The organism is Gordonia sp. IITR100, from assembly GCF_002009645.1.
Classification (GTDB): domain Bacteria; phylum Actinomycetota; class Actinomycetes; order Mycobacteriales; family Mycobacteriaceae; genus Gordonia; species Gordonia hongkongensis.
Genome location: NZ_MVKV01000004.1, coordinates 1 through 115,343, shown reverse-complemented (window position 1 = coordinate 115,343; position 115,343 = coordinate 1). Strand labels below are relative to the sequence as shown.

General features: G+C 66.8%; 103 protein-coding genes and 2 pseudogenes (1 of these 105 running past the window's edge). 43 read left to right on the top strand and 62 right to left on the bottom strand.

Features of this window, described 5'->3' with window-relative positions; genetic code table 11:
- The 10 genes from B1818_RS09075 to B1818_RS09035 form a co-directional block, all read right to left on the bottom strand.
- Window positions 1–1,475, bottom strand: partial view of a hypothetical protein gene (locus tag B1818_RS09075; protein WP_137810158.1) — the 5' portion only. It extends 331 nt beyond the left edge of the window; the window shows 1,475 of its 1,806 coding nt (coding positions 1–1,475); its start codon is at window positions 1,473–1,475; the stop codon falls past the left edge of the window.
- Window positions 1,468–3,180, bottom strand: a complete 1,713-nt coding sequence (locus B1818_RS09070; RefSeq protein ID WP_139363003.1) for a 2OG-Fe(II) oxygenase — start codon at window positions 3,178–3,180, stop codon at window positions 1,468–1,470. Before B1818_RS09070 ends, B1818_RS09075 begins: the two co-directional genes overlap by 8 nt.
- Window positions 3,170–4,486 (bottom strand): hypothetical protein, encoded by a 1,317-nt coding sequence (locus B1818_RS09065; RefSeq protein ID WP_078112523.1) that lies wholly within the window; start codon window positions 4,484–4,486, stop codon window positions 3,170–3,172. Before B1818_RS09065 ends, B1818_RS09070 begins: the two co-directional genes overlap by 11 nt.
- Before the next feature lie 59 nt (window positions 4,487–4,545).
- Window positions 4,546–5,760: an FxsB family cyclophane-forming radical SAM/SPASM peptide maturase gene (locus B1818_RS09060; protein ID WP_078112522.1), complete on the bottom strand. Its 1,215-nt coding sequence runs from the start codon at window positions 5,758–5,760 to the stop codon at window positions 4,546–4,548.
- 6 nt (window positions 5,761–5,766) lie between these two features.
- Window positions 5,767–5,922: a hypothetical protein gene (locus tag B1818_RS24170; protein WP_176455904.1), complete on the bottom strand. Its 156-nt coding sequence runs from the start codon at window positions 5,920–5,922 to the stop codon at window positions 5,767–5,769.
- Between the two features lie 224 nt (window positions 5,923–6,146).
- The gene (locus B1818_RS09055; RefSeq protein ID WP_078112521.1) at window positions 6,147–7,655 is read right to left on the bottom strand and encodes a tetratricopeptide repeat protein; all 1,509 of its coding nucleotides are present in this window, start codon (window positions 7,653–7,655) and stop codon (window positions 6,147–6,149) included.
- A complete protein-coding gene (locus tag B1818_RS09050; protein ID WP_240199002.1) occupies window positions 7,652–8,950 on the bottom strand; it encodes a CHAT domain-containing protein in 1,299 nt (432 codons plus the stop codon). The genes B1818_RS09055 and B1818_RS09050 overlap by 4 nt, the downstream gene beginning before the upstream one ends.
- A gap of 71 nt (window positions 8,951–9,021) precedes the next feature.
- On the bottom strand, window positions 9,022–10,326 hold the full coding sequence (locus tag B1818_RS09045; RefSeq protein ID WP_078112519.1) for a hypothetical protein: 1,305 nt from the start codon (window positions 10,324–10,326) through the stop codon (window positions 9,022–9,024).
- Window positions 10,327–10,358: 32 nt separating this feature from the next.
- The gene (locus B1818_RS09040) at window positions 10,359–11,546 is read right to left on the bottom strand and encodes a hypothetical protein (protein WP_137810162.1); all 1,188 of its coding nucleotides are present in this window, start codon (window positions 11,544–11,546) and stop codon (window positions 10,359–10,361) included.
- A 538-nt stretch (window positions 11,547–12,084) separates the two neighbouring features.
- Window positions 12,085–12,699, bottom strand: a complete 615-nt coding sequence (locus B1818_RS09035; RefSeq protein WP_078112622.1) for a LuxR C-terminal-related transcriptional regulator — start codon at window positions 12,697–12,699, stop codon at window positions 12,085–12,087.
- Window positions 12,700–12,891: 192 nt separating this feature from the next.
- Here B1818_RS09035 and B1818_RS09030 point away from each other — a divergent pair, with 192 nt between their 5' ends.
- Window positions 12,892–13,623: a response regulator gene (locus B1818_RS09030; protein ID WP_254859620.1), complete on the top strand. Its 732-nt coding sequence runs from the start codon at window positions 12,892–12,894 to the stop codon at window positions 13,621–13,623.
- 18 nt (window positions 13,624–13,641) lie between these two features.
- On the opposite strand, the gene B1818_RS09025 is transcribed toward B1818_RS09030, so the two are convergent.
- The 5 genes from B1818_RS09025 to B1818_RS09005 form a co-directional block, all read right to left on the bottom strand.
- Complete coding sequence (locus tag B1818_RS09025; RefSeq protein ID WP_078112516.1) at window positions 13,642–14,661, bottom strand: ThiF family adenylyltransferase; 1,020 nt, start codon at window positions 14,659–14,661, stop codon at window positions 13,642–13,644.
- Window positions 14,658–15,968 carry a hypothetical protein gene (locus tag B1818_RS09020; RefSeq protein WP_240199001.1) on the bottom strand — a complete coding sequence of 437 codons (1,311 nt, stop codon included), beginning with the start codon at window positions 15,966–15,968 and terminating at the stop codon, window positions 14,658–14,660. The genes B1818_RS09025 and B1818_RS09020 overlap by 4 nt, the downstream gene beginning before the upstream one ends.
- A 344-nt stretch (window positions 15,969–16,312) precedes the next feature.
- The gene (gene grpE, locus B1818_RS24400) at window positions 16,313–17,023 is read right to left on the bottom strand and encodes a nucleotide exchange factor GrpE (RefSeq protein WP_254859618.1); all 711 of its coding nucleotides are present in this window, start codon (window positions 17,021–17,023) and stop codon (window positions 16,313–16,315) included.
- Entirely contained in the window at window positions 17,020–18,528 is a 1,509-nt protein-coding gene (locus B1818_RS09010; RefSeq protein WP_078112514.1) for an Hsp70 family protein, read from the bottom strand. Before B1818_RS09010 ends, grpE begins: the two co-directional genes overlap by 4 nt.
- Complete coding sequence (locus B1818_RS09005) at window positions 18,525–19,661, bottom strand: tetratricopeptide repeat protein (RefSeq protein WP_078112513.1); 1,137 nt, start codon at window positions 19,659–19,661, stop codon at window positions 18,525–18,527. Before B1818_RS09005 ends, B1818_RS09010 begins: the two co-directional genes overlap by 4 nt.
- 738 nt (window positions 19,662–20,399) lie before the next feature.
- Between B1818_RS09005 and B1818_RS09000 the strand changes: the two genes are divergently transcribed.
- The 5 genes from B1818_RS09000 to B1818_RS08980 all read left to right on the top strand — a co-directional run bounded on the left by B1818_RS09000 (window position 20,400) and on the right by B1818_RS08980 (window position 25,657).
- Window positions 20,400–21,905 carry an AAA family ATPase gene (locus B1818_RS09000; RefSeq protein WP_249146056.1) on the top strand — a complete coding sequence of 502 codons (1,506 nt, stop codon included), beginning with the start codon at window positions 20,400–20,402 and terminating at the stop codon, window positions 21,903–21,905.
- A gap of 532 nt (window positions 21,906–22,437) precedes the next feature.
- Complete coding sequence (locus B1818_RS08995; protein ID WP_078112620.1) at window positions 22,438–23,109, top strand: hypothetical protein; 672 nt, start codon at window positions 22,438–22,440, stop codon at window positions 23,107–23,109.
- Between the two features lies 1 nt (window position 23,110).
- A complete protein-coding gene (locus tag B1818_RS08990) occupies window positions 23,111–23,605 on the top strand; it encodes a hypothetical protein (protein ID WP_078112511.1) in 495 nt (164 codons plus the stop codon).
- Between the two features lie 176 nt (window positions 23,606–23,781).
- Window positions 23,782–24,357 (top strand): TerD family protein, encoded by a 576-nt coding sequence (locus B1818_RS08985; protein WP_058252891.1) that lies wholly within the window; start codon window positions 23,782–23,784, stop codon window positions 24,355–24,357.
- Window positions 24,358–24,502: 145 nt separating this feature from the next.
- Window positions 24,503–25,657: a DUF475 domain-containing protein gene (locus B1818_RS08980; RefSeq protein ID WP_078112510.1), complete on the top strand. Its 1,155-nt coding sequence runs from the start codon at window positions 24,503–24,505 to the stop codon at window positions 25,655–25,657.
- Between the two features lie 333 nt (window positions 25,658–25,990).
- On the opposite strand, the gene B1818_RS08975 is transcribed toward B1818_RS08980, so the two are convergent.
- From B1818_RS08975 to B1818_RS08965, 3 genes are read right to left on the bottom strand one after another with little or no spacing between them, the layout of a single operon-like run.
- Window positions 25,991–26,755 (bottom strand): AIM24 family protein, encoded by a 765-nt coding sequence (locus B1818_RS08975; RefSeq protein WP_058252893.1) that lies wholly within the window; start codon window positions 26,753–26,755, stop codon window positions 25,991–25,993.
- Window positions 26,752–27,468, bottom strand: a complete 717-nt coding sequence (locus B1818_RS08970; RefSeq protein WP_065629494.1) for an AIM24 family protein — start codon at window positions 27,466–27,468, stop codon at window positions 26,752–26,754. The genes B1818_RS08975 and B1818_RS08970 overlap by 4 nt, the downstream gene beginning before the upstream one ends.
- Window positions 27,469–27,484: 16 nt before the next feature.
- On the bottom strand, window positions 27,485–28,105 hold the full coding sequence (locus tag B1818_RS08965) for an AIM24 family protein (RefSeq protein ID WP_033204169.1): 621 nt from the start codon (window positions 28,103–28,105) through the stop codon (window positions 27,485–27,487).
- A gap of 248 nt (window positions 28,106–28,353) precedes the next feature.
- Here B1818_RS08965 and B1818_RS08960 point away from each other — a divergent pair, with 248 nt between their 5' ends.
- Genes B1818_RS08960 through B1818_RS08940 form a run of 5 tightly spaced genes read left to right on the top strand, consistent with a single transcriptional unit; the run spans window position 28,354 to window position 33,974 of the window.
- Window positions 28,354–29,466: a hypothetical protein gene (locus B1818_RS08960; protein WP_078112509.1), complete on the top strand. Its 1,113-nt coding sequence runs from the start codon at window positions 28,354–28,356 to the stop codon at window positions 29,464–29,466.
- Complete coding sequence (locus tag B1818_RS08955; RefSeq protein WP_078112508.1) at window positions 29,463–30,680, top strand: HpcH/HpaI aldolase/citrate lyase family protein; 1,218 nt, start codon at window positions 29,463–29,465, stop codon at window positions 30,678–30,680. The genes B1818_RS08960 and B1818_RS08955 overlap by 4 nt, the downstream gene beginning before the upstream one ends.
- A complete protein-coding gene (locus B1818_RS08950; RefSeq protein ID WP_078112507.1) occupies window positions 30,677–31,972 on the top strand; it encodes a phosphoribosyltransferase family protein in 1,296 nt (431 codons plus the stop codon). Before B1818_RS08955 ends, B1818_RS08950 begins: the two co-directional genes overlap by 4 nt.
- Entirely contained in the window at window positions 31,972–33,096 is a 1,125-nt protein-coding gene (locus B1818_RS08945; RefSeq protein ID WP_078112506.1) for a cysteine protease StiP family protein, read from the top strand. The genes B1818_RS08950 and B1818_RS08945 overlap by 1 nt, the downstream gene beginning before the upstream one ends.
- A complete protein-coding gene (locus B1818_RS08940) occupies window positions 33,093–33,974 on the top strand; it encodes an HAD family hydrolase (protein WP_078112505.1) in 882 nt (293 codons plus the stop codon). The genes B1818_RS08945 and B1818_RS08940 overlap by 4 nt, the downstream gene beginning before the upstream one ends.
- Before the next feature lie 13 nt (window positions 33,975–33,987).
- On the opposite strand, the gene B1818_RS08935 is transcribed toward B1818_RS08940, so the two are convergent.
- A complete protein-coding gene (locus B1818_RS08935; RefSeq protein ID WP_078112619.1) occupies window positions 33,988–34,728 on the bottom strand; it encodes a response regulator in 741 nt (246 codons plus the stop codon).
- Window positions 34,729–34,988: 260 nt separating this feature from the next.
- Here B1818_RS08935 and B1818_RS08930 point away from each other — a divergent pair, with 260 nt between their 5' ends.
- Window positions 34,989–35,621: a helix-turn-helix transcriptional regulator gene (locus B1818_RS08930; RefSeq protein ID WP_231742531.1), complete on the top strand. Its 633-nt coding sequence runs from the start codon at window positions 34,989–34,991 to the stop codon at window positions 35,619–35,621.
- Window positions 35,622–35,704: 83 nt separating this feature from the next.
- Window positions 35,705–36,172, top strand: coding sequence for a hypothetical protein (locus B1818_RS08925; RefSeq protein ID WP_058252900.1), 468 nt, complete (start codon window positions 35,705–35,707; stop codon window positions 36,170–36,172).
- Here the strand turns inward: B1818_RS08925 and B1818_RS08920 are convergent.
- The 4 genes from B1818_RS08920 to B1818_RS08905 form a co-directional block, all read right to left on the bottom strand.
- A complete protein-coding gene (locus tag B1818_RS08920; RefSeq protein WP_078112504.1) occupies window positions 36,169–36,420 on the bottom strand; it encodes a DUF6480 family protein in 252 nt (83 codons plus the stop codon). The genes B1818_RS08925 and B1818_RS08920 overlap by 4 nt on opposite strands.
- 43 nt (window positions 36,421–36,463) lie before the next feature.
- Complete coding sequence (locus tag B1818_RS08915; protein ID WP_240198999.1) at window positions 36,464–37,453, bottom strand: alpha/beta hydrolase family protein; 990 nt, start codon at window positions 37,451–37,453, stop codon at window positions 36,464–36,466.
- Entirely contained in the window at window positions 37,450–37,860 is a 411-nt protein-coding gene (locus tag B1818_RS08910; RefSeq protein ID WP_078112503.1) for an ester cyclase, read from the bottom strand. Before B1818_RS08910 ends, B1818_RS08915 begins: the two co-directional genes overlap by 4 nt.
- Before the next feature lie 78 nt (window positions 37,861–37,938).
- Complete coding sequence (locus tag B1818_RS08905; protein ID WP_254859616.1) at window positions 37,939–39,231, bottom strand: glycosyltransferase; 1,293 nt, start codon at window positions 39,229–39,231, stop codon at window positions 37,939–37,941.
- Between the two features lie 187 nt (window positions 39,232–39,418).
- On the opposite strand from B1818_RS08905, the gene B1818_RS08900 reads away from it, so the two are divergent.
- Window positions 39,419–40,042 carry a TetR/AcrR family transcriptional regulator gene (locus tag B1818_RS08900; RefSeq protein ID WP_078112502.1) on the top strand — a complete coding sequence of 208 codons (624 nt, stop codon included), beginning with the start codon at window positions 39,419–39,421 and terminating at the stop codon, window positions 40,040–40,042.
- Here B1818_RS08900 and B1818_RS08895 read toward each other — a convergent pair whose 3' ends face one another.
- Window positions 40,043–41,212 (bottom strand): low temperature requirement protein A, encoded by a 1,170-nt coding sequence (locus B1818_RS08895; RefSeq protein ID WP_078112616.1) that lies wholly within the window; start codon window positions 41,210–41,212, stop codon window positions 40,043–40,045.
- Between the two features lie 186 nt (window positions 41,213–41,398).
- Here B1818_RS08895 and B1818_RS08890 point away from each other — a divergent pair, with 186 nt between their 5' ends.
- Window positions 41,399–42,790 (top strand): acyl-CoA synthetase, encoded by a 1,392-nt coding sequence (locus tag B1818_RS08890; RefSeq protein WP_078112615.1) that lies wholly within the window; start codon window positions 41,399–41,401, stop codon window positions 42,788–42,790.
- A 151-nt stretch (window positions 42,791–42,941) separates the two neighbouring features.
- Entirely contained in the window at window positions 42,942–43,799 is an 858-nt protein-coding gene (locus B1818_RS08885; protein ID WP_078112501.1) for a hypothetical protein, read from the top strand.
- A 77-nt stretch (window positions 43,800–43,876) separates the two neighbouring features.
- Here the strand turns inward: B1818_RS08885 and B1818_RS08880 are convergent, their stop codons facing one another.
- Together B1818_RS08880 and B1818_RS08875 are read right to left on the bottom strand one after the other, a co-directional pair.
- Entirely contained in the window at window positions 43,877–45,064 is a 1,188-nt protein-coding gene (locus tag B1818_RS08880; RefSeq protein WP_078112500.1) for an alpha/beta fold hydrolase, read from the bottom strand.
- Window positions 45,061–46,179, bottom strand: a complete 1,119-nt coding sequence (locus tag B1818_RS08875; RefSeq protein ID WP_078112499.1) for a homogentisate 1,2-dioxygenase — start codon at window positions 46,177–46,179, stop codon at window positions 45,061–45,063. The genes B1818_RS08880 and B1818_RS08875 overlap by 4 nt, the downstream gene beginning before the upstream one ends.
- A gap of 142 nt (window positions 46,180–46,321) precedes the next feature.
- On the opposite strand from B1818_RS08875, the gene B1818_RS08870 reads away from it, so the two are divergent.
- Entirely contained in the window at window positions 46,322–46,930 is a 609-nt protein-coding gene (locus B1818_RS08870; protein WP_078112614.1) for a TetR/AcrR family transcriptional regulator, read from the top strand.
- 47 nt (window positions 46,931–46,977) lie between these two features.
- On the top strand, window positions 46,978–47,553 hold the full coding sequence (locus B1818_RS08865) for a GNAT family N-acetyltransferase (RefSeq protein WP_078112498.1): 576 nt from the start codon (window positions 46,978–46,980) through the stop codon (window positions 47,551–47,553).
- 13 nt (window positions 47,554–47,566) lie between these two features.
- Here B1818_RS08865 and B1818_RS08860 read toward each other — a convergent pair whose 3' ends face one another.
- The 7 genes from B1818_RS08860 to B1818_RS08830 form a co-directional block, all read right to left on the bottom strand.
- Window positions 47,567–48,295 carry a DUF429 domain-containing protein gene (locus B1818_RS08860; RefSeq protein ID WP_078112497.1) on the bottom strand — a complete coding sequence of 243 codons (729 nt, stop codon included), beginning with the start codon at window positions 48,293–48,295 and terminating at the stop codon, window positions 47,567–47,569.
- A 26-nt stretch (window positions 48,296–48,321) separates the two neighbouring features.
- The gene (locus B1818_RS08855) at window positions 48,322–49,623 is read right to left on the bottom strand and encodes a TrpB-like pyridoxal phosphate-dependent enzyme (protein ID WP_078112496.1); all 1,302 of its coding nucleotides are present in this window, start codon (window positions 49,621–49,623) and stop codon (window positions 48,322–48,324) included.
- Window positions 49,624–49,681: 58 nt separating this feature from the next.
- Window positions 49,682–50,347, bottom strand: coding sequence for a response regulator (locus B1818_RS08850; protein WP_065629510.1), 666 nt, complete (start codon window positions 50,345–50,347; stop codon window positions 49,682–49,684).
- On the bottom strand, window positions 50,344–52,035 hold the full coding sequence (locus B1818_RS08845; protein WP_078112495.1) for a sensor histidine kinase: 1,692 nt from the start codon (window positions 52,033–52,035) through the stop codon (window positions 50,344–50,346). Before B1818_RS08845 ends, B1818_RS08850 begins: the two co-directional genes overlap by 4 nt.
- A 231-nt stretch (window positions 52,036–52,266) precedes the next feature.
- Window positions 52,267–53,778: a CitMHS family transporter gene (locus B1818_RS08840; RefSeq protein WP_259935742.1), complete on the bottom strand. Its 1,512-nt coding sequence runs from the start codon at window positions 53,776–53,778 to the stop codon at window positions 52,267–52,269.
- Between the two features lie 85 nt (window positions 53,779–53,863).
- Complete coding sequence (gene dinB, locus B1818_RS08835) at window positions 53,864–55,111, bottom strand: DNA polymerase IV (RefSeq protein WP_078112494.1); 1,248 nt, start codon at window positions 55,109–55,111, stop codon at window positions 53,864–53,866.
- Between the two features lie 61 nt (window positions 55,112–55,172).
- Complete coding sequence (locus B1818_RS08830; protein WP_078112493.1) at window positions 55,173–55,559, bottom strand: YkvA family protein; 387 nt, start codon at window positions 55,557–55,559, stop codon at window positions 55,173–55,175.
- A gap of 132 nt (window positions 55,560–55,691) precedes the next feature.
- Here B1818_RS08830 and B1818_RS08825 point away from each other — a divergent pair, with 132 nt between their 5' ends.
- A complete protein-coding gene (locus B1818_RS08825) occupies window positions 55,692–56,528 on the top strand; it encodes a class I SAM-dependent methyltransferase (protein ID WP_078112492.1) in 837 nt (278 codons plus the stop codon).
- A gap of 293 nt (window positions 56,529–56,821) precedes the next feature.
- Here the strand turns inward: B1818_RS08825 and B1818_RS08820 are convergent, their stop codons facing one another.
- The 7 genes and pseudogenes from B1818_RS08820 to B1818_RS08790 all read right to left on the bottom strand — a co-directional run bounded on the left by B1818_RS08820 (window position 56,822) and on the right by B1818_RS08790 (window position 64,110).
- Window positions 56,822–57,226, bottom strand: a complete 405-nt coding sequence (locus B1818_RS08820; protein ID WP_078112491.1) for a VOC family protein — start codon at window positions 57,224–57,226, stop codon at window positions 56,822–56,824.
- A gap of 148 nt (window positions 57,227–57,374) precedes the next feature.
- On the bottom strand, window positions 57,375–58,715 hold the full coding sequence (locus B1818_RS08815; RefSeq protein ID WP_078112490.1) for a carboxylesterase family protein: 1,341 nt from the start codon (window positions 58,713–58,715) through the stop codon (window positions 57,375–57,377).
- Complete coding sequence (locus B1818_RS08810; protein ID WP_176455908.1) at window positions 58,712–60,853, bottom strand: cation-translocating P-type ATPase; 2,142 nt, start codon at window positions 60,851–60,853, stop codon at window positions 58,712–58,714. The genes B1818_RS08815 and B1818_RS08810 overlap by 4 nt, the downstream gene beginning before the upstream one ends.
- 87 nt (window positions 60,854–60,940) lie before the next feature.
- Window positions 60,941–61,228 carry a DUF1490 family protein gene (locus B1818_RS08805; RefSeq protein WP_058252919.1) on the bottom strand — a complete coding sequence of 96 codons (288 nt, stop codon included), beginning with the start codon at window positions 61,226–61,228 and terminating at the stop codon, window positions 60,941–60,943.
- Window positions 61,229–61,350: 122 nt separating this feature from the next.
- On the bottom strand, window positions 61,351–62,178 hold the full coding sequence (locus tag B1818_RS08800; protein ID WP_078112488.1) for an alpha/beta hydrolase: 828 nt from the start codon (window positions 62,176–62,178) through the stop codon (window positions 61,351–61,353).
- Between the two features lie 34 nt (window positions 62,179–62,212).
- Window positions 62,213–63,049: pseudogene (locus tag B1818_RS08795) on the bottom strand (alpha/beta fold hydrolase).
- 221 nt (window positions 63,050–63,270) lie between these two features.
- The gene (locus tag B1818_RS08790) at window positions 63,271–64,110 is read right to left on the bottom strand and encodes an alpha/beta fold hydrolase (protein WP_058252922.1); all 840 of its coding nucleotides are present in this window, start codon (window positions 64,108–64,110) and stop codon (window positions 63,271–63,273) included.
- A 173-nt stretch (window positions 64,111–64,283) separates the two neighbouring features.
- On the opposite strand from B1818_RS08790, the gene ilvD reads away from it, so the two are divergent.
- The 3 genes from ilvD to B1818_RS08775 all read left to right on the top strand — a co-directional run bounded on the left by ilvD (window position 64,284) and on the right by B1818_RS08775 (window position 67,529).
- Complete coding sequence (gene ilvD / locus B1818_RS08785; protein ID WP_078112487.1) at window positions 64,284–65,999, top strand: dihydroxy-acid dehydratase; 1,716 nt, start codon at window positions 64,284–64,286, stop codon at window positions 65,997–65,999.
- Between the two features lie 174 nt (window positions 66,000–66,173).
- Window positions 66,174–67,118 (top strand): manganese catalase family protein, encoded by a 945-nt coding sequence (locus B1818_RS08780; RefSeq protein ID WP_058252924.1) that lies wholly within the window; start codon window positions 66,174–66,176, stop codon window positions 67,116–67,118.
- Between the two features lie 144 nt (window positions 67,119–67,262).
- Window positions 67,263–67,529 (top strand): lipopolysaccharide assembly protein LapA domain-containing protein, encoded by a 267-nt coding sequence (locus tag B1818_RS08775; protein ID WP_068972112.1) that lies wholly within the window; start codon window positions 67,263–67,265, stop codon window positions 67,527–67,529.
- A 36-nt stretch (window positions 67,530–67,565) separates the two neighbouring features.
- Here B1818_RS08775 and B1818_RS08770 read toward each other — a convergent pair whose 3' ends face one another.
- The 3 genes from B1818_RS08770 to B1818_RS08760 all read right to left on the bottom strand — a co-directional run bounded on the left by B1818_RS08770 (window position 67,566) and on the right by B1818_RS08760 (window position 70,897).
- Window positions 67,566–68,891, bottom strand: a complete 1,326-nt coding sequence (locus tag B1818_RS08770) for an alpha/beta fold hydrolase (RefSeq protein ID WP_078112486.1) — start codon at window positions 68,889–68,891, stop codon at window positions 67,566–67,568.
- A 112-nt stretch (window positions 68,892–69,003) separates the two neighbouring features.
- The gene (locus B1818_RS08765; protein ID WP_078112485.1) at window positions 69,004–69,648 is read right to left on the bottom strand and encodes a bifunctional 2-polyprenyl-6-hydroxyphenol methylase/3-demethylubiquinol 3-O-methyltransferase UbiG; all 645 of its coding nucleotides are present in this window, start codon (window positions 69,646–69,648) and stop codon (window positions 69,004–69,006) included.
- Window positions 69,649–69,733: 85 nt separating this feature from the next.
- A complete protein-coding gene (locus B1818_RS08760; protein WP_058252971.1) occupies window positions 69,734–70,897 on the bottom strand; it encodes a MalY/PatB family protein in 1,164 nt (387 codons plus the stop codon).
- 94 nt (window positions 70,898–70,991) lie between these two features.
- Between B1818_RS08760 and B1818_RS08755 the strand changes: the two genes are divergently transcribed.
- The 10 genes from B1818_RS08755 to B1818_RS08710 all read left to right on the top strand — a co-directional run bounded on the left by B1818_RS08755 (window position 70,992) and on the right by B1818_RS08710 (window position 83,768).
- Window positions 70,992–71,783 (top strand): LLM class F420-dependent oxidoreductase, encoded by a 792-nt coding sequence (locus B1818_RS08755; RefSeq protein WP_058252926.1) that lies wholly within the window; start codon window positions 70,992–70,994, stop codon window positions 71,781–71,783.
- Window positions 71,784–71,876: 93 nt separating this feature from the next.
- Entirely contained in the window at window positions 71,877–73,919 is a 2,043-nt protein-coding gene (locus B1818_RS08750) for a TPM domain-containing protein (RefSeq protein ID WP_058252972.1), read from the top strand.
- A gap of 146 nt (window positions 73,920–74,065) precedes the next feature.
- Window positions 74,066–76,159, top strand: coding sequence for a PhoX family phosphatase (locus B1818_RS08745; RefSeq protein WP_058252927.1), 2,094 nt, complete (start codon window positions 74,066–74,068; stop codon window positions 76,157–76,159).
- 260 nt (window positions 76,160–76,419) lie between these two features.
- On the top strand, window positions 76,420–77,223 hold the full coding sequence (locus B1818_RS08740) for an SDR family NAD(P)-dependent oxidoreductase (RefSeq protein WP_058252928.1): 804 nt from the start codon (window positions 76,420–76,422) through the stop codon (window positions 77,221–77,223).
- Between the two features lie 84 nt (window positions 77,224–77,307).
- On the top strand, window positions 77,308–78,435 hold the full coding sequence (locus B1818_RS08735) for a DUF5938 domain-containing protein (protein ID WP_058252929.1): 1,128 nt from the start codon (window positions 77,308–77,310) through the stop codon (window positions 78,433–78,435).
- A gap of 7 nt (window positions 78,436–78,442) precedes the next feature.
- Entirely contained in the window at window positions 78,443–79,972 is a 1,530-nt protein-coding gene (locus B1818_RS08730) for a long-chain fatty acid--CoA ligase (RefSeq protein ID WP_058252930.1), read from the top strand.
- 130 nt (window positions 79,973–80,102) lie between these two features.
- Window positions 80,103–80,732 (top strand): TetR/AcrR family transcriptional regulator, encoded by a 630-nt coding sequence (locus B1818_RS08725; RefSeq protein WP_068972104.1) that lies wholly within the window; start codon window positions 80,103–80,105, stop codon window positions 80,730–80,732.
- A 90-nt stretch (window positions 80,733–80,822) separates the two neighbouring features.
- On the top strand, window positions 80,823–81,296 hold the full coding sequence (locus tag B1818_RS08720) for a MarR family winged helix-turn-helix transcriptional regulator (protein WP_058252932.1): 474 nt from the start codon (window positions 80,823–80,825) through the stop codon (window positions 81,294–81,296).
- Between the two features lie 57 nt (window positions 81,297–81,353).
- Window positions 81,354–82,640 (top strand): MFS transporter, encoded by a 1,287-nt coding sequence (locus tag B1818_RS08715; protein ID WP_068972103.1) that lies wholly within the window; start codon window positions 81,354–81,356, stop codon window positions 82,638–82,640.
- A 441-nt stretch (window positions 82,641–83,081) separates the two neighbouring features.
- Window positions 83,082–83,768 carry an EthD domain-containing protein gene (locus B1818_RS08710; RefSeq protein ID WP_078112483.1) on the top strand — a complete coding sequence of 229 codons (687 nt, stop codon included), beginning with the start codon at window positions 83,082–83,084 and terminating at the stop codon, window positions 83,766–83,768.
- A 9-nt stretch (window positions 83,769–83,777) separates the two neighbouring features.
- On the opposite strand, the gene B1818_RS08705 is transcribed toward B1818_RS08710, so the two are convergent.
- The 13 genes from B1818_RS08705 to B1818_RS08645 form a co-directional block, all read right to left on the bottom strand.
- Entirely contained in the window at window positions 83,778–84,470 is a 693-nt protein-coding gene (locus B1818_RS08705) for an XRE family transcriptional regulator (protein ID WP_065631115.1), read from the bottom strand.
- A 49-nt stretch (window positions 84,471–84,519) separates the two neighbouring features.
- On the bottom strand, window positions 84,520–85,710 hold the full coding sequence (locus tag B1818_RS08700) for an FAD-binding oxidoreductase (RefSeq protein ID WP_078112482.1): 1,191 nt from the start codon (window positions 85,708–85,710) through the stop codon (window positions 84,520–84,522).
- Window positions 85,707–87,038 (bottom strand): FMN-binding glutamate synthase family protein, encoded by a 1,332-nt coding sequence (locus tag B1818_RS08695; protein ID WP_058252937.1) that lies wholly within the window; start codon window positions 87,036–87,038, stop codon window positions 85,707–85,709. Before B1818_RS08695 ends, B1818_RS08700 begins: the two co-directional genes overlap by 4 nt.
- A gap of 292 nt (window positions 87,039–87,330) precedes the next feature.
- Entirely contained in the window at window positions 87,331–88,089 is a 759-nt protein-coding gene (locus tag B1818_RS08690) for a protein glxC (RefSeq protein ID WP_058252938.1), read from the bottom strand.
- Window positions 88,077–88,973 carry a glutamine amidotransferase gene (locus tag B1818_RS08685; protein WP_065631119.1) on the bottom strand — a complete coding sequence of 299 codons (897 nt, stop codon included), beginning with the start codon at window positions 88,971–88,973 and terminating at the stop codon, window positions 88,077–88,079. Before B1818_RS08685 ends, B1818_RS08690 begins: the two co-directional genes overlap by 13 nt.
- Before the next feature lie 63 nt (window positions 88,974–89,036).
- Window positions 89,037–90,392 (bottom strand): type III glutamate--ammonia ligase, encoded by a 1,356-nt coding sequence (gene glnT / locus B1818_RS08680; RefSeq protein WP_078112613.1) that lies wholly within the window; start codon window positions 90,390–90,392, stop codon window positions 89,037–89,039.
- Window positions 90,393–90,622: 230 nt separating this feature from the next.
- Entirely contained in the window at window positions 90,623–91,993 is a 1,371-nt protein-coding gene (locus tag B1818_RS08675) for an ammonium transporter (RefSeq protein ID WP_058252940.1), read from the bottom strand.
- A 56-nt stretch (window positions 91,994–92,049) separates the two neighbouring features.
- Window positions 92,050–93,060 carry a DUF3445 domain-containing protein gene (locus B1818_RS08670; protein ID WP_078112481.1) on the bottom strand — a complete coding sequence of 337 codons (1,011 nt, stop codon included), beginning with the start codon at window positions 93,058–93,060 and terminating at the stop codon, window positions 92,050–92,052.
- Window positions 93,057–94,055 (bottom strand): PDR/VanB family oxidoreductase, encoded by a 999-nt coding sequence (locus B1818_RS08665; protein ID WP_068972136.1) that lies wholly within the window; start codon window positions 94,053–94,055, stop codon window positions 93,057–93,059. The genes B1818_RS08670 and B1818_RS08665 overlap by 4 nt, the downstream gene beginning before the upstream one ends.
- A complete protein-coding gene (locus tag B1818_RS08660; RefSeq protein ID WP_078112480.1) occupies window positions 94,052–95,584 on the bottom strand; it encodes a DUF3445 domain-containing protein in 1,533 nt (510 codons plus the stop codon). The genes B1818_RS08665 and B1818_RS08660 overlap by 4 nt, the downstream gene beginning before the upstream one ends.
- A complete protein-coding gene (locus B1818_RS08655) occupies window positions 95,581–96,582 on the bottom strand; it encodes a PDR/VanB family oxidoreductase (protein ID WP_078112479.1) in 1,002 nt (333 codons plus the stop codon). The genes B1818_RS08660 and B1818_RS08655 overlap by 4 nt, the downstream gene beginning before the upstream one ends.
- Window positions 96,579–97,163, bottom strand: coding sequence for a dimethylamine monooxygenase subunit DmmA family protein (locus tag B1818_RS08650; protein ID WP_078112478.1), 585 nt, complete (start codon window positions 97,161–97,163; stop codon window positions 96,579–96,581). Before B1818_RS08650 ends, B1818_RS08655 begins: the two co-directional genes overlap by 4 nt.
- Window positions 97,164–97,172: 9 nt before the next feature.
- Window positions 97,173–97,556 (bottom strand): ethanolamine utilization protein, encoded by a 384-nt coding sequence (locus tag B1818_RS08645; protein WP_058252945.1) that lies wholly within the window; start codon window positions 97,554–97,556, stop codon window positions 97,173–97,175.
- A gap of 554 nt (window positions 97,557–98,110) precedes the next feature.
- On the opposite strand from B1818_RS08645, the gene B1818_RS08640 reads away from it, so the two are divergent.
- Together B1818_RS08640 and B1818_RS08635 are read left to right on the top strand one after the other, a co-directional pair.
- Window positions 98,111–98,401: a WhiB family transcriptional regulator gene (locus tag B1818_RS08640; protein WP_058252946.1), complete on the top strand. Its 291-nt coding sequence runs from the start codon at window positions 98,111–98,113 to the stop codon at window positions 98,399–98,401.
- 125 nt (window positions 98,402–98,526) lie between these two features.
- Window positions 98,527–98,859 (top strand): hypothetical protein, encoded by a 333-nt coding sequence (locus B1818_RS08635; protein ID WP_078112477.1) that lies wholly within the window; start codon window positions 98,527–98,529, stop codon window positions 98,857–98,859.
- A 25-nt stretch (window positions 98,860–98,884) separates the two neighbouring features.
- Here B1818_RS08635 and B1818_RS24740 read toward each other — a convergent pair whose 3' ends face one another.
- Together B1818_RS24740 and B1818_RS24735 are read right to left on the bottom strand one after the other, a co-directional pair.
- Window positions 98,885–99,427 (bottom strand): hypothetical protein, encoded by a 543-nt coding sequence (locus B1818_RS24740; protein WP_368275503.1) that lies wholly within the window; start codon window positions 99,425–99,427, stop codon window positions 98,885–98,887.
- 199 nt (window positions 99,428–99,626) lie between these two features.
- A pseudogene (locus B1818_RS24735) lies at window positions 99,627–100,256 on the bottom strand (MFS transporter); the annotation flags it as partial.
- Window positions 100,257–100,483: 227 nt separating this feature from the next.
- Between B1818_RS24735 and B1818_RS08625 the strand changes: the two are divergent.
- On the top strand, window positions 100,484–101,107 hold the full coding sequence (locus tag B1818_RS08625) for a TetR family transcriptional regulator (RefSeq protein WP_078112476.1): 624 nt from the start codon (window positions 100,484–100,486) through the stop codon (window positions 101,105–101,107).
- On the opposite strand, the gene B1818_RS08620 is transcribed toward B1818_RS08625, so the two are convergent.
- A complete protein-coding gene (locus tag B1818_RS08620) occupies window positions 101,104–102,444 on the bottom strand; it encodes an amylo-alpha-1,6-glucosidase (RefSeq protein ID WP_078112612.1) in 1,341 nt (446 codons plus the stop codon). The genes B1818_RS08625 and B1818_RS08620 overlap by 4 nt on opposite strands.
- Before the next feature lie 85 nt (window positions 102,445–102,529).
- On the opposite strand from B1818_RS08620, the gene B1818_RS08615 reads away from it, so the two are divergent.
- Both B1818_RS08615 and B1818_RS08610 read left to right on the top strand, forming a co-directional pair.
- Window positions 102,530–103,210 (top strand): SDR family oxidoreductase, encoded by a 681-nt coding sequence (locus B1818_RS08615; protein ID WP_078112475.1) that lies wholly within the window; start codon window positions 102,530–102,532, stop codon window positions 103,208–103,210.
- Between the two features lie 269 nt (window positions 103,211–103,479).
- Window positions 103,480–104,829, top strand: a complete 1,350-nt coding sequence (locus B1818_RS08610; RefSeq protein WP_176455903.1) for an IS110 family transposase — start codon at window positions 103,480–103,482, stop codon at window positions 104,827–104,829.
- Window positions 104,830–105,124: 295 nt separating this feature from the next.
- Here the strand turns inward: B1818_RS08610 and B1818_RS08605 are convergent, their stop codons facing one another.
- On the bottom strand, window positions 105,125–105,514 hold the full coding sequence (locus B1818_RS08605) for a nuclear transport factor 2 family protein (protein WP_065631129.1): 390 nt from the start codon (window positions 105,512–105,514) through the stop codon (window positions 105,125–105,127).
- A gap of 373 nt (window positions 105,515–105,887) precedes the next feature.
- Between B1818_RS08605 and B1818_RS08600 the strand changes: the two genes are divergently transcribed.
- The 5 genes from B1818_RS08600 to B1818_RS08580 are packed head-to-tail and all read left to right on the top strand — an operon-like array spanning window position 105,888 to window position 111,109.
- Window positions 105,888–106,772: a glycerophosphoryl diester phosphodiesterase membrane domain-containing protein gene (locus B1818_RS08600; RefSeq protein WP_078112473.1), complete on the top strand. Its 885-nt coding sequence runs from the start codon at window positions 105,888–105,890 to the stop codon at window positions 106,770–106,772.
- The gene (locus B1818_RS08595) at window positions 106,769–107,449 is read left to right on the top strand and encodes a DUF4129 domain-containing protein (protein ID WP_058252953.1); all 681 of its coding nucleotides are present in this window, start codon (window positions 106,769–106,771) and stop codon (window positions 107,447–107,449) included. Before B1818_RS08600 ends, B1818_RS08595 begins: the two co-directional genes overlap by 4 nt.
- Window positions 107,446–108,738, top strand: coding sequence for a DUF4350 domain-containing protein (locus B1818_RS08590; RefSeq protein WP_254859614.1), 1,293 nt, complete (start codon window positions 107,446–107,448; stop codon window positions 108,736–108,738). Before B1818_RS08595 ends, B1818_RS08590 begins: the two co-directional genes overlap by 4 nt.
- Window positions 108,735–109,817 carry a MoxR family ATPase gene (locus tag B1818_RS08585; protein WP_058252954.1) on the top strand — a complete coding sequence of 361 codons (1,083 nt, stop codon included), beginning with the start codon at window positions 108,735–108,737 and terminating at the stop codon, window positions 109,815–109,817. Before B1818_RS08590 ends, B1818_RS08585 begins: the two co-directional genes overlap by 4 nt.
- Window positions 109,817–111,109 carry a DUF58 domain-containing protein gene (locus tag B1818_RS08580; RefSeq protein ID WP_058252955.1) on the top strand — a complete coding sequence of 431 codons (1,293 nt, stop codon included), beginning with the start codon at window positions 109,817–109,819 and terminating at the stop codon, window positions 111,107–111,109. Before B1818_RS08585 ends, B1818_RS08580 begins: the two co-directional genes overlap by 1 nt.
- A gap of 947 nt (window positions 111,110–112,056) precedes the next feature.
- Here B1818_RS08580 and B1818_RS08575 read toward each other — a convergent pair.
- The gene (locus B1818_RS08575; RefSeq protein ID WP_058252977.1) at window positions 112,057–112,515 is read right to left on the bottom strand and encodes an Hsp20/alpha crystallin family protein; all 459 of its coding nucleotides are present in this window, start codon (window positions 112,513–112,515) and stop codon (window positions 112,057–112,059) included.
- 682 nt (window positions 112,516–113,197) lie between these two features.
- Here B1818_RS08575 and B1818_RS24665 point away from each other — a divergent pair.
- Complete coding sequence (locus B1818_RS24665) at window positions 113,198–113,323, top strand: hypothetical protein (RefSeq protein WP_269434039.1); 126 nt, start codon at window positions 113,198–113,200, stop codon at window positions 113,321–113,323.
- A gap of 475 nt (window positions 113,324–113,798) precedes the next feature.
- On the opposite strand, the gene B1818_RS08570 is transcribed toward B1818_RS24665, so the two are convergent.
- A complete protein-coding gene (locus B1818_RS08570) occupies window positions 113,799–115,139 on the bottom strand; it encodes an IS256 family transposase (protein ID WP_254859612.1) in 1,341 nt (446 codons plus the stop codon).
- Between the last annotated feature and the right edge of the window lie 204 nt (window positions 115,140–115,343).

The following is a 115,343-nucleotide window of genomic DNA, read 5'->3' as shown; positions in this document are numbered from 1 at the left end:
TCTGCCAACTTCGCGACGTATCCCGTCAGTTCACTGGCAGTCAGCGCTGGCCCATGCATGAACTCGCCGAGATATGTTGTCCTACACATTGACTGGCCCAACCAGTGGCCCCATTCGGCGTCGTCGCTGTACGCAGTCAACCGGATGTACTCCGGCGCGCACACTTCGTCGGGATCCTCCGGATGCCGAATGGTGCTACAGCTGTAGTCGACCCACAAACTGATCACGACGAGATCTGCCTCGGCCCAGTCGCCGACCGAGGGGATCGCTCCGATCCAGGGTATCTGCTTGACTCTCAACGACTCTTCACCGTACGCGGCTGCACCCACGAGTAGCGGCAGGCTGCTCTGACCGTATTGCTGCACACCGTCGGCACTGGTCAGCCCACTGACGAGAACGTCCAGATGCTCGCTGGGTGGCCACATCGCGGCCACAAGATCCATGTCGCAACCACCGACGAGACAGACCTGACTCAGGACCGGTGGCGGATGGTCGGCCTCCGCAGGCTCCACGATGGACGAACAAGGCCCGAAGAACTCGTCGACACCCGAGATCCAGTCGACCTCTCGGCCGAACTCAATCAGGGCCGGGTGATCGACTGTCACCCCGAACTCGGTGCGAATCCTGTCGGCGACAGCCTCGACAACTCCTTGGTTGACCACCCGGCATGACCAGAGCAGGTGCTTCACCGACACACTCGGTTCCACCACCAGGTATCCACACAGTCCGTAGTCGCCGAACCTGTCGGCCACGCGGAAGGCCCGGGACACGAGTCCCCCATCGCGACTTAGCTCTTCGACGGCCTCCGGGTCGATCCGACTCGATGTGAGGTTGAGCCGGTTGCTGCGTTGCGAGAGTTCAGCGATTCGTCCGCTGTTGGCCACTACGTCAACCGGAGTGACGGTGATTCGACTGTCCCGCAGGAACGGGACGAGGTCGTTCCCAGGTGAGTTGGCCCGGTGGGATTCGAGTGTCTTCCATCTGCGCTCCAGCACACGGTAGTGTCCGAGTCGTTCGGTACCGCTCGATTCGTCTCCCCATGAATCGAGATCAGCCGTCTCAATGTCGTTGGGAGCCAGCGTCGTCACGCCCAGATCGGCCGCAAGACGTTCGCGCACCCGCAGATCATCGTCGACCACGACCACCGACTCGGCTGCGACATTGAAGAATGCGAGCATTCGGCGGATCGCCGATGCTTTGTCCTCCCACGATATCTGTTCGAACACGATGTAGTCGGCAAGCCCGTGCTGTTCAAGCCACCGGCGGGCCTTCGCGGTCTCGTTGTACGAGCAGATCGAGTTGACCAGCCCTCGCTCGGTCAAAGCCGGCACCAGCTGAGCTCCCTGACGAAGTTCCCCCGCAACGCTGTCGTCGATCACGCCGTCCCAAAGGGTGCCGTCGATATCCCAGATGATCACCTTGGGCCGGAGGTCGGCAACGACGAGCTTCGCCCTCCGATCGCGGGGATCAGGCATCTCCATCCCGCCGGTAGGTGGCGATGACGGTGTAACGGAACGTGTTCGAGCTTACTTTCGTCACTTCGTGGCCTCCGGGCACATCTATGTTCATGATCAGCGCATCACCGAACCGCAGCGGAAGTCCCACGAAGGCCTCCCGATCACCGTCGGTGAACCGTAGTTCGCCGCCGGCCGTCGGCGCCACGGTGCAGCCGAGCACCGCACGGTAGGACCCGGTCGACGACGAACCTGCTCGATCGTCATGGTCGGAGTGATTGCGAATCGAATCGCCCTCCCGCAGCCGGTGGGCTTTGACGGCCTCCAGGACGACGTTGGTGCCGAATCGACTCTGTATGAGCTCGGGAATCTCCTGCGTGAGAACAGTGTCGAGCCGGGACTTGACAACAACCTCCAGATCCCGCCGATCTTGATCGCCGAATGCACCCGATCCGCGAAGCCATTCGCCCTGACTCAGCTCCGGATACTGTTCCGCCGCTGCGTTCCTGGTACCCGTCGATCGATAGAGCACCCACGGACATGCGTCGGTCGAGTCACCTGCCACCGCCACCACATCTCGGCCGTCGCGGGCTTCCGGTGGTGCGGGCTCAAGTCTTTCTACATTCTGTCCGAGCCACGATCGGAGTTCGTCGGACAGCGGACCCAGCACACCGTTCTCCAGGCCGGCTGTGACCTCACGCACCCATCGGGATTCCCGTTCGCGTGCTTCCTCGTTCTGCTCATCGGACACGCCGAGCGAAAGGGCCCGCCCACGGACCTGGGCGGCTCGCCCGAACGAGATGAGCCCGTGGATGACATCGGACAGGGTGCGGGTCACACCCGGTTTCCACGGGACAGGCATCGTCAGCTCGGACTCCGGAAGCACTCCGCCGAGGATCTTCTCGGCCGCATTCATCAGTGCATGCGCTTCCTCGTGCGCGAGGCAGGCCACCAAGTCCACCGGAGTCCGTCGAAAGGACGAGTACAGCACGAAGGGCGCGGCTTCATCCGTACCCGCGTTCGAGGTGTGCTCCCCACGCTTCAGCGGAACGACATCAGCCTGATAGCGATCCATAAGCGTCGGAACAAGTTGGTGCGCCATGTCGGCTGCCGCAATGATCTCCTCGTGCGCAGTCTCCCAACAACCCTCGGGTGCGAGATCGAACAGCGACTTCGAACGGGGAAGCCGGTACGCACTCTCGAAGGCGTCGACTCGCAGGCCGCCGGTTCTCGGTCCGGACCGATACTCCCCGTGCACAATGCCGGACTCTATACGGAGCCCCGAATCGGAGTTCAGTTCGAAGGCGCCGATAGACGGTAGGGAAACCACCGGCCCGCCCTCGGCACCGCGTGAGAGCAGGTCGGTGCGGAAGCCATCGGCAACATACGAGCTACCCGAGAGCACAGCGGCTGCCGCCCGGAATCGCTCAAAATCGGCTGCGAGCTCCTCGAACCGGTTTGTGTCGTCTACTCGTATCGCACTGTGAACCGATGTCATCCAGATGTACCCCGCGCCGTAGCCGACCACGTGCGGCGCCATCTCGAGTACCTCGAAGATCGTTCTCGACAGCTCCGGGAACGGAACCTCGAGACTCTGGGCGAGAGTGCGGAATGACCCGCGAATCCGTCCGCTCAGGAGGTCGAGCACACCCAAAGCCCGCTCTGGACGGACGTCGAGGTCAGCGAGTTCGGTCCAGATGTCGTCACTCGCTCGGTCAGTTCTCAAGTCGCATCCTTCTCAGACGCTGAACAATGCTGTGTACAAGTCGATCTCGCTCCACCTGATAGTTCGCCCACGTGACATGCGGCCCGCGCCGGTTGATCAGTAGATCCACGGCCGGATGCTTGCTACGCGGGCCGAGTAGTGGACGCTGTCGAACTCTGGGGTGCGCGGTATCGGTCGCCAACTCGGCACATACGGTCTCAAAGAGCTTGACCAACGCCTGCTCGTGAACGTCGCTGAAGCTGACCACACCTACGTAGCATTCTGTGTAGTCCTCGCACGGCTCACGCGAGACTCGATGGCCGTCGCAACTGGAGTACGTGACCAGATTCCACTCGGTGACCAGTTCGACAACAAGGCTAGTGACCGCAGGCTCCAAGCACTCTAGAAACTCCGGATGGTTCCGGGAGACCGAGGCTCCTTGGCCCCATGCGAACGTCCCTTCGGGACGCACACGCCCGTCGGCGTCGGCCACGAGCGAACGCGACAATCTGTTTCGCTCGTGATCTCCCTCCAACCACGATTCCAGGAAGGAATCGATGTCACTGAGGTAGTTGAATCCTTTCTGCGCGCGCAGGACCCATAACTCCGACTTCTCACCGGAAGACGTCACATCGGAGCGACGTGCACTCACCAGGAAGCCGGCGTCCCGTGCGATCTCCTCGAACTCGTCGTCCGTCAGAAGCAGCGATTTCATCTGTTCCTCGAATATCGCTGTGCCGTCCCGTCGTACCACGAACCGGTGGACCAAAGATTCATCAGCGAGGTGGCATTGTTCGGTGATCGATGTCCCTTCGACCGCTGCCCAGACCCTCTCCCCAGCGGTGATCGAGAACTGCTCCACCACAATGACACCGAAGTCCGGCATCGCACTCCGGATGTTCCGGAGATCAGACCGCAACCCGTCATGCGACTCGTTGATGAACAGGATGTGCGACAACGCGACAACCACGTCGAATGCGCCTCTCACCCCGATGTCGCTGAGCGAGTCGCCTACGACACGTACCGCCGGATGCAATGCTCTCGAGATCCGCCTGAGCGTGCCGGATGTCTCGAATCCGACCACTTCGCTCGCACCGCGCCGGTGGATCTCGGCCGCGTACCTCCCGCAGCCACTCCCCAGGTCCGCGACGCGTTTGCCGTCGACACCCCCGCAGGAGTCGATGAGATCGCGGATCAACGCCGCGTCGTTGTCGGGTCGCATCTGCGATGTGCCGACCACCGTCATCACAGCCCAGAAGTCATGCGCCGCGATTCCCTCGTCGAGGGCCGACTTCACCAGAGCGCTGGGGATGCCAAGCGCGTCCACGACTCGATCATCGGGACCGAATTCGTCGACCTCATCCGTTGCTTGCGGACTCGATGAGTTCACCCCGCGGCTCCGACGCCGGCGGTGTCCGCCCGCTCCACTCGCCCACGTACATCAGTGTCGATGTGGTCGATGATCTTCTTCATGTCCGAGCAATAGACAGTCTGGTTCTTGAAGCCGTTCAACAAGTCCCATCGATGGGAGATGAGACCTCCACCGCACACCTCGAGAACGGGGCAGCTTCGGCACACCTCCGGCAGGGCTCGCGCCCCGATCTGTCGGCAGACTACGCCGGGATGGGTCAGGACCTCGTCGAGTTCATGGGTCATGACATTCGCACCGGTGGCGGCCGCGCCGTCGTAGGTGAAGCCGATGCTGTCGACCAGTTCGATGTCGCCGTTGGATTCGATCGTCACGAGTTGGGCCGGTGCCAGGCCCAGGGATTCGAACGAGTACTCCCCGCCGAGTAGGAGGTGAATGATGTCATCGAACAGACGCAACCGTATCCGTGACTCATCGGTGGACCACACACGGTACAACTCGATCAGCCAGTCCCCGTACGGCGCGTATGCGTCGAGTCGACGGTCCGGGTTCTTTCGTACCGGTAGCGCTTCCCATGTCCCATGTGGAAGCAGCACGTCAAGGCTGGTGAATCCGAGATCCTTGATCGTGCCGTACACGTCGGCGGGGTCGTTCTCGAGATCGATCACCGCGAGAGCCCCCTGAACGAGGCCCGGGAACCGCGAAAGATTCGAGATCCCGCGTACAACACGCGCGAAGGACGACTTCCCCCCGAGGTCCAACCTGTGGGAGTTCGACTTCTCTCCACCATCGAGGCTAACCCCGACGTGGATATCGAGTTCAGCCAATCGAGCAGCGACCTGCTCGGTCACCAGGGTGGCGTTGGTCTGCATCGAGATCTCCACGTGGACCGGCGCGAGACCGGACTTCATGCGCCCGACAAAGTTCTCTATTCTGCTGATCCCGCGTAGTAACGGTTCACCACCGTGTATGGACACTGCCACGGACGGCAGGCCGTGTCGCATTGCGTGCGAACGAATCCGAGCCGCCGCCGCATCCACCAGTTCGTCACTGAGTTCCGCGGGTGCTTGTTTCCACGAATCATCACCGAGGTTGTACACGTAGCAGTAGTCGCAGTTGAGATTGCAGCGCGTTTGGATTTTGAAGATGAACTCGTTGATCGGATGGGGACGCCACCCCTCCGCTATCGAAGTGGTGGCATCGCACGATCCGTCGTATGGCCAGAGTTTCACGAGTCGCTACGCGTTGTGCGAACCGAACTGTCCGTGACGGAAGAACTCGACGCTGTCGGTCTCCTTCTCTCTCTTGAGCCGCTCAACTGCCTCGGCCAGGAGGGAATCGCTGTCGACCGCGCTTCGGACGAGCTCGGAGAGCTTCTTCTTGCCAGTGGTCATGTGTTGTGTCCGTTCTTCTTTGGCGGATAGCTTGGACCAGCACTGCAATGCTAAGCGGGCGATTTGGGGGCGGCAACGTAAGTGCCGAAATTCGTATGAATGGAGTAGCGAGGCTCTGACACCGACCGATGGTGTGCAGGTCACGTCGGACAAGATCGAGTTGCTCCCACGCCATCATCGACCTCGACCCTGTGATCGAAGGTAGCGGCGATGGTCCGAGTTTTCTACCAAATCTGCACTCGCGGTGCTGTTTCCAGCACTTCAGCGAGGTCAGGATCCAGTGCGGCAGCCATTGCGCGCTGACGTTCCAGGAGCAAACGCCCGTTCCCGTCAACCAACGCCGGTGGCGGCGCCATCGGCAACTCGGCAGTCCGCAGGAACGTGGCGGCGAGCCCGAGCACGAGCGACGTCGGTGGTTCGTCCTGCATGGCTGCGCCTGCTCGCGGTCCGGTCGACACGTCCAGTGCCACCGGTTCATCCGGCATCAGCGTCCCCGAGAAGCCATACACCCCGGCGTTGATCATCGTGTCGATGAGATCCGCGGTGACAGTGGTCGCACCCAATTTGTAGGCCAGTAGGAACGTCCACGTCATCCGGTGTTCGAGCGTGTCGCGCCACCTGGCACGCCGCCACGAGTCCGTGAACTGGAAGCGCTCATAGTCGGACGCGATGAGGGACGCAACTGCGGTGTCGACCGCTTCGGCGCCGAGTGTGGCCTGCCGCTGCGGGTCGAGGGCGGCCTCGGTCGTGAGGCGTTTGACGCGATTCCACTGCAGCTTGGCGAGCTGGTGGTGCATTCCCGCTGCCGCGAGCCCGTTGCTCGCAGCGTCGAACGCGGCATCGGCGACAGCGAAGTCATGGCGGGCAGTCGCAGCATTCGCGCGGTTGTACTCGCAGATCGCAACCCGATCGGGCTTCCCGATGCTCTCGTAGTAATCGATGACCTCTGCGAGTAGTATCTCGCCGCGGTCGACTTCCCCCGACCCGAGTAGAACCAGCGCCAAACCCATCCGGCTCTCGGCAGCGTGCTCTGCGTCGCCGGCCGATTCGAAGATCTTGATCGCGCGTTCGAAAGCCGGTCGTGCGAGATGAGCCCGACCAGATTCCACGTGGACCGCCGCCAGAGACGTCAGGCACATCGCTTGGCGCACCGAGTCGTGTCCGAAGAAGTCGACGAGTTCGGAGAGGAGCCGCTCCGCATCCGCGCCCCGGCCCGACTGGTAGAGGTTGTTCGCGAGGTTCAGCCGTACTTCGGCAGCGTCATGGAGAAGACGGCGATCCAGATATATCGATTCGGCCATCCGGAGCACCTCCTCTCCTTCGTCGAACTCGCCCACCTGTGTGCACATGGCGCCGAAGTCGTTCAGCGAGCTCGCGAAGTGCTCCGGGTCAGCGACGCTTGAGAGCTCCTCACACGCGATTCCGAACGCGTCGTAGGCGGATCCGAAGTCACCGGCGGTGTGTGCGAGCAGACCGACGGTTTGCAGAAGCTCGGTGGCCCGCGCCGGATCGACTTCGAGACAGGCCTCGCGTGCAACGAGAAGCAACTCGATCACGACATCGTGATCGGCAACGCCTGCAAGGTGTTCGGCGAGGTCCACGTAGGCCTCGACAACCTCACGCGGATTGCCGCCGTCGTCGGCCCGTTGCGCCCGCTCATCTAGTTCGTCGAGGCGTCTCGACCATTCCTCATCCGATTCCTCTGTGTGCTGCCCGTCCTCCGGCACGGTCACGATGATGGCCTTCCTCGGGATGCACTTGCCGCTCCCGCAGTGACGGGCCGATACCCGCAGACATGGGTGCCAACCGCAGCCCAGGTGAGTGGTGAGGTAGCTGGTCCCGGCGTGTCACGCCACTGCTGCAGTTTGGTCCGTTGCCATTCCGCCAGAGCGGCAGAAGGATCAGACGTCGTGTGCGTGTCGTCCACAGCCAGGGCCAGTTCGGTCGTCGGACCGGGAACCGCGGTCACACCGGCGAACCTGTCGAAAGCCGCGTCTGAGGGCAACGTCCAGCGTGTTGTGGTGACGATCTGGGCGCCCCCGCCGAACATGGCGACGAGCAGTCCGAAGGTCTCCGAGCTCCGATAGTCGACCCCACCCTCACATGCGATCACCGCCACTCGCGGAGGCATTGGCCACCATTGATGCCCGGATCTCCTGTCCCGCACAGGATCAGCGTCCTCGGGACCGACTTCGGGGTTGGCGGTACCGAGCAGCAGATCCAGTGCGGTGAGCGGTCGATGAGCTCGATTCACCGACGCGGCCAGTCCCCACACCTGCTCGTCGTCGTACATGTGGATGGCCGCAGACCCGGGCTGGTCAACCGTAGAACTCACATGTCCGAAATAGAACAGCCGACTCGGTCGCGATTCGTTGAGTTCTTCACTCAGATCCCATCTGCTCACGGCCCGCCCGATGCCCGACAGATCGGTCGTCGGATGCCGAACGATTCGGTCTCGAAAGAGGCCCTCGTTGGTTGAGCCTCCTGTTGTCGCGAGGCCGCGCGACGATGAGGTGGCGAGCACCTGCCTCAGTCCAGATCCGGCCGGCAACCTCGGATCCACCAAATACAGAACCGGGCGTTGCGGAACCGCTCCTGTCCAGGGCTCCGGGGTCCGGGCCCGCCCCAGATGGAGTGCCGCGGGCGGTTCGTACACGACGTCGGCGAGCTCGATCAGCCGCTGGTCATCATCGATGACGAGCAGCTCCAGCGGCACCCTCGCCAGAGACCTGCTCGGCGTGACGCGGATCGAGATCCGACCGTGCCTAGCCCGATCGCCTATCTCGGTCATTATCTGTGCAGGCACGATGGCCCGCGCGAACGCTTCACTCAGTGTGTACTCGCTCCAGTACCGAGTGAATTGACCGGACAACGCCTTTCGGACCGCATCGCCCTCGGCATCTCCAGTGGGATGGTCGATCTCGGTGTCGGCGTCAGTGGTGATGAGTGCGGAGTCGAGCCGGGCCAGCAAGCGACGCATGGTGGATGCGGGTATCGCATGCACGATCGGATGGTCCGGGTTGTCCAACCAGCGGAACGACACGTACGTGCTGTCCGCGTCGACAGCTCGGATCAGCAACTCCGACGCGGGTGCCGGGTTCACCTCCGCCCGATCATGTGCAGTTCGGCGAGCGTCGGGCCTGCCGCGCCATCGCTGGGCGGTGGTTCGGAGAATCTGGCTGCGAGAGAGACCAGGATGTCGCGATAGGACGCCACGAGCGCGGACCGATCAGTGTCACCCCACCGTCGCGTCATCTGTCGCAAGAGCATTCGGGCCTGATCGATCGCCTCGGCGGCACCAACTTGTTCTGCATCCGCCATCTGCGCCGCGGCCGCTATCCGGCTCTCGTCGTCCACCACCCCCAGGCCGGCGCGGATGGCGCCAGCCGCCCGATACCGAGTCCAGGCGTAGCGGCAGTGACGGTCGACCCGGGCGACGGACATGCCGAATGGATCGAGTCGCAGTGCCGAAAGGTCGGCATCGGCCCCCAAAAACGCACATCGTGCGCCCTCGACAAAACCATCCGGATCGTCAATGCGTGCGACGACCCGGCCGTCCACCGCGACAGCCTGTGCGAACGCCAGTATCTCTCCGGAGGAACGGTCGGCTGCGACGGCGAATATCCCCTCGGCGGTGACTGATTCCGCGTCGACGCTCGACCGAATCGCGGCCGAGATCTCGATCGACCCGTCCGCGTTCTCGTGCACCTCGATCTCCGGCTCCTCCGGGCCGTCGAAACGCAGCAGGCGGGCAGGCAACGATGCGAGGTCGGCGACCTCCATCGTCACTGTGGAGATGGAACCGAGTTCGGATGCCAGGGCGAGTTCGGCGCCGGCGCTCGTCACCTGAAACACGTCCCATACGGCATCAGCTCGATCAATGCGCGCGCTGAGCAGCGACAGCGCCTCGCGGCGCTCATCTTCGGGCATGGAATCCGTCGGCGCCGCTGCGATCACCTCGGCCAACCTGTCGACCATCGGGCCGAGTTGATCCGTCGATTCGATCTCGTCGACGAGACGGCCCGGGACCGATGCCGCAAGAGCGTAGTACCAATCGGTCATCGGATCTCCGACGAGCGCCCGGGAATGGGCTGCGTCGAGCAGCAACACCCCATCGTCGAGCTCGCCGAGATGAACGACATCGACAGCTGCCACGGTCAGGAGCCGGACGAGTTCGTCGCCGAGGATCGGATCCGGCACGGCCTCGGAGTCGCTTGCACCGAGCAGCTCTTCGAAAGAAGACGGAAGGGCGAAGCCGTTCGTCAACCGGCGCAGGGATTCGCCGGATTCCGCCGTGAGCCCCACCGGCCTTTCGGGCAGCAAGGCGTCGACGGTGATGGCCACACCGCCGATGGTCACCGTGATCGGCAGGATGGCTTCGGGGTGCTCGGCTCGCCATTCCATGCTCCCGTCCGGCCTGTGTCTCACCGTCCCACTCACGATGCCTCCTCCGGGCGGAGGTGTGCGTCGAAGACGCGACGAGCTCGCGTGACAGCGGTCTGCATCATCAACAACACTGTCATTTCGGCGGCCGACGACGCTTGGCTGCGTGAGTCACCTGGCTGTTCTGCTTGCCAACGGCCCGAGATCGTCTCCCGAAGAACCTGCTGGGACCCATCCAGATCGAGGCCTGCGGTCAGCAGGGCCATCGCTGTTCGTGCCTCCCAACACAACTCACCGTCGACACGACTGGCGCGATCCTGGCCTATCAGCGTCGCAGCGACACGTAGAAGGTCGTCCGGACCTGAGTCTGACGGTGCGGTCGTGTCCTCCAGCCGATCGTCGGCGCGGGCGCTCCCCTGGTCGTCACCGGTCACCAGGTGTGTCTGGCGGCGGCGCCGAATCGTGCCGCGCCGCCATTCATCGATCCGGACCGCGTCGAGACGCACGAGTAGGTAGAACTCGGTGCCCTCCAATGCCTTTCCCGCATGCAGTCGATTCACGTAAGTCGTCACCACACGTTCGTACGCTTCGGCCAGGTGATCCGGGTCGAACGCCCTGTTCCCGAAGCGCTCCGCGATGACCCGGTTCAAGAACTCCACCGCGACCCCGCGCAGCTCGTCCCGGCGCCGGTCCGAGAGTGGTTCGTCAGGAACCGCGCCGAATTCGGTCATCACTCGATCGCCCAGATCGGCGAGGTCGGCACGATCGGCGTCGGTCAGTACATGGTCACCGGTGAATCCTCTGTGGACCAGTTTCGCGATCGCAGTGGCGAACGTGTCCAATGCGATGACCTCGTCGGCATCGGTTCGCTTGCCGGGTCCGAGCGCGAAGTCGCGCACCGTGGCGAAGGATTCGTGAACGGCCGGCGTCGCGGCCAGGCTCCGGCGCACACTGCGTGCCGCGGCGCGGCGCGCTTCACGAACCGCGACGCCGATGGGTTTACGCAACCCGACCGGGGTGACGTCAGCCAAGCTGGTGAACCATCCGGCGGTGTATCGACTCAGTGGCGCGACAGCGTCGTGGCACGCCTCCCCAAAGTTCGCGATCGTCTCGGCGTCGGCGATTCGCACTTGACGACTTCGCGCCATCAGTGCGCTGGTGGCGCAGTATCGCTCACCGAACCACGCCTTACGTCCGAGCGCGCCGCACCAGCCGTGCAATTCTCCTGTCAGGGTGTGCATGTCGGAAATCGGCGACCGTATCGCCCGCCGGTACTGCGACATGTATCCCACTCGGTCGATACCTTCCGGCGGAACCACAGGCAGGAAGTCGGCACCAGGCCCGGGGTCTCCGGAAATATCGGGTGGCGCAAGTCGGCTCACTCCGGCGCTCCTTCGTCGATGTCTGCGGTAAGTGTACGGATTACCCGCCACGCGTTCGCATTCCCGGCGAGGCACCCGCAACTTCATCGTTTTGGAGGAGACCACTTCGTCCATCCGCGGACTACCGTCGCAGGCATCGACATTACAGAGAGGGCCGAGGTGACTGCGTGCGAGCGATGCGCGCGACTGCTGGACGTTTGTCCTACATGCCGGGGGCAGGCGGGCGGTTACAGCATTGCCGGACGCCTCACCTGCGTTGCTTGCCTCAGCACCGGCCGACTATGCCCCGTCCACGGCTCGTGCTGGCGGGCGGCTCCTTGATGTCGCAGACGCGGCAGGCCCCGAACAACTCTGGGCAGCGCCACCTGCGCCACGCGGCGGATATCCCCGCCGGCACTCAGCGACGGAGCAGTTGGTTGCGATCAATCCAGCCATCGGCCATCAACTCGATGAGCAACTGCGACTTGTTCGACACCTGGTGTCCGGCCTCGACATAGCGTTCGGTGACGCGGCGCAGGTGTGTGCGGACGGTGCTCTCGGCGATGTAGTGCTGCGCCGCCGTCTGCCGAACCGTCGCACCGAGCACATAGGTCAACACGACTTCACACTCCCGGTCGCTGAGTCGAACTCGGCGACGCGTGCGGGACGGGGCGATCTTCTCGAGTACCTGCCGGAGGACACCGGCCGAGAACGCCGAATCGGGGAGCCCGACACCGGTAGACGGGTCCGGTCGAACCCCGATTCCGATGATTCTCGAGTCGCGGAACCAGCCCAACTCGCTCAGCCGCGCCAATCGTCGTTCACTGCGGACGATCACGGCGGCGACCGGGCAAGGTGGCAGCATGTCGGCCTCCGCATCGACATCGATGATGCTCACCCGATGACCGAAGTCCTCGAGGAGTGCCATCAGTGCGACATCACCCAGGTCGTGCTCGGCGATCACCGCCATCGGCTGCCGCACAGTGAGTTCGCGCATGGGGACGTCGAGATCGTGGCTGATGTCGGTGGTCATGAACACTCCTCGGGAAGGGGTACGGCGGGCGTCGGCGGGATATCGGGTACCCGTCAAGAGTGAGGTGATCCCGCCGAGCGATCAGCCACAGTGACGACATTTTCGTGCTGGGTTCGGACGGATTCCGCCCCCGAAGAGCGACGCGGAGGTGGAATCGCGCATGAATCGGACCAGTACGGCAAGATGACGCGGGTGACGACCGGACTCCGCATCCTCATCGCCTCGCCACTCGGGCACGTGGTGGCAGACCCGCTCAAGGCAACGGTCGAGGGCTCCTTGGTGACAGTCGCCCGGGATCGCGATGAGTTTCGCAACGCGATCGCGGCACGCGTGCGTTTCGATGTCGTCAGCGCAGACCTCATCTTCAACCACGCCGAACTCGAGTGGACTTTCGACGGCCTCGACGTCATCGAGGGGCTGCGCACGTCGGATCGTCTCGCGCCCGTCCTGCTGGCCACGCAAGGCCACTCGATGGAGGAGGACCATCTCGCCGAGGCACGACGACTTGCCGATGTCTCCGGTGTGGTGGCCAAGTCCGCAGGTCTGCACACCTTCGTGGAGTCCTTACGGACTGTCGCCTACGGCCAGCGGATCACCAGTCGGCCTGAGTCGGGCTCGCGCCCATCCCTGTTCGAGATGTTCAACGGACGCCGCGGAACCACTGCGGCGCGCATGGCCGGGGCGATCGCCGCCGGCAACGCGGCCGACGTCGCGACCCTGGCGGAGGTGGCGCGCGTGTCCGCCAACACCGCGAGCAAGGTCGCGTCCAACTACGTAGGTCCCATGATGCGTGCCCGCAACGAACACGACGAACGCCTGCCGCTAACACAGGCGTCTGTCTTCCGGTGGTGCGGTCTGCACGCGCGCTACATCGTGAGCTGGTGTCGGCGCCATGGCCACGCTGATGTCCTCGCGCCACGGTAGGTGGCGGGAGTAGGAATCTCATAAACACACCAGATCACCCGCGCGGACGTGTCTCCGTCCCGAAGGCACCCGGCCCCCACAGACGATCCGTCGAGCAACGGTGGCACCGACCGCGCCGGCAAGAGTCGCTGCGCTGCCCAACTGCGGCCATGACGGGATCGAGCGGCCGACCTCGCCGAGAGCATCGTGCACCCGAGGTGACACGTCGGGTCCGACGATCGCGCCGGCAAGGCGAATCTTGTTGGCGGGGTCGGAGAGTTCGTCGGCGCTCAACGACCCCAGATCGCCCGCCATCCCGTGGAACTCGGGATAGTCGGGCTCCAGGTCGTAGCGTTCCACGTCGACGATGACGTCGTCACCATCGTCGGTGACCATGATCAGCGGAACCGCCGCCGCCCTCGCGGCGCGCCGAATCGCCACCTTCATCGCCAGATCGTCGACCTCCTCGAGGACAACGTCTGCACCTGGGCCACCGGGGGGCGTCAGAAAGCGCTGTAGGTCATCGGGGCCGACACCTCGGTCGAATGTCTCGACTGTCGTATATGGGTCCAGTTCGAGTAACCGCCTCTGCGCGAGAGTCGTTTTCGCCACGCCGAGATCGCACACCGACCCGTTCAACCGGTTGAGATTCGACGGTCCGAGCACATCTGGGTCGCCGATGCGAAAGCTGCGAGCCCCCGTCAGCGCGCATGTGTGTAGCAGGGACGCACCCACACTCAACCCGGCGACTGCGATCGTCGCGCCAGACCACCTCGCCTGCTCCTCGTCGGTGATGAGGAACCGATTCCGGGACGTGCGGATTCGGTGGAAGATCTCGTCGTCGGGCAGGCGGACCAGCACGTCCCGCCACGGATAGAAGACATAACGGCTCCGGCGTTCGAGTTCGCAGTGCGCCAGCGGCTCCAGCTCCGTATCGAGGCGCACCATTGCGCAGTACTCGTCGAAAGCGTGTGCCCAGGCATCGACGACACGAGTACCGGCGCGTCGGATCTCCTCCAGACGTCGGCAATCGAGCCGTGGGTCCAAGATCTCGATCATCGCCGACCCCGCAAGGTGTAGGTGTGCTTTGCACCGGGTCGGAAGGGCCCGGTTCCGTAGGGGTGCACGTTGACCACCGGAGTGGTCCGCTCCTCCCCGTGTGAACTGCGCAGCGTTCGGAACTCGTCGTTGTTGTCCAGTAGGGCTGCCAGACACAGACTTCGCAGTCTCTCGGCCAGACCTGGTTCCGGCGTGGTTGCTCCGGCCGAAAGCTCGACGTCGATGCGCAATACCGGGCAGTGATCGTCCCCCGGACTTCCGTCCGCGCAGAACCGCCCGGTGACCGACCGTGCGACCGACGCGGCGTCGAACGCCGAGGCCAGCTGCGCAGGGAAGATGGACGACGAATAGAAGGATGTGGCCACATCCGGCCGACCGGTCAGGACCACGAAGCACCCTTCGGGATCGACGATCGTGGACAGATCGTCGAATCCACTCATCTTCAGCACCTCTTGGAGTTCTAGGCCGGTGAGGACGCGACCCTGGTCATTGATCCGGTAACGCACCAGGGGCAGGGCACTGTCGATCGTGAACAAGAGGTACCCGTCCTCGTCTACCTCGGTGTAACGGCGCATCGGGTCGACCTCGACGAACGTGGTCAACGGTGTCGCGTTGCGACCGAACAGTTCCCGCCGCAATTTGTCAGAAGTGAATGCCGCCCGGCGGACGGTCACGGTCGTCGGTGTCTCGTGACCCATCACGCCTGCCTCAGCTGTCCCGTACATCAGGCATACCCGCTCCGGGCGGTGAAGCCGACCGAAGCGTTCCAGTACGTGGTCGCGCCATCGCTCGGTGATGCCTTCACCGGCCAGCAGGAGGTGCAGGTCCTGGGTGAGTGCGTCGGCGGGCAACATGTCGAGCACGTCTTTCACCAGGGGGGGGTAACCCGCGAGTATCACCTTCTCGTGGCGTGGACCCAGTTCGACCAGACTCGCAACCGCCGCCGCGACATCGATTCCCGGTGTCGCCACGGTGATTCGACGATCGTCTTCGTGTAGTCCGAGAGCGGCCTGATAGCTGTACGTGCCGCCGATCCAGGTCCCCATCGCGAAGCAGACCACAACCAGGGTCGTGTGCCCTCCGATATCGAAGCACTCCTCGAAGATCCGCCCGTAGTAGTCGGCAGCATCACGAGCGGCCCGGGAGTCGCGAGGGAAGTATGTCGGCGATCCGGTCGAACCAGATGTCGCCGACCATGTCTGTGCCCGTGAGATGTCACCGTCCCACATCAGTTCATCCAGCTCGTGGGGAGCCAGGTAGTCGATCTTGGTCGTGATCGGCAGCGCAGCGAAATCGTCTCTCGTCATGATCCGCTGCGGATCGCAACTGTGTGCCCGGAGATGGGCTCGGTATGCCGGAACCCGGCGGACGACGCGGTCTGCGACATCGATGGCGTGGTCGAGGCCTGCCGCCGCAGCAGTCCGTTGCGTGGATGTCGGTAGTTGATACATGGTTCCTCCTGGTCGTTGTGACCGAGGAGCCGTTTCCCCACCCTGCTGGATGCCGCTTCTTCTGTAGGTTGCTGTCTCTGACGAGTCGGCCGGATACAACAGAGCGCCCCGTCCGACTGGCTTGTCGGACGGGGCGCTCTGTCATGGTGCACCGGTCCCTCGGAGGCGCCAACATGCACGCAACCCGACGGGCGGCGTGGTCACCCAGGGTAGGTCGGGTCACCCCATTCCGGTGTCCATTCGGCCGCGACCTCCGCCGGCCTGATCACATACCCCGACAGTTCGTACCCGTGCCGTACCCGCTCGACGATCCGCAGTGTGTCGTCCGAGCTCCCGCGCGGGCTTCGACTCGTGACCACTCGGTGTCTGGCCTTGTCGACCTCTGATCCCGGTGGGCACTCGATCGTCTCGATGCCGAAGTCCTCGAGAATGTCGTGCAATTCGTCGACCACGCTGGCGCTCAGGGCCCATGGGTCGACCTGCCGACGTCCCTGCTCGAGTTCGACCCGATCGATCAAGGCCGCCAGCTGCCGCGCGATGGGACGGAGCAACGTCTGCGTCATCCCGACCTCGGCGGCCGCGGCACGATCTCGGAGGGCGATCAGCGACTGCTCATAGTTGCGCTCGACGACCCCGGAGGCAGTCGCCATGGCACTCTCCATCCGGTCGAACCGAAGGTGCAGTTCGCTGAAATCCACTGTGCTCGAGACCGAGGACCATGCTGCCGCCGGCCGACCCGACACCTCTCCCGTCGGCGCACCCTCGCGCGAGGCGGCTCGATCGGTCCCATCCACATCCGGGTACACCGGATCGCACTCGGTGAACTCGCCGACGTCGGTGCGGGCGGGACCGGCAGGCGCCGGGTCACGTACCGGATCAGCGGCCCATCCGGTGCTGTCCGCGGAGCTCACTGCACCACGATCTCTCGACTTTGTTTACGGAGGGACTGGACTTCCATGGCATCGAGGTTGGCCGTTCGCTGTACGTTCATCTGGCCGATCAGCCGACCGCTCACCGCGTCATGGAGCTCCGCCTCGACAGTCTGGTTCTCTCCGATGACGAACACGACCCGAAGCGGCGCCTTGGCAGGCAAGTCATAGTCGAGAGCGAGTAGCGACTCTCCGATCACTTTCACGTACTGGAGTTCGGCTCCGTTCTCGTCACCCTCGGTGATCCGGAAGTTGATCTGGCGCGTCGCCCCCACCGTCGAGAAGGAGCTGACTTCAACCCGATTGGGCACCCTCGTGTTCGGCACGACGACAAGGCTGTTCAGCATCTTCGATCCGTCGTCGGCCAGAACCGCGACGCCGAGTCCCTGCGCGACCACGTCGGACACGGACGCCTGCACCGCTGGTGGTTCACCTGTCTCTACCGCGTTGCGGAGCTCTGCAACGATGGCCGCTCCCAGCGCGACGGCCTCATCGGGATGAACGCTCTTGTCGGGCTCGAGTCCGGTCCACTCCTTGACCGACCGCTCCACGATCTTCATCCGGGTGGATCCGCCGACCAGCAACAGTTTGTCGACGTCGGAGTAGGACAGTCCGCATTGATCCATCACATCCTCGAGGATGTAGCGGGTCCGGGTCACCAGGTCGCCGACGACCCGATCGAATTCTTCACGCATGATCGTGATGGACTCGGTCCCGATCCGGATCTTCGCTTTGTCGCTGGTGGACAACCTGTGCTTTGCCGCCTCGGCTTGCTCGCGGATGAGCGCCTGTTGTTTGTCATCGTCGGGATCCAGCTCGCCTCCGAGATCCCGATACTTCGCTTCGGTCAACCTGATGAGCTCGTTGTCGAAGTCGAAGCCGCCCAGGTTGCGATCGCCTGCCGACGCCAGGACCGTGAAGTTGTTGTGCGAGATGTCCATCAGCGTCACATCGAAGGTGCCACCGCCGAGGTCATAGACGAGGACCCTTCCGTTGTAGCCGCCCTTGAGACCGAAACTCAGAGCTGCAGCGGTGGGTTCGTTGATCACCTGCAGAACGTTCAGTCCTGCGATCTCTCCGGCCTGGCGTGTTGCGGTTCGCTCGGCATCACCGAAATAGGCCGGCACGGTGATGACCACCTCGTCGACCTTCTCGCCGAGATAGGCCGATGCATCGTCGACCAAGAATCTGAGGATGAACGACGAGATCAACTCGGGTCCGTATTCGGTCGAGTCGCCGTCAGGGATGAACTTGTAGTCGGGGCTTCCCATGTGACGTTTGACGTAGCGGACGACGTTGCCGGGCATCGACGTCTCTGCGTTCTTGGCCTGCTTTCCGACGGTGACGTCACCGTCGTCGAACAAGACCGCGGACGGAGTCGTGTTGTCGCCTTCGCGGTTGTGGATGATCGTCGGGATGCCGTCGTCAGCCAGCACCGCAACCGCTGAATTCGTTGTACCCAGATCGATTCCGATGACCTTGCTCATTGCAGGTGCCCAATCATCAGCGCGAGAGAGTTCTTACGCTTGGACTTCTTCCAGCCCGGAACGTAGGACTGCCACACGATCAGTCCGACAGCCGCCAGTGACGCGAGAATGAGCAGTACCCCGATGCCGGAGGAGACGCCCATCAGCACCACCCCGAGCAGGAACGCTCCCACGACACCACCCAGCCACATGAACGGAGCGTCGGACACTGTTGTCGGTAGGCACCACGTCATCTCGTTCTGCTTGTGCAGGTATTCGAGAATCCGCGCCGCCTCCTGCTGAATTTCCGGGTCCCGAGAGAGCTGCTGCGCCTCGGACGCGAGTGCGACCATCGGAGCGATCTCCTCCTCCGCGGTCACCGCGTAACGGCCGTTTCCCTTCAGCTTCGGAACTGTCTCAGCTTTCTCCAGCAAGGCGATTCCGAGGTAGTAGCGCACCGGATCGACAGTCCGGTGCTGGGCGAAGACTCGGCGGTACATGTCGATGGCCTCGTCGAGGAGCCCGTTCTGCTGAAGCACCGAGCCTTGTGCGAGGGGATAGACGAAGTTCTGCGAATCGAGTTGAGTGGCCACTTGATACTCCTTCAGCGCTGCCACCCAATCCCGGAGCTGCTCATGGACGTTGCCGAGATTGAAGTGATACTCGGCGTTGTTCATCTCGATCTCAGTGGCGTGCCGCGCCTCGAATAGGGCGTCCTGCACTCTGCCCAGTCCGAGGTTCGCACGAGACCGAAGGCTCCAGGACTCGGCGTTTCCGGCTAGCACAGTGGTCGCCTCTTTCGCCGCGTAAGCAGCGGAATGATAGTCGTTGTTCGCCAGAGCCTCTCGGGCCGTTGCAACCCAGTCGACCTGGCCGCCCGCTCCTACAGGCTGGCGTGACGGTGCGGACGCCGGCGCCACACCCTGCGCCAGCGCGCGATCGTACGCCGCGCGCTTGTCCGCGCCGCCGAGAAGAACTTCGCGGGACTCACGTAGCCGCTTCATCTTCGTCTCGGCCTCGTGCCGCACGTCGATGTTCGGCGAGGATGCGCGTTTGGTCCACTGCCGGGTCGCCCGTTTCGAGGCCTGCTCGATCTCGGCCTCACTCGCAGTGCGGGTGACGCCGAGCAGTTCGTAGTAGTCGACTTCAACCATCAGCAGACACGCTCCTAGGAGATGTACTCGCCTGGTCATCACACATGACGCTTCCGCGTACTCATGGGTTAGAGACGAGTCCGAGATATTCTCAGAACATCGAAGCTAACAGCCGGGGTCAGCGCGCTCTGTCATCATTTTGTACGAATTCCATTGCATCAGTGCGGCATCTGCGACGCAGACATCCGGCACGAGCGCGGTTGTCGGCCTGTCCGGACGCCGGATTCCCGAGGCCGACGTTGCCGGACATCCGTCTGGGACGTGTGTCCCACACAGGGGCTACTCTTGGCGGCGCACACGTTCACATGTTCATAGGACAGCCATCGACCCCGACCTGTGGCAAACTTCTCCGGTCTCACCTCTCTGGACTGAGCACGGAGGTCTTCGATCTTGACGTACGCGGATTCACCACTGCCCACTTGGCTTCGCGAGGTCGACGTCGCACTACCGGCCAATCCGCAAGTGGTGTTGACCGGCAACCTACGAGACCTCGTGCTCGTTCCGAATCCGCGGCCTACCGGGCCTCGCTTCGTCACGGTTGACCCGACGTCAGCACTCGTACGCACGCTGCACGAGGCCGGACATCTGACACTTCTCTCGTTCAACCCGGCTGAGGGGCTGGGGATTCTGGCGGAGCACCAGCAGGTCGGCTCTGAGTTGATACGCGCAGCCGAGTCGAGTGCAGGGCCGGAAGCGTCGTTGACAGGTCAACTGCGCCGGATAGTCCGAATGGTTGCGATGTCGGAGTCTCCGTGTTGCCTCATCATCGAGGGCGCTTCCCGCCTGCGGGCCGACTCGGAGTCTTTCGGTGGCGAGCTCCACGAGCTCCTGGTGACCGCCGAGCGCGTTCTCCTGACAGCGCCCCGTCGGCGTGTGGAGGGCCCCCACCGATCGCCTCTCTACAACACCATCTTCTGGATGATCGATCGGGAGTCCGACCTCCCCCACTGGATCGTCGGTAGTGACCTGGTTCGGGTGATCTCGATTCCGTTACCGTCCCTGGGAGACCGACGACATCTGATCAAGCCGTTGGTCAATTCGCTTCCGGGCGCGACACCCATGCCCCTCGATCAGGATCCCGACCCCGAAACTGCCAAGCTCATCGACCACTACGCCGGGCTCACCGGTGGCATGACACTCCGCTCGATCACCGAGATCAACCGTCTCGCGATCGACCGCGGAATCCCGGCCCCGAATATCGACGACGCGGTGCGCACCTTCCGCGTGGGCATCCCCGACAACCCGTGGCATGACCCGGCACTCAAGGCGAAGATCCGCGACGCCGCAACCCGTCTGAACAAGAGCGTGCTCGGCCAGCCCGCTGCGATCCGCAAGACGGTCGACATCCTCATCCGGTCGACGATGGGCCTCACCGGCGCGCAGACAGCCAGTTCCGGCGGGCGCCCCCAGGGTGTCCTGTTCTTCGCCGGACCGACGGGCGTCGGCAAGACTGAACTGGCGAAGTCATTGGCCGAGTTAGTTTTCGGCCGGAAAGATGCATTCCTTCGGTTTGACATGAGCGAGTTCTCGGCCGAGGGTGCCGAAGCCAGGCTGATCGGGGCCCCACCGGGCTACGTGGGCCACAACGCGGGTGGCGAGCTGACGAACGCGGTCCGACAGCAACCGTTCCGACTCATCCTCTTCGACGAGGTGGAGAAGGCCCACCCGCGAATCTTCGACAAGTTTCTACAGATTCTCGAAGACGGCCGCCTCACCGACGGAAACGGTTCCACGGTGTATTTCTCCGAAGCACTGATCGTCTTCACATCCAATCTCGGTGTCTACACCACCGGGGCCGACGGACACCGAACGCCGCGGATCGCCCGAGGTGCCGGTTACCGCGAGGTGGAGTCGACCATCCGCGAGGCCGTAGCCGAGCACTTCACCCGAGAGCTGGGTCGCCCGGAGCTGCTGAACCGAATCGGTGAGAACATCGTCGTATTCGACTTTGTGTCGGAGACGGTCGGCGACGACCTGGTCGACCTGTTCGTGACGAACATCGGTAACCGCGTTCGCGAAACCACCGGCGCGCGGCTGACAGTCGCCGAGGATGCATTGCAGACTCTGCGCCAGGGCGCGACATTGAATCTCGACTTCGGGGGCCGTGGTGTCGCCAACGTCCTCGAGGCCATGCTCGTGAATCCGTTGGCACGGGCGATGTTCGAGCTGGCGACGATCCCGCCGGAGCTGACGGTCACCAGGGTCAAACGCTCAGGTGAGACCTGGACGGTCTGGTTGCGGTGACTCCGAGCATCCGGCGCCCCCATCCGGCCTTCGAGTACTCGCAGGGTCTCGACACGCCACAAACCCACTCACAGAACGAGGTCGGCGACTGATGCCCATCGATTACACCCATCCGGGCCGGATCAACTATGAACATCCGGGCCGGGGATCTCGCGCCAGGCCGGCCACTGCGGATCCAGTTGCGGACAGTCCGGCCGATCCCGTAACCGAGGCATCGTCGAGCCAGCCGATCAACTATCGACGGCGCGATCGTGTGTCACGACCTGCTCCGGACCGACAGGACGCGGCTCCCGTGCCAACGCCCACTCCTCGCGTACACGCCAACGATCAGGTCACCTGCACGTGTGGCGCAACGGCGGATCGCAGCGTGCTGGCCCAGTGTGTGTCTTGCGGTGCCGACCTCTGGGCACTGGCGGGTGTGCACAGCCAATCCCGGAATGCAGCGGCTGCCCCCGTCACAGCTCGCCGCCCCGTCGGTTTTCACCTCCCGGAGTCTGCGCCTGAATACCTCGACAACGGGTTTGTGGCACAGATGCAGTCCTACTCAGACGGTCTGCGCGCGAGCGTGAACGCGGGGTTGGAGTATGAGGGTCGAGTAGTCGACTCGGAGTGGAAACAGGTAGCTGCTGCGATCCTGCGCCTTCACTGGTGGGATCCCTCCGCACTCACGCTCGAAGTGCTTCGGGTCAACATCATGAAGCTGAAGATCCAGGAATGGGCGGCACGAGGCGGTATGGCCGACCTGTCCGAGATCGGCTGGACGCACGTGCTCGACTTCGTCGAGACCATCGACACCGTGGACACCCCCGGAGATCGTGACTGGACCACCGGCGACATCGAACTCCAACATGTCGATGCCATTCCGCAGCGATTCGATCATCTCGAGTCGATCCGCCGGATCGGGGCGATGGTCGCCGATGTCGACGTCTCCGGTCAGGACGTGTTCATCAAGCTCGCCAACGTGTTCAACGGCCATATCAAAGACTTCGGACGGCGCAACAACTGCGAACTCGAGATCGTCGCAACTGACATCACGGATGCCATCACGTCCCGCAGCGGTTGGCTTCCCGATTGGGCTTTCGCGTGGCCCACGTACTTCGGCGAGCTCGGCGTCTACGCCTACAACGACTGGGTGTGCGGTCAGGAGCGCGCCGAATGGCATATCGCGAAGTACATCATCGACGAAGCACGGGGAGCGAACTGACATGACCTCCACATCCGAGCCGCGACTGAGCGACCTCACCGGCGCAGCCGCCGACGCAGCCGCGCGATTGCGCGCCCAGCGTCGGCCGCTTCCGGTGGTCGGGCACAAGGAGGTGACCCGACAGGTCGAGCGCAAGGGTTTCCTGGGCCGAACCGAGACTGTGCCCGAGACCGCGCGAGTACCGATCGAACTCCCGGGGTGGCCCATCGGTCTCAATCGCGTGGTTCTGCGTGCCGCCTCCGACACCATCGACGAGGTCGTGTTGACCCCGGAGGGCAAGGTCGTCACGCTGCGCGTCGATCGGGACAAGCCCGAGGAGGTCCGCGTCGCGTCCCCCCACGCCCGATACGCATTGCGCGTCGCGCAGAGCGTCGGAGGAACACCGGAATGGGTACAGACCGGCAACGGATCCGACAGCGCCGCACGTCACCAGCGGGCGACCACTGCCGGTGATGCCGTCGGGCGACTGGTCGAGTTGATCTCCCGGATGGGTTGACCATCACCGCCCCGCACCGGCAGTGTCCGGATCGCCGAGGGCGAACCCGCAGGTCATCCATCCGAACCAGTGACCGGGTCAAACCGTTCACATAGAGTGTTGTCGATTGCTCCGAGTGGCCCGTACCGGGCACATCGGACATCACGAGACCCCGTACCAACAGAAAGGCGCAAACCATGGGCGTGAGCCTGAGCAAGGGCGGAAACGTTTCGCTGAGCAAGGAGGCTCCGGGCCTGACTGCGGTCTCCGTCGGCCTCGGCTGGGACATCCGAAGCACGACCGGTACCGACTTCGACCTCGACGCCAGCGCCATCGCGCTCGGCGCGGACAAGAAAGTCCTCTCCGACCAGCACTTCATCTTCTTCAACAACCTGCGTTCGCCCGACGGCTCGATCGAGCACACCGGCGACAACCTGACCGGTGAGGGCGAGGGCGACGACGAGGTCATCAAGGTCGACCTCGCGGGCGTTCCGCCGAACGTCGACTCCATCGTCTTCCCCGTCTCGATCTACGACGCGGACGCACGGTCGCAGTCGTTCGGCCAGGTGCGCAACGCGTTCATCCGCGTCGTCAACCAGGCCGGCGGCGCCGAGATCGCCCGCTACGACCTCAGCGAGGATGCCTCCACCGAGACCGCGATGGTTTTCGGTGAGCTGTACCGTCATGGGTCGGAGTGGAAGTTCCGCGCGGTCGGCCAGGGCTACGCCTCGGGTCTCGCGGGTATCGCCCGCGACTTCGGTGTGAACGTCTGAGTCTCTCGTAGACTCCGGCTGTCCGCCTGAACGTGCTTGTGGATGCCGCACCCGTTGTCGAACGGGTGCGGCATCCGCGCGTCACCACTCCTCTCCGACAATGCGGTCGGCTGGTTTCCACGCACCCTAGAAAGGCCACAAGCCAGTGGTAGTAAGAATTTTCGGCCTCTCGGTCGTCGTGACGATCGTGTCGCTGATCATCGCTTTCCTCTATGGCGGCGTCGAAGCGCTGATCCTGACCGCCATCCTCGGCGTCTTCGAGATCTCGCTCTCCTTCGACAACGCGGTCATCAATGCCACGATCCTCCGCCGGATGAGCGAGTTCTGGCAGAAGATCTTCCTCACCATCGGCATCCTGATTGCCGTCTTCGGTATGCGACTGGTGTTCCCGCTGGTCATCGTGTGGCTCGCGTCGGGTCTCAACCCGGTTGAGGCGCTCGACCTCGCACTGAACCCGCCGCCCAACGATGCGGCCTACTTCCCCAACGGCGATCCCAGCTACGAGACGATCATCACCGACGCCCACCCGCAGATCGCGGCCTTCGGCGGCATGTTCCTGCTGATGCTGTTCCTCGGCTTCGTCTTCGAGCAGAAGGAGCTCACGTGGCTGACCTGGATCGAGCGGCCGCTCGAGAAGATCGGCAAGCTGGAGATGCTCGAGGTCGTCATCGCCATGACGCTTCTCGTCCTCACTGCGACCTACATCGCCGCGCCCGACGAGCGGTCGACGGTCATGATCGCCGGCTCACTCGGCATGATCACCTACATCCTGGTCAACGGCCTCGGCGAGTACTTCAACGTCGAGACCGCGGAAGATGACGAAGCGGCCGAGCCCGGCACCGACGCCGCGGAGAAAGCGGCAATCGAGAAGACCAACGGAAAGTCGGGACCGTCGGACCTGGCCAAGGCGACAGGCAAGGCCGGCTTCTTCCTGTTCCTCTACCTCGAGGTGCTCGATGCGTCGTTTTCCTTCGACGGCGTCATCGGCGCGTTCGCCATCACGGCGGATCCGATCATCATCGCCCTCGGCCTCGGCCTCATCGGTGCGATGTTCGTCCGTTCGCTCACCGTCTACTTGGTGCGCAAGGGCACGCTGTCGGAGTATGTGTACCTCGAGCACGGAGCGCACTGGGCGATCGGCGCGCTGGCGTTCATCCTGCTGTACTCCATCGGCACCCACGTCCCCGAGATCATCACTGGCCTGATCGGCGTCGCGCTGATCATCGCCGCACTGATCTCCAGCATCGTCCGACGCAACCGCCTCGCGGCGAAGGGGGAAGAGGAGAAGGTCAACATCTGACCATTCGCTCGCTGAGCTGAGGTGCGAGCGAAGCGCGCTCCTGGGACGTGCGAGCGAAACGCCTCCCTCCTTTAGGTACGAGCGAAACGCCTCCCCCTGTCCCCTGAGGTGCGAGCGAAGCGAGCCTCGAAGGGTTTGGTGACTTGAGTCGCCAGGCCCTTCGAGGCTCGTCGACCTCGACGCGCTCCTTCGTCGCTTGCTCGGCCCGGCGGCTTTCGCTCCTCGCACCTCAAGGAGCAGTGGCTATGTCGCCCTTCGGATTAGGGAGCGGAGAAACAGCTGCGCCGCAGGACCCCGAAGGTCCTGCGGCGCAGTTGGTTCGACGACCCGGACTCAGCCCTGCTGCTGCCCGAGTTGCTGGGTGATCTGCTGGTTGATCTGGTGCAGGCTCGGCACCGACATGCCCGGGAGATGGCCCTGGATGGTGCGCAGGACCGACGAGTCGTCGCGCACCTTCTCGCTCGATTGCACGAGAACCGTTCCGGCGCCGGTGAAGTCGAACTGGCGCTCCTCGCCCGAGTTCAACCCCATCCGCCGGCCCGCGGCCGCGATGAAACCGTTGACCCACGCCTCGTCGTAGTGGTGACTGGGCGACGGGCAATCCGACCATCCGACAAGCGCTTCGGGATCGACGCGCACCGGCGGTTCGACGAACATCACCGGGCCGTTCGACGACGCGAGGAACTTACCGGTGCCGATGAGCGTCAGGAACCCCGGCACGATCGACTGGTTGAGCGACAGGTTCGGCTGGAAGGCAAGAAGATTGGCTGCCCGGATGGTGAGGTTGCCGTCTTCGAGGTCGTAGGCGTTGATGTCGTATCCGCGGTCGCCGATGATCAGCTTGCCGTGGCCCTCGGCGACGACGTAGTCACCGAGGTACAGCGGGGCGGAGAACTGCTGCGCCACCATCTGCAGCATGTTCCCCTGCAGACCCTGGGTCAGCGCGGTGAACTGCATCTGCCCGTAGTAGGCGATCATCGCGCCCTTGGACATGAACCACGGCTGGTTGAGGTCGATGCAGAAGGAGTAGTTGTTGTCCGGCACGTTGTCGTCCGACGGCAAGTTCATCGGACTCCACACGGTGTTGAGTTGGCTCATAGTTTCTCCTCCGATGCCTGCACGTACACGATGCCCTGTCCGGAGCACTCCAATTGCATTGCCTCACCGCCGGTTCGGCCTACGTTGCGCCAGCTCATCGCCGACCGCAGGCTGGTGTTGACCTGACCGGCCGACCCGACGAATGCCTGCGGGTCGACGGTCACCGGCGGCTTGGCCGGGGACACCTCGAGCTCGAAGACCCCGCCGTGCCCGAGCAGCACCGCCGAACCCGGACCCGACAGCTGCGTCGTGAACATGCCCTGACCGGTGACGGCTCCGGCAGCAGCGGACCGCAATGCACCGAACAGGCCGCCACCGCCGCCGCCACCGCCGCCCTGTGAGGCGACCGAGACGACGGAGGCCTGCAGATTGGCCGCGTAGGCGAGCAGCCGCGACGCCTCGACCCGGATCGTGCCGCCGACCGCCGCGAGATCCACGACGTGCACCTCGATGCCGAGGAAGCCGTAGTGCACCTCGCCGTGCCCCTGTGCGATCATCGTCGACTCGTGCTCGCCGGCGAGCATCCGGCCGGCCATGCCGCCCATGCCGCCCAGTCCCGGCATCCCGCCGCCCATACCGCCGGCTCCCGCGATCTGGTGGGGCTGGAAGTGCACGTTGCCCTTGTAGAAGAGCATCGCCCCGCGTCGTGCGACGACCGGCCCGGTACGGCCGATGTCGACGGAGACGACCTTGCTGTTGACCTTGGTGAACATTCTCGCTACCTCACCCTCACCGCTCGGCCGGCTGGATCGACACGACGCCGCTGCCATCCCAGCGCAACGAGAACGCCTCTCCGCCACCCTGTCCCAGCGCCGACCGCCAGGAGACATCGGTGACGAAGGACTGACTCAACTGGCCGCGGGCGCAGACGAACGCGTCCGGGTCGACCACGAGCGGATACTGCGGTGACACCTCGAGGTGGATGAGCGGGCCGCCGTTGGACAACAGTGCGATCTGTCCGTGGCCGCTCACCGTCGTGGTGAACAGACCCTGACCCGACGACGCTCCGCGCAGACCGGCGAAGGTGACATTGGTCTGCAGGTTGCCGTTGAGCACCATCAGCTGCTCGGACTCCACTTGCAGGGTCTCGTTGTTGAGCTCGATGACGGTCGTCTCGGCGGCGTTGTGCGCGAAGTACACGATGCCGTTGCCCGAGGCCTCCATGAGCGACAGCGCCTCCCCGGTGGCCCGCTGCTTCAGGCCCGCGAGCACGCCGTCGCCGCCGCCGAAGCCCGCCGATTTGAAGGTGACCTGTCCCTCGTAGGCGACCATCGACCCGCTGATCGCGCGGACCGCGGAGTTGTTCAGCCTGGCTTCCACCACGCGTTTGGACCGTTGTACCAACTGCATTCGACGTGCCTCTCTCGCGCCGTGGGGAGGCCGCCGATCGACCATCCCTCGTTCGTCTCCCGACGCCATCCCCGCACCGCGGCACCTGCCGGCATCTCGGCATCCCAGCTCGCCGTGAGCCGGGGAATCCGGCCTCATACCGAGATGAAAATAGCCGATAGCATCGAGTGGTGCCCGGAAACTTCGTACGTCGTTGGTTCGGGAACGATTCACGCACGAATTCCGCGCCACCTGCATCATCGGAACAAATGACGGCGGCGTTCCTGGAGTCCGAATCCGTCCTGGCCGAGATCGATCCGGCCGTCGCGGTGACCGCCGCCCTCGACCCGCGGTCGCGCCTGCGCGCCTCGTGGTCGGACATCCGAGAGCACCACGCCCAGGCGACGTCGGACTACCTCCGGCTGGTGTCCCCGCCGGCCGGCACACGCGTCGACCCCCGGGATCTCGACCGGTCGACACAGGCGCTGCGGTCGATCACCGCCTCCATGCGCGACTTCGCCCAGACCAACGCCGAGACCCTCGAGCGGGCGCGGGCCACGGTACGGGCCGCCGACGCCCAGGACCACGAGGCCCGGGTAGCCGCCAACCGGGTGATGACCGCCCTGGAGAACGCCGCACCGGCGGTGGCACGACTGCAATCGGTGTCGGATGCCACCGACGACCTCGCGCGTGCGCTCACGGCTTTCGACCAGGACGCGGGGCTGCGTGACCGGCAGTCCGCCGCGGCAGCCGTACTCAGTTCGGCGCGCCGCCTCGAACAACTTCTCGCCGAGGCCCCCGCCTTCGCCGACCGCGCACAGCAGGTCATCCGTTCGGTGGAAACGCGCCGGAGCGCGGTGTCCACCCGGAGCGCGCAACTCCCCGACACGCTCTCGGCGCTGCGCCGGGAGTTCAGTGCCGATTGCTCCCTCGATCTACAGCGCAACGGCTCGGTCGTCGACGAACGGCTCGAACACGCCGACGCCGAGCTCGCGGCCGCCCGCGCGATGGTCGATGCTGCCCCCGACCAGGCCATCGGCCGCGCCGACGCCGCCCGCGACGACCTGGCCGTCGCGGAGAAGGCCGTCGACGCCGTGCTCGACCGGTTGCGACTCCTGCGGGAGGTGCGCGCCGACCCGCGGGGCGCGGAGCAGCGCGTGCGCTTCCGCCTGCGCGACGCCCAGCTCTTTGCGGTCAATCACCGTCTGGTTGACGAATGGGGCTCGGTCCTCGATGCTCAGGCCGACCGGATCGAGCGCGCCAAAGGGGTTCTGGATCGCATCCACCCCGACTACTGGAGCTACCTGACGCAGCTGCGTGCGGTGGACGACCGGATCACCGAGATCGTTTCGCGGATGAGAGGACAGGTGGCCGCAGGATGACCACCACTGCACGACACGACGACACCGGTCTCGAGCCCGGGACGATCCGGCACTTCGACCACCTGGAGCCGTCGGTCTCGAACTCCCTGTTCCACCGGCAGCCCGAGCCGATCGAGCCGACCTGGCCGGCGCAGCGGCTCGCCGTCGCGCTGGGCGCCACCCTGTACGTCCCGGCAACCCGGCCCGATCTCGCCGAGGTCATCCGCCGACGCCGCGCCGAGGGTGTGATCTCGATGGTCATCGACCTCGAGGACGCGGTCGCCGACGACGAGGAGGCCGAGGCGATCGAGCACGCCGTGGCCGCGTTGCGCGCTATCGCCGCGAACCCGTGCCGGCCGATGTTGCTGTTTGTCCGTCCGCGGTCGGCCGACCGGATAGTGCCGATCGCCACCGCGCTCGACACCCCGTCGGTGCTGACCGGGTTCGTCATCCCGAAGTTCTCGTCGGAGAGTGCACCCGAGGCGCTCGACGCCGTTGCCGCTGCCGGACAGATCCTCGACAAGCACCTCTGGGTCATGCCGGTTCTCGAGTCGGCCGCGGTGGTGCACCGCGAGACCCGCGACGACGAGTTGACCGCCCTCGCGTCGCTCCTGAGCGCGCACCGCGACCACGTGCTCGCCGTGCGCATCGGGGCCACCGACATCTGTAGTCATTTCGGCATCCGCCGGGATCGTGACCTGACCATCTACGACGTCCGGGTCGCGGCCGATGTGATCGCCGGCATCGTCAACCATCTCGGCCGCAGCGACGAGAGCGGTTTCGTCGTGACGGGGCCGGTGTGGGAGTACTTCGCCGACCACGAGCGCATGTTCCAGCCCATGTTGCGTCACACGCCGTTCCGCGAGAACGACGCCGTCTACTTCCGGCAGCAGCTCGTCAGCCGCGACATGGACGGTCTGCTTCGCGAGATCACCCTCGACCGCGCCAACGGCCTGCACGGCAAGACCGTCATCCACCCCGCGCATGTCGCCGCGGTGCACGCGTTGTCGGCGGTCACCCACGAGGAGTATCACGATGCACTCGACATCCTGGCCGGCGAGTCCGGCGGGGTACGGGCGTCGTCGTACCGCAACAAGATGAACGAGCTGAAGCCCCACCGCAACTGGGCCTTGCGGGTCATCGATCGCGCTGCCGCCTTCGGCGTGACCCGCCAGGGGGTTTCGTTCGTCGACCTGCTCACCGCGCTCGCCTCGCCCGGGCCGGCCAACTCGTGAACGATCCGGACACCGTCGGCATCGACTGGGTGACCGAATGTTTCGGCGTCGAGATCGCCGACGTCGGCGACACTCCGGGTCACGCGGTCCGCGACCTCGTCTCACTCGGCTTGCGCCACAACCGACGCCGTGCTCATCTGCTGGTCTCGACCGTGCTGGGCAAGCACATCCCGACCTCGCCCGCCATCGTCCGTGGCGCCGCCGACGATCTCGGCGCCGCGATCATCGCCGAGATCGGTGCGAATGCGGCACGCGACGCCGCCGTCTTCGGCTTCGCCGAAACCGCGACCGGACTCGGACACTGTGTCGCCGAACGCATCTCCGCGTCCCGGTATCTGCACTCGACGCGGCGCAGACGAGCCGGCGTGACGGTGTCAGGAACCTTCGAGGAGGGGCACTCGCACGCGACGACGCATCTGCTGCAGCCCAGTGATCCCGCATTTCTCGACCCCGTGACGCCGGACGAGGTGCTGATCCTGGTCGACGACGAGATCTCCACCGGCAAGACCGCGCTCGGCGCCATCGAGGCCATCGTCGCGGACCGTCCCCGTAAGCGGTTCGTCGTGGCGTCCCTGGTCGACATGCGTACGCCCGCGCAGAAGTCCGAATGCGATGATCTCGCAGCGAAACTCGGCGTCGAGGTCGCCTATGTGGCGCTCGCGCACGGCTCGATCACCCTTCCCCCGGACCTCCTCGATGCGGTGTGGCAGCTCGGGTCCGACGAGCTCAACCCGGTGGCAGCCCGGCGCGGCGGCCTGGTCGCGGTGGCCCTCGACTGGCCGGCGGCAGTTCCCGACGGCGGGAGGCACGGAATTCTCCGCACCGACTCGACGGGCTTCCGGCGAGCGGCGACCGCGGCCGCCGACACCGTGGCGGCACAACTCGATCCGCGGCGCCCGGTTGTCGTGATCGGGCACGAGGAACTGATGTACGCACCCTTGTGCATCGCCGAGTCGCTGGAGCGTCGTGGCTTCGCCACCGGATACCAGACCACCACGAGGTCGCCGGCCCAGGTGCACGACGTCCCGGGGTATCCGCTCCGGCGCGGATTCCGGTTCACCGCACCGGAACCCGATCCGGAGACGCCGCGCTATGTCTACAACGTGTCCTCCGTCTACCATCCGGACCCGCAGGTCGTCCTGATCGTCGACTCGCCGGCGGACACCGATGAGTTACGCGCGCCCGGTGGACTCGTCGACGTCCTCACCGCCGCCGGGCACCCGGTGGTGCTGGCCGTCTTGCCCGCCACCGACCAGCCTGCCCTGGCACGAACCCGAGAGGCGGTGCGCTGATGGACATCGCCACCACCACACCACCGCTGTGCGGACCGGAGTTCGGTTCGTACGCGGCCGACGAAGTCACCTGGCTGCTCAAAGACCTGTCCGACGTGGCGCTGGAAGGTGAACTGCGCGAACGGGAACGTCGAATCCAGTCCGGTCAGGCCCACTATGCGGAGTCGCTGCCGATCGAGTACCAACCCGGCCGCGAGTACCAGGAACTCTTCCATGCGACGCTACGGTCTTCCGCCCAGCGGCTCGCGGAAGCCGTCGGAGTGGTGTCCGAACTCATTCTGGCCGAGCGGCATTCCACGCCGACGCTGGTGTCGCTGGCGCGGGCCGGCACCCCGGTCGGCATCCTGATCCGACGGTGGATGGCGGCCGTCCACGGCATCGAACCCCAGCACTACACGATCTCGATCGTGCGCGCACGCGGGATCGACACCGTCGCACTCGATCACATCATGGCGCGGCACCCGGCGGAGTCGGTCGTCTTCGTCGACGGCTGGACCGGCAAGGGCGCCATCCAGCGCGAACTCACCGCCGCTGTCGACGAGTACGCGCGCACCGGGCGGCCGCAATTGCACGACGAACTCGCGGTGCTGGCCGACTCCGGCTCCTGCACGACCCTGTTCGGCACCAGGGACGACTTCCTCATCGCCTCCGCCTGCCTGAATTCCACTGTCTCCGGCCTGGTCTCGCGCACCGTCCTGAATGCCGACCACATCGGTCCGGGCGAGTTCCACGGAGCGAAGTTCTACCGCCATCTCGCCGACTTCGATGTCTCGGGACTGTTCCTGGACACCGTCAGCGCCGAGTTCGATGCAGTCGCCGACCGAGTTCGGGCGACGGTGTCGGCGATGACGCCGGAGTCACGCCGGCCCGACTGGTCCGGCTGGCGCTCCGTGGAGCAGATCCAGACCGAGTACGGCCTGTCGTCGATCAACCTGGTCAAGCCCGGCGTCGGCGAGACGACGCGGGTGCTGCTGCGTCGCGTACCGTGGCGCATCCTGGTGCGCGCCGACGATCTGCCCGAACATCGCCACATCCGGTTGCTCGCCGCCGAACGAGATGTGCCCGTGGAGGTCTCGCCCGATCTCGCGTACTCGTGTGTCGGGCTCATCAAGGAGGACTCGTGAACGCGCTGGTCGCCACCGATCTCGACCGGACCATGATCTACTCACGCGCCGCCATGGGCGACGAGCAGTTCGCGACCCTGGAGACCGTGTGCGTCGAGATCTACCGCGACGCGCCGCTGTCGTACATGACCACGACCGCCGTCGAACTGATGACCCGTCTGGCACGTGAGGTCGTCGTCGTACCGACGACCACTCGCACCCCGGCTCAGTTTGCCCGGATCGAGCTGCCGGGCAGCCCATTTCGCCACGCCGTGGTCAGCAACGGTGGCCGGATCCTCGTCGACGGCGCCGACGATCCGGAATGGCGTGCGCACATCGACCGCGAGGTGACCCGCGCGGGCGCCACCCTCGACGAGGTCCGCGACGAACTCCGAACACGCATCGACGACTCCTGGGTCACCGCTCTGCGGACCGCCGACGACCTCTTCTGTTACCTGGTCGTCGACCCCGCGGTCCAACCGCCGGAGTTCCTCGAACAATGGCAGCAGTGGTGCGACGCACGGGGCTGGACGGCTTCCCAGCAGGGTCGCAAGATCTATGCGACCCCGCAGCCGGTGACGAAGTCGGCAGCTATCGCCGAAGTCCGGCGACGGCTCGTCGCTGACGGCACCCTCGACGACTCGGCAGCGCTCTGCGCGGCCGGCGACGGCTGGCTCGACACCGACCTGTTGCTCGCCGCCGATCACGCGATCCGCCCGCGGCACGGTGAGCTGGAATCGCTCGGCTGGTCGGCGCCCGGGCTCACGATCACCGCCGACACCGGGGCCCTCGCCGGTGTCGAGATCCTGCGGTGGTTCGGCGAGCGGAGCGGGATCACCGTGCCGGAATCCGCGACGCCGACACCGCGAGACCGGACCGTCGGGGTTCACGCGAACTGATCAACCGAACTGATCACGTGGGCATCGATCCGAGGACGTCGGAGTGCCCGTGGCGTCGGCACCAGCTGATCAGGTATCGCGCGTGTAGACCGCACCACCGGTAGACGGCGGCCTGGGTCACCGGCAGCGATGCGTCGTGCTCACCGCGCTCGACGATGATGGGCCCGAGGTAGTGGCTCGTCACCTTGTTCGCGGTGTTCGGCGACACCTTGGCGGCGCGGGCCAATGAGGCGTTGTCCGAGGCGCTGCCCGACGCAATCGCCCCCGCGAGACGGCCCGCGGTATGGCCGCGCCGACCATCGAACAACTCGTAGAGCGGTGGACGGCGCGCCGACGCGGCCCTGGGCAGGGCCTGGCCGAGCGCCACCGAGCGCACAACACCGACCAGCGTCGCGAAACCGTCCGATTTGGCGATGACCCCCGCGACCTCGTCGCGCAACCGCGCCTCGTCGAGATGGTCCTGTTCCAGCCCGTGTCCCTGGGTCGCCAGGACAACCGGCGCGTGCCGGTCATGGTGGTCGAGGGTGTCGATGACGTCGAGTCCGTCGAAGGTCCATTCCAGGTCAGGTCGGTTCCAGATCAGATCCGCCACCACGACGTCGAATCGCACGTTGCCGGCGATGCACTGGACGAACTCGTCGCGGCCGGTGGCAACGGTGACCGTGGCCTGGTCGAGCGCCTTGGTCAGCGGCACCGCGACCACGTGTCCCAGCGGGGAGGCGACAAGGACCCGCATGTCGGTCGGCACAGGCATGATCATGCCCGATATGTCCGCGATGTGCGCGATCACGCATCCGATCGGACGAGAGGGTGGTTATTTACCCTGCAATCACCACATCGGGTTCGAGATACCGCTGACAAATCGTCTCACGTTCGTAAGGCTGAAGAAGTTGGCGTTCGTGAAATAAGTTCTCGATGCCCGATCGCGAGCCATGTCGATCATCCGAGAGAGTCCCGCCGTTTGTTCGGCTCACAGCTCCCGGCCGAATCGAAGTCGACAGGAGATCCCGGCACGTGTCCGTACCCCTCAACGACGCCCCCCGGTCGGCGACCCCCGGCACCGGGCCCACTGCCGCGCCGAGTCCGGAGCGGCGGATCACGGCCGTCGTTGCCGAGCACGACATCTTCGACGCCGCCCTGGCCGCTCTCGTGGAGAGCGCCGGCTACGACGCGACGGTCGTCGAACCCGCCCAGCTCGCTGCCCTACGGAACCCGAGCGCGATTCTGGTGCGGTCGGCCGCGATGCTCGGGTTCGTCCGGCGGGTGGCATCGCTGCGCACCGTCAAGGTGATCTTCGTGGGCAACGGGGTCGCGGGCTTCGATCACATCCGTGTCTCACCGCGGGCCCCGGCCGCCGAGGACGAGCTGCAGCGGGCGCTCGAGACTGCGGTGGGGCCGCCGACCCCGCCGTCCGCACCCACACTTGCGAACCGGGTACGCATCACCCAGCGGGAGCTGGAGATCCTCCAGACCTACACATTGGGTGCGACGCTGCGTCAGACGTCGCGTGTCCACGAGATCGCCGAGAGCACGGTGCGCGAGCACTATCGGCGTGTCGCCCGACGCTACGAGGAAGCCGGCCGGCCGATCGGGAACAAGGCCCAGTTGCTGGTCGAGCTCATCGCCGACGGCTGGGTGCGCCCCTGACACCGCCGCCGTGGCCGACGTGCGGCTCAGTTGGTGTCCTTTGCCTCACGACAGAGGCTCTCGGACGGTGCAGACTTCCGACCATGACCGCGCCTGCCGACTCCCTCGACGAACGGGGGATCGGGAACCGACGGACCGGCACGGCGTGGACGCTCGCCGGGATGGAGCTGTTCGTGTCGTTGTCGGCACTCGCCGGCGGCTCGGCTCTCATGACCGATCAGTGGTCGATGCCGCGGGAGTGGCTCACCCACACGCCGTTCGAGACCTGGACCGCTCCCGGTGTCGCACTGATCGCCGTAGTCGCGTTACCCCACCTGGTGGCTGCCGTGGTCGCCGCCGTCCCGTCCGTGCCCGCGCGGTTGGGCATAATCGGCGGCCTGCTCGCCGGGTCGTCGCTGATGGTCTGGATCATCATCCAGATCGCGCTGCTGCAGGTGTTCTTCTTCCTACAACCCGTGCTCTTCGTCGTCGGCATCGGTGAGATCGCGCTGGCGATCCGCTGGCGGCGCGTCCGCTGCCCGTCGACGCCGGGTGACGGCGCTGAACCCTAGAAGAGCCCCACGGCGCGGCCGATCAGACCGAGCGCGACGATGAGAAAGATGATCGCCGCGATGGCGATGACGATCACGCCGCCGGCACGCCTGCGTTGCGGCGGTTCGTGCTCCTCTCCACCGACCGCGGATTCCGCCGGCGGTGTGTCACCGGGCGCCACTCCGCCGCCGGGCTCGAGTCCCGCCGTGCTGGACGGGTCGGGGTTCTGCGGGTTGAACGGTTTGCGGGCGGGGTCGTTGTCAGCCATACGGGCGGTGTACCCGGAATGGCGCGAAGTCACTCGTGGGCTGTCAGAGACCGGGTGCGAGTGCGGCGAACATCACGGGCAGATCGTCGGCCCAGTAGGGCCATGCGTGCGTTCCGATCGCACGGAAACGGACGACTGGCTGCAGCCCCTCGGACCTCATCCGGCGGGCGAACTCGTTCGAGCACGCGTTGACCGAGTTCTCGAGTACCGCTCCCGTCGCGATCTTCTCCCCACGGTGCCGGCCCGGGTCGAGCCGGGTGCGTTGATCGAGGGGGCCGGGCGCGCCGGTCCCGGACGCGATGAAGACGCGCTTCCCGACGAGGGTCGGCAGGCGGCGACCCGGGTCGTGGTCGGCCCATCCCGGCGCGTTCCACGGACCCCACATGTTGGTGGGATCCCCACCGTCCCGGATGATCGCGGCTCGGATCTGCCCTTCGTGCACCGGGCCGGTCGTGAACGGGCAACCGCTGATGGAACCGACGCCCGTGTACAAGCCCGGCCGGCGCGTCGCGAGTGTGAACGCGGCCTGGCCGCCCATGGACAGGCCCGCGATCGCGTTCCGCCCGTTGCCGTGGAACCGGCCGTCGATCAGCGACGGCAGTTCGACGGTCAGGAACGTCTCCCACTGCGGACGCCCGAACGTCGCGTCGTCGTGCTGCCAGTTCGTGTAGAACGCCCCCTGGCCGCCGGGCAGCACCGCATTGACGTCCTTGTCACGAAAATACCTGTCCGCGCGGGCTTCCCGAATCCAGTCGCTGATCGCCGTCTTGCGGCCGCCCCCGTCGAGGAGATACAGCGTCCCGCGCGACCGGGAGTGCGCCGGGTGCAACACGCTCACCGGCACGTTCCGGCCCATCGCAGCCGAACGGATCACCAGATCGTGCCGCTGCGGCCCGACCGCCACACTGCTGATCACCGACGCCGACGCGGATACCGGTGCCGCCGAGACGATTCCCTGCGTACCCGAGACGATCGGACCGGCGACGAGCGCGGCCGCGAAGACCCTGGTCAACCGGCGCCGAGCACGACTCATCCGGGTAGCACGCCCAGTTGTCCGAGGAAGTCGAGCTGATCGAAGTACAGGTGCTCGGACATCAGCTCCGAGCCGTCGATCCGGTAGGTCGCACTCCATCGGAACGAGACAGGCCGTCCGGTGGGTTCGACCGGACCCGACGGACTCTGCAACACTCCGTCGTGGACACCGTCGAACGTGCCCTCCACCGAGGCGTTGTCGCCGTCGACGACATACGAACCAACGGTGAGGCGACCGTCGGAGAAGGCGCCCTGGAAGACCGACAGGAAACCCAGTACGCCCTCCCGTCCCGTGAACACCCCACCCGGCGAGACCAATTCCGCGGCGGCGGACCATGGTTCGTTCTCCGGTGCGCGGCCGTTGAAGGCATCGATGTGCGCGTCGATGACTGCTCGTGCATCACTCATGTCGGGCTCTCTTCCTCGGTTGTCGTCGGCAGGTGCGCCGACATTCGGGTATCCGGATGACACCGACCGCGCGGCGGGTCAGGATGAGCGGGTCGATCGACGAACCGCCCGATCGACTTCGGTCACGATCGTCTGGGTCGAGTCGTAACCGGCGATCGCATGCGCCATCTGCCGGCACCGAACGGCAACGTCGTCGTCGGCCAGGATGCGGCGTACCGTCGCGGCGAGGTCCGCAGGAGCGGGTCGCCGGGTCCCCAGATCTGCGCCGACCCCGAAGTACGCCACCCGAGCCGCGACTTCGGGCTTGTCCTCACCCCCTGGTGCGACGACGACGGGCACGCCGTGGCGCAGTGCCTGCAGCACTCCGCCGTAGCCGCCGTTGGTGATCAGCACCGATGTGCGCGGCAACAGTGCCTCGTAGTCGAGGAACCGCGCGACCCGCGTGTTGTCGTTCCGCGGCACGGGATCCGGGTCCGCACCGCCGGTTGTCACGACGACCTGGACGTCCATCTCGGCCAGCCCGGCGACGGCGGGTTCGATCAGTTGGGAGAAGTCGTCGTTGTCGAGCGTGCCCTGGGTGACGTGGACGATCGGGCGGTCGTCGTCGACCATCTCCGACCACCACGGCGGCGGGGGAACAGCACCGCCAGGGAACACCGGCCCCGCGAACACCGTGTTCGGCGCGACATCTGATCGCGGATACTCGAATTCGGCCGGCCCCAACTGGACGAAACGGTCGAACGCCCTGGACAGGTCGAGGACGAAATGATCAAGCGAGCCCCCGGCCCGTCGGACCAGGTCACGCGCCGAGGACTGCGTGGACGCGAACAACACCCGTCGTACTGCCATGTGAGCCAACCGGTTACGGAGCCGACCCAGTGGACCGGACATCGGCGGCAAGCCGCTGTTGAAGGGGGCGACGTCGGGACTGGACTGAGCGAGCGGCATGGTGCCGACACCGATCACCGGAGGCCGCCGGCCCGGGGGCCGGGACAGCAGGGGGATGATCCCGGCGAAGGTTCCGTCGCACACGATCACGTCGACACTCCGGCGGCCGAGGACCGATGTCACCGCCGTCGCCTGCTCCGGCAGCGGCGCGATGAACGTCCGCTCGACCTGATAGCGCGAGAGCGCCAGTCCGCGGTACCGATGCCGGTCGGGGGTGAAGCTGTCGGGGTCACGTTCGTCCAGATCGGCGACTCCGGTCAGCGATTCGACGGTCAGCCCGGCGTCGCCAACCCGGTCGGCGAAACGCGAGCCGGTCAGCATGATCACCTCGTGACCCCGATCCGCGAGCACCCGTCCGACAGCGGTGAGCGGACCGACGTGTCCGGCCAGCGGGGTGGCGCACACCAGAATGGTCGACATCATTCCTCCATTTGGATAGAGCTCGACTCTAACCAAATCGGACGACGGATGAGCGCTCTCACGCGATTGGTCCCATCTTTGCACTTCAGCGAGCTAAATGAGTTCCGGGGACTGTGATCGATCTTTGGGCAAAGCCCAGCAACGCCACTACTATCGTTGTCGTTGGAGTCCGACCCGATCGGAGGCCGGCGTGAGCAAACGCCCCTACACACCGCGTAAGCGCGCGATCAGCGCGGCGCAGACGCGGACACGCATCCTCGACGCCGCCCAGGCGCTGTTCGTCCAGCAGGGATATTCGCGGACCACAGTGCAGCAGATCGCGCAGCAGGCCGGGGTGTCCGTCGGCACCGTGCATCAGGCGGGGTCGAAAGCGTCCCTCATGACGGCCGTCCTCGAACGCGCCTTCACCGGTGACGAGAAGTTCGTCTCGCTGCTCGAACGACCCGAGTTCATCGCGATCATGAACGACACCGACACCGATCGCGCCATCGGGCGGTACGTCGACCACGTCGTCGCCGCCAACAGTCGGATCGCCGATCTATGGCATGCCGCGACGCTGGCGGCCGACACCGACCCGGCCATCGGCGAACAGCTCGAGCGGTCTGAGCTCCGCCGGCTCGACGACGTGCACACCGGCTGCCACTGGTTCGTCCACCGGGGCCTGATCCCCGACACCCGGGTCGACGAATTCGCCGACATTCTGAGCTATCTCACCGGCCCGGCGACCCATCGCTACTTCACCGTCGAACGAAACTGGAGCACCGCGCGATTACGCAGTTGGCTGCTCACCGGCATCATGGCGGCGATGCGGTAGTCACACCTGCGGGTCAGCGGCCGTGGTGAGCGGTGGTCGAAGGACCAGGACGACGACGATCGCGACGAGGAAGACGGCGGTCAGGGCGAACGGGACCGGGATGACCGGGTCGAGCAGGACCAGCACGGCACCAACCGGTACCAGGGTGTTCACCACGCGATCGGCGTTGGCGCGCAGAGCAATCCACCAGATGCCCAGGATGAAGACCGCGATGGGGATCGTGACCGTGAACGACGCCTGGGTTTCCGTCAGCTCGCTGTGGTGGGTCAGGACGTCGATCTCGACCTCGATACCGGCCGAGAAGGCACCGGCAGCGGCGAAGACGAAGTAGTGGACGTATCCGTACCGGAGGGAGTCGGCGAGCGATCCGATGGCCCGGTGGTGCGGCGGCCAGAAGTAGATCCACCACAGCGCCGCGGTCGCGATGAACGTGAGGATCGCGATCGAGATCAGCGGGGCGAGCTCCTGTTCGTTGTGCAGCGCCTCGATGATGGCGTTCGACGACGCCAACAGGCTCTCGCCGAGCAGGATCAGCGTGAACAGTCCGTACCGTTCGGTGATGTGGTGTGGATGCCACGGAGTGTTTCCCTGCTTCTCGGCGATCACCGGCACCGCGAGCTCGGCACCGACGAGCACCACGAACCCGATGGTTGCGGCTGCTCCCGACGGTACGAGGAGCCATAGCAGCCAAAGGATCTGGACGACGGCGATCCCGGCGGCATAGAGCCGGGTCGTCCGGCGGCGGTCTCCGGCAGAGCCGGAAGCGCGCAACCACTGGGCGACCATCGCGACGCGCATGACCACGTAGCCGAACACGACCAGGGTGAACTCGTGGTCGACGAAGGCGGGCTCGATCCCGGCGGCCAGCACCAGCACACCCGCCATCTGGACGAAGGTGAGCACCCGGTAGAGCCAGTCGTCGGTGCCGAACGATGTCGCGAACCAGGTGAAGTTCATCCACGCCCACCAGATGGCGAAGAAGATGAAGGCGTACGACACCACCCCGTCGACGATGTGGTTCTCGGTGAGTGCGTGATGGAGCTGGACGGCCGCGATGCTGACCGCGACCACGAAGACCAGATCGAAGAAGAGCTCGAGCGTGCTGGCCGTCCGGCCCGGTTCGGCCGGGTCTCGTAGGCGCATGGTGCTCAGGTGAAAGCGCTCAGACATCGTTGCCCCCGATCGGTCGCTGCGTGTGCACGAGATCATGCCATCGGCGCCGAGGGCATGCGCTCAGGAGTGCGGGTCGGGGTGTCCCACCGCCGACGGCGGTCGGCGTGCGGGGCGCACGCCGTGTGACCTCGGCGATCTGCGCAGGTGACGGGCGGGATGGACCCGTCGTGGCACAGTGAACACGTGCTGCTGCCCACCCTGACCCCCACCGCACCGGACGATCCCGCCGTGATCCGTGTCGGCGACGACAAGCTGTCGCGCGAGGACCTCGTCGGGGCCGCGACGGCAGTCGCCGAACGGATCGCCGGCGCCCGAACCGTCGCGGTACTGGCCACGCCGACGGTGGAGACGGTGCTGGCGGTGGTGGGCGCGCTGATCGCCGGGGTGCCGGTCGTCCCCGTTCCGCCCGACTCCGGGCCGCGCGAGTTCGAGCACATCCTCGCGGACTCGGGGGCACAGGCGTGGCTGGGGCAGGCCCCCGCCGAACCCACCATTCCTGTCATCCCGGTCCGCCGCTACGCGAAATCGTGGCACCGTCACCCGGAACCGCACGCCGATTCGACCGCACTGATCCTCTTTACCTCCGGCACGACCGGCCTCCCCAAAGGTGTTCCGATCACCAGGCAGAGCATCGCCGAGGGTCTCGACGCACTCGCCGATGCTTGGCTGTGGACCGCCGACGACACTCTGGCGCATGGCCTTCCGCTGTTCCATGTCCATGGGTTGATCCTGGGGGTCCTGGGTCCCCTGCGACGGGGCGGACGACTGATCCACACCGTCACCCCGACCGCGGACACCTACGCCGGTGCCGCCGGATCCGGCGCGACCATGTTCTTCGGCGTCCCGACGGTGTGGAACCGCGTCGCCGCCGACCCGGCTGCGGCACAGACGCTGTCGTCGGCGCGAGTCCTGGTGTCGGGCAGCGCCCCGCTTCCCGTGCCGGTCTTCGAGCGGATCCACGAGCTCACCGGCCACGAGATCGTCGAGCGCTACGGCATGACCGAAACACTGATCACCGTCAGCACGCGCGTCGACGGACAGCGCCGGCCCGGATGGGTGGGACTCCCGCTCGCCCACGTGGAGACAAGGCTGGTGGAAAACGGCGAGCCGCTACCCCACGACGGCGAGAGCGTGGGCGATCTCCACGTCCGCGGCCCGATGATGGCGTCCGGATATCTCAATCGGCCGGATGCAACCGCCGAATCCTGGCTTCCCGACGGCTTTTTCGCGACCGGTGACGTCGCGGTCATCGACGGAGACGGGATGCACCGCATCGTCGGCCGACGAGCCACCGACCTCATCAAGTCCGGCGGGTTCCGCATCGGGGCCGGCGAGATCGAGACCGTCCTGCTCGCCCACCCGGCGGTCCGCGAGGTGGCGGTGATCGGCGTCCCCGACGACTACCTGGGCCAACGCATCGTCGCCTACGTCGTCGGCGACCAGGTCGCCGACACCGAGCTCATCGAGTTCGTCGCCGGCGAGCTGTCGAATCACAAGCGGCCGCGCGAGATCCGGTTCGTCGAGTCCCTTCCACGCAACGCCATGGGCAAGGTGCAGAAGAAGCTGCTGGAATGACCGTCGTCTGAAGACCGCCCGGTGGAGCGGACCCGACGACGGTCTGCCGGCTGTCCGTTTTCCACGGGCGGTTTTCACACGGCTGACGTAGTAATCCACAGACGTCTCGGACGCCGGGTTCTGCCCGCCGCCACGATAGACACTGTCCCGCATGACCTTCGACGAGCTCACCGAGCGGTTCGGCGGCGTCGTCGCCACCCATCAACTCTTGGCCGCCGGTGAGACCGCCGCATCGATCCGGGATGCGTGCCGTTCCGGCACGCTCTCGTCGATACGCCACGGGTGGTACCGGACCGAGGCCGCCGATCCAGAAGTGGTCGGGGCAGTCGCCGATCATGGCGTTGTCTCCTGTGCGACCGCGCTACGACGCCACGGACTCTGGATACCTGAACATCCCGAACAAGTGCACTCGCGTGTGACGCGCCACGAGCGACGCCGATCCCACGACAGGTGCCGACGGTACGGTCGGCCGACTCCGGCCGACGGCGCCGTCGACGATGTCGCGACAGCATTGCAGTACGCCGCCCGATGCTTCGACGTCGAGGGTTTCGTCATCCTGTGCGACTCCGCACTCAACACCGGCAAGATCACACCCGCACGACTCCGCACCGAGTTCGATGACGCGCCGATGTTCATCAAGCGCGCCATCGAGAAGACTCACCAACTCGCCGCGTCCGGAACCGAGACAGCAGCCCGCCTACGTCTCCGGAGCGCCGGCTTGCGAGTCACGGTCCAGCACCACGTATCCGGTGTCGGGTGGGTCGATCTGCTGGTCGGAGAACGGCTCGCGCTCGAGCTGGACAGCGTCGAACACCACACCGGGATCGAGAAGTACGAGGAGGATCGCACTCGAGACCGAAAGCTGATCTCACGCGGTTACTTTCCGTTGCGAGTCACCTATGCGCAGGTTTTCGGTGATTGGGCCAACACCTATGCGGACATTGCCGAGATCATCGCTCACGGGTACCACCGCAGCCGGTCGCCTGCCTGGAGAAAGCCCAGCCGATAACCGCCCACCAGAAATGGACACCGAACGCTACGTCCCCGAGCACTTTCCACCGGGCGGTTTTCAGCGAACCCAGGCCGTCAGTTGGCCCACCCCCGCTCGGCCAGCCACTCGGTGATGGTCCCGACCGCTTGACTCAGGCGTGGGATCTGGTCCCGGCCCGAGTAGTAGTGCGTCGCACCGACGATGGTGTGCAGGGTCTTGTCGGGATGACCGACCGCGTCGAAGAGGCGGTGCGTATGACTGGGCGTGCACGCGTTGTCGGCGGAGTTGCCGATGACCAGTGTCGGGACCGCGAGATCGGCCGCACACCGGGGACCGTCGCCGTTGGCGTCGTCGAAGCTCCACTGCGACAACCAGCTTCGGAGGGTGGTGAACCGGGCGAGCCCGACCGGGCCCATGTTCACGATCCGCGGATCACCCAGATAGCAACCGAGCTTGCGATCGCTGGGGTCGACGGTCAGGTCGAGCCAGCGCGGATCGGCCATCGTTCCGTGCACGATGAAACCGCGCTCCATCAGCGGTTCGCCCCGCCCGCGCAGATCGACGAGTCGCTCTTTCACCCAGGCGGTGATCCGCCGGTTGCGGTCGATCTGCGCCGCGCGGTAACGGTCGAGGAACTCCGCCGAGTACGGCGGCTGGTTCGGGTTCGAAGGGTTGTAGAGGTCCAGCTCCGGATCGCGGTTGTCGGGGTCCGACTCGTCGAGGATCGACGGGTCCATCCACTCGGTCAGGGTCCCGTGCCGCGAGACGTGCGCCGCAAGCAGCATCATGCCGTCCGCGGCGGGGAGGTCGAGGGCGGTCAGGTCCGGCGGCTCACCGGCGGGGGTCGCGGTGACCGTCGCGTGCTGTGCCTGCTGCTGGTAGTACAGCGACAGGGCGCCGCCACCGCTCCAACCGGCCAGGATGACCTTCTCGTAACCGAGGCGTTCGCGCGCATCCTTCACGCACGCACCGAGATCCTGCACCACCTTCTCCATGATCAACGCACTGTCGACGCCGCGATACCGGCTGTTGCAGTAGATGACGTGGTGACCGGCGCGGGCGAGGGCATTGGTCATCGGCAAGTAGGCGCCGCCCCCGATCGGGTGCATGAAGACGATGACGTTCTTCGACGCCACGCCACGGGGGCGGAGCAGGTAGCTCTCGAGCACCACACTCTCGGTGACCCCGCCGTAGGTGTCCTGGTACGCCGAGAGATCATCGAAGACAACGAGATAGGGAATGCGGTTGTAGTCGTGACGGGGCACGTCCCCCCGGTCGCTCATACTCGTGACCCGGCGTCGGCCTGTGCGGAGTCCGCGACCCCGGATTCGAAAAGTGCGGGTGCGGCGATCAACCGTCGACGGGTGTCGATCGAGATCACCTGCCATTCCACGCGGTCGAACTCGTCGAACTTGCGCCGGGAACGCTCTCGCGCCCGCTCCGGGATGCCGTGATGCATCCCCTGGGGTGCGTGGGAGATCAGGCCCGGCGGCATGCCGACTCCGAACATGCTGCCGCCGTGGAAGAACGCGATCTCGTCGAAGTCGGTGTTCCGGTGGTACCACGGCAGCCGTTCGGCACCCTTGCGCGCCTCGGCGGGGCGCGGCAGGAAGTTCATCACGTACACCCCGGTCGCCTGCATGAACAGATGCACCGTGGGCGGCAGATGCACCGTCTCGGAGGTGATGACGTCGTAGTCCTCGATGTTGAACGTGAACGGGAAATTGTCTCCACGCCAGCCCTCTACGTCGAGCGGGTGGAACGGGTAGAACAGCGATGTCTGCCCCTCTCGCTGCCGGAACCGCACCTCGTACTCGTCTCGGCCGTCACCGTCGAACGCCTCCGCCTCGGGAACGACGACGAGCGAGGAGTCGAAGGGGAAGAACCTGCCCAGCACGCCCGGCTCGGGCACCCGGAACTCGTCGACCGCCTCGATGACGAGCAGCAACGACGCACCGTCGGGCACCTGACGATAGGTGCACCCTTTGGGGAGATATACGTAATCGCCGGGCCGGTAGGGCAATCGACCGAACTCGGTCTCGAAGTACCCGGTGCCCTCGTGGACGAAGACGAGTTCGTCGCCGTCGACCGGGCGAAACCAGAACGGAGCGGCCTCTTTCCGACGACTCAAAGAAATCCGGCAGTCCTCGTTATGGAACATCAGCAGCGGCTCACCCGCGGGGTCGTTCTGGTCGGAGGGCACGAGGTCGGTGACGATCCGATCGACGCCGGTGTGGGTGCCCACCGCCCGGAACTGCGTCGGGTCGTTGCGTCGATACAGGTGTGCCGTGCGACCGGTGAAACCGTATCGTCCGAGCTCATCGTCTTTCAGATCGGCGACATCTCGGTGCACCTGCCGAGGCGTGCGCCCCTTGCGATGCTGGACGAACGATTCCATGCCGAACTCCTGTCTCTGGGTTTTTCTGATGCTAGATTCAGGTTCAGAAGATGACAAGGGTCACACTGCTCGTCGATTCGAGTGCGGTCTTCGACCCGTCCACATGGTTCGATGGGGAATCGGTCCGCGGAAGGAGCTCACGGTGCCGCCGACGAACAAAGGTCGCCAGACCGAGGCCGCGTTTCTCGACGCAGCGCGCCGGACGTTCGCCGAAAAGGGCTACCTGAACACCAAGATCTCGGACATCTCCGCCGCTGCCGGCCGCTCGACGGGTTCGTTCTACAACTACTACGACAGCAAGGACAGGCTGCTCGAAGCCCTGCTGGATCAATTCTCTGACGAAGTGGTGGAGCAGTCGCTCGCGACCCGGCACACCGACCCGGAGGCGAGCGTCCGCGCGGCCGTGACCGCGTATTGGACGACGTACAAGAAGTACCTGCCCGAGATCATCGGCCTGTTCCAGATGTCGATGACCGACGACGATTTCCACAACCGCTGGCTGGCCAACCGGGTCTCCGGTGTGAAGCAGGTGCTGTCGGGTCTGCACGGTGCCGAGCGCGCGGGGTACTCCATCGGCCTGCCGCTCGAACCGCTGGCGTCCGCACTGGTCGCGACCCTCGAATCCACTTGCTGGACCTGGCTTGCGGTCCGCGGTGACGCCGCCGGGCCCGTACCCGACGACGACACGGCCATCGAGATCCTCACCGCGATCTGGTACCGGACCGTCTTCGGGGCCGGACCGGCGAGCTGACCACAACCCCCTTGCCCTCCCGGACCGAGCCGACGACCATGGGGCCCATGCCCATCGAGGTCCGGCCCGCGACGATCTTCGACGACATCGCCACGATGGTCGGCCCGAAGAAACCGACGTCGAACGTCTGCTGGTGCCTGAGCTACCGCATCCCGAGCAAGCAGAACCAGGAGCTGGTCCGCGAGCAGCGCGGGGAGTTCGTGAAAGAGCTGTGCGACAGCGGCATTCCGATTGGTGTGCTCGCCTACGACGACGCGGGCGAGGTCGTCGGCTGGGCGGCCGTCTCGCCGCGCGCGGACACGAGCTTCGCACGCAACCGGAAGATCCCGCACGTGGACGACCTGCCGGTGTGGTCGGTGTGGTGCATCCGCGTCCGCCCCGGTCATCGCAAGCAGGGGATCTCGCACGCACTGCTGGCCGGGGCCGTCGACTATGCGCGGTCGAACGGCGCGCCGGCGATCGAGGGTTATCCCGTCGACAATCAGGGCGCCAAGGTCGATCTGACGATGGCCTACGTCGGGACCCGCGGCCTGTTCGAGAAGGCCGGTTTCACCAAGGCGGCCGACACCTCGTCCGTCCTCGCCGGGTTCCCACGCGTGCTCATGCGGTTGTCGCTGGACTGATCGAGACCACGACTCAGATCAGTTCCGCCAGTTCGGCGGTGGGTACGTGGATCCAACCCTCCCGCGCGGCGACCGGCCGGTCGGTGGCATCGGGCAAGATGGTCCGGCCGAGCTCGGCGGCACGCGCGATCAGTGCGGTGATCACGGCGTCGAACGCGTCGTCGTCACGGGCCATGGTCTCGGCATGATCGCCGAGATCCAACCATGGCGCAGCTTCTTCGAATGCCACGACGAGTCCGGCGAGCACCGAAACGTTGGCGGCACGTTTGTATCCGCGCGAGGTCAGTCCCCATCGTTGGAGTGCCCCCGCGGGGTACGCCTCGACCGCCCACCCGTCGACGCGGTCGTCGACTCCCAAGTCCGAGAGCAGGCCAGCGCATCGGAACGCGACGTGCGCGATCTGGTCCGCCGACACGCTGAGCGGGCGACCGACACCGGCGTCGACGATCCGCAGATCGGTGCGACGTAATGCCAGTGGTCGTCGACGGGCGATGTCGTCGAGTTCTCGCCCCTTCGACAATTCGTTGCGATGATGCGCGACGACGAAGTCGACGAACTCGTCAGGCCAGCCGAAGGGCGAATCGATCCCGATGCGGGTCGACCCCTCGACGAGACGCCGGACGGCGGTGTCGTCCGCGCCCACGACGAGATCGGTGAGCACGGCCTTGTCGGCATCCCAATCGACACACGCGACAGCAGTTTTCGCCGGCGATGCGGACAGGTCGATGCCGACCGTCCGCATCGCCGGGATCACGGTTCCGGGTCGAGTCAGAAGTTGCCCTCGAGGAACTCGGCATACGCGGGCAGATCGAGTTGCCCGTGGCCCGACAGTCCGATCACGACGACCTCGTCCTTGTCGCTGTCGGCGACGTGCGAGGCGCAGGCCGCAATCGCATGCGTCGACTCGGGAGCCGGGACGATGCCCTGGGTCCGGGCGAACTGCACGCCCGCGGAGAACGCGTCGTGCTGGGAGATGGCGACACCCTGCACCAGACCGAGCTCCACCGTGTGGCTCAGCGCCGGCGCCATGCCGTGATAGCGCAGACCACCGGCATGGATCGGGTCGGGCACGAAATCCATACCGAGCGTGTGCATCTTGAGCAACGGGGTGAGTCCGGCGACGTCACCGTGGTCGTAGCGGTACTCCCCCTGCGTGATCGACGGGCACGCGGCGGGCTCGGCGGCGATGACGCGCGGATCCGAGCGGCCGTGCAGCTTCTCCCGCAGGAACGGGAACGACAACCCCGCGAGGTTCGAACCGCCTCCGGCACAGCCGAACACGACGTCGGCGCCACCCGGCTCCACCGCGTTGAGCTGGTCGACGGCCTCCTGCCCGATGACACTCTGGTGAAGCACCACGTGATTGAGCACGCTGCCCAACGCATAACGGGTGTCGGGGTTCGAGGCGGCGACCTCGACGGCCTCGCTGACGGCCATCCCGAGGCTACCCGTGGTGTTCGGGTCCTTGGCGAGCATCGCGCGACCCGACTCGGTCAGCTCGGACGGACTGGGGTGGATGGTCCCGCCGTAGGTGCGGATGAGGAACCCCCGGTAGGGCTTCGAGCTGTACGACGCACGGACCTGCCACACTTCGACGTCGATGCCGAACTGCGCACCCGCGAACGCCAGTGCGCTCCCCCACTGACCGGCTCCGGTCTCCGTCGTCAGTTTGGTGACGCCGTCGAGGCTGTTGTAGTACGCCTGCGCGACAGCCGAATTCGTCTTGTGGCTGCCGACCGGGCTGACACCCTCGTACTTCACGTAGATCCGCGCCCTGGTGTTGAGCGCCTCCTCGAAACGACGCGCGCGGATCAGCGGCGACGGCCGCCACATCCGGTAGATCTCGCGCACCGGTTCGGGGATCTCGATGTAGGGCTCGGTGGACACCTCTTGCGCGATGAGGCCACTCGGGAACAACGCGGCGAGATCGTCCGGCCCGACCGGTTCCTTGGTGCCCGGATGCAGGTGCGGCGGGATCGGGGAGTCGAGTTCGGCCGCGAGGTTGTACCAATGGGTCGGGACATCCACTGTGATCAGATCCGGATTCCCGGTCTCGACATGCATCGTCATGGATCACCACTCTAATCCTCGGGCCGGTACCCGCGCCCCGTGCCGACCGATCCCGCTGTCACCCCCCGGGCAGTCGATACTCCTGCCGGGGCCGCCCGGTGGCGCCGTACTGCAGCGACATCGTCAACCGTCCGGCCGCCACGAGATTCGCGAGGTGCCGCCGCGCGGTCGGTGCCGCGATGCCGATCTCCCGCGACACATCGTCGGCGAACAGCGGAGCGCCCTCGGCGAACAACGCCAGGATCCGCTGTTCGGTCGGCGACCCCCCCTCGGCCCGGTCCGCGGCGCGGGTGCCGAACCGCAGTGCCGACAGCGCTGCGTCGACGGCGTGCTGGTCGACGTTCTCGCCCGCCAGCATCCGCCGGTACTGGGCGTAGCCGGCCAACCGACGCGCGAGGTCGGCGTCGTCGAAGGGTTTGATCAGGTAGGCGAGCGCACCGGCACGCATCGCGCCTCGTACCGCCGAGGCGTCGGTCTCGGCACCGACGATGAAGCAGTCGCAGTCGAGTTCGGCGACCAGTTCGATGCCCGAACCGTCCGGCAGGTAGACGTCGAGGAGTGCGAGATCGATGTCGGGATGTTCGGCGATCGCTTGACGTGCCGCACTGATGCTGCCCGCCCGGGCTCGCACGGTGAAGCCCCGGACGGCGTCGACGATCGCGGAGTGCAGCGCCGCGACCCGGAAGTCGTCGTCGACGATCAGGACGCCGAGGTCGTCGGTCATGGGGTCACTCCCGGTTCGTCGGTCTGGCTGTACGAGTCGTCTTCGGCCTGGTCCGTCGGCGCGAGCACGCCGGGCAGGCGGGCGACGAACACTGCCCCGCCCGGTTCGCCATCGTCCGCGGCCACGCATCCCCCCGCATCGGCGACCCACACGTCGCCACCGACCCGGCGCGCGATCTGCCGGGCCAGGGCCAGTCCCATACCGCGGCCGCCGGGTACGTGCGCGCCGGATTTGGTCGTGGCGCCCTCGGCGAAGACGTCGTAGGGGTCCTCGAAGGCGATGCCGGGTCCAGAATCCCCGACGGTGACCAGGACCGTGTCGCCGTCGGCGATGACCTCGACCTCGACCTCACCGGGCTGTGCACCGTCCGGTCCGGACGCGGCATCGATCCCGTTGTCGACGAGGTTGCCGACCACGGTGGTGACGACGACGGGTTCGGTGAGCACGCCCTGAATCCAGGTCTGGTCCCCGAGTCGCAGCACCACCCGGCGCTCGCGCGCCTGAGCCGCCTTCGCGTCGAGAAACGCGTGGAGGTGTGGTTCGCGCACGTTGTCGAGTCCGGCGAGGAGCGCCCCTCTCGGTCCGGTTCCGGTGACCTCGTCCAGGTAGGCGAGCGCTTCGTCGGCGTGCCCGTGCCGGAGGAGGCCGGCGAGTACGTGCATCCGGTTGGCGGTCTCGTGGCGCTGTGCGCGTAGGGCGGTGCTCATCGACCTGATCGAATCCACCTCGCGGCTGAGTGCTTCGACGTCGGTGCGATCGATCACCGACAGGACCATGCCGAGGTCGCGACCGTCGGCCCGCACCCGATGGGAACTCACCAGGACCACCCGTTCGCCGACACCGGCGGCGAGGGGTTCGTCGGTCGGCGTCGCCAGGACGGTCGCCACCCGCGGGGTCAGGCCGAGGTCGCCGGCGGGGGTGCCGACCGGGGCGTTGATGTCGAGCAGCGCACGCGCCCGGTCGTTGACGACGCGCACGATGCCGTCGGCGTCGACGGCGAGCACCCCGTCGGCCATCGAGTGCAGCACGGCCCCCTGTTCCCGGACGAGCTCGGCCAGTTCGTCGGGCTCCAAACCCAGGGTGAGTCGGCGCCAACGACGGGCCAGCAGCACCGAACCCACCGCGCCGATACCCAGTGCCGTAAGCGCGAGGAGCGCGATCGCGACGATGTCGGTGCGGGTCTCGGAGCCCAGGCGTTCGGTGGAGACACCGACGCTCACGAACCCGACGACTGCGCCGTCGGCGTTCAGGACCGGGACCTTCGCGCGGACCGACTCGCCGAGGGTGCCCCGGTCGGTGTTCACCTCGTTCGATCCGGACAGCACCTTCGACGGGTCGGTGGAGACCGTCCTGGCGAGCTCCGTCACCTCGGGGTGTGCCAGACGGATGCCGCGGTCGTTGCCGATGACGACGAACAGGGCTCCGGTCCGGGCTCGTACTGCCGCCGCCTGCCGCTGCAGCGGGCCGTCGACCAGGTCCGCCGCGTCCACCCGGTCACCGGGATGGGCGGCGACCTCGCTGCGGACCTCGGCGTCGGCGGCGACCGACTGCGCGATGGCGAGCGCGCGCTGTGCGTACTCGTCGCGCACCCGGTCGTCGGCTCCGGCGATGACCAGACCGAACCCGACCGCGAGGCTGACCGCTATCACCGCCAGCTGCAGGAGCAGCACCTGCGTCCGCAAACGCATGGTGTCAGCCTAATGCTCGCTGTGGGGCGGGCACGCCGACGCGGCGATCCGGGCCCCGCTCCCTGAGGAGGCCCGGAGCTTGCGGAGGGCCGTCACCCCCGCTCCCTGAGGAGGCCCGGAGCTTGCGGAGGGCCGTCACCCCCGCTCCCTGAGGAGGGCCGGAGCTTGCGGAGGGCCGTCACGAAGGGTGTCCGACACCTGCGCTCCTGGATCGCGGTCATCGATGCCGGATCAGAACGGGATGGCCCCGACCAGGACCCCGACGGCGAGCATCACCAGCGAGACGACCGTGGCGCGCCACAGGACCTTCTTGTGGTGGTCGGCCAGGGTGACCCCGGCCAGTGCGACCAGCAGCAGGATCGCCGGGACGAGCGGGCTCTGCATGTGCACGGTCTGGCCGGTGATCGATGCCCGCGCCATCTCGGTGGGGTCGATCCCGTAGCGGGTCGCGGTCTCGGACAGGACCGGCAGCACCCCGTAGTAGAAGGCATCGTTGCTCATCAGGAAGGTGAGCGGGATCGAGAGCACGCCGATCACGATGGCCATGTGGGGGCCCATCCAGTCGGGGATGCCGTCGGCCAGCCAGTGCGCGATGGCGTCGACCATCCCGGTGCCGTTGAACACGCCGGTGAGGACGGCGGCGGCGAGGACCATGGCGACCACCGACACGATGCTCGAGCTGTGCCGGGTGATGGCCTCCTGCTGCTGCTTGATGTGCGGGAAGTTGATGGCCAGGGCGATGCCGGCGAAGATCATGAACAGCACCGGGATGGCGACGATGTCGGCACCGAGGATGGCCAGCAGGGCCACGGTGAGTCCGGCATTCACCCAGAAGAGCTTGGGGCGCAGGGTTTCCCGATTGGGGTCGAGGACGCCCGAGAAGGATGCGTCGCGGTCGTCGTCATCGGCGCCCGCCACGGGGCGGCTGAGATCGTGATCGCCGGTGGGAGCGTCGTCGTAGGCGCCCGGGCCCGTTCCCCTCGAACCCGAACTGCTTGCCCGACGACCCTTCGGCGGCAGGCCGGTTCCGCCACCGGCGCCGACCAGCACCTCTTCCTTCGGGGCGAGGATCGAATCCCGGATCTCCAGCTTGCCGATGCGCCGGCGTTCGAGCACACCGAGGTGATAGGCGAAGAGCAGCACGACGACCAGCGCCGCCACCAGCGCGGGGACCATCGGGACGAAGACGTCGTTGGTGTCGATGTTCAGCGCACTTGCGGCGCGGGCGGTGGGACCGCCCCACGGCAGGATGTTCATCGTGCCGTTGGTGAGTCCGGCGACGACCGTGAGGACGACCGGGCTGACGCCGAGCTTCAGGTACAGCGGCAGCAGTGCGGCCGTCGTGATGATGAAGGTCGTCGAACCGTCGCCGTCGAGCGACACGACGCCGGCGAGCACCGCGGTTCCGACCACCAGGCGTGCGGGGTCGTCGTGCACCGCACGGACGACCGCCCGGACCACCGGATCGAAGAGTCCGACGTCGATCATGATGCCGAAGAAGATGATCGCGAAGAACAGCATCGCCGCGGTGGGCGCGAGGTCTTTGATGCCGTCGGTGATCATGTCGCTGATGCCGAGGCCGGCACCGGCGAAGAGGCCGAAGGCGACGGGGACGAGGATCAGCGCCACCACGGGCGTCGCCCGCTTGGTGATGATCAGCACCATGAAGGTGGCGACCATCCCGAGGCCGAGGGCTACCAACATTGTCTTACTCGATTCTGCAGCGGATGTGAGGGCGACCACATCGGGTGGTCACATCAGAAGTGTTGGGGGTCACCGGCATCACAGTCACGCTTGGGCGCATAAGTAGCGTTTCGCGCTTTTCGCGCTAGTCGGGCAGCATCGGTGCGTCGTCGCCGTGGTTGCGTCCGATGAGCACCGCGCGGGTGACCGAGTCGCGGCCGAACCGGTCCCGCAGCAGATCCATCGTCGCGTCGAGTTCTGCTCCAGTCGCTGTCGGCCCGCTCGCTCCGCTCCCGGCGCCGGCGTGATCGGTGTCGAACGGCAGCGTCAGCTGGATGTTGTCGTGGTCGTCGAGGTTGGTCAGCGACAACCCGACCAGGGTGCATCCCCGTTCGCGAATGAACGGCATCGCGTCGGCGAGGAGGCCGCGTGCCGACGCCATGATGAGGTCGGTGCGGTCGGTGGACTCCAGCAGGGTGCGGGACCGGGTGGCGCGGGTGAAGTCGTCGAAGCGCAACCGCAGAACGATTGTCCGACAGACCCGTTCGGCCGTTCGGAGTCGTTTGCCCAATCGTTCGACGATCGCGGTGATGGTCGCCTCGAGGTCGGCCTCGGACTTCGGGCGTCGGCCGAGCGCGCGTTGTGAACCGATCGAGCTGCGTCGTTTGCCGGTTTCCACCCGACGCGGGTCCTGGGCGAGTGACAGCGCGAAGAGGTGCCGGCCGGCACCCGACCCGACGATGCCGCGCAACGACCGCTCCCCGAGGGCGGCCAGCTGGCCGACGGTCTCGACTCCTGCGTCGTGCAGCTTGGCCTCGGTGACCGGACCGACCCCCCAGAGTCGACGGACCGGGAGCGGATGCAGGAAGTCGAGTTCGGTTCCCGGCTCGACGATGAGCAGGCCGTCCGGCTTGCCGACGGCGCTGGCGACCTTGGCGAGGAACTTGCTGCGTGCTCCGCCGACCGTGATGGGGAGACCGACCTCCTCGCGGACGCGGCGTCGAATCGTCGATGCGACGTCGTGCGGCGTACCGCTGATCCGGCCGAGCCCCCCGACGTCGAGGAAGGCCTCGTCGACCGAGATCCCCTCGACCACCGGAGTGGTGTCGTGGAAGATGTCGAAGACCTCCCGACTCGCCTCCATGTAGGCCTCGAACCGCGGCCGGACGACGATCGCGTCGGGACAGAGTGCCCGCGCCTCGTGGCCCGGCATCGGCGATCGCACCCCGCGGGCCTTGGCCTCATAGCTCGCCGCGAGGACGACGCCGCCGCCGACGAGAACCGGACGGCCGCGAAGCGAAGGGTCGTCCCGCTGCTCGACCGAGGCATAGAACGAGTCGAGATCGGCATGCAGGATCGACGGATCCCGCCGTTCCCGCCGCTCGATGCGCATAGAACACATGTTCGCATGACGCTCGGACATGCACCAGCACGTCCGAGGCAGCCGACGCGGGCTATGGGCCCATCGGCTTGGTGGAATCGCCGATGCCGGCCAGGCGGCGCACCGCGACCAGACCGTCATCGCTGCCGGGCCAGTGACGCTGGAGCGCACCTTCGCCGGCACGGCGGACGACCGAGCGCAGCGCCAACATCACGATGATCGCGTCGTCGGCGTAACCGAGGACAGGGATGAAGTCGGGAATCAGGTCGATGGGAAGCACCAAGTAGACCAAAAGCAGCACCAACCGGACGCGGACACCGCGGGGGAGTTCTCGGTCAGCGGCCAGCCGTCGCAGCAGTACGACGGTGTCGGGCAGTAGACGAAGGAGGTCTTTGGCCCGCAAACCGGGTGGGCGAGCGACGAGGAGAACGATCACCAGGATCACCCACAGCAACAGCACCCCACCTGCGACGGAGGTCCTGACGGCGGACGGCGACGAGGCGTTCCATCAGGACGGCTCCGTTCTCTAGGCGAAGGGTGAGACGTCCGCCACTTTATCGGGAACCGTTGTCAACACGTCTACGCTGAATCCATGCCAGGACCGAGCATCGCCGAGATCTTCAACTCGACCAGTCCCGATTTCGACCTGGTGACTCCCCTCGTCTGGGGTCCGGCGGGCGAAACCCTCGTTGCTCGGGCACGGGTCGCGCTGGGCGATGAGGTTCTCGACATCTGTTCCGGCACCGGTGCCAGCGCACTGGCCGCCGCACGGGTGGTCGGACCCGACGGACACGTCACGGCGATCGACTTCGCCGCCGATCTGGTGGAGCGTGGCCGAACCAGCGCCTATGCGGCCGGTCTGCGCAATATCGACTTCCGGGTCGACGACGTGACCGCGCTGCCCGGCCGGGAGCGCGGCGAATACGACGTGATCACATGCGGTTTCGGCGTGTTCTTCCTGCCGGACATGGACGACTCGGTGCGCAATCTACTGCCCCTCCTGCGCCCACGTGGTCGTCTCGCCGTCGCGGTGTGGCATGACGACGCACTCCACGACTTCACCGGCGCCTACTTCGCCGAGGTCGCCCGCGTGACGAACACGCCGCCGCCACCCGGTCCGCGTGCCCCGTCCGACGGACCGCCTCACCCCATCACGCGGATCGACACCGAGGAGAAGATCGTCAGGTGGCTCGGATCGCTTGGCGCAGAAGAGGTGTCCGCGTCGGTTCTCGACCTACGCGTACCACGAACCGACGAGTTCTCCTGGTCGATGGTCCTCGGCAGCGGGTTGCGCGGCGCACTCGCCGAGCTTGACGCCGACGCCGTCGAGGACGTGCGAGTCGGGTTCCTGCAGCGGCTGGCGAACGAGGGGATCACCGAAGTCGACTGCGACACATTGATTGCCGTGGGCGAACGACCGGCCGACTGACCTCGCGCCACCTCATCTGCTGGCCGAGCAGCGTCGACCGGGCGCAGCCAAGCGCCGTCCGTTCCCCGCTGGCCGAGCAGCGTCGACCGAGCGCAGCGAGGCCGCCGCGTCAGTCGAGGTCACCAAGTGGCCTCGACACGGCGCCTCGATCTCGACGCGCTCCTTCGTCGCTCGCTCGACCCGGCGGCTGCGCTCGGTGCCGGCTCAACCAGCGGAGTCGGCACAACCAGCGCGGGTCGGCACAAAAGCAAAGTCGGCTCACCCAGTAGCAATCGGCTCGCCGGCAGAAGCTTTCACCCCTGCATGGCCGCGAGGTCCATGTAGGAGACCTCCCATGCGTGACTGTCGAGATCGCGGAAGCTGCGACCGTACATCCAGCCGTGGTCCTGTGTGTCCTGCCATGGGCTTCCACCGGTTGCCAGCGCCTTGTCGACCTGTGCGTCGACGGCTTCGCGCGACTCGGCCGAGATCGCGAAGAGAACCTCGCGCTCGGTCGCGGTGTCGGAGATGCCACCGGTGATGAACTCCTGGAACTTCTCCGGCCTCATGATCATCACGAAAGACGACTCGTTGACCACCAGGCAGAGTGTGGAGTCGTCGCAGAAGTCGTCGTTGAAGTCGAACCCCAGACCGCTGAAGAACTCTCTGGTCGCCGGGATGTCGGTGGCGGTGGTGTTGACGAACAGCATGCGGGACATCGGATCTCCATCTCGAGAGGTGTGGCGTCCCCGAGGTGGGACGGTCAGAACGATAGACACACGCGGTGACTGAAACTCATCGGCAGACGACTGATTCGTGACGTGCGTGCGAGTATCGAGCGCACACTCGCGCCAGAGAACTCCGCGGTCAGGTGAAGCGGATCAGGCCCGGCACATCAGCCGGCGCGGTCCATCCGTCTCGCGCGAAGTCCGCCCAGATCCGTCGCAACGTGCGGCCGTCCTCGGCAGCCCGATCGGCGTCGTGTCCGGCCAGGATCGGGGCACCGGCCCAGATCTCCGGGGTTCCGAACAGCAACGGGATGTCGACGGTGTGCACGGCGCGCAGCGGGTGATCTGCTGCGCCCCAGTCGATGACGTACTGCGCGGCCTTTCCTCCGGCGCGTCGGTGGCGTCGGGCGAAGCGGTCGGCTGCCGACGTGTAGATGGCACGGGTGAGTTGCTGGACAAGACATTCGTACAGGCGGGTGCCGACCACCGGAACCGCGGGGAGCGACGACACCCCGTCGATCGCCGCGGTGAAGAACGCGGCCTCGCGGCTGCACCAGCCGATGAGGACCTCGACGTCCCGCGCTCGACTCTCCCAGACCCCGTCCACCTCGTTCTCGGGTGGCAGCGGGTGGTGACCATACTGTGGCCCAAAGGACATGAAGGCCGGAAAGCCATGTTGCAGAACCGCTTTGAGTCCCATCATCGACTCCTGGACGGCCAGGACCTCGTCGACGGTCGCCGACGCCGACACGTGGTGCGACGCAGCGAACATGTCCGCATGCAACCGCTCGCGGCGTCGGGTGATGCCGAGCGGCGCACTCTGGATGATGGCGCGGCGAAACAGGCCCGTCACGCCGTCGGCCGCCATCAACTGTGCAACCGCGTCGCCGCCGGCTGACTCGCCGAAGACGGTGACGGCGTCGGGATCGCCGCCGAAGGACGCGATGTTCCGCTGAACCCACCGCAGGGCTTCGATCATGTCGAGGAGGCCGAGATTCGCCGGCCGACTGACACCGTCGCCGAGAAATCCGAACAATCCCAGTCGGTAGGTCACCGACACGACGATCACCCGTTGCTCGGCGACCAGCGCCGCCGGATCGTGGCAGGGCGCGTCGGCGGCGCCGATGATGTACGACCCGCCGTGAATCCAGACCATCACCGGGAGAGCCTCGTCGGGTCGACGGTCGACCGGCACCGTGACCGACACGTACTGGGCGTGCTCGTCGCCGACCATCTCGCCCAGCGCGGCATCGCCGAAGGTGTCGTGGACGATCCCCTCGCCGTTGCGCTGAGGACAGGCGGGCGACCACGAGGTCGCATCGATCGGCTCGTCGGCCGGCGGCTGCGGGGACGGAACCTCGAAGCGCGCCGCCTGCGCATAGCGGATACCGGTGGCGCGCACGACCTGTCCGTCGGTGCGAGCGATGATCGTCCCGGCCGGACACTCGAAGGTCGCGGTCGTCGTGGGTACCTCGGTCATGCGCGAGCTTCCCCGACCGGCGCCGACGGAGCCGGTTCGACCTGATACCGGATGAGCCGAGAACTGTTGAGCACCACGGCAACCGACGAGGCGTTGTGCAACACGGCGGCGAGGACCGGTGAGAGCGCGCCGCCCGCACCGATCACCAGCCCCAGGGCGTTGACGGCGATCGACATCCCGTAGTTCTGGCGTATCACCTCGACGGTGTGCGAACCCAGATCCCGGATATCGAGCAGCTTGCGCAGATCGTCCCCGGCCAGTGCGACGTCCGCGGTCTCGACGGCGACATCCGTGCCGGCCAGCCCCATCGCGATGCCGATGTCCGCGGCGGCCAGCGCAGGGGCGTCGTTCACACCGTCACCGACAACCGCGACGACGTGACCGAGGGCTTGCAACTCACGAACCACCGCGAGCTTGTCATCCGGGGTGACCTCTGCGGCCCACCGCTCGATGCCGAGTTCGGCGGCGATGGTCGCCGCGGTGACCGGGTGATCGCCGGTGAGCATGGCGATCTCGGTGACCCCGTCGGCACGCAGCGCGTCGAGCACCTCCCGCGCCTCGGGGCGCAATTCGTCGGACAAGCTCACCAGTCCGACCAGGGTGCCGTCGACGGCCAGCAGCAGCGGTGTCTCGCGCGCCTGCCGCAACCGGCCCACCCAGCCGATGGCGTCGTCGGAGATCGCGACGCCGTGCCGGTCGAGGAGCGACGGATTGCCCAGCAGGAGCACGCGCCCGTCTTCGGCACGGGTGCGCATGCCAAGTCCGACGATGACCTCGCATTCCGCGTGCGTCGGGATCTCGATACGTCGTTCCTCCGTGGACCGGATGACCGCTTCGGCGAGCGGATGGCGCGAGTGGATCTCGGAACTCGCCGCGTACGCGAGGATCTGTTCGGGTTGCCAGTCGTCGGAGAAGGACACGACGTTGGTCACGACCGGGCGCCCGACGGTCAGCGTGCCGGTCTTGTCGAACACCACCGCGGTGATTCGGCCGGAGGCCTCGAGGTGGGAGCCGCCCTTGATGAGGATGCCGCGGCGGGCACCGTTCCCGATGGCGCCGCTGATCGCGGTCGGTGTGGACAGTCCGACGGCACATGGACACGCTATGAGCAGCATGGTCATCGCACGACGGAGGTCGCGCGTCACCAGCAGCGTCAGCGCCGACAACGCGAACGACGCGGGTACGAACCGCCGGGAGAAGTTCTCCCCGACCGTCTGGATGGGCGCGCGGTCGCGCTGGGCCTCCTCGACCCGGCCGATGATGCGACCGATCGAGGTGTCGTCGCCGACCGCGTGGGCCTCGATGACGATCCGGCCGGTGAGCACCACCGAGCCGGCCTGCACGCGGTCTCCGACGTGCTTGGTCACCGGCAGGTTCTCGCCGGTCAGCGCGGACTGGTCGACCACCGCCTCCCCGTCGACGACCACCCCGTCGACCGCCACCGCGACCTGCTCGTGCACGATCACCGCGTCCCCGACGTGGAGCGCATCGATGGCCACCTGCACCTCGGTGCCGTCGGCGAGGCGGACCCACGCCGTGTCCTGGGTGCCGCGGAGGAGGTCGGCGATGGCGCGGCGGGTACGTCGCAGGGTGAGGTCCTGGAGGAACTCACCGATGTTGAGCAACCACAACACGGTCAGCGCGACCACGTTCTCGCGCAGCAGCAAACTCGCAATCGTGGCAGCGGAGACCAGTGCGTCGGTGCCGGCCCGGCCGCCACGCAGCGAGCGGAGCGCGCCGCGGAGGAACGGGTAGCCGGAGAAGATGGTGACACCGGTGGCGACGGTGCGCGAGGCCGGACCGAGCAGCGGTGGACGGCGGAACCCGTAGCGCCGGAAACCCAGCAGGACCAGGGCTCCCGCGCCGATGCCCATCCGCAACAGGTCGGCATTGGTGACGTCGGCCGAATGCGGTGCGCGGTCAGGAAGATTCGCGGGGTCGGCGTGAGTGGCCGCCGCGATCGCATGATCGATGGCATCCCGGTCGGTGTCCGCCCGGAACCACACGACGACCGAGGCGGTCCGCGGATAGGCGTGCACGGCGCGCACACCCGTCACCCGGGCGACGCTCTCCTCGATGGCCACCGCACGCCGGTCGGCCATCGCGCGATCGGTGACCCGCAGCCACGGAACCGTCATACGCACCCGGCCCGCCGCCGACGACCGGACGACGATGTCGGTCGGTGGCAAATCGGAAGAGTACGTCGGCGCGGACGTGCTCACGATTCAGTGATCGTGGTCGTGGTCGTGAGCGACCGCTGTCCCCGGCGGGGTCGACTCCTCGCCCAGCCGTTCCTTCGCCTCGGCGACGATGTCGGCGGTGTTGAGTCGCACCGACTCGGCGACCTCCTCGGCCTTGCGTGTGCCACGGATACCCCACGTGGTCGCCACGACGGCTCCCTCACGCAGCGGGGCGCGTCGGGCGACGGTGCGTACGGCGTCGTAGGCGACGGCTCCGACGAAGCCGGTGGCGACCGTCGCGCCGGCCTTGGCGAGCAGTGCATGAAGTGCCATGTGGGGTCCTCGCTATCCGATGTGCTTGCACACGTGGTGACAGGACACCACGCTACAGGCGCACCGCGACTCACATGGTGTGGCCGCGGGTGCGGTTGTCGGACATGCGGTCCCGCTTATGTTCACGCCGGCAACGCTCCCCGCGCGGAGTGTTCCTCCGCCCACCGGAGCGCGTGGTCGGCGACCTTCTCCCACCCCGGCTCACCGCAGGTCCAGTGCGACCGCCCGGGGAACTCGTGGTACTCGGTCAGCGCCTTGGACCGGCGATACTTCTTCGCGTTCGACTTGTTCACCGCGGGCGGCATGATGTGGTCGGCCCCGCCGGCGATGAACAGCAGCGGTGCACGGTCGTCGCGCCGGTAATCCACCCAGGTCTCCTGATGTTCCGGGGTGAGGTTTGCGAACACGCCGTACTTCCAGACCCACGATCCGGGCGCGGCGATCGCGTACCGGTCGTACACCGCGCGCGAGTCGTCGTCGTTCAGGGTGTTGGTGAAGGCGTAGTGCCACTCCTTCGGTGTGAAACCGGCCGCCTTGTGGCGGTTCGAGAAGCGCTTGAGGATCGGGAACAACGACTTCACCTGCGAAAGGGGCTGCGTCCGTATGCCTTCGGTCGGCGCGGAGTTGATGGCCACCGCAGCCGCGCCGAGCCCGCGGTCGACCAGCAGCTGCGTGAGCACGCCACCGAAGGAATGCCCCATGATGATCGGCGGCGACGGCAGTTCGCGGATGATCCCGGCGAGGTGCTCGACCGTCGCGGGTACCGTCAGATCCGCGATCACGTCGGAGTTCTCCCTCAGGGACTCGACTTCCACCTCGAAGCCGGGGTAGCCCGGGGCGATGACCCGATACCCCTTGTCTTGGTAGTAGGTGATCCAGTCTTCCCAGGACCGGGGAGTCACCCACAAGCCGTGGACGAGGACGATGGTGTCGGGCGGCGGTGTGGTCATGTGCAGTCTCCGATTGTCAGGGCCCGGCGTGGGCTCAGGGGGCGGTGTAGGTGTCGAGGAAGGCGAGCAGATCGTCGTTGAGCTCGCCCCTATGCGTGTCGGTGATCCCGTGAGGTGCACCGGGGTAGACCTTCAGCTCGGCGCCGTCGACCAGTTCGGCGGACGCCTTGCCGCCCACCTCGAACGGCACCACCTGGTCGTCGTCGCCGTGGATGTCGAGGGTGGGGACGTCCACGCGTGCGAGGTCGGTCCGGAAGTCGGTGGCCGAGAACGCGGCGACGCTCTCGTAGGCGTTGTGCGCGCCCGCCTGCAGGCCCTGTCGCCAGAAGGCATCGCGCATGCCCTGCGACGGATTCTGGCCGTCTCGGTTGTTGCCGAAGAAGGGCCCGTCGGCGAGATCGCGTTAGGCCTGCGAGCGATCGGCGGTGGATGCCGACCGGATGCCGTCGAACACCTCGATCGGGACCCCACCGGGGTTGTCGTCGGTCTGGAGCATGAACGGGGGCACCGCGGAGACCAGCACCAGTTGCGCCACGCGATCGGTACCGTGCCGCCCGATGTACCGGGTGACCTCACCGCCACCGGTGGAGAACCCGACGAGCGTGAGCTCCTGCAGATCGAGATGCCGGATCAGTTCCGCGAGATCGTCGGCATACGTGTCCATCTCGTTGCCCGACCATGTCTGCGACGACAGGCGGTGTCCGCGACGGTCGTGCGCGATCGCCCGATACCCGTTGTGCGCCAGGAAGAGCTGCTGAGCTTCCCAGCTGTCGGCGTTGAGCGGCCACCCGTGGCTGAGCACGACCGGACGTCCGTCGCCCCAGTCCTTGCAGTGGATCTCGGTTCCGTCGAGCGTGGTGACGTACGGCATGGGTCCTCCGGGGTCCTACGGTGTCGATGTGGGATCACCGTAGGAGGAAACCGGAGCGCCGATCGTGTCGAGACTGCACGGTTCTGTGCTGTCCGTGACGGGTGCCGCTCCTCGCACCGACAGGACGACACCGCGACGGCGAGTTTCTCTGCGCTGCCACGGATCACGTGGCACAGCGCGGGTCTCACCGCCGCGGTGTGCGGGGCTGTCGACCGGAACCGTCAGCGCGGTTGCGTCGCGTCGACCGCTCGCAGCACCGTCCGTGAGACCGCGTCGGGGCGAGAGACCAGTGAGGCGTGCGAGGCGTTGACCTCGGCGGTGCGCCCGGGTGCGGCTCGACCGGCCAGGAAGCGCTGCAGAGCGGGCGGGATCACCCGATCCTGCTGGGACACGAGGTACCAGCTGGGCACCCGTGCCCACGACGGCGGTCCGGACGGTTCCAGGTTGGCGCGGAGCGCGGCGGATTTCTGGTGGGCGAACATGTCGGCGGCGACCGCGGGCGACACGTCCTGCGCGAAGATCTCCCGGAAGTACGGGCGCGCGATGTAACCGTCGACGTTGCGTCCGGCCACGCCGGTCGGGTCGTTCTCGACCACCGTCAGCTGCAGGGCCGGCGGAAGGAGCCGGCTACCGGGATAGGTGATCGGGTTCAGCAGCCCCTGGACGAACTCGCCCGTGGTCGGCGCGAAGGCGGCGATGTAGACGTTGGCACGGACGTCGGGGTCCTGAGTGTTGGTGATGACGAAGCCGCCGTAGGAGTGACCGACGAGGACGATCGGTCCGTCGATGGTCGCCAGCTTCTTCTCGAGCTGCTCGGAGTCGTAGGCCGGGGACCGGAGCGGATTGTCGAAGGTCTGGACCGCCAGTCCCCGGCTGCGCAGATCCTGCGCGACGTCGCGCCAGCCCGACGAATCTGCGAACGCCCCGTGCACCAGGACGACGGTCGGGGCCGACGGCTGGGCGTGGGCGGGGGCCACCGACAGGCCGACGGCCGCGGCCATCAGCGTCGAGACGAGCACTGCCCGTCCGGCCAGTTTCCGGACTGCGATTCTGGGGTTCATCCGACGGCCTGTCCAGGGGAGAACGGGGTCGAGCTGGACCTTAACCACTCCGGCGGGCACCGATCTGGTCACGAGCGCACGGTTCTGTGCTGTCCGCGCACGATCTGGTGACGCCGTCGCCGGGCATCGGGTGTTCCGACCGCTCGACGCCGAGGACCACTACTCTTGCCCTCATGACCAAGCGAACCGAACCGGACGCCGAGATCGACATCAAACCGCGTAGTCGCGACGTCACGGACGGCTTGGAGAAGACCGCGGCCCGCGGCATGCTCCGCGCGGTGGGCATGGGCGACGACGACTGGGTGAAACCGCAGATCGGCGTCGGGTCGTCGTGGAACGAGATCACGCCCTGCAACCTGTCGCTCGACCGGCTGGCCAAGGCGGTCAAAGAAGGCGTGCACGAGGGCGGCGGGTACCCGCTCGAGTTCGGCACCATCTCGGTCTCCGACGGCATCTCGATGGGTCACGAGGGCATGCACTTCTCGCTGGTGTCCCGCGAGGTGATCGCCGACAGCGTCGAAACCGTCATGAGCGCCGAGCGGCTCGACGGTTCGGTCCTGCTGGCCGGTTGTGACAAGTCCCTGCCCGGCATGCTGATGGCCGCCGCCCGACTCGACCTCGCGTCGGTGTTCCTCTACGCCGGGTCGACGCTGCCCGGATACGCGACGCTGTCGGACGGCAAAGAGCGTCAGGTGACCATCATCGACGCCTTCGAGGCGGTCGGGGCGTGCTCGCGCGGACTTATGAGCCGGGAGGACGTCGACACCATCGAGCGCGCGATCTGCCCGGGTGAGGGTGCGTGCGGCGGCATGTACACCGCCAACACGATGGCCAGCGCGGCCGAGGCACTCGGGATGTCGATCCCGGGCAGTGCCGCGCCCCCGGCCCCGGACAAGCGTCGCGACCAGTTCGCCCGCCAGAGCGGGGTCGCCGTCGTCGAGATGCTGCGCCGCGGGATCACCGCGCGCGACATCATGACCCGCGAGGCCTTCGAGAACGCGATCGCCGTGGTGATGGCGTTCGGCGGGTCGACCAATGCGGTGCTCCACCTCCTCGCCATCGCCAACGAGGCCGAGGTCGAACTGTCGCTCGACGACTTCATCAGCGTCGGCAGCCGGGTTCCGCACCTGGCCGACGTCAAGCCGTTCGGCCGGCACGTGATGACCGACGTCGATCGCATCGGCGGTGTGCCGGTGGTGATGAAGGCACTCCTCGACGCGGGCCTTCTGCACGGCGACTGCCTGACGGTGACCGGATCGACGGTCGCCGAGAACCTGGCGCACATCGCGCCGCCGGACCCGGACGGCCAGGTCCTGCGGGCCACGAAGTCGCCCATCCATCCCACCGGCGGCATCACCATCCTCAAGGGATCGCTGGCCCCGGAGGGCGCGGTGGTGAAGTCCGCAGGCTTCGACTCCGATGTGTTCGAGGGCACGGCACGGGTTTTCGACCGCGAACGCGCCGCGATGGACGCGCTCGAGGACGGCACGATCACCGCCGGGGACGTCGTCGTCATCCGGTACGAAGGCCCGAAGGGCGGACCGGGCATGCGGGAGATGCTCGCGATCACCGGCGCCATCAAGGGCGCGGGTCTCGGCAAGGACGTGCTGTTGATGACCGACGGCCGGTTCTCCGGCGGCACCACCGGTCTGTGCGTGGGTCACATCGCGCCGGAGGCCGTCGACGGCGGGCCGATCGCACTGGTCCGCAACGGCGACCGCATTCGGCTCGACGTCGGCCGCGGTCTTCTCGACCTCCTCGTCGACGATGACGAACTCGCTTCGCGTGCACGAGAGTTCACTCCCCTGCCCCCGCGGTACACGCGCGGCGTGCTGGCGAAGTACTCCAAGCTCGTCACCTCGGCGTCGCAAGGGGCGGTCTGCCGCTGAGCGCGGTATCGGTGTTCTGAGCTCATCAGACCGGGCCCGAACGTTTTCTCGGACATGACCGAGCCGGGGCCCGGCGTGTTTGCGTGATGGACGCGCGGGTACTGCTCGGCGTACCAGATGCTCCAGAAGTGCGGCCTCTGTGGATCCGCCTGCAAACGAGCTCGAGGAGAACCTGTGTACCTGCACACTCAGCAACTGATCAACGAGATCGCCGTCGACGAGCCCGACCCGGCCGCCGCCAACGCCTTGCAGGAGGGGCTGGGCGGGCAGTTCGGCGAGATGCGCACGATGATGCAATACCTGTTCCAGTCCATGAACTTTCGCGGCGATCCGGCATCCAAGCCGTACCGGGATCTGTTGCAGGGTGTCGGGACCGAGGAGATCAGCCACGTCGAACTCATCGGCACCACCATCTCCCGCCTGCTCGACGGATCACCGGAGTACAAGGGCAAGAAGACCGACCCGGTCGACAAACCGGGCGCCAAGGGAGCGACTCCCCTCAACATCGCCTTGGACACCAGCAACATTCACCACTACCTCGTCGGGGCGCAGGGCGCGCTGCCGGTCGACGCCGCCGGGAACCCCTGGTCGGGGTCCTATGTGTACAACAGCGGGAACCTCGTTCTCGACCTGCTCTACAACCTGATGCTCGAGTCCACCGGGCGACTGCAGAAATGTCGGATCTACGAGATGACCGACAACAAGACCGCCCGTTCCACGATCGCCTACCTGATCGTCCGCGATCAGGCGCACGAGAACGCTTTCGCGAAGGCGCTGGAAAGCCTCGGGGTCAACTGGGGCTCGATCCTGCCCATCCCGAAGACCAACGCCGAGCGGTTCCCGGAGGTCAAGAAGCTGGTCGACCAGGGATTGCAGAGCGTCCAGTTCACATTCAGTGCCGACAACAAGAGCGACGCGGCGAAGCTGTACCGAGGCGCGTCCCCCAGTGGCGACGGGACCGAACTGAGCACCGAGAAGATGCCCGAAGGGTTCCCGATGACCATCGCGCCCGAGCGACGCGAAGAGTTCGCTCCCGGACTCGACAAGGATCTCTTGGCGCTGATCCAGGCCACCGCCGAGGTCGAGATCGCCACCGCCGACGATCCCGGCAAGAAGTAGCCACGTCCGGCGGGTGGTGCACGGCGTCGAGCGCCGCCCGCCGGCATGAGGTGCCGGCGTCAGGTTGCGGTTTGTCCCGGATTGCGGGACAAATCGCAACGGGATCTCCGGTGACCGCCGTCGAATGCGCCTACAGTCTCTGGCATGGCCAAAGACCGTGGCACCCCGAAACCCGCTACTGGGAGCTCGTCCGCGCTGTCGAAGGTGTCTCTGCCGCAATGGATTGCGCTTGGACTGACCGTTCTCGCGGTGGTCTTCATCGTGCAGAACCGGACCACGGTGCGCATCGACCTGTTCTGGGTGAGTGTCGAGTCCCCGCTGTGGTTCATCCTGGCCGTGGTCTTTCTCGTCGGATGGGTCGTCGGCGTACTCGCCGCGCGCGGACGTTACCGGCAGCGCCGTCCGCACTGAGTTCGACGCCGCTTCGTCGGCGAAACCCGCGCGGTCTCACGACGATCGCCCGGGCGGCAGCTCCTTTCGCGGGATGAGGTGGCCGAGCAGCCACTCGTAGATCGCGTCGTCGTTCAGCAGGGTGAAATGGTGTGCGTTGCCGATGTGGAACCCCTCCTGGAACTTCAGCCCGCGACGCTGCCGCGTGTGCTGCCCGCGCCCACTCGGCGCGAGCACCAGGCCGTCACCCAGCAGACGCCCGACCGGGTGGTCGGGGTCGCGGGTGATCGTCGCGGTGACGAAGAGATGGCGAGCGCCCGCCAGCAGCGGCACGTCGGCGCCGGGCGGCTGCGACCACGCGTCCGGGTCGTGACCTATCCAGTCGTCGTCGGTCAGGCTGCCGTGGAACAGGTCCCGCACCCCGGCACTCCGACGACGCAACAATGAGCCGATCGGGCGGGTGACCGGCGTCCGGTTCAGCGCATTCGTGGCCAGGTGGACACCGCGGGCGAGTGGAGCCCCGAGGTGCGGCGTGCCGAGGCACACTGTCTCCGACACCAGGCCCGTCCAGTAGTCGCCGCGCTGATCGGCTGCGTGGCAAGCACTTCGGACGACCAGTCCACCCATCGAATGCCCGATGAGGATCAGTCGTGTCACCGGCGTGGGCCATAGCAGGACGAGTGCGTCGAGAAGGTCGGCGAGGGCGCGGCCGTTCTCGCTGATGTGGCGACCGGTGTTGTAGCGGATCTGGACCTCGGTGGCACCGATGTCGTGGGTCAGCCGCTCGCCGTATGTGGGTCGGCGGGCGCCGGGAGCGGAGCGAGCGGGCCCAGTTCGCCGGGCGCCGGGAGCGGAGCGAGCGGGCCCAGTTCGCTTCGGTCTGAGCGACCACGCGAACTCCGACTCCATCAGGCCGTGCAGGAACACGACGACGTGTCCACCCGCGTCGGGGAAGCCATCGCGGAGCGACTCGGCGTCGAGGGAGACCGGCCTGCCGTCGACGCGGATCGACATGTCGGCCGTGAGGGGCGAGTCCGCGGTTTCGAGCTCATCGCCGATGAGACCGTTGAGGATGCCGAGGAGCACCGCGCCTCGAGGGGTGTGCGAGGGCGCGCGGCCCTCCGACCAGGGCACATGGTCCGAAGCCGACCGGCCGGCGTCGAGGGCCGCGGTGATCGAGTTGTACGTCCCCTCGCTGACGGCGTCATGCACCATCCGCGCGGTGTCGACGGAACTCCCCAGGACAGGCCGGAGCATCCGGAAGACGCCCCCGGCGATGACGCGGTGCATCGCTCCGACGCCGCGCGTCGCAGCGCCGGCCTCGTACAGCCCGAGGTCGGTGAGCGCCCGCAGCTCGGACTCACGCGTGGTCGTGGCGGTCATGCCCCGAGTGTACAGATGTGCACTCAATTCGGGGCGGAGCTGAAGTCACGACCGCCACCCGTCAGATCAGATTGCGTTTTGTCCCGGTTACCGGGAAAAACGCAACGGGATCTCAGGCGGCCCGGCGTGCGCGGAGCACGACGTCGTGGGTGTGGTGACCGCCTCCCGCGGCCCGTCCACGTGCCCGCGTCTCGTCGGTGACGATTTCCCAACCGTCGCCGAGCAGTCCCGCGAAATCAGCGGGTTGGACGTAGGCGTCCGGGTCGAAGCCATGTGCACGCACATCCTCGGGGGCGTGTGCCACGACGAGCAGGGACCCGCCGGGGCCGACGGCTTCGGCCAGCCGGCGGGCCGCGTCGACATTCTCCTTCGGGATCGGGAAGTAATGCATGGTCACAAGGTCGACGTCGGCCGCCGGCACGTCATCAACGATCACGTCGGCACGCAACCACGTGATCGACGGCCGCGGGTCGATCTCACGGGCCCGATCCACCGCGACCTGCGAGATGTCGAGGGCCGTGACCTGCCATCCGCGGTCGGCGAGCCATCGGGCGTCGGCCCCCTCACCCGACCCGACGTCGAGCGCGGTGCCCGGCTCGATGTCCGACACCTCGGCGACGAGCGCGGGGTTGACGTCGGAGGTCCACAGACGGTCCGCGCTGCGGTACCGCTCGTCCCACCCTTCGGCGGTTCCCGGATCGTTGCTCCCCCGGGACTCGGTCGCGGCCTCGGGGCGATGGCTGTTCTCGGTGGTCATGTCTTCGACTCTGGCACGCACCGTCGTGAGCGGCAAGGACGGTTGCCGATCCGGCAAGAATTGATGGTGGAGCGGAGACCCCAGGTCAGTGCACCACGCCCGCGATCCGCCTGATGGCCTCGGTCAGCACGTCGGCCGAGCAGGCGACGTTGAGTCGAACGAAACCGGCACCCGGATTCCCGAAGGCGTGTCCGTAATGCAGGGCGACGCGGGCTTTGTCGAGAATGACGAGCCCGGGGTCGTCGCCCAGCCCGGTCTCGCGGAAGTCGAGCCACGCGAGATACGACGCCTCCGGCCGCGTGTACCGAACCGTCGGAAGATGCTGCGCGAGCAGCTGTTCGAGGAGATCGAAGCTCTCCCCGATGACCTCGAGGGTGGCGTCGAGCCACTCGTCACCGTGCGCCAATGCCGCTTCGGTCGCAGCGCGGCCCAGAATGCTCGTGCGATAGCGCACCTCCTCGGGTTGCCGCGCGATCAGAGCCCGGCCCCGATCCGACGCGACAACCGTGAGCGCGCACTTGGCACCGGCGAGATTGAAGGCCTTGCTCGCCGAATGTGCGGCCACGCCGACGTCACGCGCCGTGTCGCTCACCGCGAGGAACGGGACGAACTCCACGCCGGGGTGGACCAGCGGCGCATGAATCTCGTCACTGACGACAGTCGCGCCATGTGCCGCGGCCAAGCCGGCCAGTCGCGCGAGGTCGGTCGCGTCGTGGACGAGGCCGAGCGGATTGTGCGGGTGGCACAGTAGAACCGCGCGGGCCCCGGCGGCGAGGGCGCGTTCGATGCCTGCAAGATCCATCCGCCAGGCAGTCGACGACGACCCGCGTTCCTCGAGGAGGGGCACCTCGAGCACACGACCGCCGGCCTCGGGGATGAGTTCGAAGAACGGCGGATAGACCGGCGGCATCAGGACGACGCCGTCGCCGGGACTGATCGCGACGCGCAGACTCTCGACGATGACGACACTCACGTCGGTCGTCGAGCTGACGTCAGCCGGATCCACCCGCCACCCCCACCGACGGTCGGCGAACCCGGCGAAGACCTCCCCTGCCGAACCCGAGGTCGCCGCGTAACCGATGTCGGACGCACGTACCCGGTCGATGATGGCGTCGGCGACCACCGGTGCGAGCGGATAGTCCATCTCCGCGATGAACAGCGGTAGTACGTCGTCGGGGTGCGTGCTCCACTTCGCGCTCGTACGACGACGGAGTTCGTCGAGCGGCGGTGCGACCGGTCTGATGCTCACCGCTACTTCGTACCGCCGATACCAACGCGGCACCACCAGTGCGCGGCCACCATGTTCGTCGACGATTCCGCCGTCAGCGGGCAGACTGGTCGGCATGGCCTTCCCCATTCGCATCGGTGTCCAGATCCAGCCCCAGCACGCACCCAAGTACTCGCTGATCCGTGACGCGGTCCGCCGCGCCGAGGACACGGGCGTCGACATCGCGTTCAACTGGGATCACTTCTATCCGCTCTACGGCGCCCCCGAGGGCGAGCACTTCGAGTGCTGGACGATGCTCGGCGCCTGGGCCGAGCAGACCTCTCGGGTGGAGATCGGCGCGCTCGTGACCTGCAACTCGTACCGGAATCCGGAGTTGCTCGCCGACATGGCCCGCACCGTCGACCACATCAGTAACGGCCGTCTGATCCTGGGCGTCGGAGCCGGCTGGTTCCAGAAGGACTACGACGAGTACGGCTACGACTTCGGCACAGTCGGTTCCCGGTTGAACGATTTCGGTGCCGCCCTCCCGCGGATCAAATCGCGGCTGGCCAAGCTGAATCCGGCTCCCACGCGCGACATCCCGATCCTCATCGGCGGCAGCGGCGAGAAGAAGACGCTGCGCTACATCGCCGAGCACGGCGACGTCTGGCACGGCTTCAACGACGTCGAGCAGTACCGGCACAAGTCCAAGGTGCTGGCCGAGCACTGCGCCGCCGTGGGTCGCGATCCCGAGACCATCGAGCGGTCGTCGGGCGTGCAGTTCGACGGGGACACCGACGCGCTGCTGCGCGATGCCGATGCACTCGCCGACGAGGGCGTCACGCTGTTGACCGTCGGCGTCACCGGTCCCGACTATGACCTCACCGCTCTCGAGGCGCTGTGCCGGTGGCGCGACTCGCGGAACTGACCGCGTAGCGCCCGGGCGCACCCGCGCCCGGGTGCCGACACTCCCCCGAAGGCGTCGACGACACCGCACGCCCGCACGGCTAGGTTTGTGATCATGCATCGAGTGCCGGCACTTCGGGAACTGCTGACACGCGCGGCTTCGGCGGTCGCGCTGACGGGACTGCTGGGCGTCCTCATGGCCCTGGCATTCCCCGGCGCGGCGTCGGCGGAGCCGCCCACCCGGCTGCCGAACTACGTCGTCGACTCCGCCGACGCGATCTCCCCGGCGCAGCGCACCGAACTCGAGACGGCCATCGATTCGCTCTACAACGCCCACGCGGTCCAGATGTGGATCGTGTACGTCCGCGATTTCGACGGTCTGACCAGCGAGGAATGGGCGGATCGCACCGCCGCCGCCAGCGAGCTGGGTGACCATGACGCCCTGCTCGCCGTCGCCACCGAGGACCGGGCGTATCGGTTCTTCGCACCCGACAGCGTGGGCGGCCTCGATCAATCGACACTCGAAGAAGTCGCGAACGACGACGTCGTCCCGCAATTGCGTGAGGCGAACTGGGCAGGTGCGGGCCTGGCGGCGGTCAACGGGCTGTCCGGCGCACTCGATCCGAACCACACCGGCCTGATCGCAGCCGGCGTCGTCGGCGGCGTGGCCGTCCTCGGCGGCGGCGGCGCGTACCTCTACTCCCGACGCCGCAGGCAGCGTCGTATCGACGACAGCGTCGAGTCCCTGCGCGAGCAGGAACTGACCGTCGACCAGTTGGCCGCGCAACCCGTCGAGGTGCTCGACCCGTGGTCGCGTGAGGTGCTCACGGACCTCGACAACGCCATCCGCACCAGCAAGGAAGAGCTCCAGTTGGCGGTCGGCGAGTTCGGTGAGGCCGAGACGGCTCCGTTCACCGACACCGTGCGGCACGCCGAGCAGGCGCTCGGACGGGCGTTCGCGCTGCGCCAGCGTCTCGATGACAACGTTCCCGAGACCGACGACGAACGACGCTCGATGCTCGTCCAGATCATCACCACCTGCACCGAGATCGACAGCACACTGGACGACCACGTCGAGAACTTCGACGCGATGCGCAACCTCCTCATCAATGCGGACTCGCGATTCGACTCCATCACCCAGCAACTCATCGGTCTGCGTGCCCGTCTGGAGACGGCGTCGCAGCAGCTGACCGAGCTCATCGGCAAGCACGGCGAGGCCACGTTGACCTCCATCCTCGACAATGTCGATCTCGCCCGAGCCCAGATCGACTTCGCCGAGGCGACCGCGGATCAGGGGCGCGCCGCCATCGCGGCACCGGTGGGTCAGCAGGGACCGGCCGTCGCTGCGATCAGGTCGGCCGAGGGATCGATCGAGCAGGCGACCACGCTGCTCGACGCCATCGATCATGCAGACGCGAACATCGCCGTCGCCCGCTCGCGGATGCCGGCGCTCATCGCCGAGGTGGACGACGAACTGGCCGAGGCCAACGCCCTGGCACAGACCGGCGGGACCTCGCTGGCGACCGTGATCGAGGTCGCGAGCGCCGCGGTCGCGAATGCCCGCAGCAACTTCGACGCCGATCCGCTGGGTACCTTCACGGCGCTCGTCGACGCCGATGCCGATCTCGACGACGCACTCGCCGCGGCGCGGGACGCCGCTGCCGAGCGCATCCGTCGGGCACAGGTCCTCACCGCGGCACTCGAATCGGCGGAGGCCAAGGTGACAGCGGCCGCCGACTTCATCGGCACCCGGCGGGGGGCCGTGCAGTCCACGGCACGTACCCGACTGGCGGAGGCGCAGCGGCTTCTGCAGTCCGCGACGGACGCCGCTGCCACCGATGCACCGGTGGCGACCGCGACCGCACGTCGCGCCGGTTCCCTGGCCGACCAGGCGCTCATGGCCGCTCAGACCGACGTCGTCGACTGGCAGTCGCAACAGCGACATCCGGGCGGCTCGTCCACCGCCGGTGCGGTCCTCGGCGGAATCCTCGTCGACAGTTTCCTACGCGGCACCGTCGCAGGACGCGGAGGTGGATTCGGCGGGGGCTTCGGTGGCGGCGGCTTCGGCGGGGGCGGCTTCGGAAGCGGCGGACGCAGCCCCGGTTCCTTCGGCGGTTCCGGATCGTCGGGCCGGATCGGAACCGGCGGGCGCTTTTGAGGTCGAACGTGATGTTCCACGTGGAACCAACAGGGGTGTTGGGCTGCCGTTAACGCTCGGGTAGCCATCGGTTCGTTTCATCCTCCTAACGTGCTCCTCGTCGTGCGCCGGCCCCGTGGCGCGACCATGTTTTCAGAGGAGCCCGTGTGCGTATTCCGTTGCAGCTGTTCATGTCCACCGGTGAGGATGCCGGGCGTTCGTCCCGCGCCTACGTGACCTGCCGCTACAAGTGCGGCGACGCGTGCCGCCACGATCCCGGGAACACCAGCGACAACAACTACTTCCGGGACGTCGTCCGCACCGCGGTCTCGCGTCGAAGCGTTCTCAAGACCTCGGCCGGTGCAGCGGTGGCCGTCGGTGCGACCTCGCTCCTCGCGGCGTGCGGTGATTCCGGGTCGTCGGAGTCGGCCTCGCCGTCGAGCGGTGCGGCATCCGGAGATGCGATGCCGGGCATGAACTTCGCCGCCGTCACGCCGAACACCGAGGATGCCGTGGTGATCCCGGACGGGTACCGCCAGGAGGTGGTGATCAGGTGGGGCGACCCGATCCTGCCCGGCGCTCCTGAGTTCGACTTCGCCAATCAGACGCCCGAGGCGCAGGCCGGGCAGTTCGGCTTCAACAACGACTTCGCCGGCCTGATCCCGGTCGACGGCGTGGCCGATCACCACTACCTGGTCGCCAACCTGGAGTATCCGACCGAGCCCTTCATGTTCGCCGGTTACAAGGAAGGCGAACCCACCGAGCAGCAGGCCCGCATCGCCATGGCGTCGGTCGGCATCGCAGTCGTCGAGGTCACCGCGCAATCCGGCAGCGGAGCTCTCAAAACCGTTGTGGGCCCTCGAAACCGACGTCTGACTGCCTCGAGCCCCTTCCGCCTCACCGGTCCGGCCGCGGGCAGCGAGTTCGTCAAGACGGCCGCAGACCCGGCGGGCACCACTGTCCTGGGCACCTTCGCCAACTGTTCCGGAGGTCTCACCCCGTGGGGCACGATGCTCTCCGGGGAAGAGAACTTCAACAACTACTTCGCGAACCCGAGCACCGTCACCGATGCCAAGGCCAAGGAGCGGCTCGAGCGCTACTCCTTCGAGGACGACGGCGACGAGCACTACTGGGGACGGTTCGACAAGCGTTTCGACCTGGCCGTCGAGCCGAACGAGGGGAATCGCTTCGGTTACATCGTCGAGGTGGATCCGCACGACCCGAATTCCGTTCCGGTGAAGCACAGTTCGATGGGCCGGTTCAAGCACGAATCGGCTAACATCTACGTGGTCGGGAGCGGGCCGGACAAGGACACCGTCGTCGCCTACAGCGGTGACGACGAGAGGTTCGAGTACATCTACAAGTTCGTCTCCAGCCGCAAGATGAAGTCCGGCCTGTCGAAGACGGCCCGCGACCACAACATGGGCATCCTCGACGAAGGCACGCTCTACGTCGCCACCTTCACCGGAGACTCCCCCGACCCGGTGGACGGCACCGGAACCCCGCCCGCCTCAGGGAAATTCGCCGGCAAGGGCTCCTGGAAGCCGCTGCTGACGGTCAATGCCGACGGTTCGGCACGCTCGTACATCCCCGGAATGACCCCTGCCGAGGTCGCGGTGTTCACCCGCCAGGCCGCCGACGCCGTCGGCGCGACCAAGATGGACCGGCCCGAGGACATCGAACCGAATCCGAAGTCCGGCAAGGTCTACTGCGCGCTGACGAACAACGACGATCGCGGCACCGATGGTGAGGCGCCTGCCGATGCGGTGAACCCCCGCAACGAGAACAAGAACGGTCAGGTTCTGGAGATGACCGACGATCACACCGGCACCGAGTTCACCTGGGAACTCCTTCTGGTGTGCGGCGACCCGGCTGCTGCCGACACCTACTACGGCGGGTTCGACAAGACCAAGGTCAGTCCGATCTCCTGCCCCGACAACGTCGCATTCGACCCCCATGGCAATCTGTGGATCTCCACGGACGGCAACGCACTCGACAGCAACGACGGGTTGTTCGCGGTCGCCCTCGACGGCGATCGACGCGGGGAGACCAAGCAGTTCCTGACCGTGCCCAAGGGTGGCGAGACCTGCGGTCCGATCATCGACTCCAATCGTGTCCTGATCGCGGTTCAGCACCCCGGCGAACTCGACGACCACTCCGCGGACAACCCGGCGTCGCACTGGCCGGACGGCGGACAGTCCCAACCCCGGCCGTCCGTCGTCGCCGTGTGGCGGGACAACGGAGGCGAGATCGGCGTCTGACCACACCCCTGCATCCTGAGCACCCTCGAGTCCCGGCGCTGCGGCCCGGCTCGGGGGTGTTCTGCATCTCCCACCAGGACTGTCCCGCGGTACCGAGTCGTTGAACTGGATCTTTCGTGGACCGCACCCCATCGTGACAGTCGTCAAGCTTTTTCTTGACGAGTGTCAAGACCGGGGCTTAGTGTGGCGTGCAGCACATGTCACCTCGACTGTGTCTTGCTTCTCCGCCTCGGCCGAGGCGGTCTCACGGAGGTGGAACGATGACGAGTTATGACCTGACCGGGCGGACGGCACTGGTCACCGGTGGCGCGCAGGGCCTCGGTGCCGGGATGGCCGAGGCGCTCGCCGCAGCGGGTGCGTCCGTCGCGATCGGCGACGTGAACTCCGACGGCGGTCGGCAGACGGTCGAAACGCTTCGGGCACAAGGCGCGAAGGCCGAGTTCGTCGCGCTCGACGTGACCGACGACGCGGCCTGGGAGTCGGCCGTGGCGTCGACCGTCGAGTCGCTGGGCGGGCTCGACATCGTCGTGAACAACGCCGGCATCGAGGTGACGAACCTCCTGGTCGATCTCGACGCCGGCGAGGCGTCGAAGATGCTGGACGTCAACGTGCTCGGTACTGCCCTCGGCATCAAGCACGCGTTCCGCGCGATGCGTCCCGGCGGCATCGCGGGCAAGGGCGGAGCCGTCGTGAACATCGCATCCGTCGCTGCGACAATCGCTTTCCCCGGCATCAGCGTCTACTCCGCGACGAAGTCGGGTATCGACCGCCTCACCCGGGTGGCGGCCGCCGAGTCCGGCAAGCTCGGCTACGGAGTGCGCGTCAACTCGATCTATCCCGCACTCACCCCGACCGCGATGGGCAACAAGCTTGCCGTCGAGACCGCGGCCCTGGGGCTGTTCGAGTCCCCGGAGGCGGCTGCCCAGGCAGTCGCGGAGCTGACACCCCTGGGCCGACTCGGACAGGTCGACGACATGGCCGACGCCGTGGTCTTCCTCGTCTCCGACGCCGCGAAGTTCATCACCGGCGCCGGCCTGCCGGTCGACGGCGGGATGGGGATGTAGCAAGCTCATCGAACCCCGCTCGCCACAACACTTTCCACGATCCATCCGCACCACACAACCGTCCCAGACCCGAGGAGTCCCACCATGCCCACTGACAAGCGCGTCGTCGTCTACGGAGCGTCCGGTTACACCGGTCGGCTGATCTGTGAATATCTGCGCGAGTACAACATCCCGTTCCTGGCGGCGGGCCGCGACCACTCCCGGCTGAAGAGCGCCGTCGAGGCGGTGCCGGGCATCGACACGGTCGCGTACGACATCGTCGAGGTCGAGCACACGGTCGAGGCGCTGACCGAGGCCTTCCGCGGCGCCGACGTCGTATTGAACACGGTCGGGCCGTTCGCCCGCTACGGCCACGAGGTCGTCCAGGCGTGCCTGGAGATCGGGGCCCACTACACCGACACCAACGGTGAACAGAACTGGATGATCGATGCCGAGGCACAGTACGGAGCCGAATTCGCTTCTCGCGAACTGGTCTTGACGCCGGGCCTGGCGCAGATGTACTCGATCGGCGAGATCGCCGCGAACATCTGCCTGGAGAACCCCGGACTGGACACCCTCGACATCCAGGTGTTCTGGAAGGGCCACCCGACCGTCGCGTCGACCAACACGATCCTCACCAATGCCGCATTCGCGAAGGCGTACTACCTCGAGGAGAACGAGTACGTCGAATGGCCGGCGGACGCGGGTCTGTACACGGTCAGCGTGCCCGGTCAGCACGACCTCGGTCTCGCTCTGCCCTGGGGCGGTACATCACACCCGGTGTGGTTCAAGAACGACCCGCGCGTGGCCACCGCCAAGGCACTCGGCGGCGTCTTCAATCGGCCACTGATGCAGGGCGTTCCGGTTCTGGTGGCCGCCGCGCTCGAACAGATGGAGGGCAAGTCCGAGGAGGAGAAGTACCGGATCATCGACGAGCAGTCGGCCGCCATCCGCAGCGAGATGCCCCCGCGTGAGAACCCGCGCCTGAACACCTCGCTGGACTCGGTCTACGCCTCCGGTCCGCTCGGCCGCGCGCACTGCGTGATCCACGGCAACTCCAACTACAAGCAGACCGCCCTGCTCAACGCGCACGCCGCGAACGAACTGCTCCAGGCCCGCCCCCGCCGTGTCGGCTTCGTCTCGAGCTGCCAGGCGTTCGGCCATCGCGAATTGCTCGGCACCCTTCGCGCTTTCGGTCTCGTCCTGGACCCGATCGTCACCGTGCACCGCTGAGGACGACATGCGACTCTCGGAGTACCTCGACAAGGGCGCCTCGCTGGGGCGCGACGCGCCGTGCCTCACCGCCGGCGGGGTCACCTCGACCTACGGCGAGGTCCAGGATCGGTCCACCGCCATCGCGGGCGCGTTGCAGCACAACGGGATCGAGGCCGGCGACCGGGTCGCCGTCCTGTCGGCCAACGATCCGCTGGCCCTGACATGCGTCTTCGGCATCTCGCGTGCGGGTGCCGTGTGGTGCCCGGTCAATCCGCGTAACGAGGCCGAGGAGAACCGACAGCTGTTCGATCTCTTCGGGTGCCGGCTGCTGTTCTTCCAGGCGAAGTTCGCCGGCCTGATCGAGAAGATCAAAGATCGGCTCCCGCAACTGGACCGGTTGATCTGTCTGGACGGCGACGTCGACTGGGCGACGCCGTTCGACGGCTGGCTCGACGAACATCGGGCCGAGCCGGACGAACGCCGACGACCAGATGGCGGTGTGTGCATGCTCGCCGGTACCGGCGGGACGACCGGCCGACCGAAGGGGGTGCGACTCACCGAGGACAACATGATGACCTCGACAGCACTGGCGTTGATGAGCTACCCGTTCGGTGAGCGCCCCCGGTATCTGGCGCTCGCCCCGCTGACCCATTCGGCGGGGGTGCTGACGTTCCCGATCCTCAGCCTCGGTGGCGAGGTCGTGATCATGCCGGCACCTGACATCGGCGAGTTCCTGGCACTGATCGAGCGGCATCGCATCACCCACGCGTTCCTCCCGCCGACGGTGATCTACGGGGTGCTCGACCATCCCGACCTCGACAGTCGAAATCTGAGCTCGCTGCGGTGCCTCTGGTACGGCGCCGCGCCGATGTCGCCCACGCGGCTGGAAGAAGCACTGACGCGCATCGGCCCGGTGCTCGGCCAGTTGTTCGGGCAGACGGAGGCGCCGAACATGATCGCCACCCTCGCGCCCGCCGAGCACTTCCACGACGACGGGTCGATGGCCACCGAGCGGTTCGGATCGGCCGGTCGGCCGACACCGCTGACCACGGTCGCGATCATGGCCGAGGACGGGTCGCTGCTGAGTCGTGGCGAGCGCGGGGAGATCGTCGTCCGGGGACCGCTCGTGATGGACGGGTATCACGAGAACCCCACGGCCACGGCCGAAGTGAGCGCGTACGGCTGGCATCACACCGGCGACATCGGCTACCTCGACGACGACGGCTACCTCTTCGTCGTCGACCGCGCCAAGGACATGATCATCACCGGCGGGTTCAACGTGTACTCGGCCGAGGTGGAACAGGCGTTGCTGGCCCATCCGGCGGTGAAGGACTCGGCCGTCATCGGGCTGCCCGATCCCAAATGGGGCGAACGAGTGACGGCCGCCGTCGAACTGCGTGCGGGGCACGACGCCGACACCGAGGAGCTCATCGCCTTCGTCAAGGAACGGATCGGCAGCGTCAAGGCGCCGAAGGAGATCGAGATCTGGACCGAACTGCCGCGGTCCAAGGTCGGCAAGATCCTGAAGACCGAGGTCCGGGGCGCATTCAGCTGACCGGATCGAGGCCTCACCCGGTGCCCGCCCGGCCGGCGCCGACAAGCGTCGAACTCGGCCGGGTGGGTACACTCGGGTCTCGAACTCCATCACTCCCCGAGCAAGGGAATCCCCCGGCAAGGACCGCGAGATGACACAGGTCGTCGACCGACAGGCCCGCATCGAGGCCCGCGCACGAGACAAGTTCCAGGCCAAGCGCGACGAGCTGGCCATGGCGACTCTGACGACGCTGGCCGAACTGGGGTACGCGCGGACGAGCCTGCGCGAGATCGCGCAGAACTCCGAGTACTCGCACGGGGTGTTGCACTACTACTTCACCGACAAGCTCGACCTCATCGCCCACGCGGTCCGGCAGTACGAGGCCGTCTGCGTCACCCGCTACGACGAGGTCGTGGCCCACGCGGTGACCGCGGACCAGTTACGCGACGAGTTCGCCGACACCTTCTTCGCAGGCATGCACTCCGAGGCAGCCATTCATCGGCTCTGGTACGACCTGCGCAACCAGAGCATGTTCGACGACTCCTTCCGCGCTGACGTCATCGAGATCGAGCGCCGGCGCGAAGAGATGATCTGGCGTGTGGTGGAGAGATTCTGCGAGTTGTCGGGGACGCAGCCCGCGGTGACACCGGCGGTCGCCTACATCGCGCTCGACGGCATCTTCCAGCGCGGACTGCTCAGCGAGATCGACGGCCGGCTAGACGGCGTCGCGACTGCGCGCCAGGACCTGATCGCCTTCTTCGGAGTCGTGGGGCACCACTGACCGTCTGACGAGTGGAGCCGCACGTTCGTGCGCAGCATCACAGCCCCCTGCCCTAATACTTCGAACCCCTAAGTATTAGGCTCTCTAAACGTGTCCGCTTCCGACCCCGCCCAGCTCGCCCAGACCCTGCGGCCGACGATCACCAGGCTCTACCTGGCCCTTCGCCGTCGCGCACCGTCGGTCGAGCTGACCGCGGCGCAGACCTCCGCCCTGAGCGTCCTCGCCGATCACGGGCCGATGCGGATGGGTGAATTCGCCACCCGCGAATCCATCCGCATGCCGACAGCGACGTCGGTGATCGACGGACTCACCAAGCACGACCTGGTCGAACGCAGACCTGATCCAGACGACCGCCGAGCCGTGCTCGTCGGCCTCACCGACCACGGGCGCACCCTCGTGCGACAGATCCGCGAGGAGCGGGACGTCATCCTGACCGGTGCGCTCGCCGCACTCGACGATCAGCAGCGCGAAGCCATCGCCGCGGCCGGGCCGGCTCTGCAGGCCCTGCGCGACCAGCTCGACAATCACCCGGTATCGCACCCCGCCCGCCCGGCGAGTGCGTGAGCGGCTCGATCGCGGTTCGACACCGCCGGCCGTCCGCCTGATCTGGCAGAGGAATCAATGACCGTCACCGAACACACCCCGGGCGACACCGCCGCGGTTGCGCGCGACACCACCGCGACCGAACCGTCGATGCTCGCCTCCCTGCGTGCCCAACCGCGCGCGGTGTGGATCACCGCCTTCGCCGCCGTCATCGCCTTCATGGGCATCGGCCTCGTCGACCCGATCCTGCACAGCATCGCCGAAGCGCTGAACGCCCCACCGGAGAAGCTCACGCTCCTGTTCGGTGTCTACGTCGGCGTCCAGTGCGTCGCGATGCTGCTGACCGGTTGGGCCGCATACCGTTTCGGGCCGCGACGCACACTCACCGTCGGGCTGGGACTCATCGTCGTCGCAGCCGGCGTCTCGGCCTTCGCCGACAACATCGACCAGCTCATCGCCTACCGGGTGATCTGGGGTCTCGGCAACGCACTGTTCCTCGCCACCGCACTGGCTTTCATCGTCCAATCGGCGGTCGGCAACCGCAACAGCGCCATCATGATGTACGAGGCCGCCCTGGGCATCGGGCTGGCCGTCGGACCGCTCCTGGGTGCGACGCTCGGTGAATGGACCTGGCGCGCACCGTTTGCCGGTACCGCCCTGCTGATGCTGGCCGGAGCCATCCTGTGCGCGTTCATGCTTCCCGCCGACGGCCCCCGGTCCGAACGAGTGCGGGTCCGGATCGTCGACCCGATCAAGGTCCTGCGCAACCGCACCCTGTTCGTCACGTCCGTCGGTTCCGCCTTCTACACGGGCGCCCTCTTCACCGTGATCGCCTGGGCGCCGATCGCGATGGGCCTGCGACCCATCTACGCCGGACTCGTCTTCTTCGGCTGGGGTCTGCTCACCGCGGTCGCCGGAGTCTTCGTCGCGCCGCTGCTCGCTCGGGTCGTCGGTGAGAAGGCCGGTGTCATGGTTGCCATCTCGACATACGGACTTGTCATGGTGCTGGCCGGGATCGGCACGTTCACCGGACAGATCTGGCTGATCGGCCTGGCCGTCATCCTCTCGGGCTTCCCGTCGGGCGTGCTCAACACCCTCTTCACCGACGTCGCGATGTCGGCCGTCGGCGGCGACACCCCGCGCTCGGTCTCGAGTGCCGGGTTCAGCTTCCTCCGCTGGATGGGCGCCGCGATCGCCGCCGTGCTCGTCGCCTACCTCGCGAAGTGGACCGGTTCGGAGGCGACACCGTGGTGGTTCGCCACCGGATACTGCGTCGTCGCCCTCGGCGCGGTGTCGCTGGCAAAGGTCGCCCACGACCACAAGGTCGCCGACGATGCCGCTCTCATCGGCGCCGAGGAGTTCTGAGCCTCCCGCGCACGCAGCTTCACGCTCCCTGAGCACAGGCGCAAGGAGCACGGCCCCTTCCCGCTCCCCGAGGTGCGACGAGCGCGACGCCTCCGCTCCCTGAGGAGCGGCCGGACGGCCGTCGTGGACCACCGAGCGAACACTCCTGGGCGCCCGAATTCTATGCTCCCTGAGGTGCGAGCGAAGCGAGCCACGAAGGGCCACGCAACGTGTCTCACCAGGCCCTTCGTGGCTCGTCGCTATCGCTCCTCGCACCTCAGGGAGCAGGGGGCTGTCGCTTGCGCTCCTCACAGCTCAGGGAGCAGGGGCTGTCGCTTGCGCTCCTCGCACCTCAGGGAGCAGGGGGCTGTCGCTTGCGCTCCCCACAGCTCAGGGAGCAAAAGCGCGGATGGATCTGCGAATCGGTGACCGTCGCGCGCATCGCCCGGTACCGTCCGCGGGATGACGGATACGAAGGTGATCGTCGCCATTCGGGGCGACGGGCCGAGCCGCACCGACGCCGACGATCTCGTCGAGCGCTGTATGGCAGCGGGGGCAACGCGCGTGCAGGTCAACCTCAGCGACGACGCGGTCTCCGGGGCCATGCGCATCGACGAACTCGACCCGCCGATCGGCGCCGTGCTCTCGTTCTGGGCGCCCCACACCGGGCCCGTACTCGCTGTCATCAACGACGTGCTCGACGGACCGATCGCCGCCTGGGAGGTCACCGCGCGGGCGCCGCTCAATCCGACCCTGCCCGCCGACGGGACGCGGATAGACGCGCTGTCCAATATCGCTTTCCTCCGTCGCCCGGACGAGCTAGACCACGCCGAGTGGCTTCGTCGGTGGCTCGACGACCACACCCAGGTCGCCATCGACACCCAGGCCACGTTCGGTTACGTCCAGAACATCGTCGAACGACCGTTGACCGAGGACACCCCGCCGGTCGCGGCCATCGTCGAGGAACTGTTCCCGATGGCGGCGGTCAGCGACATCCACGCATTCTACGGAAGCGGCGGTGATCAGCAGGAACTCGAGCGTCGGATGACCCAGATGCTCGAGAGTGTGTCCCGCTTCGGCGCGGACCGCTACCTCGACGTGGTGCCGACCTCGCGCTACGACTTCGACCTCAGCCGGTCGCGAACCTGAATCGGGTTGTCACACGGCCGAATCCGGGAACGCGATCACCGACAGGAAGCGCACCGGCAGCTCGACGAGTTCGACGGGTCCATGCGCGCCCTCGCCGTCGAGCTGTAGCGAGTCGCCCGGGTGCATCCGGTACACCGAGCGACTGTGGGCGTAGTCCATCACGCCCTCGAGGACGTACAGGAACTCGGTTCCCGCATGCTGGAACAACGGCTGGGTCACCGACTTCTCCGTCAGTGTGACGAGCAGACATTCCAGGCGTTTGTGCTCACCGCGCAGCGAGCCGAGCAGCTCGTACTCGTGACCCTCCCGGGACCCCTCGCGCACGATCTCCGAGCCCTCGCCCGCTTTGACGAACACCGCCGACCGCTCCATCTCGGCGCCGCGGAACAGCGAGGTGACCGACACGTCGAAGCCGTTGGCCAAGCGGGCGAGCGTGCTGAGACTGCACGAGGTCTGGGCGTTCTCGATCTTCGACAGCATCGCCTTGGAGATGCCGACGCGAGTGGCCATGTCTCCCACCGACAGTCCCTGCTGACGTCGCAGGCGACGCACGTTGTGCGCGATCGCCGTCTCGAGCTCCAGCTCCTCGACCGACTGGTCGACAGGTCTCTCTCGCGCGGTGCCGGACTGATTCCGGATCAATGGGTCGTCCGTCACGCCGCCAGCATAGTGAGAAACAACGTTTCCTGACAGTTGACACACGATTCCACCCCTGTCGACGGCCACGGCCTCGGATCATCCGGCGTCCCGGTCAGCGCATCTCGCCGGCTCCCACATACGGGAAGCGCGTCGTCAGCAGGTCGCCTTCGGCGAACCGCGTGAACCGGAAGTCCGACTCCGGGATACGCGGGTCCGCGCTGCGTCCGTCGACGACGAGGTCGGCGATCAACCGGCCGACCGCCGGCGAGATCTTGAACCCATGGCCGCTGAACCCGGCCGCCAGGACGAGCCCGTCCAGCGGCCCGCGGGAGATGATCGGATTCCAGTCGGGTGTGACGTCGTAGCACCCGGCGTAGCTCGTGGTGATGGCCGGATCGGTGAAGCCGGGGAACCGGGTGCCGACCTTGTCGACGGTGAGGTCGATGAAGTCCGAGTCCGCGCGGTTCCGGTAGTCGTCGGGATTCGCTATGTCGAGCACCGCGAGATCGCTGTTGCCGAACAGGATCTCGCCCCGGACGTCCGGTCGGACGTACTGCAGCGACACCAGATCGGAGAAGACCGGCACCTCGCCGAGGTCCTCACCGGGGTGAATCATCACGATTTGTTCGCGGTGAACCTCGATCGGGATGTCGACCCCGTAGGGCGCGAGGAACGGTTTGGACCAGACACCGGTGGCAACGACCACGGTGTCTGCGGAGATCGTCGCACCATCCGCGAGTCGGACTCCCGCCACCCGGTCGGCGTCGACGATCAGTCCGGTGACGTTGGTCCCCTGACGAATTCGGATTCCCGATTCCCGCGCCGAGGCCGCGAAGGCCTGCGCGGTCTGATACGCGTCGCCGTACCCACCGCGCTCTTCCCAGCCGAAGGCTGCAAAGGGTTCGAGGTCGGCGGTCGGCCACATCGCGGCGACGTCGGCGGCGTCGATCTCCTCGGTCTGCACGCCGACCGCACGTTGCGCCGCGAGGCTCTTCCGCATGTTCTCGACATTGGGCTCGCCGACGCCGACGACATACCCGGTCTGACGGAATCCGATGTCGGCGCCGAAGATCTCCTCCGCCTTCTCGAAGACCTCGAGTCCGACCGCGGCCATCGCCGCCAGCGAACCGACGCCGTAGTGGCAGCGCACGATGCCCGACGACTTGCCCGTCATCCCGCCGCCGACGGTGTCCCGCTCGCAGACGATCACATCGGTGATGCCGCGTTGTCCCAACGCCCAGGCGGCCGCCGCGCCCTCGAGGCCGCCACCGACGATGACGACCGAAGCGGTCTCGGTGCTCACAGGCCGGCCCCCGGAATCCAGTTCGTCCCGGCGAGCGGAACGCGGGCCATCGCCGACGCCTCGATCGAGATGGCGACGAGGTCTTCCGGTTCCAGGTGCTGCAGGTGCGCCTTGCCGCACGCACGGGCGATCGTCTGGGCCTCCATGGTCATCACGCGCAAGAAGTTCGCCAGGCGCTTTCCGCCGAGGACTGGGTCGAAACGCGCCGACAGTTCCGGGTCCTGCGTGCTGATGCCCGCGGGATCACGCCCGTCCTGGAAGTCGTCGTAGAAACCTGCTGCCGATCCCAGCGCCTCGTACTCCGCGGCGTATCGGGGATCGTTGTCGCCCAACGCGATCAGCGCAGCGGTGCCGATGGCGACGGCGTCGGCACCGAGGGCCATCGCCTTCGCGACATCGGCGCCGTTGCGGATTCCGCCCGACACGATGAGTTGGACCTCCCTGTGAACGCCCAACTCCTGCAGGGCCTGCACCGCCTGCGGGATGGCAGCGAGGGTCGGGATGCCGACGTGTTCGATGAAGACGTCCTGGGTCGCCGCCGTTCCGCCCTGCATGCCGTCGACCACGACGACGTCGGCGCCGGAATGCACCGCGAGTTTCACGTCGTAATACGTGCGGGTGGCGCCGACCTTCACATAGATCGGCTTCTCCCAGTCGGTGATCTCGCGCAACTCGTTGATCTTGATCGCCAGGTCGTCCGGTCCGGTCCAGTCGGGGTGACGGCACGCGCTGCGCTGGTCGATACCCTGTGGCAGGGTCCGCATCCCAGCCACGCGTTCGGAGATCTTCTGTCCCAGCAGCATTCCCCCGCCGCCCGGTTTGGCACCCTGACCGAGCACGATCTCGATCGCGTCGGCCTTGCGCAGGTCGTCGGGGTTCATCCCGTATCGCGACGGAAGGTATTGGTAGACGAGGTGTTTGGACTGACCACGCTCTTCGGGCGTCATCCCGCCGTCACCGGTGGTGGTGGAGGTACCGACCTCCGAGGCCCCGCGCCCCAGCGCTTCCTTCGCCCCGGCCGACAGCGCGCCGAAGCTCATCCCGGCGATCGTCACCGGGGTGGAGAGATGCAACGGGTACTTCGCGTTTCGCGAGCCCAGGACGACGTCGGTGTCGCAGCGCTCGCGATAACCCTCGAGGGGGTAGCGGGACATCGACGCGCCGAGGAACAGCAGATCGTCGAAGTGCGGCAGCTTGCGCTTGGCGCCCCAGCCACGGATGTCGTAGATGCCGGTCTCGGCCGCGCGCTGGATCGCGGCGATGGTGGTGCGGTCGAACGTGGCCGACTCGCGCAGGCCGCGCTGTTCGACGCTCAGGTTGTCGGTCATGGTGGTTCTCTTTCGTCGTGTGGTCGGGCGCATCTCAGCTCCCTGAGGAGCCCCGGAGCCTGCGGAGGGGCGTCACTCTCTGCTCCCTGAGGAGCCCCGGAGCCTGCGGAGGGGCGTCACGAAGGGTCTTCGCAACTCGTCTCGCCAGGACCCTTCGTGGCTCGTCGCTTGCGCTCCTCGCACCTCAGGGAGCAGGTGGTCGGCCGCGCTATCGCTCCTCGCACCTCAGGGAGCAGTGGGGTTGCGTGTCCTCCGCAAGCTCCGAGCGCTCCTCAGGGAGCGGAGAGAAGGGTCAGTACGCGGAGGTGTTGTCGACCTTGAAGTGGTAGAGCTCGCGGGCGGAGCCGTAGCGGGTGTAGTCGCGGGGGTCGTCGTCGCCGAAACCGGCGGCCTTGAGCAACCCGGCCAGTTCCTCGAGGTGCTCGGCGCGCATCGGTTTGGCGATGCAATCGGCACCCAGCGAGGCGACCTCGCCCCGCACATAGATCCGGGTCTCGTAGATCGAGTCACCGAGACCGTCGCCGGCGTCCCCGCGGACCACCAGGCGACCCGCCTGCGCCATGAAAGCGCTGTTGTGGCCGACGTTTCCACCGACGACGATGTCGACGCCCTTCATCGAGATGCCGCAGCGTGCCGCGGCGTCACCCTCGACGACGAGGAGCCCGCCGTGGGCGGTGGCGCCGGCCGACTGGGAAGCGTTGCCCTTCACGATCACGCTGCCGCTCATCATGTTCTCGGCGACGCCGGTACCGGCGTTGCCGTCGATGGTGACCTCGGCCTGTTGGTTCATGCCGGCCGCGTAGTAGCCGACGTGTCCGTTGATCGTGATCTTCACCGGGAGGTTGACGCCGGCGGCCACGCTGTGGGCTCCGGCCGGGTTGTCGATGACGATCTCGCCGGAGATGTCCCCGTGCAGCATCGAGTTGATCTCGCGCAACGGGGTTTCGGCGAGGTCGAAGGTGTGATTGGGGTTCATCGTCTCAGCTTTCGCCGTGTCGTTCGAGGCGGGAACGGGAGGGGTGGAGGGAAACTCGGCGGTCATCGAGTCCATGCGTAGACGACCTCCGGCTCGGGCTCCCAGATGCGGGCGTTCTCCACGCCGGGCAGTTTGGCCAGTGCGCGGTACTCACTCGCCATCGCCACCCAGTCGTCGGTCTCGGCGATCACGGCCGGTTTGCATGCGATGGCATCGCGGACCACCGCGAACGAATCGCGATTCGACACCAGCAACGTGTAGAAGCCGTCGAAGTTCGCGCAGACCTCTTTCAACGCTGTCTCCACGTCCTTGCCCGCCGCAAGCTGGTGTGCGACGAAGCGCGCCCCCACCTCCGTGTCGTTCTCACTGTCGAACTCCACTCCGGCAGCCCGCAGTTCACGCCGGATGGTCGCGTGATTCGCAAAGGAACCGTTGTGGACCAGGCACTGTTCGGGGCCGACCGCAAACGGATGTGCACCCGAGGAGGTGACCGCCGATTCGGTCGCCATCCGGGTGTGCCCGACGCCCTGCCATCCCGACGCCGCGGCCAGGCCCCAGGATTCGGTCAGGTCACGGGGTGCGCCGACGCCCTTGAGGACGGTCAGGTCCGACCCGAAACCGGCCACCAGGGCCTGCGGGTATGCGGCCCGGGCGGCGGCCAGCAGCTCGTCGGCAGGCGCCGGGGCGGAGGCCACCAGCGTCACGTCGATCGTCTGTGCCGCGACCGGCACGCCGAGGGCCGCTCCCAGCGTCGTGGACACCTCGTCGGGAAGAACGTCGAGTTCGAGGAGGGAGATGCAGCCGTGTCCGGGCGGTGCCCACGTGGGGTTGCCGTAGACGGCGATACCCGCCGAATCCGCGCCACGGTCTTGCATCTCGCCGAGCATCCCGGCGAGCATCTCGCCCAACCGGGGGTGAAGGTCAGGGTTGCGCAGGTGCAGCCCGACGATTCCGCACATGATCAGTTCCTTACGTCGATCGATGAATCTCGTTGAGAGGTCGTGTGTTCTGAGGAAGGACGGTCAGAACGCCGTCAGGTACTTGTCGACCTCCCACGGCGTGACCGCCGCGTGCCAGTCGAAGAACTCGTCGCGTTTGAGTCCGGCGAAGTATGCCGAGACCCGCTGCTCGTCCTCGGGCCAGTCCTCGGGAAGCGCGGCGTCGAGCGTGCCGGCGACGACCCCGTCGGCCTCCAGCGCCTCCACCGCGTGCAGGAGGGTGAGCGGGAGTTCGGCGATGTGGCCGGGGCAGTTGCCGACGGCGCCCGGGTCCAGACTCCGCTTGATGCCGTCGAGTCCCGCACCGAGCAGCGCGGCGACGGCCAGGTACGGATTCGCCGACCCGTCACCGCCACGGAGTTCGACGCGTTGCTCATCGGGCACCCGGATGTAGTGGGTGCGGTCGTTGCCGCCGTAGGTCGCCCGCCGCGGAGCCCAGGACGCACCCGAGCGCGTCGCCGTCGCACCGGTTCGCTTGTAGGAGTTGACCGTCGGTGCGATCACGGCTTGGAGCGCAGGTGCGTGTTCCAGAATCCCACCGATGAACCCGTACGCCGTCTCCGACAACCCCAGTCCTCGCTCGTCGTCGGTGACCTGCGGGAACACCGGGTCGCCCGCCTGCGTGAGGGACAAGTGGAAGTGCAGACCCGACCCGGTGCGCTCCGCGAAGGGTTTCGGCATGAAGGTCGCGATCATGCCCTTCTCCGCAGCCAGGGCGGAGAGCAGGTACCGGAGAGTGACGACGCGGTCGGCGGTCGTGAGCGCGTCGGAGTAGGCGAAGTTCTGCTCGAACTGGCCGTTCCCGTCCTCGTGGTCGTTGGCGTAGTTGCTCCACCCGAGTTGGTTCATCGCGGTGGACACGGTGGTGAGGTGGTCGTACATCCGGGTGAGACCGCGGACGTCGTAGCACGGCTGGTCGGAGTCATCGGCGGCGTCGGCGGTCACCAGCGAGCCGTCGGCGGCCCGTTTCAGGAGGAAGTACTCGACCTCGGCCCCGACCCACGGTTCGAAACCCGCGTCTGCGGTCTGGGCGATGAGCGCCTTGAGAATGTTCCGGGGCGCGAACGGCCACGGCTTGCCCTCGACATGGGGATCACACTGGACGACCGCGAGCCCCTTCTTGATGAACGGGATGGGCAGGAAGGACCGGACATCGGGAATCGCGATGAGATCGGGATCCTTCGGCTCCTGGCCGATCGCGCCGACCGCATATCCGGCGAAACCGACTCCCTCGGTGGCCAATTCGTCCACCGCTTCCACCGGCACCAGTTTGGCGCAGGGCTTGCCGCGGAGGTCGACGAACATCGCGAGGATGAACTTGGTGCCGTGCGTCGCGCAGAGATCGGCGAGTTCGCCGGTCGTCGTCTCGGTGGTTGTCATCATGTGCTCCGGGGTCGACTCTAAGGGCTTTCGTTTTGCATGTCCACTCGCGTGAACCACTGTCTACTATTAGTAGACCCGGTAGATGTTTCGTCCCTGTTTCGACTCCGTGAGCGGTGGGTGTCAATCTGTCCGGCAACGTTTTCCACGTCCTCGGACGCACAGCGCTCGGGGGCCCACCGTCGAACGGTGAACCCCCGAGCAGTTGCCGAACCGATGACCGGTATGGATCAGACCCCGGCCGGTGGCGCCGAGGCCGGAGCCGACGACGGCATCGCCTCCTCCACCTTGTCCGCGGCGCGGGCCGGCGACATGGTCGCGAGTCCGCCGGCGTGACCGACCGAGGCGGCGGGGATCTCGTACGCCGTCTCCGCGTGGACCGCGGTGTCGAGGCCGACCATCTCGGTCTCCTCGTCGACGCGCATGCCGATGAGCTTGTCGAGCCCCTTGGCGATCAGCCAGGTCATCACGAACGAGTAGGTGCAGGTGATGACGATGCCGGCGAGTTCGCGCCACACGATGTCGACCGGTCCGCCGAACAGGATGCCCTGCACACCGGCCGGCGCGGCCTCGGTGGCGAACAGCACGATGCAGATGGTTCCGACGATGCCGCCGATACCGTGTACGGCAAAGGCGTCCAGCGTCTCGTCGATCTTGAGCTTGCTCTTGAAGCTGAGCAGGAACGCCACGACCGCGGCTGCGAAGATGCCGACGAGCAGCGCACCGAGCGGTGCCATGCTGCTGGCCGCGGGGGTGATCCCGACGAGGCCCGCGACGGTGCCGGTGATCATGCCGAGCGAGGTGACGTGCCCCTCGCGCCACTTCTCGATGATCGCGAAACCGATCATGCCCGCCGAACCGGCCAGCAGGGTGTTCAGGATGACGGCCTGCGCGAGGAAGTTGGCGCCGAGCGCGCAACTGCCGTTGAACCCGAACCAGCCGAAGAACAGGATGCCGCCACCCATGATCGTCATCGGCACGTTGTGCGGGCGCTCCATCCGCCGCTTGCGCGCACCGAGCACCACCGCGAGGGCAAGGGCCGCGACACCGGCATTCATGTGAACCGCGGTGCCGCCTGCGTAGTCGACGATCTCGAGATCGTTCAGCAGGAAACCACCGCTGTAGTTGTCGTCGACGTCGGCCGCGAAGACCCAGTGTGCGACCGGGAAGTACACCACGAGGAGCCAGATCGGCGCGAAGACCAGCCACGCCGAGAACTTCATCCGGCCCGCCGCGCCGCTGGCGACGATGGCGATCGTGATGGCCGCGAACAGGATGAACCAGGCTGCGAAGTAGAGCGTCTGGGTGGCGCCGGAAGCGTCGTCGGTGAGCCAGTTGGTCAGGCCGATGTAGTCGGTCGGGTTGCCGATGAGGCCCCACCCGCCCACCGACGGACCGGACACGAGGCCGTGCCCGATCACGACGTACAGGACCGCCGTGATCGCCAGGGTGGACATGACCATCGTCATGATGTTGAGGACGTTCTTCGATCCGACCATGCCCCCGTAGAAGAAGGCCAGGCCCGGGAACATCAGTAGGACGAAGACGAAGGCCGCCAGCATCCATGCCAGGTCGGCATTGGCGGCGAGTATGGGTTCCATGAGCGATCTTTCGGTTCTGGGACTCTACGAGAAGTCGGGTGTAACGGGACCAGGGCTCACGGGCGACTTTGACCGCGGAGATATGCGACGACGTTGTCGCGATAGTCGAGAAAACCCTTGTAGGCGGCGATGTCCTCGCCGAGCGTCTCGATGACGGTCGCCAATTGACCGGCCCACTCGGGTATGCGCTTCACGTCCTCGAGCGAGGCCATGAATGTCCGGATATTGAACGTCACCGCACCCGACATCGGCAACCGGACGAAGTGTTCCAGCTCGATGCGCAGTCGCGCGCGGCCGAAATCGCCGTCGGCGATCATGCCCGCGACGTCGCCCGCCCACTCCGGCAGCTCCTCGAGACTGACGTCGAGTTTGTGGGAGTCCGACGCCGACAGCGTCCAGTTCACCCTGCGGTACACCTGGTCTGCGGGTAGCCTCCGCAGGAACTGTTCGGCGCGGGCGACGATGCCTTCGCGGAGCATGCGGGGAACGGGCGCGTGGATCTCGTACATGTCCATCCCGACGTCGAAGGACACCGACCACGCGGCGGCGAAGGTGACCACGCCGGCGTCGAAGTACAGGTGCCCGTCGCGTTCGGTGACGAGCAGCAGGTCGTCGGGTACCTCACGCGCCAGGAATTCCATGGGGCCGCAGGGGAGGGTGGCCGGATCGCCCAGGACGAACTCCTGATCCGTACCCAGAAGCCGGTTGCACCAATGGAATCGACCGTCACCGTGTTCGGTGAGCTCCATCGCCGCGGGGTAGGCGTGACCGAGATCGCGCAGGTAGTACAACAGCAGATCCCAGGAGGCCAGTTCCATCCCCGGGCGCACACGGACGCGTGTGGGATCGGTGTCGAGGATCCGCCGTCGCTCGGCCATGATCTCCGGATACTCGGCGCCGCCGAGATCGACGAGGTGCCTACCCCATTCGCCGGCCCGGGTCGGGCGCGGGATGCGTGCCGGTTCGACGTTCACGCTGTAGGAGAACTGCTCCATCTCGTCCGGAAACGGCCACGGCAGGTTCGCCAGGTGGTCGACCCGACGGGTCGGGAACGATTCGATGCTCACAGGTCCACCTCGATGTCCTGACCGCGCGAGACACAACACAGCATGGCGTCGCCCACGGTCTTCTCGTCGTCGGTCAGTACGAAGTCGCGGTGCTCGATTCGGCCGCTTCGCACCGGGATTCGGCATTCGCCGCACACGCCTTGACGGCACAGACTCGGCACCGGGACGCCGTTGTCGAGCAACCGCTGCAGCAGCGACACACCCGGTGGCACGTCGATGCGGAGGCCGGAAGACGCCACCGTCACGGTGAAGGGATCGCCGGGAACCTGTTCGGGGGCGGTGAAACGTTCGAGATGTACTCGCGCGCTCGGCCATCCGGCGGCCTCCGCGAGCCGGGTGTACGCCTCCAGGAGTGACGTGGGACCACAGGCATAGGCGTGCGTTCCGAGCGGTTGCGCCCGCAATCGTTCAGCGATCACCCGCATGGTGGCCGCAGCCCCGGACACCTCGTGCAGCGTCACGGAAGGTTGCATGGCGAGCGCCCGCAGGTCCTCGGCGTGCGCACCGCATCCACGCCGATAGGAGTAGACGATGTCGGCCCGACGCCCGTCCCGAGCGAGGGCACGGGCGTGTGACAGCACCGGAGTGACCCCGATTCCGCCCGCGATCAGCAATGCGCCGCGCTGATCGAGCACCGGCGGGAACATCGAACGCGGACCCTCGATCTCGACGACGGCATCGACGACGAGGTTGTCGTGCAACCAATCCGAACCACCGCCCGCACCACGTCGCAACACCGAGATGCCGTAGCTGGTCGGGTACATCCCGTCGTCGACGAGCGAGTAGGCATTCCGCTGTCCGCCGGCCGAGATGATGAGATGGCTGCCCGGCTGGTACGCGGTCAGGACCGCGTGGGCGTCGTCGACGGGGCCGAACCGGAAATGGGTGACCTCGTCGGTGAGTTGCCGCACGGACATGACACGCATCGGTCGCGGACCGGTGGCGTAGGCCGGATGAAGGTGGGCCGGGTACTGCCCTACGGCGACCGCGGTCATTCGTCACCGCCGACCGCAGAGGCCAGGAAGCTGCCCATCACCGGTGAATGGTGTTCGTGCACCTCGAGATCCCGAGCGCAACCGGGGCACGCGACGACGCCGCCGACAACGGCCTCGGCGCGAAAGGTCTCGCGGCAATGCGCGCAGTAGAGCGGTAGGTCGCGGGTGTGCGTGACATAGCACGACAGTTCGGCCGCCACCGCCCCCGCGTTACGCGCCATGGCGAGTGCCGTCATGACGTCGTACTGCCCGCCGGTGACCAGGATTCGGGTACCGGTGCGGCACTCGTCCAGAGCAGACTGCAACGCCGATCTGTCGACCGCGTCGCCCAGTGAGTCAAGGACAACCAACCGCGTCTCTCCGGCGGACTCGGCGGCCGCCACCCAGTTCCGTGACACGTGCGCGGCCGCCGGATCGTCGCCGATCGCCACCACGAGGAACGCCGCCCCGCTGGTGTCGACGGCCGGGGGCGAGGCGGGCCACCGCGGCATGCCGGGCCCGGTGGTCCCCGGCGTCGCCGGTGCGGCCGCGCGCAGCCACTGCGCCGCACGATCCCGGAACTTGATGATGCCCTTGTATTCGGCCATGTCAGTGGGCAATTCGGCCAGCACGTCCGCAGTCCGCCGCCGCCAGACGTCGATGGTGGCGACTTGCTCGAGCGGAAGCATGTACGTCCGGATGAGGAACATCACCGCACCCGAATCCGGCAGCCGGATGAGGTGTTGCACTTCGACGCGGAGGTGTACCCGCCTGCCGAACTCATCGTCGGGGACCTGCTGGATGACCTCCCGGTCCGGTCCCCACTCGTGATAGATCTCGGTCGAGACGTCGAGCCTGCGGTCGATCGTCAACGTCCAGTTGGTTCGTCGATACGGCTGATGAGGTTGGAGGCGCTTGAGGAACTCGTGCGCACGGGTGATGACGCCTTCGGGGTGGATGCGCGGCACCGGTCCGTGGATCTCGAGGAAGCTCATCCCGACGTCGAATCCGAAACTCCAATCGGCGGCGAAGGTGACGACCCCGGCATCGACGTGGAGTTGCCCATTGCGCTGATCCAGGAGGGCGATGTCCTCCTGGACCTGAGAGCTGATGTAGCGCAACGGCTCCTCGGGAAGTGACGCCGGGTCACCGTATCGGAAGTGTTGCTCGATCCCGAGGATCTCGTTGTGCCACAACCAGGTGTCGGGTCCGGTCGACGCGAGCCGGAACCCGGGACAGGTCGCGGCGAGCTCACCCATGACGGTCAACATCGCGTCCCACGCGGCCGGGACCATATGCGGCAACACAGCATGGCGGGTGGGATCGGCGGCCAGGATCACCGCGCGCTGATCGATCTCGGTGCGGTACTCCGAATCGATGTCGACAACCGTCGTCCCCCACTCGCCGGCCGCCGTGGTCACCGGGGTCCGGGCCGGCTCGACATTCGTGCTGTAGCGATAGCGGTCCTCGGGGAACGGGAACGGGAAGCCCGCGAGGAGATCCGGCGCGACCGTCGTCGTCGCTCCGCCCGGGTCGAGAATGTCTGTCACAGGGGAACCTCCAGGGTGCTGGCGGCCGAAGCGCGAGAGACGCACGGCATGATGGCGTTGCCCGCGTCCTTCTCCTCGGAGGTGAGGTAGAGATCGCGGTGGACCGGGATACCGCCGGCGAGCGGAATGCGGCACTCACCGCACACGCCTTGCCGGCAGAGATTCGGCACGACGATGCCCTCGTTCTCGAGAGCCTCGAGCATGCTCGTCCCCGCCGGTACATCGACCGCCCGCCCGGAAGCGGTCAGCTCCACACGGAACGGGTCGCCGGCGTCCAGAGCGTCGATCCCGAACCGCTCGAGATGAATCCGCGATTCCGGCCAACCGGCGTCCACCGCCGCAGCGGTGACCGCGTCGATCATCGCCGACGGACCGCACACGTACAGGTGGGTACCGATCGGCTGGGTACGCAGGGCTTGTGCGAGGCGATCGGCGAAGGAGTGCCGGTCGGTGAACAGTTCGGCGCGGGGTCCGGCGAGTGCGGTGACCTCGTCGAGGTGGGCGGCCGCCGAATCACGGAAGACATACAGCAGTTGCACATCCCGGCGCCAGCGAGCCGCCGACCGAAGGTGGGACACCATCGGCGTGATCCCGATCCCCCCGGCGATCAGGAGATGTTTACGCGCCCGGGCGACCGGAGCGAACGCGCTGCGCGGCAACCCCACCGACACCGTTGCACCGACCTCGAGTTCGTCATGCAGCCAACGTGATCCGCCCTTGCCGTCATCGAGTCGGAGCACCGAGATCGAGTAGTGCAACGGATGCGCGCCGTCGCCGGTCAGGCTGTAGGCGTTGGTGAAGGCACCCGCGTGCACGACGACGTGACTGCCCGGGATGTAACCGGGCAGCACGTTGCCGCCGGGGCTGGCGAAGGTGATCGTGCGGATGTCTCGGGCGGGGGCGTCGACAGCCGTGACGACGAGTTCCAGCGTCGTCGCGCCGGCTCCGGGACGCACGACGGACTCGGGGGTGCTCATCTCGGCCACTCCGGTGTTCATGAGGGGTCCTTCATGAGGGTGGGTACCTCGCCTGGTCCGGTTCCCGGACAGGCCGGCTGGGCGGTCTCGGCGTCGGCCATGAAACCCAGATACTGTCCGGTTCGACGCGAGACGTGGTGGTACACGAGCAGGTCGCGACGGCATCCGACGCACCCGACGATGTCATCGACGTCCGCAGCCGCGCGGGTGACCGATCGGCAGTGTGCGCAGAAGATCTCCACGACGCTCTGCGGCGCGGAAGTCACCGGTACGACGGCGATCTCGTCGTCCTCGAGTCCGGCACCGAGTGCGACTGCGCGCAGTGTCAGTGCCGATCCCGGCTCCGCCACTATCCAGACTCGCACGCCGACAACGGCTTCGGCGAGTGTGCTGCCGAGCTGGGCGCCGACCGAGTCGGTGTCCCCGTGGATACGCGTGGTGGCACGCGGAGGTAGTGATGACTCCCAGCGAGCCAGGGTTTCGGCGACATCCCCGACACCGACCAGCACGTACGAGTTGCCGGTCGGTGCGGGCGTCGTCGCCTCGATCGTTACGCCGGGACGTGCCCACGTCGGCACGCTGGAGAAGTCGATCTGCGACATGGCAGCGACTCAGAGGAGGGTCGCGTCGCGCAACCCGGTGTAGAAGGCGAGCGCGTAGTCGGGGGTGCTGAAGTAGATTTTGGACCCCTTCGGGAAGAAGATCGCGTCCTTGGCCTTGGCCACAGTCTTCTGCCCGGTCTCCTTGTTCTCCAGGAGGAACTCGCCTTCGAGCACGACCTTCATCTCGTCGTATTCGTACTCGTAGTACAGCGGTTCGTCGGTGTGGCGCAGCTCGAAGTACCCGCTGCACATCGGGCTTCCGTCCGGGTTCTCGTAGACGTCGCCGATGAAGCCCTCGGTGCCCGGGTACTCCGCCTCGGGCATCTTCGGCAGATCCTCGTATCCGCCGCTGGTCACACGGAACTCCAGGGCCTTGGCACTCTCGATGGTCACGATGCTCCTTCACAGGTTCGATCTGGGCGTACTCGCGGGCGGCGGTACGTCGACGACATCCGGGGGTCCGCGCCCCATCGGCGCGACTCCCCGTAGTGGACTTTGTCCCCTGTTATGAAACAAGCGTCGTGTTTCGTAGGTGTGACGGCGCTGTAATGGCGTGCTACGGAACCGGCCCGTCCCGGGCAGGGTGAGCGGTCGGGCACGCAGACATCGACCCGCAGGTGCTCACCGTTTCGGCCCCTGGTCGGTCGGGTACCGCGGTCGGCAAGCCGGTTCCGCCGCATGCGAGCGACCCGGCCCAGGCGCCCGGTTGAGAACCCAGCCGGGCGCCGTCTCATGTCTCCACTCCGCGGGCCTGCTCGACCGACTGCGACAGCGCCGCAACGTGATTCGTGATCGGTGTTGCACCTTCGACCAGACTCTGACAACATACGTTCTCAGTTTGATCGGAGGGATCGATGGGCCATCGGCGTCAGTGGGTGACGGTTGCCGGCGCAACCAGCACGACGGGTCGTGCACGAGGTGCGCGCGATGTCGGCGGAGTGCCTGACATGCAACCCACGTGTACCTCGAACCCGGACGCCTGGTTCCCGGAGCAGGCCGCCGGTGCCCGGAGCCTGGCCAATCGGCACGCTGTCGACGGGTGCGTCCGCTGTCCGATCCGTTCGCGCTGCGCCCGCCTCGCCCTGGACGATCCGACTCACCTGACCGGGATCTGGGCGGGTGTCTACGTGCCGCCGCCGGGCAACCAGCACCGGGCCCGTACCCATGCACTGAATCGATTGCGATCCATCGGCTTTCCACACGCACACCCGAACGAAGAGCACCGGACGACGGCCTGACCCGACGATGCGGTGGCATTCGCACACGACATCGGCCCGGGTGCGGCGACTACCTCAGAGGTAGTGGCTCTCACGACGTCTGACGCCGACACTGGGATCACGACGATCCGCAGAGGAGGTGTCTGATGACCGACCGACCGACCGCCGTCGGCAGAAGGCCCGCTGCTCTCCTCGCGCCCACGGGCTCGAGTCCGCGGTGGCTGACCGCGGTCATGCGGTGCGATCGCGCCCTGTCCTCGTGGTTCATCGGGGCGGGCTTCTTCTTCGCGCCGGTCTTGTTGATCCTCGACCCGTGGCCTGCCGCCGTCGTGATCGCCTGGGTGGCGATCTCGGTGTCCGGGCTGTGGCTCGGTCTGCTCGGCGTCTTCATGGCCGCCGGCCTGGCGCAGGTGCTGCGCGCCGGCGACGAGATCCCCGACGAGTTCTGGTCCGGTCTGCTGGATTACCGGACCCGATGAGCCGGCCGGCGCGACGGTCGAGCGGCTAGGCCGACTCGGCGGCCCGGGCCGTCGGTGCACCCGTTCGGCCACGGACGAGCGCGGCCGCTGCGATGAGCACAAGTGACAGGCAGGCCGCGACGACGAAGGCCAGATGAATGCCATCGGCCCCCGCCTGCAGCGGGTTCACCCCGTCGTCGATGGCCGACTGTGTACCCCGGGACATCAGCGTGATGAACAGCGCGGTGCCTGCCGCTCCCGCGACCTGCTGGATGGTGCTGACGGTCGCGCTGCCGTGCGAGTACAGCTCGGGACTCAGCGATCCCAGCGCCGAGGTCATGAGCGGCGTCAGACCGAAAGCGATACCAGCACTGAGGATCACGTGAGCCGCGATCACCATGCCCAACGACGACCCGGCGTCGAGCGTGGTGAGCAGCCACGTGCCGGCACTGACGGCCACAGTGCCCGGTAGCACCAGTGGTCGTGCACCGACCTTGTCGAACAATGCACCGACGAACGGCGCCAACAGACCCATCACCAGGCCACCGGGCAGGAGCACGAGGCCGGTGGTCAGGACGTCCTTGCCCATCACGTTCTGTAGGAAAAGGGGAAGCAGGATTGAGTGCGCCGAAGAGCGTCAGCATGAACCCGGCCATCAGCACGACGGCCAAGCGGAACGGTGCGATCGCGAAGGTCCGCAGGTCGAGCAGCGCCAAGCCGCGATCGGCGAGTTTGAGCTGTCGCACGACGAACAACGCGAGCGCGACGGCGCCGATGACGAGTGGCACCCACGGTGGGATCGGGGCGTGCCCACCCGCCGACTCCCCGATGCTGCTGAGACCGTAGACGACACCGCCGAAGCCGAGAGCCGACAACGGGACCGAGATGAGGTCGAGCTGCGCGGGCCGACGTTCGGTGACGTTGCGGACGAACACCCCGCCGAGGATCAGCGCACCGATCGCGATGGGCAGCACGATCCAGAACATGGCTCGCCAGCTGAGGGACTGCAGGATCAGGCCGGACACCGTCGGACCGACGGCCGGCGCGACGGCGATCACGATGGAGACCAGTCCCATCGTGCGGCCACGATTCTGCTCCGAGACGACGTTCAGGATCGTCGTCATCAGCAGCGGGACCATGAGCGCGGTGCCGGACGCCTGCACCACGCGGGCGACGATCAGGAGTTCGAAGCCCGGCGCGAGGGCGGCGGCGAGGGTGCCGATCGTGAACAACGTCATCGCCGCGATGTAGATCGACCGCAGGGTGAATCGCTGCATCAGGTAGCCGGTGATCGGGATGACGATCGCCATTGTCAGCAGGAACCCGCTGGTGAGCCATTGCGCGGTGGCGGCGGTGATCTCGAGGTCGGCCATCAGGGTGGGCAATGCGACGCTCAGGATCGTTTCGTTCAGGATCACCACGAAGGCCGCAACCAGCAGGACCCCGATGAGCAAGACGGCGCTGCGATCCGTGCCGGTGTCGGTTCTGTTGTCGGTGCCCGGGAGGGCGGCGTTCTCGGTCACTGTCGTTCTCTCATCGCTGTGGTGGTCCGGGTCGATCACACAGCGACGCTACCGGAAAGTGGCAGAGACTGCCAGGCTGGCACTGACTGACACCCGCGCCGGTCGACCGCTAGTCTCGACCCATGCCGGAATCCTCCGAGACCGGCGGGTTGCGGGCCCGCCGTCGAGATGCGACGCGCCTGGAGATCCACGAGGCCGCAGTGGAACTGTTCGAGCGCAACGGTTTCGACGAGACGACGGTCGACGAGATCGCCGCTGCCGCCGGGGTCTCACCGCGCACGTTCTTCCGGTATTTCCCGACCAAGGAAGAGTGCGTGCTCTTCGACCGCTTCGGTTTCGACCAGGCACTCGACGACCATCTGGCCGGCATCGACCCCGATGCCCTGTCGCTCGCCGACATCGAGGGCGTCTACCGGCAGCTCCTGGAGGGGTTCGGTGATCGCAGCGACGACGTGTCCGCCCATTTCATGCGCGTGCAGAAACTCGTACTCGCGACACCCACCCTGAGCCGAGCCGCCCTCGGCCGCTACGCCGACAAGTCACGCCGACGGCCCGAGGCCCTGGGCGACCGCAGCTCGGCGCGAACTCGCGGTCAGCTACGGATGATCCTGGAGATCGCCAATCTCGAAGTGCAGTGCGCCTTCGAGGAGTGGGTAGAGATCAACGAGCGTCCCGGGTCGTCGGGGACGCCCCGGCCGCTCGTGGACGTCTACGACGACGTGTGCCGTCGGATGCGGGAGCTCTAGTCGAGCCAGTCGAGCACCGACGCCGCGGTCCAGCTCTGTTGCATGCTGCCGAGCGGTTCGCCGGTGAACGGCTCGTAGTATTCGGCGAACGTCCCGTCGGTGGCTTGGCGGAGTCCTTCCTCGCGCAGGCGCGCTGACCGCTCGGTCCAGCCGCGGCGGGCGAACGCCCAACTGAAGAGCCAGGTCATCACCGGCCAGACGGGCCCGCGCCAGTACTCGCGCGGGCGGAAGTCCGCCGAGATCGGTGACGTCGACGGCGGGACCGCGTACCGCAGATCCGGGTGGCCGCAGTAGCGCGGGCCGTCGAAGAGTCGCAGCAGCGCGCGTTCGCGGTCCCGGGAGAGGCCGCCGCACAGCAGCGGCGCGAACACCGCGATCGTCTCGGTGTTGATCCACGAGTTCGCGCGCAGGTCGAAATCCCGTGCGGCACCGTTCCGGTCGTTGGCGGCGGACACGACCCCCGCCCGGAACCGGTCAGCCCACGCGCGGAGATCCCGCACGTCCGACCGCGGCTTGGAGTAATCCTCGCCGATCGTCGCCAGCACGTCGCAGGCAACGGCGAAGATCGCGCTGACGAACACATCCTCGACGGCGAAGCTCATCGCCTTCGGGAGCAGCGCGTCGTCGTAATTGGCGCGCTTCATCTGTTCGACCAGCCAGATGTAGCGGTCGTACTCGAGGTCGGTGGGTCGCATCGAGAAATCGTCGACGTGATCGAGGTCGGCGCGCTGGTACGGCGGCAGGTCGACCCCGGGGATCACGTTGGCGTAGGCGGAATCCCAGCGTGGCGAGTTGTCCATCCCCGACTCCCAGCCGTGGAAGATGGTGATCCGCCCGCGCCCGTTGGGGTCTCGCGCGTGTGCCAGCCAGCGATGCCATCGCACCAGGGAACTCCAGCGCCGGTCGATGAACTCGTTGGCGACGGCGCGCGTGGTGCGACCGTGGCGTCGGGAATGGTCGAGGATGCGCTGCACCGCGATCGCATGCACCGGCGGCTGGGTGATACCGGACGTGTCGGGGAAGTCGGGCGCGCACTCGGCGAGGCGGGCGCACTCCCAGCGAGCCGGCCCCGGAAAGTAGCCGTCGCGGCCGTTCGCGAAGACGATGTGCGGAATCATCCCGTTGCGCCACTGCGCCGACAGCAGGGTGTCCATCTCGATGACGGCCCGCTCCACCGACAACGGTGCGAGACCGACCGTGACGAACGCCGCATCCCAGCTCCACATGTGCGGATACAACTTGGGCGCAGCGCTTGTCATCGTGCCCAGGTCGTTGCCTCGGAGCAGGTACGCGGCACGTGCCGACAGCTGCGTTGGGGTGAATCCGTACCTGGCCACGTCGACGATTGTGCCCCGCGACGTCGGCGTCTGCTCATCGAGCCCGACGGGGCTGCCACCCACGGATTCGCAGTAGGGTCGAGAGGTGCCCACCGCGTTGATCACCGGGGCGAGCCGCGGCCTCGGAGCCGAGATCGCCCGCCAGCTCGCGCCGACCCACGACCTCCTGCTCGGCGGACGACCCTCCCCCGAACTCGATCGGCTGGCGACCGAACTCGACGGCGCGAGCACCTTCGCCGTCGATCTCACCGGCTACGACGAGGTCGAAGCCGCGGTCGAGGCGATCACCGAGCTCGACGTCCTCGTCCACAACGCCGGGGTGGCCAGCAGTCTCGAACCGGTCGCGGAAACGCCGGTCGAGGAATGGCGTCACATCCTCGAGGTGAATCTCATCGCGGCCGCCGAGCTGACCCGGCTGCTGCTCCCCGCCCTGCGGGCGGCCGCCGGCCACGTCGTGTTCATCAACTCGGGCGCGGGACGTCGGGTCAACCCCGGATGGACCCCCTATGCAGCAAGCAAGTTCGCGGCGCGAGCGCTCGCCGACGGGTTGCGTGTCGAGGAACCGACCCTCCGGGTGACGTCCGTCTTCCCCGGCCGCATCGACACCGACATGCAGCGCGACATCGTCGCCATCGAAGGAAACGAGTACGACGGGTCGCGGTTCCTGCGTCCCGCGACCGTCGCCCGAGCAGTCGTGCACGCCATCTCCACCCCGGCCGACGCCCACCCCGAAGAAATCGTGCTGAGGCCGACCGGGCGGGGCTGACCCTTCCTGAGCGTCCGTATTCTCTGCTCCCTGAGGTGCGAGCGAAGCGAGCCACGAAGGGCCCGCAAGACGTCTGGGGGATCGCTAGAAACCGCCGTCCACCAGGCCCTTCGTGGCTCGTCGCTTGCGCTCCTCGCACCTCAGGGATCAAGGCTGACGCGCACTCCGCAAGCTCGCTCCTAGTAATAGCTGGAAGGGCTGGTAACTGGGACATCCTCCTGATGTGGTCGTAGGGGCTTGGTTATCCCAACCACAAAAGGAGGATGTCAATGTCTCAGGCTAGTCGTTTGAGTCGGGGAGACAAGCGTCGCAACGATCGGTTGACCCGGTTCCGGGGGATCGTGCGCCGCGACCACGCGGTCGTCGCGATCGATCTGGCATCGAACAAACAGGTCGTCGCGGTGGTCGATCACGACTCCCGCATCGTGGCGCGCCGCACGTTTCACTGCGCGCCACCACAGTTGGCCACCGCGATCGAGTGGAGCCGTACCGCCGCTGCTGCTGCGGGGTTTGCCGGCATCGTGATCGCGTGTGAACCGACCGGGCATCGCTGGAAAACAGTCCGAGACCTCACCGCTGCGGTCGGCGTGGACATGGTGTGCGTGCAACCGATCGCGGTGGCCCGCGCGCGGGAGACCGAAGACTTCACCCACGACAAATCCGACGACAAAGACGCCCTGCTGATCGCCCGGCTGACCACCCAACTCCACCTCTACCTACCCGAACACGCCGACGAGCAATGGAGCAGGCTACGCCACCTCGGTGTGCGCCGATCCCAGCAACTCACCCGCCGTAGCGCAGCCCAACAACAAGCCCGCGATCTGCTCGAGAGCAGCTGGCCAGAAGCGCTCGACTGCGCCGGGCAGCCGTTCAAATCGGTGACCTGGCTGGCCGCGATGGCCGTCATCGGCGCTGACCCGACACCCCTGACCGCCCAGAGCAGCCGCGACCAGGCGGTGGCGTGGCTACGGGAGCAGGTGCGCGCCGAGCTGCCCCGCTGGGGTGGGCGTCGGGTCACCACCCGCATCCTGGTCGCACTCGTCGACGCCGCCTTCGCGACCGAGACCACGATCACCGGCGAGGCTGGTGCGTTGGAACGGGCCCGCTACGCTCTCGACGATTTCGGGCACGCCCGCACCGCCTGCGAGCAGGTCGAACACCTCATGATCGAGGTCCTCACCGGGCTGGGCCTACGCGCCCTCGCCGAGTCCATCCCGGGGGTTTCGGTGGTCTCGGTCGCGGCGATCCTCGCCGAAACCGGTGATCTGACCCGTTTCGATTCCGCCCGCGCGGTGGTCAAACACGCCGGGCTGTGCCCGCGGGAGAACTCCTCGGGCAACTACCGCGGCACCACCCGCATCAGCGGGCGTGGCCGGCCGCTGTTGCGGGTCGCGGCGTGGCGGGCGGCGTTCGCCGCGCTCACCCACAACGAGGTGTACGCCGCCCGTTACCGGCACCTGACCAGCCGAGAGGCCAACCAGCTCAACCCCAACCAGGCCCGAGTAGCGATCGCTGCCGCCCTGCTGCGGCAACTGTTCGTCGTCATCACCACCGCCACGCCGTGGAACCCCGACATCGCTGCCGGCCGTACCCGCCCCGCCGAAAGGACCGCCGCCTGACCCCTCACACCCTCCGGCCGGGACAAGCTCGCTGCTCCTTGGGCACACAAGCCCGACCCTGAGCCTGAGCAGTCCCCACCGGCGCGAACCAAGCTCGAATGAAGGCTGTTGGGTACCAACCCGTTTGAACGCTAGGTAGAGCCCGCGCCCGGCACGACCCCGGCCCGCTCGAACCCACCCACACACCCATCCCGACAGGCCACCGGCCGCCGGGCCACACCCCCACGCCCACACCCATCACAGGACCCCATTGACACAACCCTCATAGGCTGCTCAGGGAGCTGAGGGGTCGCGGTCAGAGCTGCTTGAGATCCGACTGCTGCCAGACCGCGCGCATCGTCGACACCTTGCCCTCGGCGTCGAAGACCATGATGTCGACGGGGGTGATCTCGAAGGCGAGTCCGGCGGTCTTGGTGACCAGGGTGAACTCGAAGACCGCGGTGTCGCCGGCGATCTTCTTCCACTTGAGCGTCGCGGTGCGCTCGTCCATACCGGTGATCACCGAGTAGAACTCCACCAGCTGCTCGCGGGTGTCGCGGATGTCCGCGCCGATGGGGTCCTCGACGGTCGCGTCGGCGGCGTAGAGGTCGGCGATCTGCTCTGCGGTACCCGAGTTGAGCAGCTCGATATAAGAGTCGACGGCCGCGTCGATCTTCTCGGCGAGCCCGGCTTGTTCCACGGTCATGAATCCTCCAGAAAAGTAGAACGTGTTCTAATTCGGCACGGTAGCACGGCGTCCGTCAACCGGTGGATGATTTCGGTGCCCGGTCGGAGTTGTTTGATACGTTCGCCGCACAGTTTCCCCGCGTGCGGAAAGGCCGGTGCACCTCTCGATGACCGAGCCGCCGCGCGTACCTCCACCACCGTCCGGCGAGCCCCCGTGGCAGCCGCCCGTCGTATCCGACGAGTGGAGCCCGGTGCCAGATGCGGGACCGCCGCAGGGTCCACCCACACCGCGGCCGCCTACCGTGCCCGGACCGCAGCCGCAATGGGGTTCGGCGATGTCGACCCCACCTGGCTCGAGTGCTCCCCTTCCGGGGAACGGGTGGGCGGGGTGGATGCCGCCACGACGACCGACGCCCGTCAGCGCACTGCTGCAACAGATCTTCTCCACCACGTTCGCGGCACCGCGCGTCTTCCTGGGCCTCGTCGGCGTGAGCTGGGGCGCGGCGGCGGCACCAGTCGCGCTCGTCACCTGGTGGCTGGTGAGCGCCGAACCGACCCTCGACGACCCGGACGACTGGGCGAGCCTGGCACCGGTCACCGCGTTCGTCCTCACTGTCTTTGCGCAGTGGACCGTCATGACCGGCGCACTCAGCGGTCTCGCCGCCCGTCCCCTGGCCCGCCTGCGCGCCGGGTCCGTACCGACAATCGACGACGCCCTGCGCGCGGGACGCCGGTCCCTCGCCCGACTGTCGGGGTGGACCGCACTCCTGGGACTCGCCGTCGCGGCGGCGTTCGCCCCGAGCATCGCACTCCTCGGACTGGGCATCGCCTCCGACGGAATCGTGCTGATCACCGGGAGTCTCCTCCTCTTCCTCGTCGCGCTCATCCCGGTGACGTGGCTGCTGGTACGCACGGTGTTCACGGCGCCGGCGATCGTGATAGACGGCCTCTCCGTGCGAGACGCGATCGCCCGCTCGGGGTCGTTGTCGGCGGAGCGGTTCTGGCGGACCTTCGGCATCCTGGCGGTCATGGTCGTGCTGGCGTGGGTCGCGATGACGACGATGATGTACCCCTTCGATCTCCTCGGATCGATCGCCGGCATGTGGTTCGACGACGGGGACGCCCGTGCCACCGAGACCGTCGTCGCGGTGATCGGCATCGTCGTGGCGTCGATGGTCGTGCAACCGGTACTGACCGTCGTCCCGGCCGTCCTGTTTGACGATGCACGCGCCGAGGCGGCCCCGACGCCGTTCTTCTCCGGACAGGGTGACCGGTGATCGGAGTTCTCGCTGCGCCATTGGACCCCGGCAACGACGAAGCACGCCGGTGGGCCGAGGAGGAGCTGTCCGAATCCGAGTATCAACCACCCGAACCGTCGTGGTTCGACCGCTTCGGTGAGCGGCTCTGGGAGTGGATCGCCGACAACGTTTTCGGCTGGTTCGGCGGCTCCGACACCCTTCGGGGCATCGTGATCGTCGTGGCGATCGCCCTCGTCCTCGGGCTCGTCGTCGCGGTCGTCCGGCATCTCCGACGCAACCCACGAGTTCCCCGCACCACCGCTGGCCCGCCAACGGGGTCGGTGCTGACAGGGCCGGCTCGGTCCGCGGCCGACTTCCGGTCCGACGCCGACGCCGCCTTCGCCGCGGGCCGGTACGACGAGTGTGTGCTCGCCGCCGTCCGTGCCGTGGCTCGTCGGGGTATCGAGCGCGGTCTGCTGGCCGATGAACCGTCTCTGACCGCCCACGAGGTCGCTGTCGACCTCGGACCCCGCTTCCCCACCTACGACTCCGGGTTACGAACGGCGACAGACCTGTTCGACGCCATCGCCTACGGCGACCGACACGCATCGGCCGAATCCGCGCGCGCGGTCCTCGACATCGAACGCGGGGTCTCGTCCGCACGGCCGGTCGACCAGGACACGGTCCGGTCGAGCCGACTGGCGGTGCCCCGGTGACCGGCACCGTGCAGGCGACGCCACCCGGACCCGTCACGTCGACGCCGATGCGACCGGCGCCCGCGAAGAACAAGACGCCGGCGTGGATCTGGGTGACCATCGTGCTGGTAGTGGTCGTCGTGGTCGCCGGCGTCGGGCTCCTCGGTGTCACGGCACTCACCGGGGCGCAAGGCACGCCCGGTCCCGGCGTAAGCTACGACCCCGACAACGCCCAGCCCACCGGATCGCGCGCTCTCGCTCAGATCCTCGACGACCACGGGACCGACCTCCGGCAGGTGCGCGGCCTCGCGGAGTTCACCGACGCCCCACGTCCCGGCCGCGGGACCACGGTGGTGGCGAGCTCGACCTCATCGCTCAATCCCGGTACGACACAACAGTTCCGAGAGCGCGTGCAGGACGCCGACCGCGTGATCCTGATCGCGCCGGACACCACCGTGCTCACCGCGCTCGACCTGCCCGTCACGTCCGGTTACGGCGCCGGCCCGGCAGCGGTCCCCGCGGGTTGCCGCACGCCCGGCATCGACGAGACCGACGTCGTCGACTTCAGTCCGTTCGGATACTCACCGACCTCGCCCGCGGCCACGGCCTGCTTCACGTCCGACGGGACATCGAATCTGGTCGTGGTCCCCCGCACCGCCGACCGTCCCGAATTCGTCGTCATCAGTGGCACAATGCTCACCAACGAGCACCTGGCACAGCAGGACAACGCCGGCGTCGCCGTGCGGATATTCGCGAGGTCCGACGAGATCCTCTGGTACGTGCCCTTCTTCACCGATCAAGTCGCGACCGAGGAGGAGGAGTCCGACATCCCGGCCGCGGTCGGGCCGCTGATCGTGTTGACCGTCTTCGCGGTTCTGGCCCTGATGTTGTGGCGGGGCCGGCGATTCGGCTCGCTGGTCACCGAGCCGCTCCCGGCGGTCGTCAAGGCGGTCGAGACCACCCGGGCGCGGGGCCGGATGTATCACCGCGCTGGAGCCGACGCGCGCGCCGCGGCGGCGCTGCGCATCCACACGCTGGGTTCGCTGGCGTCGTATCTGGGACTTCCGTTCGACGCCGCCCGTGCCACCGACGCACTGTCGCGACCCGACTGGGACACCGTCGTCGCGTCGACCGAGAACTCGGACCCGATGGTGTCGGCGATCGTCCTCGCCGTGGTGGGGGCTACGCACCGTGATCTGGGCGAGGTCCGGTCGCTGCTGTCCGGTCCGCTCCCCACCACCGACACCCAGCTCGTGCACTTCACCGCCGAGCTGACCAACCTCGAGAAGGAAGTCCGACACACGCCATGACCGTCGACCCGTCCCGCAACCCACGCCCCGGTCCGTTCGCCCCGGACGCATCCGTACACGCAGACCCGTTCGCCAAGGCACCTGCCGGGCCACCACCGGAGTACGCGCACCACCGACCCGGCGGAGCGCCGAACCGCGCCCGCGATGCGCTCGGGGCCGTGCGCGGCGAGGTCGGGAAAGCCGTCGTCGGCCAGGACCCGGCGGTGGCGGGCATCCTGATCGCGCTGCTCTGCCGCGGGCACATCCTGCTCGAAGGCGTTCCCGGCGTGGCCAAGACGCTGCTCGTCCGGTCGGTGGCGGCCGCGCTCGACGTCGAGACGAAGCGCGTGCAGTTCACCCCCGACCTCATGCCCGGTGATGTCACCGGCTCACTCGTGTTCGATTCCGCCAGCTCCGAATTCACCTTCCGCGAAGGACCGGTGTTCACCAATCTCCTGCTGGCCGACGAGATCAACCGCACCCCACCGAAGACCCAGGCGTCATTGCTCGAGGCGATGGAGGAACGGCAGGTCACCGTCGACGGGGATTCCCGCCCGCTGCCGAGCCCGTTCCTCGTCGCGGCGACGCAGAACCCGGTCGAGTACGAGGGCACCTACCCGTTGCCCGAAGCCCAGCTCGACCGCTTCCTGCTGAAGGTCACCCTGCCGCTCCCCCCTCGCGACGACGAGATCACCGTGCTGACGCGGCACGCCTCCGGATTCGATCCGCGGAATCTGTCCGCCGCCGGCCTCCGTCCGGTCGCCTCGGCCGCCGACATCGAGGCCGGCGCCGAGCAGGTCCGCCGGGTGACGGTCGCCCCGCAGGTCACCGCCTACATCGTCGACATCGCCCGGGCCACCCGATTCTCGCCGTCACTGGCCCTCGGCGTCAGTCCGCGCGGCGCAACCGCACTGCTCGGCACGAGCCGGGCATGGGCGTGGCTGAACGGCCGCGACTTCGTGACCCCCGACGACGTGCAGGCGCTCGCCCAATCGACGCTCGCGCACCGCCTGTCGTTGCGCCCGGAGGCCGAACTCGAAGGGGTGTCGGTGGGTTCGGTGCTCGACGCCGCGATCAACTCGGTGCCCGTCCCCCGCTGATGTTCCTCACCGGCCGCTTTCTGATCCTGGTGCTGCTCGGTGCGGTGCCCATCCTGATATGGCCGAACTACTTCGTCCCCGTGCTGTGGGCGCTGTTCTGTGTCCTGCTCACCTGCCTCGACATCGCGCTGGCAGGGTCCACGAAGTCGATCATCATGTCGCGGTCGGCACCCGCCCCGATCCGGCTCGGCCAGCGCACGACGTGTTCGATCGCCGTCACCAACCACGGCTCGCAGACGTTCCGCGGAGTCTTGCGCGACAGCTGGCAGCCGTCCGCGGGTGCGTCGGACAACACCCACCGGGCGTCCGTTCCACGTGCGGAGACCCGCTCGGTGACAACGACTCTCACCCCCACCCGGCGCGGTGACCGACTCGCGGTCCGGGTCGCCGTCCGCCGGGTGGGTCCCCTCGGCCTCGCCGGACGTCAACGGTCGGTGCCGTTGCCGGGCCGCGTCCGCGCGCTCCCGCCCTTCGACTCGCGGCGGCTGCTGCCGTCACGGTTGGCCCATCTGCGGCAGCTCGACGGCCGGTCGGCGGTGCGCGTGCGTGGTCAGGGAACCGAATTCGATTCCCTGCGTGACTATGTCGAGGGTGACGATGTCCGCAGCATCGACTGGCGGGCCACCGCCCGGCGTCGTTCGACCGTGGTGCGCACGTGGCAACCGGAGAAGGATCGGCACATCGTCATCGTCCTGGACACGTCTCGGACGTCGGCCGGGCGTGTGGGCGACACACCTCGACTCGACGCCGCGATGGATGCCGCGTTATTGCTTGCCGCGCTCGCGTCACATGCCGGCGACCGGGTCGATCTGATCGCCGGCGACCGGCGGGTCCATCGACGGGTGGTCGGCGTCGGTCGCACGATGCTGCTGAACAGCCTCGTCACCGCGATGGCGGATCTCGAGCCCGCCCTCCTGGAAGCAGATTGGCCACTTCTCGGTGCCGAGGTCGCCAAGATCGGGCGACAGCGCGCACTGCTGGTCCTACTCACGCCCCTCGAGCCCGCGGCCGTCGAGGAGTCGCTGCTCCCCCCGCTCTCGGTGCTCGCGCAACGCTACAAGGTCATCATCGGCTCAGTCGCCGACCCCGCCCTCGACGACATGCTGACCGAGCGCGCCGACGCCGCACAGATCTACGACGCCGCCGCCGCGGCACGCACACTCACCCTGCGGGACCGCACCGCCACCGCGGTGGGCCGGCTCGGCGTCGACGTGGTGGATGCCCCACCGGACAAGCTGCCCGCCAAGCTCGCCGATCACTATCTGTTACTCAAGTTGCGAGGGTTGCTCTGACCGGTGCGATTGATGCTCTTCGTCATGACAGTGACTGCTCGACAATCGTTTTCAATTTTGTGTATGCCAGCGGCGCCGACCACGCGAGGTGTCTCCGCTGGCACCGGTGTCGTTGCATTCCCACAGCTATGTCGCGCGTCGCCCGAGACGTTGTGAAGTTGATCTTGACAGACAGCCTTCATCCTCTGCTCTCGAGGCGAGACGACGGACACCGACAGTCGAGAGCAACCGACACGCTCCGCTACCACTGCACAGTCACTCGTTGCTGCTTTTCGCGTCCGATGCATCACTATGTTCCCGACACTGACCATGGTCACGAACACCTTGCTGGCATGGCATTCGAGGAGCCGATCGATCGCAGCTTCGGCGCGACGCGGACGATCAGAGTGCACTCAATCTGTGACAACGTATGCGACTGTGCCACTACCCAAGACAACTAGCGAGCAGCATCGACTGTCGGGCTGTTCAAAAGTGTCGGGCTCGTCATGAGACACCCGAATGAACCTGGGCCGCCCACCTCACTCGGGTCATGCCACGCCACGCTCGATGCGTGACAGCGATCGCCCAGAGCCCGAGACCGCCAACCCCTCCGGCTCCCGGACGCAGGCGTCTTTCAGAAGCTCTCAGATCGAGGTGGGCGGGCCACGCTGCCGCCCACCTCGCCTCACCACTCGGTGTCGCGGCCGCAGGTGCGCGATGCGAGCGGCGGTTCGGCTTGAACCAGGTACCCGGCGCCGAACGGTGCCGACCCCGCACGTGAGGGTAGGTAGCACCTGTTGCGGATCGCCGACCTGCGCGAAGACAGCATCGATTTCAGCGGCCAGCCAGGTGTCTTCGGCGTCGATCACGTCGACACATCCGGCTGGCGACGCAGCCGTGACGCAGCCCATCATCATCTCAGACCTCCCGGTACTGGGGTGACAGTGACGAACCACCTCCCCGGTCAGTCAGCCCGAGGCCGCCTCGGAGCCGGCGGTGATCTCCTGACGTCCGGCGCCGGAATGCTCGATGGCCACCTTGCGAGGCTTGGCCTTCTCGGCCACCGGGATCGTCACCGTGAGCACACCGTTGTCATAGGCAGCAGAGATCTTCGCCGGATCGACACCCTCACCCAGAGTGATCTGTCGACGATAGGTGCCGGCGAACCGCTCGTTGGCCAGCCACTGCACACCCTCATCCGAGAGTGCGCTGCGATGCGCCGACAAGGTCAACACCCCATTGTCGACGTTGAGATCGATCGAACCAGGATCAGCACCAGGCAGGTCGGCGATCAACGAATAGTGGTCGTCGACCTTGTACACATCGATCGGCATGAACCGCGGTGTACGTCGGCCAGCGCCGGACTCGCCGGTGAGAAGTCCTCGAGCCCAGTCATCAACCATGGAGAACGGATCGATACCCAGCATCGCAAACACCTCCTTGATCCACGGGTGCCGCCACGCTGACGGCACCACATCAACCATCACTGCGCGCCATCAGATTAGCACTCAACGCCAGTGAGTGCCAAGCGTCTTTTCGATGATCAACGCACTCAGTCCTCCACCGGCACAACAGCACTCGACCCAAGAGCAGAGCAGTAGCCCGCTTTCGGCATCGGGTGGCGATTCACCCAGACGAGTGCTATCTAGGAACACGACGTTCACCCCCGGCACGTTCCGGCGACATGACCCAGGAAGGACCCAACCGATGTCGGCCCCCGCCCCTGAACTTCACCCGATCGTCTGGCCCGACCCCAGCCCGCTGCAGCACTGGTGGACCCACATCATGGGCCGGCCACGTCACCACCCGGATCAATCCGAACACCGGTACCAGCCACACCGGACACCCGTAGAACAGCAGCGACGCACGCCCGGCCCGAATTAACCAGCATGGGTGCCTGTGGGCTCAACAGCATCCCTCGACAGCAGCTGGCTTCCGCTCGACGGCCCTGACCGCGTCACACACCTCTACGGCCGGGCCCACACCTCCCGAGGCGTAGTGACTTGGACGCCTCGAGCTCAGGGTGGCGTTTCGGGACGTGCGTCGGCCCTGCGACGACTCTTGTTGTCGCACAACTCCAATCCCACCACTTGGATCGAACTCGCAGTCATGACCTCTCGCAGCCTCACATTTCACCGTTACACCCCGCCCACCCCGCACCACGACCTACGGTGGGCCCTTGCCTACCTCATCACCCTGGCCGCCATCCTTGTATTCCTCACCACGTCGCAATGACACCTCGATCCCCTGGCGGGTTTGCCGGCGCCGCGACAGACCACGTCCGTCCACGCCTCGGCCAGCCCTGGCCGGGCACCCCGACAGCGGGTGACGGCAGCGGTTCCCTCGAAACCCTCGACGACCTACCTCCGAACCCGCGCCGTATCCGGTTCGAGCAGCCGCGCAGGAAAGCCCTCACCGCACACCGTTGCGACAGGGGACATTCCGCGGCGCACCACCACCCGACTCGCCGCAAAACTGGCCCCTCCGCGAGCCGAGCGTGCCCGCGATCGGAGGCTGCGCGAAGCCACGCAAGAAGCCGAACGTCATGACCTTCTGGAGGACCGCCGCCGGTCCGATCTCACACCTCCACAACGCTCACACCGCCACCGCCGGGATGTCGGCCGCATAGCGGATGACCGAGCCGACTCGGCCGAAACGAGGGTCTGTCCGATATTCGGTGTAAGCGGCGGTTTTCCGATTGCTCGGTGGGTCAGCGTTCTTCGGCTGCGGGCATACGATCGGCGAACGTGATGGCCAGGGCGTTGAGCGCTGGCTTCCAGCGTACGGCCCACTTCGTCTGACCGGTACCCTTTGGGTCCAGCGACCGGGTCACCAGGTACAGCGTTTTGAGTGCGGACTGCTCGTTCGGGAAGTGCCCGCGAGCGCGCACCGCACGCCGGTAACGGGCGTTGAGACTTTCGATCGCATTGGTAGAGCACAACACCCGCCGAATCTCGACGTCGTAGTCAAGAAACGGAATGAACTCCTCCCACGCGCTCTCCCACAGTGCCACGATCGCTGGGTACGGCTTTCCCCACTTCTCAGCGAATTCCTCCCACCGCAGCCGGGCCTCAGCGGCGGTCGGCGCGGTGTAGATCGGTGTGAGATCGGCGCTGATCTGGTCCCAGTACTTGCGGGAGGCGTACTTGAAGGTGTTGCGGATCAGATGGATGATGCACGTCTGTACCGTGGCCAACGGGAATGCGGCAGATACACTGTCGGGCAACCCTTTCAGCCCGTCACAGACAACGAAGAAGATGTCGCGGACACCCCGGTTCTCGAGGTTGGTGAGCACCGCCAACCAGAACCTGGCCGACTCGCCGCCCCCGTCACCGGCCCACATGCCGAGGATGTCTTTGTGCCCGTCGAGATCAACACCGATCGCAGCATAGATCGGCCGGTTACGTACCTGCCCGTCACGGATCTTGACCATGATCGCGTCGATGAACACCGCCGCGTACACCTTCTCCAGCGGGCGCGCCCACCAACCCACCATCTCCTCGATGACCCGATCAGTGATGCGCGAAACGGTGTCTTTCGACACCGACGCACCGTAGACATCGGCGAAATGCGCCGAGATCTCGCCGGTCGTGAGGCCTTTGGCATACAGCGACAGCACCACCCGATCCACATCGGTGACGCGACGCTTGCTCTTACCGACCATCACCGGGTCGAAGGTGCCGTTGCGGTCGCGGGGGACCTCGATGGGCACCTGCCCGCACGCATCGGTCAGGACCCGTTTCGTGCGCGTGCCGTTGCGTGAATTGCCGGTGTTGCGGCCGGCCACGTCATGTTTGTCGTAGCCAAGATGTTCGGTCATCTCCACATCGAGCGCGGCTTCGAGCACGCTCTTGGTCAATGCTTTGAGCAGCCCGTCAGGACCGGTCAGCGCCACCCCCTGAGCGCGTGAGCTACGTACCAGATCGCTCACCAAAGCCTGCTCGGCCTTCGAGAGCTCACGCACCGCATCCGCGGTGGTGACATCGTGTTCCCGACCGGTCTGAACCGGCCCTGCCACCGGGGCATCCACGCCCCCGATAGTGTCGGTCATCGTCGTGATTCCTCCTGCCCCACGCCGGGGGCGATCACAACCACTTACACCGAATCAGCGACAGTCGCGGCGGCGAGACCGGGATAGAGGGTCGGTAGAGAGCCACCCTGGCCCTCTGGGGCGTCGCGGTCGTGGTCACGACTTCTGGATGGGGATGGAAGCCTGCGAAGGTTGTTGGCCGCAATGTCTTTGGAGGACGAGGGA

Excerpts from the sequence above, each read along its gene's own strand:
- B1818_RS09005 (WP_078112513.1), bottom strand. The coding sequence starts at position 19,661 with ATGGTTGAAGTCGACTACTACGAACTGCTCGGCGTCACCCGCACTGCG.
- B1818_RS08655 (WP_078112479.1), bottom strand. The coding sequence starts at position 96,582 with ATGAACACCGGAGTGGCCGAGATGAGCACCCCCGAGTCCGTCGTGCGT.
- B1818_RS08865 (WP_078112498.1), top strand. The coding sequence starts at position 46,978 with ATGCCCATCGAGGTCCGGCCCGCGACGATCTTCGACGACATCGCCACG.
- B1818_RS08945 (WP_078112506.1), top strand. The coding sequence starts at position 31,972 with ATGGACATCGCCACCACCACACCACCGCTGTGCGGACCGGAGTTCGGT.
- B1818_RS08850 (WP_065629510.1), bottom strand. The coding sequence starts at position 50,347 with ATGACCGACGACCTCGGCGTCCTGATCGTCGACGACGACTTCCGGGTC.
- glnT (WP_078112613.1), bottom strand. The coding sequence starts at position 90,392 with ATGACAACCACCGAGACGACGACCGGCGAACTCGCCGATCTCTGCGCG.
- B1818_RS08810 (WP_176455908.1), bottom strand. The coding sequence starts at position 60,853 with ATGACGGTTCCGTGGCTGCGGGTCACCGATCGCGCGATGGCCGACCGG.
- B1818_RS08805 (WP_058252919.1), bottom strand. The coding sequence starts at position 61,228 with ATGGCACTTCATGCACTGCTCGCCAAGGCCGGCGCGACGGTCGCCACC.
- B1818_RS24665 (WP_269434039.1), top strand. The coding sequence starts at position 113,198 with ATGACCTCTCGCAGCCTCACATTTCACCGTTACACCCCGCCCACCCCG.
- B1818_RS08960 (WP_078112509.1), top strand. The coding sequence starts at position 28,354 with ATGACGGCGGCGTTCCTGGAGTCCGAATCCGTCCTGGCCGAGATCGAT.
- B1818_RS08740 (WP_058252928.1), top strand. The coding sequence starts at position 76,420 with ATGACGAGTTATGACCTGACCGGGCGGACGGCACTGGTCACCGGTGGC.
- B1818_RS08765 (WP_078112485.1), bottom strand. The coding sequence starts at position 69,648 with ATGACCACCGAGAACAGCCATCGCCCCGAGGCCGCGACCGAGTCCCGG.
- B1818_RS08845 (WP_078112495.1), bottom strand. The coding sequence starts at position 52,035 with ATGCGTTTGCGGACGCAGGTGCTGCTCCTGCAGCTGGCGGTGATAGCG.
- B1818_RS08735 (WP_058252929.1), top strand. The coding sequence starts at position 77,308 with ATGCCCACTGACAAGCGCGTCGTCGTCTACGGAGCGTCCGGTTACACC.
- B1818_RS08635 (WP_078112477.1), top strand. The coding sequence starts at position 98,527 with ATGACCGACCGACCGACCGCCGTCGGCAGAAGGCCCGCTGCTCTCCTC.
- B1818_RS09025 (WP_078112516.1), bottom strand. The coding sequence starts at position 14,661 with ATGATCGAGATCTTGGACCCACGGCTCGATTGCCGACGTCTGGAGGAG.
- B1818_RS08580 (WP_058252955.1), top strand. The coding sequence starts at position 109,817 with ATGTTCCTCACCGGCCGCTTTCTGATCCTGGTGCTGCTCGGTGCGGTG.
- B1818_RS08860 (WP_078112497.1), bottom strand. The coding sequence starts at position 48,295 with ATGCGGACGGTCGGCATCGACCTGTCCGCATCGCCGGCGAAAACTGCT.
- B1818_RS08975 (WP_058252893.1), bottom strand. The coding sequence starts at position 26,755 with ATGAGCCAACTCAACACCGTGTGGAGTCCGATGAACTTGCCGTCGGAC.
- B1818_RS08575 (WP_058252977.1), bottom strand. The coding sequence starts at position 112,515 with ATGCTGGGTATCGATCCGTTCTCCATGGTTGATGACTGGGCTCGAGGA.
- B1818_RS08665 (WP_068972136.1), bottom strand. The coding sequence starts at position 94,055 with ATGACCGCGGTCGCCGTAGGGCAGTACCCGGCCCACCTTCATCCGGCC.
- B1818_RS08815 (WP_078112490.1), bottom strand. The coding sequence starts at position 58,715 with ATGACCGAGGTACCCACGACGACCGCGACCTTCGAGTGTCCGGCCGGG.
- B1818_RS08925 (WP_058252900.1), top strand. The coding sequence starts at position 35,705 with ATGACCGCGCCTGCCGACTCCCTCGACGAACGGGGGATCGGGAACCGA.
- B1818_RS24170 (WP_176455904.1), bottom strand. The coding sequence starts at position 5,922 with ATGACCACTGGCAAGAAGAAGCTCTCCGAGCTCGTCCGAAGCGCGGTC.
- B1818_RS08650 (WP_078112478.1), bottom strand. The coding sequence starts at position 97,163 with ATGTCGCAGATCGACTTCTCCAGCGTGCCGACGTGGGCACGTCCCGGC.
- B1818_RS08800 (WP_078112488.1), bottom strand. The coding sequence starts at position 62,178 with ATGACCACACCGCCGCCCGACACCATCGTCCTCGTCCACGGCTTGTGG.
- B1818_RS08905 (WP_254859616.1), bottom strand. The coding sequence starts at position 39,231 with ATGATGTCGACCATTCTGGTGTGCGCCACCCCGCTGGCCGGACACGTC.
- B1818_RS08750 (WP_058252972.1), top strand. The coding sequence starts at position 71,877 with ATGCATCGAGTGCCGGCACTTCGGGAACTGCTGACACGCGCGGCTTCG.
- B1818_RS09000 (WP_249146056.1), top strand. The coding sequence starts at position 20,400 with ATGTCGGAGTCTCCGTGTTGCCTCATCATCGAGGGCGCTTCCCGCCTG.
- B1818_RS24740 (WP_368275503.1), bottom strand. The coding sequence starts at position 99,427 with ATGGGCAAGGACGTCCTGACCACCGGCCTCGTGCTCCTGCCCGGTGGC.
- B1818_RS09045 (WP_078112519.1), bottom strand. The coding sequence starts at position 10,326 with ATGGAATGGCGAGCCGAGCACCCCGAAGCCATCCTGCCGATCACGGTG.
- B1818_RS08895 (WP_078112616.1), bottom strand. The coding sequence starts at position 41,212 with ATGTCTGAGCGCTTTCACCTGAGCACCATGCGCCTACGAGACCCGGCC.
- B1818_RS08875 (WP_078112499.1), bottom strand. The coding sequence starts at position 46,179 with ATGGAATCGTTCGTCCAGCATCGCAAGGGGCGCACGCCTCGGCAGGTG.
- B1818_RS09040 (WP_137810162.1), bottom strand. The coding sequence starts at position 11,546 with ATGCACACCCTGACAGGAGAATTGCACGGCTGGTGCGGCGCGCTCGGA.
- B1818_RS08885 (WP_078112501.1), top strand. The coding sequence starts at position 42,942 with ATGACCTTCGACGAGCTCACCGAGCGGTTCGGCGGCGTCGTCGCCACC.
- B1818_RS08600 (WP_078112473.1), top strand. The coding sequence starts at position 105,888 with ATGCCGCCACGACGACCGACGCCCGTCAGCGCACTGCTGCAACAGATC.
- B1818_RS08995 (WP_078112620.1), top strand. The coding sequence starts at position 22,438 with ATGCAGTCCTACTCAGACGGTCTGCGCGCGAGCGTGAACGCGGGGTTG.
- B1818_RS08570 (WP_254859612.1), bottom strand. The coding sequence starts at position 115,139 with ATGACCGACACTATCGGGGGCGTGGATGCCCCGGTGGCAGGGCCGGTT.
- B1818_RS08920 (WP_078112504.1), bottom strand. The coding sequence starts at position 36,420 with ATGGCTGACAACGACCCCGCCCGCAAACCGTTCAACCCGCAGAACCCC.
- B1818_RS08955 (WP_078112508.1), top strand. The coding sequence starts at position 29,463 with ATGACCACCACTGCACGACACGACGACACCGGTCTCGAGCCCGGGACG.
- B1818_RS08755 (WP_058252926.1), top strand. The coding sequence starts at position 70,992 with ATGGCCTTCCCCATTCGCATCGGTGTCCAGATCCAGCCCCAGCACGCA.
- ilvD (WP_078112487.1), top strand. The coding sequence starts at position 64,284 with ATGACCAAGCGAACCGAACCGGACGCCGAGATCGACATCAAACCGCGT.
- B1818_RS08715 (WP_068972103.1), top strand. The coding sequence starts at position 81,354 with ATGACCGTCACCGAACACACCCCGGGCGACACCGCCGCGGTTGCGCGC.
- B1818_RS08910 (WP_078112503.1), bottom strand. The coding sequence starts at position 37,860 with ATGAGTGATGCACGAGCAGTCATCGACGCGCACATCGATGCCTTCAAC.
- B1818_RS08625 (WP_078112476.1), top strand. The coding sequence starts at position 100,484 with ATGCCGGAATCCTCCGAGACCGGCGGGTTGCGGGCCCGCCGTCGAGAT.
- B1818_RS08990 (WP_078112511.1), top strand. The coding sequence starts at position 23,111 with ATGACCTCCACATCCGAGCCGCGACTGAGCGACCTCACCGGCGCAGCC.
- B1818_RS08610 (WP_176455903.1), top strand. The coding sequence starts at position 103,480 with ATGTCTCAGGCTAGTCGTTTGAGTCGGGGAGACAAGCGTCGCAACGAT.
- B1818_RS09035 (WP_078112622.1), bottom strand. The coding sequence starts at position 12,699 with ATGACCACCGACATCAGCCACGATCTCGACGTCCCCATGCGCGAACTC.
- B1818_RS09010 (WP_078112514.1), bottom strand. The coding sequence starts at position 18,528 with ATGAGCAAGGTCATCGGAATCGATCTGGGTACAACGAATTCAGCGGTT.
- B1818_RS08820 (WP_078112491.1), bottom strand. The coding sequence starts at position 57,226 with ATGTCCCGCATGCTGTTCGTCAACACCACCGCCACCGACATCCCGGCG.
- B1818_RS08775 (WP_068972112.1), top strand. The coding sequence starts at position 67,263 with ATGGCCAAAGACCGTGGCACCCCGAAACCCGCTACTGGGAGCTCGTCC.
- B1818_RS08585 (WP_058252954.1), top strand. The coding sequence starts at position 108,735 with ATGACCGTCGACCCGTCCCGCAACCCACGCCCCGGTCCGTTCGCCCCG.
- B1818_RS08730 (WP_058252930.1), top strand. The coding sequence starts at position 78,443 with ATGCGACTCTCGGAGTACCTCGACAAGGGCGCCTCGCTGGGGCGCGAC.
- B1818_RS08935 (WP_078112619.1), bottom strand. The coding sequence starts at position 34,728 with ATGCCTGTGCCGACCGACATGCGGGTCCTTGTCGCCTCCCCGCTGGGA.
- B1818_RS08855 (WP_078112496.1), bottom strand. The coding sequence starts at position 49,623 with ATGACGATGCATGTCGAGACCGGGAATCCGGATCTGATCACAGTGGAT.
- B1818_RS08770 (WP_078112486.1), bottom strand. The coding sequence starts at position 68,891 with ATGACCGCCACGACCACGCGTGAGTCCGAGCTGCGGGCGCTCACCGAC.
- B1818_RS08690 (WP_058252938.1), bottom strand. The coding sequence starts at position 88,089 with ATGGACTCGATGACCGCCGAGTTTCCCTCCACCCCTCCCGTTCCCGCC.
- B1818_RS08725 (WP_068972104.1), top strand. The coding sequence starts at position 80,103 with ATGACACAGGTCGTCGACCGACAGGCCCGCATCGAGGCCCGCGCACGA.
- B1818_RS08605 (WP_065631129.1), bottom strand. The coding sequence starts at position 105,514 with ATGACCGTGGAACAAGCCGGGCTCGCCGAGAAGATCGACGCGGCCGTC.
- dinB (WP_078112494.1), bottom strand. The coding sequence starts at position 55,111 with ATGCGCATCGAGCGGCGGGAACGGCGGGATCCGTCGATCCTGCATGCC.
- B1818_RS08695 (WP_058252937.1), bottom strand. The coding sequence starts at position 87,038 with ATGACCGACAACCTGAGCGTCGAACAGCGCGGCCTGCGCGAGTCGGCC.
- B1818_RS08675 (WP_058252940.1), bottom strand. The coding sequence starts at position 91,993 with ATGGAACCCATACTCGCCGCCAATGCCGACCTGGCATGGATGCTGGCG.
- B1818_RS08965 (WP_033204169.1), bottom strand. The coding sequence starts at position 28,105 with ATGCAGTTGGTACAACGGTCCAAACGCGTGGTGGAAGCCAGGCTGAAC.
- B1818_RS08685 (WP_065631119.1), bottom strand. The coding sequence starts at position 88,973 with ATGTGCGGAATCGTCGGGCTGCACCTGCGCAACCCTGACCTTCACCCC.
- B1818_RS08710 (WP_078112483.1), top strand. The coding sequence starts at position 83,082 with ATGACGGATACGAAGGTGATCGTCGCCATTCGGGGCGACGGGCCGAGC.
- B1818_RS08970 (WP_065629494.1), bottom strand. The coding sequence starts at position 27,468 with ATGTTCACCAAGGTCAACAGCAAGGTCGTCTCCGTCGACATCGGCCGT.
- B1818_RS09020 (WP_240199001.1), bottom strand. The coding sequence starts at position 15,968 with ATGACGAGAGACGATTTCGCTGCGCTGCCGATCACGACCAAGATCGAC.
- B1818_RS08640 (WP_058252946.1), top strand. The coding sequence starts at position 98,111 with ATGCAACCCACGTGTACCTCGAACCCGGACGCCTGGTTCCCGGAGCAG.
- B1818_RS08985 (WP_058252891.1), top strand. The coding sequence starts at position 23,782 with ATGGGCGTGAGCCTGAGCAAGGGCGGAAACGTTTCGCTGAGCAAGGAG.
- B1818_RS08825 (WP_078112492.1), top strand. The coding sequence starts at position 55,692 with ATGCCAGGACCGAGCATCGCCGAGATCTTCAACTCGACCAGTCCCGAT.
- B1818_RS08880 (WP_078112500.1), bottom strand. The coding sequence starts at position 45,064 with ATGAGCGACCGGGGGGACGTGCCCCGTCACGACTACAACCGCATTCCC.
- B1818_RS08915 (WP_240198999.1), bottom strand. The coding sequence starts at position 37,453 with ATGAGTCGTGCTCGGCGCCGGTTGACCAGGGTCTTCGCGGCCGCGCTC.
- B1818_RS08790 (WP_058252922.1), bottom strand. The coding sequence starts at position 64,110 with ATGAACCCCAGAATCGCAGTCCGGAAACTGGCCGGACGGGCAGTGCTC.